Genomic DNA, 111719 nt, shown 5'->3' with positions numbered 1-111719 from the left:
GTGCCCGGCAGATCCTCGGCTCCGACGTCTACGTCCACCAGTCCCGGATCAACGTCAAGCCGGGCTTCGGGGCGAGCGGCTTCTACTGGCACTCGGACTTCGAGACCTGGCACGCCGAGGACGGCCTGCCGAACATGCGCACGGTGTCCGTCTCGATCGCGCTGACCGAGAACTACGACACCAACGGCGGCCTGATGATCATGCCGGGCTCGCACCGGACGTTCCTGGGCTGCGCCGGGGCCACGCCCGAGGACAACTACAAGAAGTCGCTGCAGATGCAGGACGCGGGCACGCCGTCCGACGAGGCGCTGACCAAGATGGCGGGCGAGTACGGCATCCGGCTGTTCACCGGCAGGGCCGGCTCGGCGACCTGGTTCGACTGCAACTGCATGCACGGATCCGGCGACAACATCACGCCGTTCCCGCGCAGCAACGTCTTCATCGTGTTCAACAGCGTGGAGAACGCGGCGGTGGAGCCGTTCGCCGCGCCGGTGCGCCGACCTGAGTTCATCGGAGCGCGCGACTTCACCCCGGTGAAGTAACCCCCAGAGCACCGGGCCGGGGCCTCCTCGTGTGGGACGGGAGGTCCCGGTCCGGTCGTGTCAGCCGGACAGCGCGTCCAGCAGACGGTCCACGTCCGCGGGCGTGTTGAACAGGTGGAAGGCCGCGCGCAGGTTGCCCGCGCGGTTGGAGACCTCGATGCCGGCGCTGCTCAGCCTGGGCTGGCGGCCGCCGAGTCCGGGGACCGAGACGATCGCCGAGCCGGGGGCGGGCACGGGCGCGTGGCCGAGGGTCGCGAGCCCCGCCCGGAACCGGTCGGCGAGGGCCACGTCGTGGGCGTGGACCGCGGCCACGCCGAGTTCCTCGATCAGTTCGAGGGAGCGGCGCAGCCCGGCGTAGGTGAACAGGGCGTGGGTGAGGTCGAACCGCCGGGCGGAGTGGGCGAGTTCGCCGACAGGGCCGTAGCAGCTGTCCCACGGCTGCTCGGCCGCGACCCAGCCCGCGAGCAGCGGGGTGAGCCCACCGAAGTCCTCGGGGACCGTGAGGAAGGCCGCGCCGTGCGGGCCGAGCAGCCACTTGAAGGAGACCGTGGCGGTGAAGTCGTAGGCGTCCGCGTCCATCGGCAGCCAGCCGGCGGCCTGGGAGAAGTCGACGTAGGTGCGCGCCCCGTGCACGCGGGCGGCCTCCCGCAGGGCGGGCAGGTCGGCGATGCGGCCGTCGGCGGACTGGGCGGCGCTGACCGCGACCAGCGCGGTGTCCGGGCGGACGGACTCGGCGATCCGCTCCAGCGGCACCGCGCGGACCTTGAGGTCGCCGCGGACGTGGAAGGGGTTCAGCACGGAGGTGAAGTCGTCCTCGGCGGTGAGGACTTCGGCCCCGGCGGGCAGCGAGGCGGCGATCACGCCGGAGTGTGCGGCGACCGAGGCGCCCGCCGCGACCCGGGTGGCCGGGACTCCGGCGAGCCGGGCGTATGCGGCCCGGCAGGCCTCGACGTCCTCGAACAGCGGGGTCAGCGGACGGCCCTCGGCCCGCAGCAGCGCCGCCTCGTGCAGGGCGGCGACGGTACGGGCCGGCAGCAGGCTGTTGCTGGCGGTGTTGAGGTAGGTGGTCTTCGGGGTGAACTCGGCGCGGACGAGGCTCTCGAACGTCTCCGTGGTCTCCATGGGTCCACTCTGCGGCCGGATGAAGTCGTAGTCCATTGCCGATTTTTACGTGGATCCGCTTAGAGACGCTTATACGTCCGCGCCGACCTGCGGTTTCTCAGTGCTGCGGCACCGCGCACCCGTCCGGGCCGCAGGCCTGGGCGTCACCCTGATCGACCAGCTTCAGCGGGGACCGCTCGCCCCAGGCCTGGGTGAGCGCCTGGGTGAAGACCTCGGCGGGCTGGGCGCCGGAGACGCCGTACGTGCGGTCCAGGACGAAGAACGGTACGCCGTTCGCGCCGAGCTGGGCGGCCTCGCGCTCGTCGGCGCGGACCTCGTCGGCGTACGCGTCCGGGTCGGCGAGCACCGTGCGGGCGGCCTCGGCGTCCAGTCCGGCCTCGGCGGCCAGCTCCACCAGACGCTCGTCGCCCTCGGTGAACACGGACCGCTCCTCGGCGAAGTTCGCCCGGTACAGGATCTGGACCAGCTCGTCCTGCCTGCCCTGCTCCTTGGCGAAGTGCAGCAGACGGTGCATGTCGAAGGTGTTGCCGTGGTCGCGGTCCCGGGTGCGGTAGTCCAGGCCCTCGGCGGCGGCCTGGGCGCCCAGGTTGTCCTCGCCGGCCTGGGCCTGCGCCTCGCTCATGCCGTACTTCCTGGTGAGCATGGTGATCACCGGCTGGACGTCGCCCTTGGCGCGGCCCGGGTCCAGCTCGAAGGAGCGGTGCACCACCTCGACGTCGTCGCGGTGCGGGAAGGCAGCCAGCGCCTTCTCGAAGCGGGCCTTGCCCACGTAGCACCAGGGGCAGGCGATGTCGCTCCAGATCTCGACGCGCATGTCTTCGGCTCTCTCCAGGTCGTACGGGCGCGGAGGCTCTCTCCAGCCAGTACGTGAACGTTCAAACAGCGACGTTCATTCCCCGGGTACCGAGAAGCGCAGGAAGCGGTGGTGGTCGTCCTCGGCGGGCGGGCTCTCCGGGTCGGGGACCCAGCCCTGGCGGGCGTAGAAGGCCTGGGCCCGGGTGTTGTCCACATGGACGTCGAGCACGGCCGTCCGCGTGCCGTCGGCCCGCCACTCCTCCACGCAGGCCGCGTGCAGGGCCGTGCCGATGCCGGCGCGCCAGTGGCCGGGGTCGACATGGAACTGGAACAGCTTGACCGTTTCCGCGGGTGCGCCGTCCGGGGTGCGGAAGGACGCGATACCGACGATCCGGCCCTGTTCGACGGCGCACAGCACATGGCCGTCGGGCCGCCGGATGGAGCCGCGCCAGGCCTCGGTCCAGTCGATGTCGTCCTGGGGGACGCCGTCCGGGTAGTACGTGGACCTGGCCCGGAAGTGCAGATCGGCGATGGTCTCGGCTTCCACGGGCAGGGCGGTGCGGATCACCAGGGCGCCGTTCACACGTTCACTGATCATGCAACGGAGGACGTGCGGGCACCGGACCCGGTTCCACGCCCGCCCCACCCTCACCCTCAGCTGCCGTCGCGCAGATCGTCCGGCCAGCCGGGCCGGAACTCGATGTGGTCGTAGGTCACCACACAGCCCTCGCCCATCGGCGACTGGGTCATGAAGCCGATCAGCGCCGCGCCGGTCTCCTTCTCCTCGCCGAGGGTGAAGAGCCGGACGAAGGTCCAGCGCTCGCCGTCCCGGGAGGCGTGGAAGGCGAAGGCGCGTCCGGTCCGGCTGACCCGCAGCCACACCGAACTCCCCTCCACGGTGAAGGAGTTCGCGTCGTCGGAGTGTCCCCGGGTGACCACCGTGCAGACGGTGGGCACATCCGGGGAGTACTCCAGACAGAGCTTGGCCCAGGCGCGTTCGCCGACGTGGACGTAGAGCACTCCGGCGTCGAAGGCGGCGCCGAACCCGACGGTGACCCGCGCTATCAGCTGGAAGTCGTCCTCGGGCGCCCCGAGCAGCCGGGGCGCGTCGGAGGCGGGCTCCAGGGCCTCACCGGTGGGCGTGACGAACCGGTCCTGCCGGGGCCCGGCCCACCCGGTGAGCACACCCCCCTCGTAGGACCAGTTGCCGTCGGGCCCGTAGGTCCGAAGGGGGAAGGGCAGTTCGGGAAGTTCCACGTCCATTGCGTGAGTCTCGCAGGTTCCCTTTCGTCCGTCTCGTGAACCCGGTCAGCGCTCCAGGCCGCCGTTGAACCGCCGCGGGAGGCCCAGCGGGTTGTCGTCCCGCAGCTCCGGCGGCAGCAGGGCCTGTGGCGCGCCCTGGTAGGTGACGGGCCGCAGCCACCGCTCGATGGCCGTGCCGCCCACGGACGTGGACGTGGAGGTGGTCGCCGGGTACGGACCGCCGTGGTGCTGGGCCGGGGCCACGGCCACGCCCGTCGGCCATCCGTTCACCAGCACGCGCCCGGCCAGCGGGGTCAGCTCGGCGAGCAGTTCGGCGCCCCGCCCCTCGCCGGCGGCCTCCTCGGCCGACAGCTGGACGGTCGCCGTGAGGTTGCCCGGCAGCCGGGACAGGACCGCCGTCGCCTCGCCCGCGTCCTCGTACCGGACCACCACGGTCACCGGCCCGAAGCACTCCTCCAGCAGCAGGTCGTACGCGCCCTGCTCGGCCAGCCTGCTCGCCGGCACGGTGAGGAACCCCGCGCTGACCGTGTGCTCGCCGCCCGCGCCCGGCGTGACCGGCGAGTCCACCTCGGGCAGTTGCGCCCGCTCGGCGACGCCCGCGACGAAGTTGTCCCGCATGCGGTGGTCGAGGAGGACACCCGCGTCGGTGTCGCTGACGGCGTCCGTGAGCGCCTTGACCAGGCCGTCGCCCGCCGCGCCGGACGGCACCAGCACCAGGCCCGGCTTGACGCAGAACTGGCCGACGCCCAGCGTCATGGACCCGGCGAGACCGGATCCGATCGCCTCCGCCCGCTCGGCCGCCGCCGCCTCGGTCACCAGGACCGGGTTCAGCGAGCCCAGCTCACCGTGGAACGGGATCGGCACCGGGCGCGCGGCGGCCGCGTCGAACAGGGCACGCCCACCGCGCACGGATCCGGTGAAGCCCGCCGCCGTGACCAGCGGGTGCCTGATCAGCTCGACGCCCGCCTCGAAGCCGTGCACGAGGCCGACGACGCCCTCGGGGATGCCGTGCTCGGCGGCGGCCCGGCGCAGCACCTTGGCGACCAGCTCGGACAGGGCCGGGTGGTCCGGGTGGGCCTTGACGACCACCGGGCAGCCCGCGGCCAGCGCGCTCGCGGTGTCGCCGCCCGCCACGGAGAAGGCGAAGGGGAAGTTGGAGGCGGAGTAGACGGCCACGACGCCCAGCGGGACCTTGTAGCGGCGCAGGTCCGGTATGGGCGGGGTGGCGGTGTCGTCGGGGTGGTCGATGATGACGTCCAGGAAGGCGCCCTCGTCGACGATGTCGGCGAAGGCCCGCAACTGGTACGCCGTACGGGCGAGTTCGCCGGTCAGCCGGACCGGGCCGAGGGCGGTCTCGGCGTCGGCGGTCTCGATCAGACCGTCCTTGGCCGCGTTCAGGCCTGCCGCGGCCGAGCGCAGGAACGCGGAGCGGACGGTGCGGTCGGCCAGGGCACCACGCACGGCGTGTGCCGCCCTGACGGCCGCGTCCACCTCCTGGGCTGTGGCCTCCACCGCAACCTGTTCACGCTGCTTCCCGGTGCGCGGGTCGACACTCCAGACTGGTGCTGCTGCCACCGCGGGTCCCTCCAAGTAAGGCCGCACTTCCTGGGTCAACCATCAGCCGCGTTCGATATACTGAACGCTGTCTCTGATGATGAATACGCTGCTCGGAGACTATATATCCAGGTCCTCGTCGAACGAAGGGGTCAGCGGCGATGTCGGCAGGCGAGACAGGCGGGGCGCAGGTCAAGTCCGCGGTGCGGACCGTTGAATTGCTCGAGTACTTCGCCGGCAAGCCCGGTATGCACTCTCTCGCGGCCGTCCAGGAGGCCGTGGGCTACCCCAAGTCCAGCCTGTACATGCTGCTGCGCACGCTCGTGGAGCTGGGCTGGGTGGAGACGGACGCGACCGGGACGCGGTACGGCATCGGGGTGCGGGCGCTGCTGGTCGGCACCTCCTACATCGACGGCGACGAGGTGGTCGCGGCGGCCCGCCCGACCCTGGACCGCCTCTCCGACGACACCACCGAGACCATCCACCTGGCCCGCCTGGACGGCACGAACGTCGTCTACCTGGCCACCCGCCAGTCCCAGCACTACCTGCGCCCCTTCACCCGCGTCGGCCGCCGCCTGCCCGCCCACTCCACGTCCCTCGGCAAGGCGCTGCTCGCCACCCACACCGACGAACAGGTCCGCAAGCTCCTCCCGGAGACCCTGCCCGCCCTGACCGAGCACACCATCACCGACCGCGAGAAGCTCATCGAGGAACTCCACCAGGTCCGCGAGCAGGGCTTCGCCGTGGACCGCGAGGAGAACACGCTGGGCCTGCGCTGCTTCGGCGTGGCGATCCCGTACCGCACCCCCGCCCGCGACGCCATCAGCTGCTCGGTCCCGGTGGCCCGCCTGACCCCGGCCCACGAGCAGATGATCAAGGACGCCCTGTTCGACGCGCGGGACCGCCTGACGCTGGCCACGCGGAGGCTGTGAGGAGGACGGCGTCTCCGCCGAGCGGCGGAGACGGATCGTCGTCACGCAGGAAGTGGGCCGGACCGTGGGCGCGGGAGCGTTGAGGCATGACTTCCTCAACCACTGCCGCTGTCACCGGCCTGCGGCTCCGCCCCGTGCTGCGGCTCGTGACCATCGTCTCCTGCCTGCCCTACCTGTCCCTCAAGCTCGCCTGGATCTGCGGGAGTCATCTCGGTATCCCGGACGGGAGTCCGTTGCTGGAGCACCGGATGGTCATGGCGCTGGCCAACGGGCTCACCGTGCTCATGGACGCCTCCGTCGTCGTGCTGGCGCTGCTGCTGACCCAGGCGTGGGGGCGGCGGGTGCCGGCCTGGGTGCCGGCGGTGCCGATGTGGGTCGCCACGGGGCTGCTCGCGCCGATCATGGTGGGCTTTCCGCTGCAGATGGTCGTGCACGGGGGCACGGACAGCGGTGACGACCGGCCGTTCCTCGACGGCTGGGTGTTCGGGGTCGTGTACGGCGGGTTCATCGTGCAGGGGCTCGCTCTCGGGATGCTGTTCGTCGGGTACGCCAGCGAGCGGTGGGGCCACCTGTGGCGGGGGCGGGTGTGGGAGCTGCCCGCGCACGGCACGGCGGCCGCGCAGCGGACGACCGCCGTGACGGCGGCGCTGCTCGCACTCGTCCCGGGCACGCTGCGGCTGCTGTGGGCCTGCGGGTTCACGGCCGGGCGGGACATCAGCGGCGGCCGGCTCATGGAGGTCGTCTACGTCGGATTCCTCGCCGCCGCCGTCACCGGCGCCTGGCAGCTCGCCTTCCGCCGCGGCCGCGCCCTGCCGGTCACCGTGCCGCTCGCCCTGGCCTGGGTCGGCTCCGGGGCGGTCGCCTGCTGGGGCGGCTGGATGGCGCTCGGCGCCCTGGTGACCTCCCACGATCTCGCCGACCGCCCGACACCGGCGATGAGCCTCACCTACGCTGTGCAGATGATCGTCGGCCTGCTCGTGGCGACCGTCGCCGCCCACCACTTCGCGGACCGGTCGGCCAGGACCCCACGGTGACCCGGGCGCCCGGACTCCTCTTCGGCGGGCGGGCCCGGCGCCGCTGGATCCATCTGATCCTCGGCGGCGCGCTCGCCATGCCGTACGTCCTCGTCGGCTCGGTGATCGTCGGCCCGCTCACCGGCGTGGACGACGTGTTCGGGTCCCTGCCCCTGCAACTCGGCTCGTTCGCGGTCGGGTTGCCGATCGCCACCGTGACCTCGCTGTTTCCGCTGACCCGCCCGCTGGAGGCCGGCGCCTGCCGCGCCCTGTGCGGCATCGAGGGGGACGTCCTCGCCCACGGCCCGGCCCGGACGCGGTCCGAACGGGGGCGCACGGCCGCCTGGTTCACACTGCACCTGGGCCTCGGCGGGATCCTCTCCGGGATGTCGCTGGCCGTACCGCCGTTCGCGGTGTTCCTCATGCTGCTGCCCCTGTTCCAGGGACTGCGCGACACCCGGCTCGGCATGCCCGAAGTCCTCGACCACGGCTGGGCGTTGGCGCTCTGCCCGGTCGCGGGCCTGGCCATGCTGATCGCCCTCGCCGCCTGCGCCGCAGCCTGCGGGGCCGTGCTCGCCCGCTGGGCGCCCGCCCTGCTCGGGCCCACCCCCGCGGACCGGCTCGCCGCGGCCGAGGCCCGCGCCGCCGACCTCGCCGTACGCAACCGGCTCGCCCGCGAGCTGCACGACTCCGTCGGACACGCGCTGAGCGCCGTCACCCTCCAGGCGAGCGCCGCTCGCCGCGTCCTCGACACCGATCCGGAGTTCGTCCGCGAGGCGCTGGCCGCCATCGAGGACACCAGCCGGCGCACGGTCGGCGAACTCGACGCCGTACTGGGTGTGTTGCGGGACGGCGACGCACCGGGCACCGCCCCCGCCCCGACCCTCGCGGCCGACCTGGACGGGCTGCTGCGCCGGACCCGCGCGGCCGGGCAGCGCGTGACGGCCACCGTCGACACCGGCCCCGCCGCGCTGCCCCCGCTGGTCTCCCGGGAGGCGTACCGGATCGTCCAGGAGGGCCTGAGCAACGCCCTCAAGCACGCCGGCCAACCGGTCGCCGTGCGCATCGCCACCGCCGACGGCCACCTGGACATCTCCGTCGAGAACCCCCTGGGCGCCTGCCCCGCTCCCCGCCCCGGCGGCGGCCACGGCCTGCGCGGCATCGCCGACCGGGTACGGCTGCTGGGCGGTACCTCGCAGGCGGGCGCGTCCGGGGGCACCTGGCACCTGCACGTCCGACTGCCACTGAAGGGATCCACGTGACCGACGAAAGGGCGGACATGACCCGGCCCGCCATCCGGGTCGTCCTCGCCGACGACGAGCGCATGGTGCGCACCGCCCTGCGCGCCATCCTCTCCGCCGAGCCCGGCCTGGAGGTGGTCGGCGAGGCGGCGACCGGTGCCGAGGCGGTGTCCGTGGTCCGGGAGCTGCGCCCCGACGTCGTCCTCATGGACGTCCGCATGCCGGAGGTCGACGGCATCCGGGCCACCGAGCAGATCCTCGCCACCCTCGACGAGCCGCCCCGGGTCGTGGTCGTGACCACGTTCGAGAACGACTCCTATGTGTACGACGCGCTGCGCGCCGGAGCCGCCGGGTTCCTGCTGAAACGGGCGGACGCCGACGCGCTCGTCCAGGCGGTACGGCTGGTCGCGCGCACCGACAGCCTGCTGTTCCCGTCGGCCGTACGCGCCCTCGCTGCCGAGCACGCGCGCACGGCGCCCGCACCCCCGGCGTGGGTGAGCAGGCTCACCGGACGGGAGAGCGAGGTGCTGCGGCACATGGCCGCCGGGCTGACCAACGCGGAGATCGCCCGGCGCATGGACGTCGGCCCCGCCACCGTCAAGTCGCACGTCGCCGCGGTGCTCGCCAAGACGGGTGCCCGGGACCGGACCCAGGCGGTTATCGCCGCGTACGAGGCCGGTTTTCTGAACGTGCGATGAGAAAACGGGACGTACGGGAACGATCACCCCCGTCTCGATCGTCTACACGAGCGGGATGAACAAGACGATCAGGCGGGCGTCCGTCTTCGCGCTGCTGCTCGTGCTCGCCCTGCTGGTCAGGGCGACCTGGGTGCAGTTCTACGACGGCAAGGCCCTCGCGGACGACAACGACAACCGGCGGAACGTCATCGAGACGTACTCACACCCGCTCGGCAACATCATCGTGGCCGGGGACGCGATCACCGGCTCGGCGCGGACGAAGGGCAGCGATCTCGCGTACAAACGGACGTACAAGAACGGCGAGCTGTACGCGGCGGTGACGGGCTACGCCTCGCAGGCCTACGCCCCGACCCAGCTGGAGGGCATCTACAAGGACCTCCTCAACGGCACGGACAACCGGCTCAAGACCGTGATGGACACGGTCACCGGGAAGCGTGCCGACCCGGGCGACGTGCTCACCACGATCGACCCGGCCGTACAGAAGGCGGCGTACGACGCACTCGGCGACAACAAGGGCGCGGCCGTCGCCATCGACCCGAAGACGGGCAAGATCCTCGCCGTGGTGTCGACGCCGTCGTACGACCCCGCGCGGCTCACCGACGCGAACACGGCCGGGGCGGCCTGGAAGAAGCTCAACGCGGACAACGACAAGCCGCTCACCAACCGGGCGCTGCGCCAGCCGCTGCCGCCGGGCTCGACGTTCAAGCTGGTCGTGGCGGCCGCCGCGCTGGAGGACGGGCTGTACAAGAACGTGGACGACCGCACCGACAGCCCGGACCCGTACACCCTGCCGGGCACCACACGGGACCTGGAGAACGAGAACAAGTCGGCTCCGTGCGAGGACGCGTCGATCCGGGTCGCCCTGCGCTACTCCTGCAACAACGTCTTCGGCAAGATGGCCGTCGACCTCGGCCAGGACAAGGTGAAGGCGATGGCCGAGAAGTTCGGCTTCAACGACGACGAGGTGGACGTGCCGGTGCGGGCCTACGCCAGCGTCTACCCCTCGAACATGGACAAGGCGCAGACGGCCCTGTCGGGCATCGGCCAGTTCGACGTCACCGCCACCCCGCTCCAGATGGCCATGGTGTCCGCGGCCATAGCTAACGGCGGCAAGCTGGTCTCGCCGCACATGGTCTCGCAGATCACCGACAGCGGCGGCGATGTGTTGAAGGACTACGACGACAGCGCGGACACCGAGGAGATCGTCAGCTCCTCCACCGCCGAGCAGTTGCAGTCGGCGATGGAGACGGTGGTGAAGGACGGCACCGGTACGAACGCGCTGATCGACGGGGTGACCGTCGGCGGCAAGACCGGTACCGCCCAGCACGGCGAGAACAACAGCAAGACGCCGTACGCCTGGTTCACGTCGTACGGCAAGTCGGACAGCAGCGGCAAGGAGGTTGCCGTCGCGGTGATGGTGGAGCAGTCGGACGCGGCCCGGTCCGAGGTGAGCGGCAACGGGCTGGCGGCGCCGGTGGCGAAGGCGATGATGCAGGCGGCGCTCAGGTAAGCGCCCCAAAGGGGCGCGGGGCTGTATCGATATGCGGCTCCGCCGTGTGGGCGCGACCAGCCACGGACGACCCGCAGCCGATCGCGCAGCGTCCCTCACTTCACGCCCAGGATCTGCTCCACCGGATCGATCGCGAAGTAGACCAGGAACAGCACCGAGACGGCCCACAGCAGCCAGTTGACCTCCTTCGCCTTGCCGAGGACCGTCTTGATGACCACGTAGGACAGGAAGCCCGCGCCGATGCCGTCGGTTATCGAGTAGGTGAACGGCATCGCGGCGATGGTGAGGAACGCCGGGATGGCGATCTCGTACTTGTCCCAGTCGATGTGCTTGACGTGGGTCATCATCAGGAAGCCCACCGCGATCAGCGCGGGCGCCGCCGCCTGCAGCGGGACGATCGTCAGCAGCGGGGTGAGGAAGAGCGCGAGGCCGAAGAGGCCACCGGTGACCAGGTTGGCGAAGCCGGTGCGGGCGCCCTCGCCGACACCGGCCGCGGACTCGATGTAGGCGGTGTTGGAGGAGGCGGAGCCGACACCGCCGGCGACGGCGGCGGCGCCGTCGATGAACAGCACGCGGCCGATGCCGGGCACCTGGCCCTTCTCGTCGAGGAGTCCGGCCTCCGCGCTGATGCCGACGATGGTGCCCATGGCGTCGAAGAAGTCGGACAGGATGAGGGTGAAGACCAGCAGGACGGCGGTGAGGACGCCGGCCTTGGCGAAGCCGCCGAACAGGCTGAAGTGACCGACCAGCCCGAAGTCCGGGGCGGCGACGATCTTGTCCGGGACCTTCGGGGTGGTCAGGCCCCAGCTCTTGATGTCGGCGACGGCGTCGATGACGATCGCGACGACGGTCATCGTCACGATGCTGATGAGGATCGCGCCCTTCACCTTGCGGGCGAGCAGCGCGATGGTCAGCAGGACGCCGAGACAGAAGACGAGGACGGGCCAGCCGGTGAGGCGGCCGACGGCGCCGAGCTGCACCGGGACGGTGGTGTGCGCGACGTCCGGGATGCGGCTGACGAACCCGGCGTCGACGAACCCGATGAAGGCGATGAACAGGCCGATGCCGACGCCGATGGCCTGCTTCAGCTGCTGCGGGATCGCGTTCATGATCGCTTCCCGGAGCCCGGTGAGGACCAGCAGGCAGATCACGAGGCCTTCGAGGACGACCAGGCCCATCGCGTCGGACCAGCTCATCAGCGGGGCGAGTTGGAAGGCGACGACGGCGTTGAGGCCGAGGCCGGCGGCGATCGCGAGCGGGAGGTTGCCGCCGACGCCCATGATGATCGTCATCACACAGGCCACCAGCGCGGTGGCGGTGACGAGTTGGCCGGTGTCGAGGGAGTGGCCGAACTTGTCCTTGGCGCTGCCCAGGATGATCGGATTCAGGACAAGGATGTAGGCCATGGTGAAGAACGTGGCGAAGCCGCCGCGTATCTCCCGGCCGAAGGTCGATCCCCGCTCGGAGATTCTGAAGTACCGGTCGACGCTGTTCCCGGCAGGTGGCGCGGCATCCGGCCGCTGGTCCACCTTCTGCGTCTCGGACATGGTCGTACTCCTCGTTGCCTGATGAGCGTGTGCGGATGCTGGCTGGATTGTTCCCACGTTGAACCCGTTTCAGGTTTTCAACGTGTTACGGAATCGGGTTCGGTGTGCCATACGGTGTCCGACCCCCCGGACAACTGACAGAAAGCGGTCACTGCTACGCTTCCGGATCTCCGTCCGGGGCTCCGCCGGACGTTCGCATGTCATTCACATGACACTCACAGAGTTGCACCGAGAAGAGGTCACCCGTGGGCTCAGTCGTCGACGACGCCGCCTCCGTGGAGTTCCATGCCTTCTTCGAACAGCACTACGCCGAACTCTCCCGTCTCGCCCACCTGTTGACCGGCGAGGCCGACGCCGCCGACGACCTGGCCGCGGACGCGCTGCTGGCGCTGTGGCACCGCTGGGACCGGGTGCGCGCGGCCGACCATCCGGTGGCGTACGCGCGGGGCGTGGTCGCCAACCTGGCCCGCACCCGGATCCGCAGCGCGGTGCGCGAGCGGCGCCGGATCGCGCTGTTCTGGTCGCACCGCGAGGAGAAGACCGAGAACCCGGACGTCGCGGGCGTGGTGGACGTGCAGTCGGCGCTGCGTCGCCTGCCCTTCCGCAAACGCGCATGTGTGGTACTTCGGCACGCGTTCGACCTGTCGGAAAAGGACACCGCGCTCGCCCTCGGGGTGTCGGTGGGTACGGTTAAGAGCCAGACGTCCAAGGGCATGGCCGAACTGCAGCGCCTGCTCGGCACCCAGGGTGTTCCGCAGCGGGTGCACGCGGCGATGGCGCGCGGCGGCGAGAGCGGAGGAAGGAACCGATGAGGCAGCAGGACGTGCACGACGAGCTGCGCGCCCGGCTGCACGAGGCGGCCGAGGCCCACGAACCCGACCGCGCGCGCATCCTGGCCCGCATCGAGCGGGGCATGGCCGCGCAGACCCGCCCCGACCACCGGGCCACGCGCCCGCCGGTGTTCGGCTGGGTGCGCGTGGTCAGCGCCACCGCGGCGGTCGCCGGAGTCCTCGCGGTCGGCGGGTACGCGGTGGCGTCCGCGGTCAAGGACAACACCGCTCCCCCGCAGCAGACGGTCGCGGTCTCACCGACGCCCACGCCCTCGCCGGACGCGACGAGCCGGGCCCCGGTTCCGCCGGTGAACCCGGCGCCGAGCAGGGCGCCGAAGACGCACCAGCCGAGCGGTTCCCCCTCCTCGACGCCCTCCGCCTCGGCCCCCGTGGTGCCGTCGGCCGACGGCGAGACGGACGGCCCGCTGTGGTCGGACGGCTCGGTGGACCCGCACAGCAACGACTTCTGGGCGCAGAGCAACGTCACCCTCAAGACGAGCGAGCAACTCACCTCCCTCACCGTGCAGCTGAAGGTCGCGCAGACCGGCGGGGTCGACTCGGCCGGCGCCTGGCGCTCGCTGCCGGAGCAGGACTTCACCCTGACCGTCGGCGAGCAGGACGGCTTCCTGGTCTACACCTGGGTGCTCAAGGAGGGCCGTACGGTCCCCAAGGGCGAGTGGGTGTTCGCCGGGCAGTACAACCACGAGCGCGGCGGCCGGGACGCGAAGGACGACAGCTACACGGTCAAGGCCACGGCGGACGGCACGCAGCGCGCGGTGGGCGGCGACTTCGCGGCGCACACGGACGGCGCGGGCGACTCGTAGAAAATCTTGAAGCGGGCGGCAACCCTTCGCTCGACAGCGGCAACCGGGAAGCGCACGGCTCCCTCTTGCCCTGCAGTCGAGTTGAACATTCAAGTACGACGGGATCGCCCCTTGAGCACGCACAAGAAGCACCTCACCCGCAGACGTGTGCTCGGCGCCTCCGCGATCGGCGTGGCCGCCACCGGCGCCGCCGTCGCGGGCGGCACCGGCCTCCTCTCGTCCGCGTCCGCTGCGGCGTTCGGCTACCGGGACGACGGCAAGAACTATGTCGTCGACACCGGCTCCTCCCTCGTCTTCAAGGTCTCCAGGACGACCGGAGACATCACGTCCCTGGTCTACAAGGGCAAGGAGTACGAGGGCTACGGCGGCAGGCACTCGCACGTCGAGTCGGGCCTCGGCGCCTCCACCGTCACGATCAGGCAGACCGGCCCGACGATCCTGATCAAGGTCGTGCACGGCCCGATCACCCAGTGGTACGCGGCCCGCAGCGGCCAGAACAACATCTACCTCTGGACGAACAAGGCGGACGCCTCCTTCACGGCGACCCGCTACATCGTGCGCCTCAAGCCGGGGATGTTCCCCAACACGGGCTCGGACGCCTGGGACTCCACCACCGACAGGATCATCGAGGCCGGTGACGTCTGGAAGCGTCCGGACGGCACCACCCGCTCCAAGCACTACTCGGGCAAGCGGACCATCGACTACGACCACGTCGGCTTCACGACCGGCTCGGTCGGCTTCTGGCTGATCCGCTCCAACCACGAGAAGGCCTCCGGCGGCCCCTTCTACCGCTCCCTGCTGCGGCACTCGAACGAGGGCGGCGCGGGCCTGTACGAGATCCTGCACTACAACGAAGCCCAGACGGAGGCGGAGCGGTTCGGCCTGCAGGGCCCGTACGTCATCGCGTTCACGGATGGCGGCGCGCCCTCCGCGTCACTGTTCCACGACAACCTCGACACCTCGTGGGTGGACGGCCTCGGCATCACCGGCTGGGTCGGCAGGGCGGGCCGCGGCAAGGTGGCGGGCGTCGGCCTGAAGGGCATGGACGCCAGGTACGCCTACACGGTGGGGTTCGCCAACAAGGACGCCCAGTACTGGGCGAAGGCGGCGGCCGGCACCGGCGCCTTCTCCTGCCCGGGGATGCTCCCGGGGACGTACACCCTCACCGTCCACAAGAACGAACTGGCCGTGCACACGGAGTCGGTGAAGGTCACGGCAGGCGGTACGACGGCCCTGCACACCCTCTCCCTCACCGGTGACCCGTCCGCCGCCGCGACCGTCTGGCGGCTCGGCGACTGGGACGGCACGCCCGGCGAGTTCAAGAACGCCAAGCTGATGACGTACGCGCACCCGTCCGACGGCCGCGCCGCGAAGTGGACCGGCAACGTCACGATCGGCAGCGGCAGCGAGGCCGCGTCCTTCCCGGCGTACCTGTGGAAGGACGTCAACGACGGCATCCTGGTCTACTTCAGGCTGACCAGGGCACAGGCGGCCGCCGCGCACACGCTCCGCGTGGGGGTGACCGACGCCTTCGCGGGCGGCCGTCCCCGCGTGACGGTCAACGACTGGGTCTCACCGATTCCCACGGCCCCCACCCAGCCCGACACCCGCTCGCTCACCACCGGTTCGTACCGGGGAAACAACCACACGTTCGTATTCAACGTCCCTACTAGTGCGTGGAAGACGGACACCTCCCAGTACAACGTCCTGAAGCTCAACATCGTGAGCGGCTCGGGCGGCACGGCCTACCTCAGCGCGGGCACGTCGTTCGACTGCGTGGACCTGCTGGCCTGAGCCCCCCTCGGCCGGCAGAGGAACGCCCCCGCCGGTGACGACCGGCGGGGGCGTTCGCGTTCCCGCCGTACGGCTAGTTCATCGTCGATCCGATCGCGGCAGAGCCCGTGGTGAGGAAAGTCGTCGTCGGCAGGGAGCCGTCCGACCTGCGGGCGCCGTACGCCGTCGTGGCGTCCGTGGACTTGAAAGCAGGCGTACCCACCCCGCCGTCCCAGTTGTTGGCAGCGGAGACGGTGCGCGAACCCGGCTTCGCCAAGCCCCCCTTGTTGCCCACCGCCAGGTTCCGCGCCAGCCGCGCCTTCCCGGTCTCGAAGAAGAAGCCCGCCTGAGCGTTCGCGTACGCGGTGTTCCGGTTCAGCACGATCGCGCCGGTGTTGGAGTTCTCGGTGAACCCGTTGAGAGAGTTGTCCCAGGCCGCGTCGTTGTTGACGACATGGGCGACCGCGACACCTCCCCCGCCCAGCTTGAACCCGTTGCCGTTGCCCTCGAAGGCGGAGTCGCCCCACCGGTTCTTGCCGTTGCCGAAGGCCCAGCTGTGCTCGATGGTGACCGGCGAGGAGAACTGCCACAGGTCGAGGCCGTCGTCGGAGTTGTTGTACAGACGGGCGCCGGTGACCCTGTTGCCGGTGCCGGAGCCGAACTTGACGGCGATGCCGTCGGCGTTCCGGCCGTGCCCCGAGGCGTCGTAGTTGCCGTAACTGTCCAGGTTCTGGACGAGGTTGTTCACGGTGTTGTCGCCGCGCAGGGTGAACCCGGAGTCGCCGTTGTTCGCGGTGACCAGGTTCCTGAAGACGCCTCCGGTCGAGGAGGTGACGACGAAGCCCTGGGCCGGCGACTTCTGGAAGGTGAGGTTCTGCACGGTCCAGTAGCTGCCGTAGATCCCGGCGAGCCAGGAGCCCGCGGGCAGCTTGGAGCCGTCGATCCGCACCTTCTCGCTGCCGTACGCCTGGAGCGTGATGCGGTTCGAACCGGTTCCGCTGGCCGTGGACTTGAGGGTGGCGGTCGGGTAGTAGGTGCCGCCCCGCACCTGGATGACGGTACCGGCGGCGGCGTTCCTGACGGCCGACTCCAGCTGGGCGGTGGTGGAGACGGTGACCGTGGTCGTGGCGGCCTGGGCGCCGCCGTTCGACAGGCCGAGGTAGACGCCGCCGGCGCCCGCGGCCACGGCCACCGCGGCGGCGATCGAGAGGGTGCGCGTCCTGCGGTGACGTCCGGTGCTCTGCCGCACTGGCCGTTCCTTTCCTAGGGAGTTGAGACGCAATCCAGTCGCCGCCATGGCCGGAACAGGTTGCCGCGCCCCGCGCGAAAACAACCGAAACTTTCGGCCGCCCCACTCGCCCGCACACCGATTGACGCACTGTCCCCCACTGGCCACACTCCGAGAGCGCGCACCGATCAACAGAAATCCCCAAACCCACACAGGACTGCCATGCGCCCCAGAACCAGAACCCTGCTGGTCCCCCTCCTGGCCGCCCTCTTCCTCACCCTGCTGACCGCCCCGCCGGGCTCCGCGCAACCGCGGCACCCCAAGTACGCGGGCTATCTGTTCACCTACTTCACCGGCGAGGGCACAGCCGACGGCGAACAGATCCGGTACGCCCTCAGCCAGGGCAACGACCCGCTGAACTGGCGGGAGTTGAACGCGGGCAAGCCGGTGCTGACGTCGACCATCGGCGAGAAGGGGCTGCGCGATCCGTTCGTGATCCGCTCCCCCAAGGGCGACCGGTTCTATCTGATCGCCACCGACCTGCGGATGTACAAGAACAGCAGCGGCAGCTGGGACTACGTCCAGCGGCACGGCAGCAGGTCCGTCATGGTCTGGGAGTCCACCGACCTGGTGCACTGGACCGACCAGCGGCTGGTGAAGGTGGCCCCGGACAACGCGGGCAACACCTGGGCCCCGGAGGCCTACTGGGACGACCGGCTGCACGAGTACGTGGTCTTCTGGGCGTCGAAGCTGTACGCCGCCGACGACCCCGACCACACCGGCTCGACGTACAACCGGATGCTCTACGCCACGACCAGGGACTTCCGCACCTTCAGCGAGCCGAAGGTCTGGGACGACCCGGGCTACTCGGTCATCGACTCGACGGTGATCAAGGACAAGGGGACGTACTACCGCTTCACCAAGGACGAGCGGGACCCCGGCTCCAGCTCGCCCTGCTCGAAGTTCATCACGGCGGAGAAGTCGCGGAACCTGACCGACATGTCGTACGGCTTCGTCTCCGACTGCATCGGCAGCGGCTCCGTCCAGCGGGGCGAGGGGCCGACCGTGTTCCGGTCCAACACCGAGAAGAAGTGGTACCTGTTCATCGACGAGTACGGCCTGCGCGGCTACGTACCCTTCGAGACCACCGACCTCGCCTCGGGCAAGTGGACCCTGTCCACGGACTACGCACTGCCCGCCAGCCCCCGCCACGGCACGGTTGTGCCGGTGACGGGGGCCGAGTACGAGCGGCTGCTCAGGACCTATGGATGACCGTCAGGAGACGAAGTAGGTCGGGTTCGGCAGCTTGTAGGTACGGTCGGCGTAGCCGCCGTCCAGGTCCGAGTACTGGTCGCCGAAGTTGGCGATGATCTCGTACCCCAGGTCGTCCTCGATGTGCGCGCGGGTACCGGACTTGTACTGCACCGTCGTGCAGGTCCAGGTGCCCGGCGTGGCGCAGTCGCCCAGGTAGGCCGGCGGGTTGGCCTTGTCCTTGAGGAACATGTGGTCGGCGTCGAGGTTCACATCGGCGCCGATCTTCTTCAGGTTCTCGACGGCGGCGGTGCGCTGCGCCTCGCTGAGACCGGAGTTGTAGAAGACCTCGACACCCTTGGACTCGGCGTACTGGACCAGCTCGGGGCTGCCGAACACGGCCGGACGGTCGGCCTTGTTCACGTAGTCGGCCCAGGTGGTCGAGTTGTACGTGTAGTTGTAGCGCTTCTCGTAGTCGAGGCTGAGCAGCAGCGTGTCGTCGATGTCGAAGACGACGGCCGGCTTCTCGCCGTGGCGGTGCGCCTTGCGCGCCGCCTTGTCGATGTAGCGCTTGGCGCTGGCGTCGATCTCCGCCAGGTCCTGGGCGTACGGGCTGTCCGGGGACGCCTGGTAGACGCCGTTGGCGTCGGCGGTGGTGCCGTAGTAGGTGTCGATGTCCTTGACCAGGAGCCCGATGTTGTAGGGCTCGTGGGTGGAGTTCGCCGTCGACTGACCGGCCGTGGCCGCGCCGGCGCCGTACAGGGCGCCACCGGCGAGCGCGCAGGCGGCAGTGATCGCCGCGATCCGCAGTGATTTATGCATGACAAGGTTTCTACGCGCGTCACCCAGTCCAATGCGAGATTCGTTGCCTGATCGATACACACCAATTTGGTTTAAGGCAGGGGGAGTCAGTGGCAGGGCGGGTCGTAGGGCTCGCCGGGGACGTATGCCTTCCATTCGTCCTCGGTGATCACGTCGCCGTAGCTCTTGCAGAGGAGGTACCTCAGATCCTTGGGGTTGGTGGACCAGACGTTCACGCTCCCGCCGACGGCAGCAAGCAGGGGCTTCCCCCTAGGGCTGTACGACAAGCTGCCGAAGCCCCCGAGGTTGTCGGCGCCGAAGGCGAACGCCGCCTTGTAGACCGGAGTCTCCGGGTGACTGATGTCCCACAGCTCGATATGGCTAGGCACCTCCTTCCCATCGGTCGTGCTCAGGTCACCAGCACTTCCCCAGGCGAGCGTGCGGCCGTCAGGGCTGAAGGCGATGCCTCCTCCCGAACCGATCGTGCGCATCACCACCGGATAGCGCGAGTCGCCCGTGATCCGGCTGTCCTTGATCGGCCACAGGCGCGTGGTGTCCCCGGTGTCGGTGACGGCGAGCCATTTGCCGTCAGGACGGAAGGCAGACTGAGACACACCGGCGCCCCGGGTGAGCCACCGGGTCGGCTGGGGCACCGGATGCCGTGGGTCCGCCACCGTCCAGGAGAGCAGCGTGTCGGCGGTGTTGGCGACCAGGAGCCGGCCCTTCGGGGAGAAGGCGACGTAGAAGACGTCACCCTTCATGGAAGCGGTCTGCCGGGGACGGGAGACGTCGGTGACGTCGAACACCTTGACCGAGGGTGGCTCGCTGCGGACGTCGATGTGGTCATTGCCGTCGGCCACGGCCAGTAGGTGTCCATCTGCGCTGAAGGAGATGTCCTCGACGCCGTTGGCGATGTCCGTGATGGTGGCGATGACGGGTGCGCCGGAACGTCGGGTGTCCCGCAGCCGGACGACGTGCTTGTTTCCGCTCAGCTCGCTGAGTGCGAGGATCTTCCCGTCGGGGCTGAAGGCGGCTCCCTCCGCGCCGATGTCGCCACTGCCCGGCAGCCGGGCCAGACTCTTGTGAAGCGTCGCCGAACCACTCAGGTCCCACAGGGCACCGGCGTCGGCGCCGTGAATGACCAGCAACCGCTTGGAGCCGCCGCTGAACGTCGTGGTCGTCTGGAACCCGGCCGGAGTCTGGCCGAAGCTAGCCGCGGCGGTGGGCGTTCCCGTGTTCTCGACGTACCACAATTGGACTCCGCGGCCGGTGGCCCGCAGCAACCGGTGGCCCCGTGGTGTGAAGAGGGCGGGACCGGCCATCCCGTTGCCGTCTGCGGCACCTTTCAGGCCCGTGGACTTCCGCAACCGAGGGCGCGAGTTGACGTCCCAGAGAAAGGTGGTTTTTCCACAGGCGGTGGCAAGATGCTTCCCGTCCGGACTGAACGCGGCGGAGGCCAGGTCTGTCGAACAGTCGGTCAGAAACTTTTCCTGCGCCGTACCCGCCGACGTCGGCTGCCCGCGGTCCCGCAGCCGCCACAGCCGGACCCCGATCTGCTTCCCGTCGCCCGGTCCGGCCAGCAGCCGGCCGTCCGGGCTGAACGCGACCTGGTGCAGCGGCTTTCCGTTCAGGTCGTAGGTTTGGGAGCCCATTTTGAGGCCGGGAAGGACCGCGAGGGCCGAGGCGCGCCGCCGGTCGGACGTGTCCCAGAGCCGTACCTTGCCGTCACTGCCAGCACTCGCCAGGAGACGTCCGGACGGGGCGAAGGCGACCGAGTGGACAGCTCCGGTGTGACCGCTCAGAGTGCGCAGCAGACGTGGGGCGGGCCGGTTGGCGATCTCCCACAGCTGAATGCTTCCGTCGAGGCGGCCGAGAGCCAGCATGCGGCCGTCGGGGCTGATGGTCAGCGACAGAGTCTTGACCTGCTGCTGACCGGGGACGGTTATGCGGCGCGGGTGCTTCGGAGCGGTGACATCCCACAGCCCCAGCGAGCCACTCGCCGTGCTGCCCGCCCGCACGGCGGCCAGGAACCGTCCGTCGGAGCTGAGCGCAACCGCACCCGTCCGCATCTGGCCAAGGTGCCCCAGCTGCCTGTCCTTCCCCTGCTCCGTGTCCCACAGGACGACATCGGAACCGGTAGAGACGGCCATCCGCTCGCCCCGGGCGTCCAGGGAGATGTCACCGGCGGGGGCGTCGGCCATGAAGATGCCCGGTAGCTCCATGGCGGCGATCATGGAAGCCGTGTCGGACTGCGGATCCAGCCGGTTGGCGACCAAACTGAGCTGCTTGGCCAGCCCGGGGCGGCTTTCCCGCAACTTCTCCGCCTCCACCGTGACCAGCCGTGCGACAGCCTGCCGACGCTGAGCCGCCTCTTTCTGCCCCGACCACCAGGCCAGGCCTCCGCCCGCCCCGGCCAGCAGCGTCAGCACACACATACAGGCGATCACAGCCCTGCGGATGCGTACCCCGCGCCGTTCCTGACGCCACGACTGGTTCAGGAACTCCGCGAGCCGTGGTTCGAGTTCACCGACATGTCCCTTGCCCTCGGCGGCAACGGTCAGACCCGCGCCCTTCAGGCGTTCACGGGTGGCGGCGAGCCGGGGGCCCCGATAGAGCAGCGAGGGATGCCGGTCCGCCTCCCACCAGACGGCGGCGTCGACGGCGACCTGCTGCCGCGCACGCAGCCAGTCCCGGTCCGCGTCGATCCACTCCCGCAGCCGGGGCCAGGCGTGCAGCAGGGCGTTGTGGCTGATGCGGACCGTCCGTTCGTCGAGGACCAGCAGCCGTGCCGCGGCCAGCCGGTTCAGGGCCCGCTCGGCGGCCTGTGGGTCCGGCAGGCCGTCCAGCAGGACGGTCCGGTCGACGGGGCGGCTGGTGTCCGGGGCGTCGTCGTCGATGTGCACCAGGCGGGGCAGCATGCGGCGTGCGGCGGCGCGGCCCGCGTCGTCGAGGTGGTCGTAGGTGTCGTCGGCGGTCTGTTTGATGGCTTCGTCGATGCCTCCGCTCTCGCGGTAGCCGGCGACGGTCAGCCGTCTGCCCTGCCGGTGTCGCCAGGTGGACCAGAGTGCGTGGGAGAGCAGGGGCAGGGTGCCGGTCTGGGACCGGGTCAGCCGGGCGGCGCCCAGTTCGTGGATGAGCAGGTCGGCGAGGCCCTCGTCGAGTTCCAGGCCGACGGCACCGGCCGGGCGCTCGATCGCGGCTCTCAGCTCCTCCTGCTGCATCGGGCTGACGAGCACCTGGTTGGACCGCAGCACCGCGTCCAGCTCGGGCAGGGCCTGGGCGTGGCCGTAGAAGTCGGCGCGCAGGGCGGCGACGACGAGCGTCCCGGCCTCGGCCAGGGCCGTCAACGCGGCGAGGAACGCGGTGCGTTCGGCCCGGCTGCGGCAGAGGGTGAACAGCTCCTCCAGCTGGTCCACCACCAGCACGAGGCGCCGCCGGTCCGGAACGAGGTCGTGGGCCCAGCCGACGGCGACTTTCGGGTCCTCGGCCGACAGGACGGTGTCACCCCGCAGGGCGGTGGTCAGGCTGCGCAGGGGGTGTTCGCCGGGGGTGAGGACAAGGCCGGGCCAGGCGGCCGAGCCGGGCAGCAGCGGGGTTCCGGCCCGTAACGCCGCGAGGAGTCCGGCGTGCAGCAGGGAGGTCTTGCCGGCGCCGGACGGCCCGACCACCGCCAGTGGCCGGCCCTGCTGGACTGCCTGGAGGCAGCCGTGGAGCAGTTCGTCGACCAGCTTCTCCCGGCCGTGGAAGAACTCGGCGTCGTCCACGGTGAACGCGTCGAGGCCCGGGTACGGGCAAGGACCCGGCGCGGGCTCCTCGGCCGCGGTGGCGTCCGGCTCGTCGGTCGTCGGTGTGGCCGCGTTGACGGCGACGACCAGCCCGCCCGAGCGGTCGCCGGCCTGGCGGCGCGGCAGCGGCCCGCCGCGGGCCCGTAACGCGCGGAACAGGTGGTCGTAGACGTCGTCCAGGGTGAGCAGGCGCGGTGCGCGTGGATCGCCGTCCCGCAGGAGGGTGATCAACTCGCCGGTGAGGGCGGTGTGTTCGGCGTCGTCGGGAGCCAGCGCCAGCTGCTCGGCGGATCCCAGCAGGTACATCCCGTGTCCGGCGGGCAGGCTGAAGGCCGCGGGCTGGGGCGTGCCGTTGCCCAGCCGGGCGCGTCCGGAGAAGCAGCAGTCCAGGATGACGATCACGGACGCGGCGCGGCACAGGGTGAGCGCCTCGCGCAGCGCCGAGAACGACAGGGCCTGGTGTGCGGCGAGGCCCGGGGTCAGCCGGTCGGTGGCGCTCGCGGCGAGGTACAGCTCGTCGCCGGGGCCGATGAGGCCGTGTCCCACGTAGTACACGAGCAGGGTGCTCTCGGCCTCCTGCGCCGCGTCGGCGACGGCCAGGGCCATGGTGCGGGCGTCCGCCGGGTCGATGAGCGTGCGCAGCCGGTCGGGGGTCACCCCGCAGCGTTCGGTCAGGGTGGCCGCCAGGGCTTCCACGCTGCGGGGCACCGCGGGTACGGAGGTCAGCGTGGGGCCGTGGTGGGTGCCGGTGCCGATGAGCAGCACCCGGGCGCCGGAGGACGCCAGCGCGGTGCCGGGCGTGGGGAGGGTCGGCGACTCGGCGGACCTGGTGGTCATAACGCGCCGCCGTCCGCTTCCCGGCCGCTCTCCAGGATCCGGGAGGTGTCGGTCACGAAGGTGCGTAGTTCCTGGGCGGTCATCGGCCCGACGAGCTTCGTGGAGATCTCCAGCGAGGCGCCGTCGGGCCGGGTCGCCCTGACGGTGACGTTGCTGTGCCGGCTGCGGATCCAGGCCACCAGGGCGGTGGTGAGTCCGGTGACCGCGCCGCCGGAGCCGAGCGCGACCACCAGGCCGTCCAGGACCGGGCCCAGTGTGCCGGGCACCGGTGGTCCCTCCTGTGGAGTGACTCTGCCGCGCAGTTCGTCCGCCTCGGCGAGCCAGGCGAGCAGTGATCGCGTCTCGTCGGCGGCGGCAGTGCCGTCGGCGCCGTCCGTGACACGGACATCCACGCGTACGTCCACAGGTTCCCCCGATCCTGCATCCAGTCCCAAACGAACCGTCAGACAACAGGGTAGGGGTGCCGGGTGGAACCTGACCCGGTAATTCCGGTCTCTAGTTCATCGTCGCGCCGATGGTGGTGGAGCCCGTCGTCAGGAACGTCGTCGACGGCAGGGAGCCGTCCGACTTGCGGGCGTTGTACGTCGTGGAGGCGTCCGTGGAGACGAAGGACGGGGTGGAGATGCCGGAGTCCCAGTTGTTGCCGGCGGAGACCACCGAGGAGCCCTTGCTGACCGGACCGCTGCCGTTGCTCACCGCGAGGTTCTTGCCGAGGCGGGCGGAGCTGGTGGCGAAGTAGTAGCCCCACTTGGCGTTGGCGTAGGCGGTGGTGCGGTTGATGACGATCGCGCCGGTGTTGGAGTTCTCGGTGAAGCCGTTGCCGGCGTTGTCCCAGGCGGCGGAGTTGTTGACGACGTGGGCGACCGTCACGCCGTTGCCGCCCAGTTTGTAGCCGTTGCCGTTGCCCTCGAAGGCGGAGTCGCCCCAGCGGTTCTTGCCGTTGCCGAAGGACCAGGTGTGCTCGATGGTGACCGGGGAGGAGAAGGACCACAGGTCGATGCCGTCGTCCGAGTTGTTGTAGAGGCGCGTTCCGGTGACCAGGTTGCCGGTGCCCGAGCCGAACTTGATGGCGACGCCGTCGGCGTTCTGGCCGTGGGTGGCGGCGTCGTAGTTGCCGTACGAGTCCAGGTTCTTGACCGTGTTGTTCACGGTCCCGTCCCCGGTGAGGGTGAAGCCGGAGTCGCCGCCGTTGATGGTCTTGACGTTGTTCCAGTTGGTGCCGGTGCAGGACTGGCAGACGACCGCACTGTCCGGGGAGTTCTGGAAGGTGATGCCTGAGACGTTCCAGTAGTCGGCGGTCAGCTTGAAGATCCAGGAGCCGGAGGGCAGCGAGGACCCGTCGATCTTCACGGTCTCGGAGCCGTACGCGGTGAGGGTGATCGGGGAGGACGAGGTGCCGTTGGCCGTCGACTGGAGGGTCGCGGTCGGGTAGTAGGTGCCGCCGCGCACCTGGATGACGGTGCCGGCGGTGGCGTTCTTGATGGCGTTCGTCAGGTCGGTGGAGTTGCTGACGACCACGGTCGCGGCGTGGGCGGGCGTGGCGACCAGGCCGAGCCCGGCGATGGCGAGGACGGTGAGGGTGCTCTTGATGCGACGCATGACGTGCGGGTCCCTTCGTCGGCTCAGAGCGAGCGGTGGGGGTGGGGGTGCCAGTCGCCGAGGTAGGCGGCGGGGGTGTGCAGCTCGGCCTCGGCGTCGGTGAGCTGGGGCCGGTCGGCGGGGACGGTGATCACCGCGCCGGGCCCCGAGTTGCGGTACTCGCGAAAGCGCATGGACTGCCACGGGTAGGCGTCCCGCATGTTGGTGTAGGGGGTGACCGGGTCGATGCCGGGTCCGATGAGGCTGTCCCGGACGACCAGTGAGGGCCAGGCGGTCGTCTCGTGCGACGGCACCCACGGCCGGGCCAGCTTGTACGCCGAGTTCTCCGCGCCGGAGGTGAACCGGGAGCGGACGGCGAGGATGCCGTGCGGGTTGGGGCGGGCGGTGGACGGGGCGAAGACCATGCCCTTGGGAGTGAAGTCCACGTCCCGCTGCAGGGTGTGGAAGCGGCAGCGGTCGAACACGGCGGTCGCCCGTCCGAAGACGAAGTCGACGTCCCCCTCGATGTGGCAGTTCCGGTAGTACTGCCGGTCGAAGGAGTCCAGGGCCGTGGTGTCCGCGAACAGGGTGTCCTGGTGGGCGAGCAGCCTGACGTTCGCGAAGTACGAGCGGTCTCCGGTGACGTAGGCGGCTACCGCCTGGGTCCCGGTGATGTCCGGGTGGTCGGCGCGCAGCCAGTCGTTGGCGAGGGTCAGGTCGCGCACGGTCAGCCCGGGAGCGGCCGAGCTGAAGGTGGCGGACCCGGCGGTGCCGTAGGTGCCCGAGCCGTCGGGCTTCGGGGTGCCGTTGGCGTTGTCGTGGACGATGACGACGTCACGGGGGTCGCCCGTGATGCCGCGAATCGTCAACTCGGCCTTGTCCGCAGGTACGTTGACGACCTCGCGGTACGTCCCCGGGTGCACGAGGATCGTCCGGCCGGGGCCGTCGGCGGCATCCACGGCGGCCTGGACGGAGTCGCCGGGCCGGACGTGCAGGATCCGGCGGCCAGACGCGAACACCGGGGATGCGCTCATGGCCACCAGTCCGCCCGCGATACCTGCAAGCAGCGTGCGTCGGGGCAACGGCATCAGCAGCCCTCCCACGGGGTCCAGTCCCCGAGGTGGGCCTTGCGCGTCGCCGACTCGGCCTGTTCGTCGGTCAGTTGGGGCCGGTCGGCGGGGACGGTGATCACGGCGCCCGGCCCCGAGTTGCGGTACTCGGCGAACCGCTGGTTCTGCCACGGGTAGGTGGCCGACATGTTCGTGTAGGGCGCGGCCGCGTCGATGCCGGGGCCGAGCCAGGTGTCGCGGACGGTGAGCATGGGGCGGGCGGTGGGGTCGGATCCGGGCACCCAGGGGCGGGCCAGTTTGTAGTAGGCGTCCGGGGCCTCGCTGCTGACGTGGCTGCGGGTGACCAGGTAGCCGCGCGGGTTGGCGACGGCCGTGGAGGGCGCGAAGACGAAGCCGTAGGGCGCCCCGGCCAGGTCCGTGCGGTTCAGGGTGCGGAAGTGGCAGTGCTCGTAGACGGCGGTGGCCCGCCCGAAGACGAAGTCGACGTCGCCCTCGACGTAGCAGTGGGCGTAGTACTGGCGGGCGAAGGTGCCGAGGGACATCGAGTCGGCGTACAGGGTGTCCTGGTGGCCGAGGAATCGGCAGTGCAGGAAGGCGCTGCGGTCGCCCTGCACCTTGATGGCGACGGCCTGGGTGCCGCTGATGTCCGGGTGGTCGGCGCGCAGCCAGTCGTTGGCGAAGGTGATCCAGCGGGCGGTGAAGCCGTCGGCCTGCACGGTGGTGGTGGCCGACCCGGTGGTGCCGTAGGTGCCGCCGCCGGGCTTGGGGGTGCCGGCCGCGTGGTCATGGACGATGACGACGTCCCGGGGGTTCTCGGAGGCGCCGATCCAGGTCATCTCCGTACGGCTGACGTCGACGGCGACCGTCTCCCGGTAGGTGCCGGGTGCGAGGACCAGCGTGCGGCCGCTGCCGGTGGCGGCGGTCACCGCGGCCTGCACGGAGGTGAAGTCACCGCTGCCGTGCGGGTCGACGTACAGGGTCTGCGGGGTGAGGCGGCGGGCCGGTGACCCGTAACGGCCGAACGGGCGCGGTCCCTCGTCGGCCCGCGCGGGGACGGCGGTGAGGCCGAGCGCGGCGGCGGCCCCGGCGCACGCGGCCAGGAGTCGCCGTCTGGACAGGGGGAGTTGGGGCGAGGGCATGGGAGTGCTCCTTCGCGGTGCGGCTCGTGAGAAAGAGAGAAAAGAGAGAGGGGGCGGGGCCGGGCGTCCGGCCCCGGTGGTGTCAGCCCAGGCGTCCCGCGCCCGCGCAGTGGTCGACCAGGCCCGGCACGGCCTTGGCGGGGTCGATCTTGGTGCGCAGGGTAGGCGTCCAGCCGGCCCCGGACTGCAGGATCTCGCCCGGGATCTCGGTGTTGTGGACGGCGATCAGATCCGTCGGCACACCGTTGACGTAGTTGTCGTCGGCCGTGAGCGGCGACTCCTTCCACTTCTTCAGGATCGAACCGGTCTTCGCGCCCGCCGGCAGGGTGAACGCGTTGTGCTCGGCGTCGAGTTGGGACTCCACGCCGATGCCGTAGCTGTAGGAGTAGCCGTCGCCGGCGACGAAGTGGTTGTTGTAGGAGTCCACCTGTCCGAAGCGGACGCGGGGTGCGCGCTCGACCAGGTTCGAGAACAGGTTGTGGTGGAAGGTGACCTTCAGGTGCCCGCGGTCGACCGCGGCCGTGGCGGCGCTGTCGCTGTTGCCGATGAGGATCGTCTTGTCGTGGTCCTCGAAGACGTTCCAGGAGGCGGTGACGTAGTCGGCGCCCTTGACGATGTCCAGCTCGCCGTCGTGCTGCTCGTAGATCCGGCCGAAGTAGGACGGCAGCGTGCTGTCCGGGTGGTCCCCGTCGGTGAAGGTGTCGTGGTCCATCCAGACGTGCGTGGATCCGTAGATCACCGCGCTGTCGTACTCGGAGTTCCAGTTGCCGTCGGCGGTGTCGGTCGGGTCCCACTGCGGGAAGCAGTCCAGGGGGCTCTCGAAGCTCAGGTTGCGGACGATGACGTTGTCGACGCCCTTGATCTGGAGGCTGGCGCCCTTGAAGCCGGCGTCCTTGCCGACACCGACGATGGTGGTGTCGGCGGGGATGTTCGCCTTGATGGAGGCGTCCTGCCGGGCGGCGGAGGCTCGGCGCAGGCCCTCGGGGCTGTCGTCGGGCTCGTTGTCGAGGGTCTTGGCGCGACCCCACACCGCCGGGTCGTAGGCCTTCAGGTAGGTGTCGAAGTCGTACCCGGGCACGGCGAACGAGGCGCAGCTCGGGCCGTCCGCGTCGATCGTGCCCTTCACTCGGATGATCTTCGGGGCGCTGCCGCCGTCCGCGAGGGCGGCCTTGAACTGCTCCCAGGTGGTGACGGCGTAGACGTGCGCGGCGTCGGCGGCGGCACCGCCGGTCGTCCCGGTGCCGTGGGCGGCCCAGCCGTCGTCGGCGGGCAGCACCTGCCGGTCGAGTCCGGCCCGGTGGGCGGCCTGCGCTGATGCGGTGCCGGTGACGGCGAGCACAAGGGCCGTGCAGCCCACGACCGCAACCATGACACGTCCATGACATTTCTGTGTACGCACGGTGCGGGTCTCCTCTTTCACGAAGGTGACGACGGTGACGCGGGCGGCCAGGTGATCCAGGACGTGGGGATGTCCTCGTGCAATCGGACCACGTCGTGCCGGGCGAGCACCCGGGTGCGCAGCTGCTCCTGCGCCACGAGCCGGGCCACGGCGATGGCGCCCGGCGGATTGAAGTGCGTGTTGTCCTGCTCGGTGTCCGTCCAGTTGAAGTACTTCTTCGTCTCCTCGACACCCAGCTGCTGCCACAGCGCGAGCGACAGCGCCTCGATGTCGAGCAGCGCGACACGCTCCGCTTCGGCGAGCGCGCGCATGGCAGCCGGGTAGTCGCCGTGGGTCGGCACGGCGTCGCCCTCGGCGTCGAACCTGCGGCGCTCGACCGGGGTGGCGAGCACGGGCCGGGCGCCACGGGACCGGGCACCGTCGATGTACAGCCGCAGATACTCCTGGTACGTCGTCCAGGGCTCGGTGTACCGGGCCGGGTCGGTGGCCTTCTCGTCGTTGTGCGCGAACTGGACGATCAGGAGGTCCCCGGACCGGATCACGGACAGGATGGCGTCGAGCCGCCCCTCATCCACGAAGCTCTTCGAACTCCGCCCGTTCACGGCATGGTTGGCGACCTCCCACTTCTTCCGGAGAAAGAAGGGGAGCGCCATTCCCCACCCGGTCTCGGGAGCGGCGTCGGCGTATTTCTGGGCGGCGGTGGAGTCACCGGCGATGTAGAGAGTCCGGTTCCTTTTCGGGGATCGTACGGCGAGTGGAGCTGCCGCGAGAGCGGCGGAAGTCACCTGTCTGCGGGTAAGGGCCACGAAGAAGCTCCTTTCAGGATCGTCAGGGGCGCGGGGAACTGCGCGACCGGCCCCCACCGGCCGGCAGCCCCCCACGAAACCGAACCGTCCGAACTCTCAGTGGTTCTTCTTCCAGTCCGCCTGAGCCTTGTTGAGCTGATCGGCCAACGTGTCCAGAAACTCCTTCGCACTCATCTTCCCGAGCAGCAGCTTCTGGAAGTTCGGCTCGTTGTCGGCCTTGGAGATGGTGTTCCAGTCGGGCAGGTAGTACGGCAGCTGCACAATCCTGGTGCCGCTCCCGTTCAACGCCTCCGCCGCCAGCTTCGTGGGCTCGGCCTGCTGGATCCACGCGTCCTTCGCGGCGTCCGTGTTCGCCGGCACCTGCCCCGCCGACTCGTTGAACTTGGAGTTCTCCGCGGCGGACACGGCGAACTCGATGAACTTCCAGGCGGCCGCCTTGTTCTTGCTCGACTTGAACAGGCTCAGTCCGTCCACCGGGTTGGACACCTGCACCCGGGTGCCGTCGTCCAGCGTGGGGTTCGGAACGCCCCGGAACTTGTCCTTGCCGAGCGCCTTCAGATGGTCCTGGTACGACCCCAGGTTGTGGCTCAGCATGCCGATCGTGCCGCTGTCCCACTGCGCGACCATCTTCGTGAAGTCGTTGTTGACGTCGGCGGACGGGGTGTCCTTCTTGTACAGCGCGACGTACTTCTCCAGCGCGACGACGTTCTTGGGGTCGTTGACCGTGGTCTTGTCGCCGTTCCAGAACGAGGTGATGCCGGTCTGGCCGTAGACCGCGTCGAGGGCCGGCGCGATGGCGCCCTCGCCGCCGCGGATGGTGAAGCCGAACTCGTTCCTGCCCTTGTCCGTGAGCTTGCCGGCGGCCGCGTAGAACTTCGACCAGGTGGTCGGCGCGTCCAGACCGGCCTTCTTGAACAGGTCCGTCCGGTACCACAGCGTGCCGTTGTTGGCGGAGGTCGGCACCTGGTACAGCGTGTCCCCGCCGCCCGCCGCCTTGCTGACGTCGATCAGGTTCTGGCTCAACTTGCCGTTCAGCGGGCTCTTCGAGAGCCGGCCGTCCAGCGGTTCCAGCGCCCCCTGGACCGCGACCTCGGCGAGCATCGCGGTGCCCACCCCGCCGACGTCCGGCAGGCCCCCGCCCTGGATGGCGGTGTCGTACTTGGACTGGGCGCTCGCCGCCGGGATGCCGACGTACTTGACCTCGATGTCCGGGTACTTCTTCTCGAAGTCGGCGATGATCTGCTTCCAGATGTCGGTGCGCACGCCGCCGTTGTTGTCCCAGAAGGTGATCGTGCCCTTGCCGGAGCCCTCGCCCCCCTTGTCCCCCGCGCCGCCGCTGCCGTCGTCGCCGCAGGCGGTGGCGGTCAGCGCGAGCACGGAGCCCAGGGCGACGGCCGTGGCGGCGCGCCTGCTTCTGTGGATGCTGCTCTTCATCGTCGGCTCTCTTCTGCTGGATCCAATGGCGTGGTGGAGCTGTCGTGCAGGGCACTACAAGGGGCTGATCCGGAACTCCGTGAAGGTCGCCGCCCCCGCATGCCCCGGTCCCTCGGGTGCGGCGGCGAACAGGCCGAGCAGGGCGCCGACCCAGCGCCAGGGGGTGGCCGCGAAGACCGGCCCGGACGGGCGCGGGCCGTCTCCGACGTCGTAGGAGAAGCGGCAGCGCGCCCCGGCCGCCACCTCGATCCGCAGCCGGGCCCGCCCCTCGGGCGCGACGCACGGCACACCGGCGTCCCGCTCGTGGTCGGCCACCGCCTCCGCGAACCGGTGCACGAGCCGCGCCGTCCCGTCGGCGCCCCGTTCGAGCCCGATCCATCCGAAGGCGTCCCCGAGCACCGCGAGCCCCGCCCGGGCGCCCGGCTCGGTGCCGTCCAGGCGCAGCTCGACCTCGATCGCGCTCGGCGGGCCGGGCAGGCGCTGGGTGAGGATGTGCGGCAGTTTCCGCAGGTCATGGGCGTCGGCCGAGCGGACGCAGGTCAGTCGCAGCCCGTCCCCGGAGTGGTGGGTGGCCCAGCCGTCGCCCGGGTTGGCCGGCCACTGCCACTGGCGGCCGTACCGTCCGCCGGGGAAGTCGTCGTCGGTGGCGGGAGCGGCGGGCGGCTGCGGCGGGAGGTCGGGGCGGCGGTGTACGGCCACGGGGGCGCCGTCGTCGCCGAGCACGGGCCAGCCGTCCTCGGCCCAGCGCATCGGCTGGAGGTGCACGACCCTGCCGTAGGCGCCCCGCTGCTGGAAGTGCAGGAACCAGTCCTCGCCGGCCGCGGTGCGCACCCAGCCGCCCTGGTGCGGCCCGTTGACCTCGGTGTCCCGCTGCTCCAGGACGATCCGCTCCTCGTACGGCCCGAAGAAGCCGCGGGAGCGGAAGGCGCCCTGCCAGCCGGTCTCCACTCCCCCGGCGGGCGCGAGGATCCAGAACCAGCCGTCGTGCCGGTAGAGCTTGGGGCCCTCCAGGGTGAACCAGCCGGGGATGCGGTCGCCGTCGACGATCACCTTGCCCTCGTCGAGGAGGGAGGTGCCGTCGGGGTGCATACGGTGGCCGGTGAGCCGGTTCTTGATGCCGGAGCGGGACCTGACCCAGGCGTGCACGAGATGGGCCTCGCCGGTCTCGTCGTCCCAGAGCGGGCACGGGTCGATCAGGCCCTTGCCCGGCTTGAGGAGGTGCGGGCGGGTCCAGGGGCCGCGGATCTCGGGGGCGTTGATCTGGTAGACGCCGTGGTCCGGGTCGCCCCAGAAGATCCAGAAGCGTTCGTCGTGGTGCCGGATCGCCGGTGCCCAGACCCCGCAGTCGTGCCGGGGCGTCGCGAACTCCGCCGCCGGTTCGAGGCGTTCGAGGGCGTGGCCGACGAGGGTCCAGTTGACGAGGTCGCGCGAGTGCAGCAGGGGCAGGCCGGGTACGCGGCCGAAGCTGGAGGCGGTGAGGTAGAAGTCGTCGCCGACGCGGACGACGTCCGGGTCGGACCAGTCGGCGTTCAGGACCGGGTTCCGGTAGGTCCGGCTCGTCACTGACCCACCGCCTTGCGGACCAGCGCGGCCGCCTCGCCGCGCTCCGGGCGGCCGTCGGCGACGACGGTGACGACCCGGCGTACGAGGGTCTCGCCGGGAGGTATCGGCAGCCGCTGCGTGTGCGCCAGCGAGGAGCCCACGCCCGGGTACTCGGCGGCGCGCACGAACCACGGGTCGCGCCGGGTGTCCTCGGTGGCCCCGGCGAAGACCAGCGTCCAGCCGGCGCCCGCCAGCGCGAGCCAGTCGGCGCGGGTGCCGTGCACCTCGGTCTCACCCTCGCGGTCGGCGGTGAAGACGTCCGGCGCCGACTCCTGCCTGCGGGCCCGCCAGAAGAAGCCGCCGTAGGCCGCGCCGGGCCGCCCGTTGGTGGCGGGGCTCCCGATGGACAGCGGGCCCGAGGTGACGTTGGTGAGGGAGAAGGTGAAGTCCAGCGCCCAGGCGGTGTCGGTGAGTTCGGTGGCGGCGACGGTACGGCGCTCGCGCAGCAGCTCGGCTCCGGCGGCGACCCAGCGCAGCTCGGCCACGAAGCCGTCGGGGTCGCGCAGCTGGAAGGCGGTGTGCCGCTGGGAGCCGTGGTTGGCCGGCTCGGTCGGCCCTCGGTCGCGCACGAAGGTGCGCCCGCCCCAGAAGTTGTGCCCCTCGACGTCGGGAACGGCGACACCGACGCCGAGGTGGTGTGCGTGGTCGGCGGGGCTCAGCTCGGTGACCGCCGTGCCGGCCAGGGTGGTGACGGGGTGCAGATAGGGGCGCGGGGCCAGCCGGTCCGGCAGCTCGGGCCGGGTGACGTACCGGCCGACCGGGCGGCCGGCGACCCGCAGGACCGGAGTGTCGTGTTGCGTCATCACGTGCTCACCTCTTTCGGTAGGGCCCAGGAGGCGCCCAGCTCGGAGTAGAGGGCGAGGGTGTCGGCCGAGGCCGCGACCAGGCCGTCGATGCCGGGCACGACCCGGCGCCGCTCGGCGGGCAGCGGACGCCAGGCGGTCTCGGGCAGCGGGGCCGGGTCTGGGGCGGTCCTGATGGCCTCGACGACCTGCATGAAGGCACCGGTCTCGTCCGGGGGCACCAGCAGCGGCGCGCCGGTGGTGAGGTGTTCGACCAGGTTCTCCAGCAGGTCCGTGCGGCCGTGCGCGGACTCCTCGGGGCCGTGGCCGGCCCGCTGGAGCAGCACCCGGTCCTGCTTGTACCAGAAGGTGATCCGACCCCTGTCGCCGTGCACCAGGACGTACGGCTCCCCCGGTTCCTCGGCGCACAGGGTCGCAGCGACCGTGACCGGGCCGCGCGGGGTGCGCACGCGGACGCAGGAGGTGTCGTCGGACTCGATGTCGTTGGCGCGCAGCAGCTCGGTCTCGATGCCGGTGACGTCCTCGGCGCGGGTGGTGCCGAGCAGGGCGAGGCCGGTGGCGACGGCGTGCGCGAGGGGGTTGGTGAGGACCCCGTCGACCACGTCGACGCCGTTCAGGCGCCGCCGGCCCGCCCAGGGCGCCCGCCGGTAGTAGGCCTCGTCGCGGGCCCAGGCCCCGGCGCCGCCGACCCCGAGGATCTCGCCGATCGCACCCTCGGCGATGAGCCGCCTGATCGCGGGCAGGGCGTGCGAGCCCAGCGACTGGAACCCGATCTGGCAGCCCACGCCAGCCTTGGCGACCCCGTCGGCCATACGCCGGTACTCGGCGTAGGAGGGCGCGGGCGGCTTCTCCAGCAGGAGGTGCACGCCCCGCTCCGCGGCCCGCAGCGCCAGGTCGGTGTGGGTGGGGATCGGCGTGCAGACGACGGCGATCCGCGCTCCGGTGGTGTCGAGGAGCGCCCCGAAGTCGGCGGACTGCTCCGGCGTGCCCAGGCCGTCGGGGATCTCCTCCTGGCTCAGCGGGGTCAGTTCGCAGATCCCGGCCAGCCGGACGAGGCCGTTCGCCTGAAGCCGGCGGATGTTGTCCAGGTGCCACCGGCCGTGGCCGCGCGCGCCCGCCAGGACGATGGGTACGGTCATGGGATCCTCCCTGCGCCCGCACCGCGCGCCGCCTCTCGGCCGGCCAGGGTTGCGGTGAGTGTGAGGTGACGGAGTCTCATCCCTTCACCGCCCCCGCGCTGAAGCCGGTGATCAGCCACTTCTGGATGAAGGCGAACACGATCACGACCGGTACGGCCGCGATGATGCCGCCCGCCGCCAAGGCGCCCAGGTCGACGCTGTCCGCGCTCATCAGGGTGCTGAGGCCGACCGGAATGGTCTGCTTGCTCTGGTCGGAGAGGAACATCAGGGCGAACAGGAAGTGGTTCCAGGCGTGCACGAAGGCGAAGGAGCCGACGGCGATCAACCCGGGCCGCAGCAGCGGCAGGACGACGATCCGGAAGGCGGTCAGCCGGTCGCAGCCGTCCACCCAGGCGGCCTCCTCCAGGGAGTACGGCACGTTCCGGATGAACCCGCTGATCAGGATCATCGACAGCGGCAGCTGGAAGACGGTCTCGGCGATGATGACGCTGCCCAGCGAGTTGATCATCTGGAGCTTGGCGAAGATCTGGAACAGCGGGACCAGCAGCAGGGCGCCCGGCACGAACTGGGAGCAGAGCAGGGCGAGCAGGAAGCCGCGCTTGATCCGGAAGTCGAAGCGGGCGAGGGCGTAACCGCCGGCCAGCGCGACCACGGTGGTCAGGACGAGGGTGGCGAGGCCGACGTAGACGCTGTTGGCGAAGTAGGTGCCGAAGCTGCGCTCGGTCCACACCTTCTGGAAGTGCTCGAAGGTCATCGGCCAGGGGACCAGGGAGGTGGAGCCGGCCGGGCGGAGCGCGAAGAGCAGGATCCAGTAGAAGGGGATCAGGGTGAACAGGAGGTAGATCGTGAGGGGGACGTAGATGTGCCGGCGCGGGACCTCGTCCCAGGCGCGGCGCCTGCCGCGCGGCCGGGCGGGCTCGGACGCCACGCGCTCGGGTGCGGGAGCGATCTCGGTGATCACTTGGTCTCACCTCCGAACTTGCTCAGCCGCAGATAGACGATCGAGCAGAAGAGCAGGATCACGAACGCCACCGTGGTCAGCGCGGAGGCGTAGCCGAAGTTGTGGGCGTCGACGCTGGTGTTGGCGATGTAGAGCGGGAGGGTGGTGGTCTCCCCCGCGGGTCCGCCGCCGGTGAGGGTGTAGAGCAGGTCGACGTTGTTGAACTCCCACACCGCGCGCAGCAGCGTGGACAGGACGATCGCGTCCTTCAGATGGGGCAGGGTGATGTGCCGGAACTGCTTGAGGCGGCTCGCCCCGTCGACCTCGGCGGCCTCGTACAGGTCCTTCGAGACGGACTGGAGGTCGGCGAGGATGAGGATCGCGAAGAAGGGGACGCCCCGCCAGAGGTCGGCGACGACCGCGGCCGGGAAGACGGTCGAGGTGTCCGACAGCCAGCTGGTGCCGTACGACCCGATGCCGGCGTCGGCGAGATAACGCGTGATGCCCGTCTGGGAGTTGTAGAGCAGCACCCAGATCGCGGAGGTCAGCACGCCGGAGACGGCCCAGGGCGAGAACACCAGCGCCCGGCCGAGCGCCCGCCCCACGAAGGTCTGGTTGACGATGAGCGCCAGCGCGAGCCCGAACAGCAGCTGCAGCCCGACTTCCACCACGACCCACTTGGCGCTGAAGGTCAGCGTGTCCCAGAACTGCGGGTCGTGCGCGAAGGCCTGGGTGAAGTTGTCGAAGCCCGCGAAGCCGTTCCGCCACGGCTTGGTGGGGTTGTAGTTCTGCAGGCTGTAGTAGAAGACGCTGAGCACCGGGTAGGCGATGAAGCCCAGCATGAGCAGGGCCGCCGGGGCGATCAGCAGGTACGGCAGCCTGCGCGGGGTCGCGGAGGCACGGCGCCGCCGGGGTGGCGCGGGCGGTTTCGCCACGGCTGCGGCTTGGGCCATGACTGTTCTCCGTTCGCAATGGGACTTGTACAGCGGGTGCAGGAAGCGCTTGCTGCATGCACATGGGTGAAGCGCTTCACCAGGGGGCGTGCGGGGGTTCAGCCGGCGTACGGGTCCGGCACCTTGCCCGGTCGGGCCAGGAACTCGAAGTCGCAGCCGGTGTCGGCCTGGGTGATCTGTTCGTTGTAGAGGGCGCCGTAGCCGCGCTCGCAACGGGCGGGCGGCGGTGTCCACTCGGCCCGCCTGCGCTCCAGCTCCTCGTCGTCCACGTGGAGCTGGAGGGTGCGTGCCTCGACGTCCAGGGTGATGGAGTCCCCGGTGCGTACCAGCGCCAGCGGGCCGCCGACGTACGACTCCGGTGCCACGTGCAGCACGCAGGCGCCGTAACTCGTGCCGCTCATCCGGGCGTCGGAGATCCGCACCATGTCCCGCACGCCCTGCCTGAGCAGGTGGTCCGGGATCGGGAGCATGCCGTACTCGGGCATGCCCGGGCCGCCCTTGGGCCCGGCGTTGCGCAGGACGAGCACGCTGTCGGCGGTGATGCCGAGGGACGGGTCGTTGATGGTGCGCTGCATGGCCTTGTAGTCGTCGAAGACGACGGCGGGGCCGGTGTGCTTGAGCAGGTGGGGCTCGGCGGCGATGTGCTTGATGACGGCGCCGTCGGGGCAGAGGTTGCCGCGCAGCACCGCGACCCCGCCCTCGCTCGCGACCGGGTTGTCGCGGGGGCGGATGACGTCGTCGTCGTGCACCTGCGCGCCCTCCAGCTGCTCGCGCAGGGTGTCGTGCAGGGCCGTCGGCCGGTCGAGGTGGAGCAGGTCCGGGATCCGGGAGAGGAAGCCGGGCAGGCCGCCCGCGAAGTGGAAGTCCTCCATGAGGTAGCGCTGTCCGCCGGGGCGGACGTCGGCGAGGACCGGGACCGTGCGGGCGATGCGGTCGAAGTCGTCCAGCGTCAGCTTCACTCCGGCCCGGCCCGCCATGGCGATCAGATGGATCACGGCGTTGGTGGAGCCGCCGAGGCCGAGCACGGTGGTGACCGCGTCCGCGAAGGCCTCCCGGGTGAGGATCTGGCTCAACCTGCGGTCCTTGTGGACCAGTTCGACGATCGTCAGGCCCGCCCTTGCGGCCATCCGGTCGTGTCCGGAGTCCACGGCCGGGATGCTGGACGCGCCGGGCACGGTGACGCCGAGCACCTCGGCGGCCGCGGTCAGCGTGGACGCCGTCCCCATGGTCATGCAGTGGCCCGGCGAGCGGGCCAGGCCGCTCTCCAGCTCGGCCATCTCGCAGTCCCCGATGAGGCCGGCCCGCTTGTCGTCCCAGTACTTCCACATGTCGGTGCCGGAGCCGAGGACCTCGCCCCGCCAGTGGCCCGGGAGCATGGGCCCGGCCGGTACGAAGACGGCGGGCAGGTCCACCGAGGCGGCGCCCATCAGCAGGGCGGGCGTGGACTTGTCGCAGCCGCCCATCAGGACGGCGCCGTCGACCGGGTACGACCGCAGCAGTTCCTCGGTCTCCATCGCGAGCAGGTTGCGGTAGAGCATCGGGGTCGGCTTCTGGAAGGTCTCGCTGAGCGTGGAGACCGGGAACTCCAGCGGGAAGCCCCCGGCCTGCCAGACCCCGCGCTTCACGGCCTGCGCCCGGTCCCGCAGGTGCACATGGCAGGGGTTGATGTCCGACCAGGTGTTGAGGATCGCGATGACCGGCTTGCCCAGGTGCTCCTCGGGCAGGTAGCCGAGCTGGCGGGTACGGGCGCGATGGCTGAAGGAGCGCAGGCCGTCGGTGCCGTACCACTGGTGGCTTCTCAGTTCGTGCGGCTGCTTCATTTCGTGCGGCTGCTTCATATCGACCATCCGGCGGCGATGGCGGCGACCTCGGCGCGCTCGTCCTCGGGCAGCTGCCTGGCCGGCGGGCGGACGTCCCGGCGGCACAGGCCGAGCGCGGCGAGGGCTTCCTTGACGACGGTGACGTTGTTGGCGGAGCCGTGGGCGGCGCGCAGTTCCTCGAAGCGGCGGATCTGCTCCCAGACCTTCATGGCGGCCGGGTAGTCACCGGATCGAAGCGCTTCAATCATGTTCAGCGAAACGGCCGGGGCGACGTTCACGAGCCCCGAGGTGAAGCCGGTGGCGCCCGCGGAGAAGTAGGAGGGTGCGTACGGTTCGGCGAGGCCCGCCACCCAGACGAAGCGGTCCAGGCCCGCGTCCCGCGCGAAGGCCGCGAAGCGTGCGGCGTCCGGTACGGCGTACTTCACGCCGATGACGTTGGGGCAGTGGTCGGCGAGTTCGGCGAGGCGGGCGCCGGGCAGCTGGGCGTTGCGGATGTAGGGGACCACGCCCAGTTCGGGCACGGACTCGGCGATGGCACGGTGGTAGTCGACCCAGCCGGCCGCCGAGACGTACGGGTGGACGGGCTGGTGGACCATCACCATCTGCGCGCCGAGTGCGCGGGCGTGCCGGGCGGAGGCGGTCGCGGTGGGCAGGTCGTGGCCGACGCCGACCAGGATCACGGCGCGGTCACCGACCTCGCCGACGGTCGACTCGGTGACCAGGCGGCGCTCTTCGGGGGTGAGGGCGTAGAACTCGCCGGTGTTGCCGTTCGGGGTGAGGGTGCGGATCCCGCCGTCGAGCAGGCGACGCAGCAGGGCCCGGTGGGCGTCCTGCGCGACGGAGCCGTCCTCGGCGAAGGGGGTCACCGGGATGGCCACCACGTCGGCCAGGGCCGCCCGTTGGGTCTCGAACGTCACGCTGCTCATTGATGACCTTCCTCTGGGTGGGGCTCGGTGTCCGAGGGGAAAGCGCGCCGTACGAACGAGGCGATGTGGGAGTGCAGGGCGCTCGCGGCGCCGTCCGCGTCGCCGTCCAGCGCGAGCCGCAGGATCTGCCGGTGCTCGGCGGCCTCCCGCTCCCAGGAGGGGTCGGTCGCCCAGGCCACGGCGGAGACGAGGGCGGCCTGGTCGCGGACCTCGTCCAGCATCCGGCCGAGCAGCGGGTTGCCGCACGGCAGGTAGAGGGCGCGGTGGAACTCCCGGTTGGCCAGGGAGCGTTCGGCGGTGTCGGTGGCGGCGTCGGCCCGGGTGAGCGCGTCGCGGGCGGTGTCGAGGGAGGCTCCGCGCCGAACCGCCCGGCGCAGCGCCTCGGGCTCCAGCAGCAGCCGCACGTCGTAGACCTCGCGCGCCATGTCCGCGTCCACCATGCGCACCGTGACGCCCTTGTACTGGCTCATCACGACGAGCCCGGTCCCGGCGAGGGTCTTCAACGCCTCCCGCACGGGGGTCTTGGACACCCCGTACTGCGCGGCCAGCTCCGTCTCGACCAGGGCCTGTCCGGGCGTCAGCCGGCCGGTCAGGATGCGGTGTTTGATCGCGTCCAGCACGTATTGCGTGCGGGACGGGATCGGCGTGGGCACAGAGGTCATGCGGCCCTCTCGGATCTCACATATCGCGTCTCATATATGACGTACGAAGTACGACGCGTTGAAGGTAGGAGGGGGCCCGTGATTCGTCAATGCTTCTGACAAAGGAAGTTGAGGCGCTCGGGCGGCCGGTTCAGACGGTGCGGGTGTCGCCCTCGACGGCGGTGTACGTGGGCCGGCCGGAGACCGCGGCGGCTCGCCCGGTGGCCGCCTCGCGGGTGAGCGTGGGGCCGACGTGGGTGACGAGCAACTCGCGCACATGGGCGTCCCGGGCGATGCGGCCGGCGTCCTCGGGCGTCAGATGGACCTGACGCGGGTGTTCGCCGACGCGATGCTCGTCGATGTCTGCCTCGCACAGGAACAGGTCGGCGCGGGAGGCGAGTTCGGTGAGCGCGTGGCAGGGTCCGCTGTCTCCCGAGTACGCCAGGACGCTGCCCTGGGCCTCGGCGCGCAGCCCGTACGCCTCGGTGTCGTGGGCGACGGCGCGGGTGGTCAGGCGGAGGTTCCAGTGCCTCACGTCGTGGCCGTCGTACAGGTCCCGGAAGTCGAAGACGCCCTTCAGGAACTCGACGTCCGGGCGGCCGAAGAAGCCGGCCAGCCGGCGGGCGCAGTCCTGGGGCGCGTACACCGGGATCGGCGCGTGCGGGGCCATGCCGCCGAAGGCGAAGGCGTAGGTGGCGGCGAGCAGGTCGGCGCTGTGGTCGGCGTGCAGATGCGAGATCCAGATCGCGGTGAGCCGGGCGGGATCCGTGTGCCGCTGCAACGCGGCGAACGTACCGGGCCCCGCGTCCACCCACACCTCGGCGCCGCCGCCGGACACCAGATAGCCGGAGCAGGGCCGGTCGGGGCCCGGGTGCGGCGAGGCGGTACCGAGGACGGTGAGGGTGAGCGGCATGGCAGGAGAGTACGACGCCTTTCGCCCGGCTCCGACTCATTTCGCCAAGTGGAGCCCGGGGTGGCGCAGCCGGGCGGCGAGGAACCCGGCGTCGGCGGGGGCCCGCCATGACGCCTGCGTTCCCCGCCCACAGACGCCTGCGCTCCCCGCCCGGACCGGGGGTCCTGCTCAGACCTCCATCACGGCGTCGCATTCGGGGCAGACCACGGACGCGTACTCGGCGGGGTACCAGGGCGCCCCGGGGTGCTCGGAGGGCTTCCACTGTGCCGGTTCCATGGCGAAGGTGTCCTTGCCGCAGAGTGTCCGCGGGCCGGCGGCGTCCGGCCTGCCTGGGGCGGTGGGCACCGCATGCACCCGGCGCGGCAGGCGTTCCGCGTCGGGCGGGCCGGGCGGGGAGGTGTGTGCGGCCGCCGGATGGTCGAGCTCGTACACGACGACGATCTCGCTCATGTCAGCCGTTCACCCATGGCCGACGCCGGGGAGGGTGAGTTCACGGCCGCGGTAGAAGCCCTCGCTCTCCGAGACGACGTACGGGGCCATGGCCGCCCGCCGCTGCGCCTCCGGGTCGGAGGCCCGCCACGCGTCGCACGACTCCTGGGTGTCCCAGAACGACACGCCGGTGATCTCCTGCCCGTCCTCGGACCAGTACGCGTAGGCGCGGTGCAGGCCCGCCGGGGCGGGGGCCGGGCGCCATGCCCGCTCGAACTCCTCCAACGCGCCCGGCTGAAGGCGGCGCGTCGTCACCCACACGTAGTGCTCCTGCATGGCGGCATCCTCCGTAGTACCTGTACGGCCTGCCCCCCTCTCAGGTCACCGTAGGGCCGATGCGCCGCTTCCGCCGCCCGGAGATCGCCGGTACGCCCACGACAGGCCCTACGGCCGCCACCCCGGATCCCGCCCGCTCAGCCCCACCGCCCGGTCCAGCAGCGGCGCCTCGGCCGGGACCGGGACGACCGGGCCGAAGAGGCCGTTGCCGCGGTTCGGCTCGTCGGCCGCCGCGAGGAGGAAGCCGTGGGCCGAGGTGAGGGCCGCGGGGTCGGGGGCGTAGAGGCTGCCGGTGGCGCGGGCCAGGTCCCAGCCGTGGATCACCAGCTCGTCGGCGACGACCGCACCCGCGACCGCGCCGGGCAGGTCCACCCCGCCCGCGCGGGTCATACCGGTCCAGGCGGCCGGGTCGCGCCAGGCGTCGGCGAGTTCGTCCAGCGCCTTCGGCAGCTCCTCGCGCCAGCCGGGGCCGAGGTCCGGGAGGACGGTGTTCGGGGGTGTGTCGGTGTTCGTGCCCAGGTCCTTGCGGGCGGCGTCACGGAAGGCGACGGACAGGCCCAGCAGGTGGCCGAGCAGATTGCGTACCGCCAGGTCAGGGCACGGGGTGGGACCGGACAGCTGGTCGTCGGTCACGGATTCCGCGAGCCGTGCCAGGATCCGGGTCTGTGGTCCGAGGTCGAGGATCGCGTCGGTCATGTCCTGCTCCTTGGGGTTGCGCTGCCCGTACGGAGGGGTGACCGGCCGGCTCGGCGAAACTCATCGGTGCCCCGCGAAGCCATGGTCCCGGGCCGGGATAAGGCACGTGCCCGATCCGCGTGCACCCCCCTTAGAGCCACGATGACCTGGCATGACGACTTCCTGGACCGTGCTCCGCGTGCTGCGGGACCGCACTGCGGGGCTGCTTCTGACGGGTGTGGTCGTGTCCGGTTTCGGCACGTCCTCGCTGTGGCTGGCGTCGGGCGTGTGGGTCAAGGACCTCACCGGTTCCAACGGCCTGGCGGCCCTGTGCATGCTCGCCCTGTGGGCGCCCACCCTGGCCGGCCCGGCGCTCGGCACCCTCGCCGACCGCTTCCGCCGCAGACCCCTGCTCATCACGGTCAACCTCGCCCTGGCCGGCCTCCTGCTCACCCTGTTCACGGTTGACTCCCCCGGCCGCCTGTGGCTGCTGTTCGCCGTGCTGTTCGGGTACGGCGCCGCCGGTGTCGTGCACGACGCGGCCGAGTCGGCCCTGGTCACCGCAGCCGTCGGCCCGGACCTGCGCGGCGACTTCAACGGGCTGCGCATGACCGCCAGCGAGGGCATGAAGCTGGTCGCCCCGCTGACCGGGGCGGGCCTGTACACGGCCTTCGGCGGTCCGGCCGTCGCCTGCCTCGACGCGGTCACCTTCGTGCTCGCCGCCGGGCTGTGCGCCCTCGTGCGCGTCCCCGAGGAACGGCCCGCCCGGTCGGGCGACGGCTGGTGGCGCCGGACCACCGAGGGCGTCCGCCATCTGCGGGCGCACCCGGGGCTGCGTCCGCTGGTCCGGGCGGGCGGTGCGACGATGCTCCTCGCCTCGCTGGGCAGCACGACGCTGTACGCCGTCGTGGACCGCCTCGGGCACTCCCCCGCCTATGCGGGTGTGCTGTACGCCGTCCAGGGCGCGGGCTCGGTGGCGGTCGGGCTGGTCTCCGGGCCGGCGCTGCGGCGGCTGGGCGGGCGACGCTTCGCGGCGGCCGGGATCGCCCTGACGGCGGCCGGGGTGGCCGCGCGGGCCGTGCCGTCGGATCCGGTTGCCCTGGTGGCCGGGGCCGCCGTCGGCCTCGGTCTGCCCTGCGTGCTGATCGCCGCGCTCACCGCCGTGCAGCGGGAGACCCCGGGTCCGCTGCTGGGCCGGGCGACCGCCACCGCCCACACGCTGATGTTCACGCCGAACATGGTCGGGCTGGCCGCCGGGGCCGGCCTGGTCGAACTGGCCGGCCCCGGGCTGCTGCTGCCCCTGTACGGCCTGCTGCTGCTCCTGACGGCCGCCGCGCTCGCGACTCAACGCGCGCCGAGCGCCTCGCGCACCGCCGCGAGGTCACCGTCCGACGCCAACCCCGCGTGATACAACCGCAGTTCCGTCGCACCCCGGCCACGCGCACGTGCCACGTCGGCCGCGAGGGTGCCAGGGCTGCCACCCATCCCGAAGACCACCCTGAAGTTGGCAGCCAGCACCGTCCCCTCGCACGCCCGCCCGCGGCTCAACGCGCGCCGAGCGCCTCGCGCACCGCCGCGAGGTCACCGTCCGACGCCAGCCCCGCGTGATACAACCGCAGTTCCGTCGCACCCCGGCCACGCGCACGTGCCACGTCGGCCGCGAGGGTGCCAGGGCTGCCGCCCATCCCGGAGACCACCGTGAAGTTGGCGGCCAGCACCGTCCCCTCGCGCGCCTGCTCGGCGAAGGGTGGCAGCAGGTCCGTGCCGGCTGTGCATGGCACCACCACGCCGTCCGCGACGGAGAGGATGTGGGCGGGGTCGACGCCGACGTTGGCGCCGCAGTGGTACGGCACCGGGTCCGCGTGCAGCAGGACCTGGAAGCCGTCGGGTGCGGCGGCGCGTACGGCGGTGACGGCCTGCTCCTGGAGGGTGCGGGCGGTGGTGTCGCGCCACGCGCGCGTGGCGGCCGCGGTGTCCTGACCGAGGAGCTTCTCGACCGTCGGCCAGCCCCCGTCGTCGGCCGCGCCCCGCCACAGCGGCTCCAGGGCGTCCCGTACGGCGGCCGCCAACCCGTCGGCGTCCAGGCCCTGTTCGCCGTAGCCGGCACGGCAGGCGGGGCAGAAGCAGAGCGACATCAGGTACTGCCCGGCGTCCCCGAGGCCGACCCCGGAGGTCTTGTCGTGGGCGTGCAGGTGCTGGAGCCCGTACCAGCCGAGGGACTCCAGTTCGGTGCCGTGCGCGCCGGGGCGTACGGCGGCCTCGGCGGCCAGGTCGACCAGGTACGCGCGCGTGGCGGGCTGGGCGATGCAGGGGGCCCACGGGTAGCGGTCGCCGTAGGCGTTGACGACCGAGGTGTCCGGATGTTCGGCACCCAGGCGGGAGTTGTGCGCGAGGACGACCCAGGTGTGCACGTCGAGGCCGGCCTCCGCCAGCGCCTCGGCGGCCTCGCCGTAGGCGTCTGCGGGGGCCCAGCGCCCGGCGGGGTACGGGCGCAGGCCGCGGCCGGCCCAGCGGTTGCCGACCGGGTACAGGACGGCCGCGTACTCGGCGGTGACGATGCGGTGGCGCGGGTGGCGGGGGGTCAGGGCGCGGGTGGAGTGGTAGGCGGACGCGAGGGTCACCTGCCGTACACCGAGTGCGGCGATGCGGGCGGGGGCGTCGGGGTCCCCGTTGACGTCCCAGGGGTAGACGAACGCCGACGCCTTCACGCGTCCTCCTCCAGCAGCGCGTAGCCGCGCTCGATCAGCTGAGCGAGCTGCTTGACGTGGTCCTCGCCGGGCTCGTGCAGCGGGGGCCGGACCTCACCGACGTCCAGGCCGCGCAGCCGTACGCCCGCCTTGACGAGCGAGACGGCGTAGCCGCGGCCCTGGGCGCGCAGCTCCACGAACGGGCGGTAGAAGCCGTCCAGGAGGCGGCGCACGGTGTCCCGGTCGCCCGTCCGAAGGGCCCGGTGGAAGGCGAGGGCGATCTCGGGGGCGAAGCAGAAGACGGCCGAGGAGTACAGGGTGATGCCGAGGGCCTGGTAGGCGAGCTGGGTCTGCTCGGCGGTGGGCAGGCCGTTGAAGTACAGGAAGTCGCCGGGGACCTCGGTGCGGACGGCGCTGACGATCCGCTGCATCAGGTCCAGGTCGCCGAGGCCGTCCTTGAGACCGATGACGCCGTCGGTGCGGGCCAGCTCGACCACGGTGTGCGGGGTGAAGACGGCGTTGTCGCGCTGGTAGACGATCACCGGCAGGGCGGTGGCGGCGGCGACCTCCCGGTAGTGCCGCAGCAGGCCCTCCTGGCCGGCCAGCACGAGGTACGGCGGCATGGCGAGGAGCCCGTCGGCGCCCGCGTCCTCGGCGAGTCGCGCGTAGCGGACGGCGAGCGCGGTGCCGTAGCCGGCGCCCGCGAGCACCGGGATGCGCCCCTCGGCCGCCTCGACGGCCGCCCGCACGCAGACCTCGAACTCCTCCGGCAGCAGCGCGTGGAACTCCCCGGTGCCGCAGCAGGCGAACACGGCGGCGGCACCGGCCGCGACGCCCCGGCGCACATGGGTGCGGTAGACGTCGAGGTCGACCGAGCCGTCCGGGCCGTAGGCCGTGACGGGGAAGAACAGCGGCCCGCTCGGGTCGCGGAGCCGGGCGGCGAGAGGGGCTGGCGTCACGGGCGCTCCCTGTCGGTGCACGTCGTCGGTGCACGTTTCTGATCGGCGTCCATATTTCTGAACGCCTTCACGCTACGGGCCCGTCTCGGGGCGGGTCAAGCGGGCAAACCCGCAACACAGCAACGGATTTCCCCACTCCACGGCACACTTGACTAGATCCGCTGCCGCTCCCTAGCGTGTCCACGGATGTGAATCCTGTCCATGCATGCGGCCTCTGTCGTCAAGGAGATCGAGGATGCCCGCTCCCCGCACCGTGCTGCTCACCGGCGCCGCCGGCGGGCTCGGCACCCTGATGCGGTCCCTGCTGCCGGAGTACGGCTACACGCTGCGCCTGCTCGACGTGCGCCCCGTCGAGGACGCACCGGACGCCATCACCGCGGACCTCACCGACAAGGAGGCGCTGCGCGAGGCGGTGCGGGGCGTGGACGCGATCCTGCACCTCGCGGGCATCTCCCTGGAGGCGCCCTTCGAGAAGATCCTCAGGTCGAACATCGAGGGCACCTACAACCTGTACGAGGCCGCCCGCCTCGAAGGCGTGCCGCGGATCGTCTTCGCCTCCTCCAACCACGCCGTCGGCTTCACCCCGGCCCCGCGCCCGGGCACACCTCTTGATTCAAGAGTGCTGATCCCGATCGACACGCCACACCGCCCCGACACCTTCTACGGCCTGTCCAAGGCCTTCGGCGAGGACCTCGCCCAGCTCTACTGGGACCGGCACGGCCTGGAGACCGTCTCGGTGCGCATCGGCTCCTGCTTCCCGGAGCCGACCAGTGTGCGCATGCTCTCCATCTGGATGAGCCCGGCCGACGGCGCCCGCCTCTTCCACGCGGCCCTCACCGCCGAGGAGGTCGGCCACACCGTGGTCTACGGCTCCTCGGCGAACACCCGCCTGTGGTGGGACCTCACGACCGCACGGTCGCTCGGCTACGAGCCGCAGGACGACTCGGAGCCGTACGCCGAGAAGCTGATCGCCGAGCAGGGCGAGCTGGACCCGGAGAACCCGGCCCACAGCCACCTGGGCGGGCACTTCGTGAACGATCCGCCCATCTGGCCGTACTGAGCCTTCGGCGGGGCCGGGTATCCGGCAAGGCGGCGGAAAACGATCGCTCATCGCGGCGGGCGGGCACCGAACGGGCCCGCCCGCCCCCGTGTTCGGGCATCCGGGCCGCCCGCTCCCACTCCTCGCCCGGCAGCCGCGCAGGTCCGAGGCGGGCACACCGCTTCGCAAACGGGCACACACGGGCAGTATCGGACCCGCAACAGACCTGGTCAGCGCCGCACACCCGCTGTAGAACTTCCCCCATGGGCCCGAACGGGCAGCTCCACAGGGAAGTGGGTGACGACATGAGCACGAGGACGGCGGAAGAACGCCAGCGCGAGATCGTGCTGGCCGCGCGCGCCACGGGCTCGGTCGACGTCACCGCACTCGCCGCCCGGCTGGGCGTGGCCAAGGAGACCATCCGGCGCGATCTGCGCGCCCTGGAGGACCACGGGCTGGTCCGTCGCACCCATGGCGGCGCCTACCCGGTGGAGAGCGCCGGCTTCGAGACGACACTCGCCTTCCGCGCCACCAGTCACGTCCCCGAGAAGCGCCGGATCGCGGCCGCCGCGGCCGAGCTGCTGGGGGACGCGGAGACGGTCTTCGTCGACGAGGGCTTCACCCCGCAGCTCATCGCCGAGGCTCTGCCGACGGACCGGCCGCTGACCGTGGTCACCGCGTCGCTGCCCGTCGCGGGCGCCCTCGCCGAGGCCGAGAACATGTCGGTCCTGCTCCTCGGCGGACGGGTCCGGGCCGGCACCCTGGCGACCGTCGACCACTGGACGACCAGGATGCTGTCCGGCTTCGTGGTCGACCTCGCCTTCATCGGCGCCAACGGCATCTCCCGCGAACACGGCCTGACCACCCCCGACCCCGCCGTCAGCGAGGTCAAGGCCCAGGCCATCCGCGCCGCGCGCAGGACGGTCTTCGCGGGCGTGCACACCAAGTTCGGAGCGGTCAGCTTCTGCCGGTTCGCCGAGGTCGGCGCGCTGGAGGCGATCGTGACGAGCACGCTGCTCCCGACGGCCGAGGCCCACCGCTACTCCCTGCTGGGCCCGCAGGTCATCCGGGTCTGAAAAACCGAACACCGTCCCCCCGGGGCACACCCATGCCGCAGGTGCCCTTTATCTCCCCATACGCCCAGGAGTACTCCATGCAAACCCAGAGCCGCCGAACGCCCCGCGCCCTGTTTGCCGTGGCCGCCGCAGGAACGCTGATCACTCCACTGCTCGCCGGCTGCTCGGGCGCCGGCGGCGCCGGCGGCGGGTCCTCCGCCCACTCCATCAACGTCCTGATGGTGAACAACCCGCAGATGGTGGAGTTGCAGAAGCTCACCGCCGACCACTTCACCAAGGACACCGGGATCAAGGTGAACTTCACCGTCCTGCCGGAGAACGACGTCAGAGACAAGATCAGCCAGGACTTCGCCAACCAGGCGGGCCAGTACGACGTCGCCACGCTCAGCAACTACGAGATCCCGATCTACGCCAAGAACGGATGGCTCCACCCGATCGACTCGTACGTCAAGAGCGACACCGCCTTCGACCAGCAGGACATCCTCAAGCCGATGCAGCAGGCCCTCACTGCGGCGGACGGCAAGCTCTACGGCGAGCCCTTCTACGGCGAGTCCTCCTTCCTGATGTACCGCAAGGACGTCTTCCAGAAGAAGGGCCTGACCATGCCGGCCAAGCCCACCTGGAAGCAGGTCGCCGACCTGGCCGCCAAGGCGGACGGCGCCGAGTCCGGGATGAAGGGCATCTGTCTGCGCGGGCTGCCCGGCTGGGGCGAGGTGATGGCTCCGCTGACCACCGTCGTCAACACCTTCGGCGGCACCTGGTTCGACAAGGACTGGAAGGCGCAGGTGGACTCCCCGGAGTTCAAGCAGGCCACCCAGTTCTACGTCGACCTGGTCCGTAAGCACGGCGAGTCCGGCGCTGCGCAGTCCGGCTTCGCCGAGTGCCTGAACGACATGACGCAGGGCAAGACGGCCATGTGGTACGACGCCACGTCCGGCGCGGGTTCGCTGGAGGCCTCCGGTTCCCCGGTCAAGGGCAAGATCGGCTACGTCCAGGCCCCGGTCGAGAAGACCGACAGCTCCGGCTGGCTCTACACCTGGGCGTGGGGCATCCAGAAGGCGTCCAAGAACCCCGACGACGCCTGGAAGTTCATGTCGTGGGCGTCCGGCAAGGACTACGAGAAGCTCGTGGGCGAGAAGGCGGGCTGGGCCAACGTGCCGGCCGGCAAGCGTTCGTCGACGTACGACATCCCGGAGTACCGCAAGGAGGCGGCTGCCTTCGCGGACGTCACCCGGAACGCCATAGCCGGCGCCCAGCCGAACGACCCGGGTGTGCAGCCCCGCCCCGCGCCCGGCATCCAGTTCGTCGGCATCCCCGAGTTCACCGACCTCGGCACCAAGGTCTCCCAGGAGATCAGCTCCGCCGTCGCCGGCCGGGAGTCCGTCGACAGCGCGCTGCAGAAGTCGCAGCAGCTCGCCGAGGCCGTCGCCAAGAAGTACGAGGGATCATGACCGTCACCACCTCCTCCGCCCGAGTCGCCGCCGCCACCGCGCGGCCGGCGACCCGGCCGCCGAACCGTATGCGAGCGTGGGCCGTCCGGGCCCCACTGCTGCCCGCCCTGGTCTTCATGATCGTGGTGACCCAGCTGCCGTTCGTGGCGACCGTGGTGATCTCGTTCTTCCACTGGAACGCCCTCTATCCGAAGGCCCGTCACTTCGCCGGCGTCGACAACTACCGCCAGGTCCTGACCGACCCGGACCTGCGCAACTCGGTGTGGACGACGGTCCTGCTGACGGTCACGGTGGTCCTGGTCAGCCTGATCCTGGGCCTCGCCATAGCGTTGCTGCTCAACCGGAGGTTCCGGGGCCGCGGCGTGGTCCGCACCCTGCTGATCGCCCCGTTCCTGCTGGTCCCCGTCGCCGCGGCCCTGCTGTGGAAACATGTGCTCTACAACCCCGAATACGGCCTGTTCAATGGGTTGTTGCACTATGTGGGCGGCCCCCAGCCGGACTGGATCTCGGACAACCCGCTCCTCGCGGTCGAGGCCGCGCTGATCTGGCAGTGGACGCCGTTCATGATGCTGATCCTGCTGGCGGGACTGCAGAGCCGCGACGCCGAGCAGATCGAGGCGGCGCGGGTGGACGGCGCGAGCGACTGGCAGATCTTCCGCCACCTCACGCTCCCGCATCTGCGCCGCTACCTCGAACTGGGTGCCCTGCTGGGCTCGATCTACATCGTCCAGAACTTCGACGCGGTGTTCACGATCACCTCCGGCGGCCTGGGCACCGCGAACCTCCCCTACACCGTCTACCAGAGCTTCTACCAGGCCCATGAGAACGGCCTCGCCTCGGCCGCCGGCGTCCTGGTCGTCATCGGCTCGATCGTCATCGCGACCTTCGCCCTGCGCGTGGTGTCGTCCCTGTTCCGCGAGGAGGTGTCCCGCGCATGAGCACCGTCGCCATACGCATCCGCAGCCGCCGCTCAGTGGGCCTCGGCCTGCTGGCCTGGCTGGTCGGTCTGCTGTTCTTCCTGCCCATCGCCTGGATGGTCCTGACCTCCTTCCACTCGGAGGCCGACGCCGCCACGAATCCCCCGTCCTTCGGCGCGGCCCTGACCCTGGACGGCTACCGCGACTTCTTCGGCACGGGCGGGGGCGCAAGCCCGTGGCCGGCATTGATCAACTCGACCATGGCGTCGGTGGCCTCGACGCTGCTCGTGCTCCTGCTGGCCTTCCCGGCGGCGTACGCACTCTCCATCCGCCCGGTGAAGAAGTGGACGGACGTCCTGTTCTTCTTCCTGTCCACCAAGATGCTGCCGGTGGTGGCGGGCCTGCTGCCCATCTACCTGTTCGCCAAGAACACCGGGATGCTCGACAACATCTGGCTCCTCGTCATCCTCTACACCTCCATGAACCTGCCGATCGCGGTGTGGATGATGCAGTCCTTCCTCGCCGAGGTCCCGGTGGCGGTGATCGAGGCGGCGCAGATCGACGGCGCCCGCCTGCCGACGATCCTCGCCCGCGTGGTGGCCCCCATCGCCCTGCCCGGCATCGCCGCCACCGCCCTGATCTGCTTCATCTTCAGCTGGAACGAACTGCTCTTCGCCCGAGTCCTGACCGGCGTGGTCGCCGAGACCGCCCCCGTCTTCCTGACCGGTTTCATCACCAGCCAGGGCCTGTTCCTGGCAAAGGTGTGCGCCGCCTCGCTCGTCATCTCCCTGCCGGTGCTCGCCGCGGGGTTCGCCGCCCAGGACAAGCTGGTCCAGGGCCTGTCGTTGGGAGCCGTGAAATGAAGGCCGCCGTCATCGAGTCCGTGGGCCGCGCCGTCGTCACCGAGGTCCCGGACCCGACGCCAGGTCCCCGCGAGGTCGTCGTCGAGGTCGCCGCCTGCGGCCTGTGCGGCACCGATCTGCACATCCTCCAGGGCGAGTTCGCGCCGAAGCTGCCGATCGTCCCCGGGCACGAGTTCGCGGGCGAGGTGGTCGGGGTCGGCACCCAGGTCACGGAGGTCGGAGTCGGCGACCGCGTGGCCGTGGACCCCTCCCTGTACTGCTACGAGTGCCGCTACTGCCGTACCGGCCACAACAACCTGTGCGAGCGCTGGGCCGCGATCGGCGTGACGACGGCGGGTGGCGCTGCCCGGTACGCGGTGGCGCCGGTGGCGAACTGCGTGAAGCTCCCCGAGCACGTCCGCACCCAGGACGCGGCCCTCGTGGAACCCCTGTCCTGCGCGGTACGCGGCTACGACGTCCTCCGCGCCCGCCTCGGCGCCCACGTCCTGATCTACGGCTCCGGGACCATGGGCCTGATGATGCTGGAACTGGCCAAGCGCACCGGCGCGGCGAGCGTGGACGTCGTGGACCTCAACCCGGCCCGCCTGGAGACGGCCCGCCGCCTCGGCGTCTCGGCGTCCGCCGCGGGCGCGGACGAACTGGACCGCCCGCAGGGCTGGGACGTGGTCGTCGACGCGACCGGCAACGCGGCGGCCATCCAGGACGGCCTGGACCGGGTGGCGAAGGCGGGCACGTTCCTGCAGTTCGGGGTGGCCGACTACGCGACGCGCGTGACGATCGATCCGTACCGCATCTACAACCAGGAGATCACCATCACCGGTTCGATGGCGGTCCTGCACAGCTTCGAACGGGCCGCGGAACTGTTCGCGAACGGGGTGCTGGACCCCGAGGTGTTCATCAGCGACCGGATCCCGCTGGAGCGGTACCCCGAGGCGCTGGAGCAGTTCGCGGCGGGCGTGGGGCGGAAGATCGTGGTGGTGCCGTAACGGGTCGCAGGCGGGCGGATGTCCGCCTGCGACCGTTCAGCCGCCGAAGTGGATCAGCGTCGCCCAGCGGCTGGGCTGTTCCAGCCAGCCTCCCGAGACCCACTCCGCCAGTTGGTTCAGCGTCCTGGCGGGCTCCACGGCTTCACCCCGGCTCAGCCACCGGGCCAACGCCTGGTGGAACCTGCGCGCGAGAAACGTGGCCGCCGCGTCGTCGACCGGCCACAGCGTCCCGACCGCGTGCCTGAATCCGGCCAGCACCAGGCCGGCGCAGAGCGTGATGGCCTCGTCCGTGAGGACGGTGCCGCCCCGGGCCGTGTCGCAGGCCGACAGATACGCCAGGAAGGCGTGACCCTCCAGGTCCTGGACCGACAGCTCGGCCACGGACAACAACGTGCCGTCGGCGAGCGCCAGGCCGCTGCGGGAGGGGTCGTCCGGCGCGTTGACGCCATGGCAGGCGAAGTGCGCGATCACCGCACAGGAGAGCGCCGACGCCACCGCGGTGTGCGTCGCGTCGGCCCCGACGAGCGGAACCGAGCCGGGATAGCAGTCGGCCACCGCCTTCGCCTCCTCCGATACGCCCGGCAGGTCCGGCTGTCCCGGTGTCACCGGTATCGCCACCACGCACGCCGACGCGGCCGGCACAGCCGGCATCGCGGGTTCTTGCAGCGCGGCGAGGGTGAGGGTGTAGGAGGAGACGACGCATTCCAGCGCACACAGCTTCGCGGCAGAGCCGTCGGCGGGCCGCAGCGCGGCATGCAGCGGAAGCAGCGTCAACGCACCGGTCGGTGACCACCACAGGCGCGGGCGCGACGCCGCGGGCGACCGGTGGTCCCACCCGAGCGCGGCCAGGACGGGCGCGACAACGGCATCCCAGGTCCATGCGAGGACGGACGCCACGGCCCGCTCGGCCTCCTCCCCGCCTCCCGCATCGGCCTTGACGGAACCACGCCGGCCCAGCGCGCCGTACAGGGCACGGACCTGTGCCGCCACACTGTCCGGCGTCACCAGCGGCAGGGGCACCACGACCGGTCGACCCCCACCGGCTCCCACGATGATCGCGTCGCTGCGGTAACGGCTCAGGTTCAGCACCACGACCGTCCGAGTCGGCGTATCCGTCGCATGGGGCGCGCCGGCCGCCGGGAAGTCCGCGAGACCGGGCAAGGTCCTGATGTGCTCGATCAGGGCCTGAAGTTCCTGGGCGGCTTCGATACGGCGCGCTGTGTCCCCGATGGAGCGGATCATCTGCAGCGAGCCGTCGTCCTGATCGAGGGTCCTGCGCAGGGCCACGTACGTGTCGGCAAGGGCGGGCGCCTTCTCGCGCAGCTCCTCGACCGCGGCTGCCCGGACCATCGCATGGCGCAGCAGCACGCCCCGCCCCGACTCCAGCAGCTCCAGAGCGAGTTCGGCCTGCCCGGCATGGAGAGCGGCCGCGGCCCCGTCCCGCAGTGCGTCGCCCAGCCTGATCAGCTGGAGTTCGCGATCCCGGCGCCGCACCAACTCGCCGCCGGCCAGCGGGATCAGCCCGATCAGGCGGATACAGCCCTGCGCCGCCGACTCCCAGGCCCCTGCCGCCGTCGCGGTTTCGACCCAGCTGTACGCGGAGTTCCACCGCACCCACAGGGGTGAGGACTCGTACTCGGCCGAGCGGCGGTAGTTCTCGACCGCGGCATCCAGATCCGTGGTGTCGTGGTGCCGCTCGAATCGGAGGGAGTGGGCCCGGCCCAGATGGTTGAGCCGATGTCCCAGCTCGGGGCTGCCCTCGGGAGTCGTTTCGACCGACTCGGTGGCCAGGGCTGTCAGCTCGTCGACCTCGGCCGCGGACAGGACGGTGCCGTGGTCGGCCGGCGCCCACAGCGAGCCCACCAGGTTGGCCAGCACCCGCGGCCGTATCGCGTCGCCGGGTCCGATCAGGGTCAGCGCGTGCCGCAGCACGGTTGCGGACTCCCGGGCGGCCGAGCCGTCGCCGTAGGGCATGGACCGCAGGGCGAGACCGAAGTCGTTGAGCGCCGGGGCCAGCCGCGGGCTGCGCGGTGGGATCTCGGCCAGGAGATCCCGGAACATACGGACGGAGTCGTTCCCCGCGTCGGGATTGTGCGAGTACGTCCACCAGGTGTGGATCGTGGTGGCCTGCGACCAGCGGATCTCGAACGTCTGCTGTTCCAGCCAGCCGTGCTCCTCGGCTTCGTGCAACGCCCACTCGTGCACGTCCATCGCTTCGGAGATCGATCCCCCGTCGGAGGCCAGCACTCCGCGATCGCGCAGAACCGTGCCCAGGTTCCAGATCCATCCCGGCCGGATCGAAGGGTTCAGCGCGGGGTGGGCGATGACGTGGGGCAGTCGCTCCAGCGCCTCGTCGAGCGCCGTGACGTCCGTGTTCCTGCCGTAGGTCCACAGCCCGGCGCAGAGATCACCCTCGATGTTGGGGTAGGCCGGCGAGTCCTCGTCCACCAGGTCCAGGGCCCTCCTGCGTGGCGTCAACGACGACCCCGAGGAACTCGCCCGGCTGCAACGCCGCCTGGCCTCGACCGGCATGGCGCCCTACTACGTCTTCCTGTGCCGACCGACCCACGGCAACGAGCGCTACGCCGTGCCGCTCGCGGAGGCCGTGGACATCATCACGGCCACCCGCGCCCGCCTGGGCGGCCTGGCCAAACGCTTCCGCCTCGTCGCCTCGCACGCCACCGGCAAGATCGAGATCCTCGGCCGCCATGCCCACGACCTCGTCTTCCGCTATCACGAAGCCCGTGACCCCGCCGATCAGGACCGGCTCCTGACGTGGCCCGCCGAGCGGCCGCTGACCTGGCTGGACGAGGTCGTCGCCGCGAACTGAGCGGTCCGTTCCCCGGGTAAGGGAACGGTAAAGCGCTTCCGCTCGTTACCTCAGGCATGACAGCTATGACCCCAGGCTCGAACGTCTCCCTGTCGGCCGCCCGCGTGACGGTGGACGTCTCCGCGCCGGTGCGGCTCGACGTGTCGGGCCTGCTGCTCACCGGCGACGGCAAAGTGCGCTCCGACGACGACTTCATCTTCTACAACCAGCCCGCCGGGCCGGGCGTGACGTACACGTCCGGTGGTGGCGCGGCGCCCGACGCGATCACGGTCGACACCGGCGCCGTGCCGCCGGACATCGAGAAGATCGTGGTCACGGCCAGCCCGGACGCGGTCGGCCAGACCTTCCAGGGCATCGAGCCGACGGCCACGATCCGGGACGCGGACGGCGGCTCGGTCCTGGCCACGTTCACGCCGCCGCAGCTCGGCACGGAGACGGCGCTGGTGATCGTGGAGATCTACCGGCGAGGCGGCCAGTGGAAGGCCCGCGCCGTCGGCCAGGGGTACGCCAACGGCCTGGCCGGCATCGCGACGGACTTCGGTGTGACGGTGGAGGAGCCCGCCGCGGCACCCGCGGCAGCACCGGCCGCACCGCCGGCGCCCGCCGCGCAGGCACCGGTCGCACCGCCCGTTCCTGCGGCACCGCCCGCTCCGCCCGCCCCGGTGCCCGGCGCCGGGAAGATCAACCTGGACAAGGGCCGGGTCAGCCTCCAGAAGAACCAGACCGTCTCCCTGGTCAAGGGCGGCCGCCCGCTGCTCTCCGTGGTGCAGATGGGCCTCGGCTGGGAGCCCGCGTTCCGCAGCAAGGACATCGACCTGGACGCCTCGGTCATCGCCTACGGCCCGCAGCGCAACGCCATCGACAGCTGCTACTTCGGCAAGCTGACGATCCTGAACGGCGCGATCAGACACTCGGGTGACAATCTCACCGGCGAGGGCGGGGGCGACGACGAGGTGATCACGGTCGACCTCGGCCGCCTCCCGCAGGAGGTCACCGGCCTGGTCTTCACGGTCAACTCCTTCTCCGGCCAGAAGTTCACGGAGGTCGCCAAGGCCTACTGCCGCCTGGTGGACGCGGCCACAGGAGAGGAGCTGGTCCGCTTCGACCTCACCAACGCCGAACCGCAGACCGGCGTCATGATGGCCAAGCTCATCCGCCAGTTCTCCGGCGAGTGGGACATGACGGCAATGGGCGACTTCGTGAAGGCCCGCACGGTACGCAACATGGTCGAGCCGGGGGCTCGGGCCCTGTAAGCGGGCGTACGACACAGCCATCGGCGCCCCCTTCGGTCAGGGGGCGCCCGGTTGTCAGGCCTCCCCGCGCGGGCGCAGTCCCTCCGTCAGCAGCGACAGATACCGCCGGATCTCCCGCCCCTGCCCGTCCGCCAGCTCCGACGCCGACGCCACGCCATGCGCCAGCCGCAGCACCTCGATCGGCTCGACGTCCCCGCGCAGGCTGCCCTCCCGCTGCGCCGCCTCCACCAGCCGCCGTGCCGCCTCCTGCAGATGCGTGCCGCAGGCGGTGGCCGCCACGGAGCTGCCGTCGGTGACGGCCGAGCCCAGGAGCGTCTTCATGCCGCGCACCTGGATCGTCCCGACGCACACCTCGTTGAGCCACTCCATCAGAGCCTCGCCCGGCGGACGTTCCGCTGCGAACTCGTCGGCCCGGGCGGCCATGGCCTGGATCCGGTCCACGTACGCGGCCTCCAGCAGCGCCTGCCGGGTCGGGAAGTGCCGGTAGAGCGTGCCGGAGCCGACGCCTGCGCGCTTGGCGATGTCGTCCAGCGAGGCGTTCTCCCCATGCTCGGCGAAGGCCTCGGCCGCCACCTTCAGCAACCGCTCGTGGTTGCGCCGAGCGTCCGCACGCATGGGTCTGACCTGCGCCATCCAGATGCTCCTTGCCGACCGGGGATCCTCTTTGCTGATTATCGAGCACCACGAAAGGCTCACCGCCGTCCGGTCAGGCCCGCTCCGGCGGCTCGTACCCGCCGGTGGCCGGGTCCGGCCCGAAAGTGCGGCGTACCTCGCCGGTGCCCAGGCCGATCGTGGCGCGCGTCCGCATGGGGCCGTCACCGCGGCGGGAGAGCAGTTCGATCTCGGTCACGCGCGCGTGCAGCACGTCGAGCCGGGCGGCGCATTCGGCCGCGAGGACGCGCGGGACGTGGGTGCGCCCGAGCGAGAGGTGCGGGGTGAAGCGCGGGAAGCGGTCCGTGCAGTACGGGAAGGGCTCCGCGAGCGCGCGCTGAAGCTCCGTCCAGGGCGCCGCGCCGGCCGCCGCGGGGTCGAGCCACACGGTGGCGTAGGACCGGTGGCGGAAGAAGCGGACCCCGCTGAGCCGGATGTCGAAGGGCTCGCACCCGGCGGCCGCGGCGGCCAGCAGCGGCAGCGCCGCCGGGAAGTCCTCCTCCGGTACGAAGCCGAAGACCAGGTTCACATGGGGTGGCCAGCGGCGGATCTGCGGGTCGTGCTCGGCTCGGATGCGCTGGATGGCGGGCCACAGGTCGGCCGGGGGAATCCAGACCACGGCGGTCCGGGGCGTGGGGGCCGACTCCAGACTGGCGAGGGCGTCGCCCGGGCCGGGCGTCCAGGGGCAGGGCACACCGCCATCATGTCCCCGCCCGCCGACGGCCGCTGCCCGACCGCACCCGGGCCGTCCCCCATGTACCGCCTGGAACTTCTCTGCACCACGTCAAGCCGAAGCACGGGGTGCACGCCGTATTAGCCGTATCTCGTCGACCACGCACTGGGCCAGGCGCAGGTGGCCGACCTCGGTCAGGGGTGCGTCATGATGCGCAGGTCGTTCTTGATCGAAGCCGAGGGCGGTTCGACGGAACTCGCCACGATCCTTCCCGTCGCAGTCATGGGACCCGTGATGGGCAAGGCAATCTCCGGATCGAACCAGCTCATCCAGCGAATCCTCGACGGGGCGATGCCTGGCCATCCCGATCTGCGGATCCCGATCGTCGACGATACGGACGTGAAGCCCCCGGCCGCCTCGCCCCGGCGAGAACGCACTACTCGTCGGCACTTCAGCCGTCTGCGGCAAGGCGGTCCAGCCACTCCCTCAGTAGATACTGCTCGGCGCTGCTGAGGGTCGCCTGTTCGGGCAGTGCGGCGCGCAAGGCGCGGGCGGCGCCTGCCGGGCCCGCGTCTTGCACGGCTGGCTGTTGGTTGGTGACGGCGGCGACCATGGCCTCCCGCAGAGTGGTCAACAGGGCCGGATTACGCCGGTCCTTGGGCAGGGACAGCCAGGTGAGCACCGCGCCGCGCGCCGTGGCATGGATGATCTGGGCCGCGAGTTCCTCGTCGACCCGGAGCCAGCCGCCCGCGGCGAGGCGCCGGATACGGCCCATCAGGATTTCCATGCCGGCCTTGAAGGCGGCCGAGGTGGCCCTCGTGGGTTCGCTGTACATCAGTGTGTACAGCGCGGGATTGGCCAGACCGAACTCGACCGCGACGTCCCAGCCGGCTCTCAGGTCCTCAATGGGGTCCCGCGGGTCGGGGTCGACGTGCTTGGCGGCGAGAAAGGCGGCGAAGCCGTGCTCGGCCACCGCGTCGAGCAGCCCGTCCTTGTCGCCGAACAGCCGGTAGATCGCCGGCGGCTGCAAACCCGCCCCATCAGCGACCGCGCGGGTGGTGACCGCGTCGCGCCCCCCACGCATCAGGAGGTCGATGGCGGCCTCGATGACCCGCTGCCTGGCCTGTTCGCGACCGATGGCCGCAGCGTCGGCAGCACTGCTCCCGCTGGGTGGACGTGATGACATGTATCAATGCTACCGCATGATTGTTTCCGTCGTTAGTATCAGTGATACCCTTCCAACGATTCCATTGGAAATTGATCATGGAGGAGCATCGCATGTCCGACCGGCTGCGGATCATTGCATTGGAAGAGCACGTCGTCCTGCCCACGATCATGGAGGCGTGGTCGCGGTCCGGGGTTCCGGAGCTGCCCAACCTGGGGTTCGGCGACAGCCCCATCGCCCGGCGGCTACGCGACACCGCGGAGACGAGGCTTGCGCACATGGACGACCAGGGAGTCGACGTGGCGGTGCTGTCGATCTCGTCACCGGGCGTGCAGAACCTGCCTGACTCGGATGCGGTCGCCGTGGCCCGCGACACCAACGACGAGCTCGCGGAGATTGTGGCCGGCAGGCCCGATCGCTTCCAGGCGTTCGCCACGATCCCGACACAGTCACCGTCGGCCGCAGCTGCGGAGCTGGAGCGGGCGGTCACCGAACTGGGCTTCCCGGGTGCCATGCTCTACGGGCGCACCGGATCCAAGCTCGCCGACGACCCCGAGTACGACGAGCTGTACGCCGCTGCGGAGCGGTTGCAGGTCCCCCTCCACTTCCATCCGCAGATGCCTGTGCAGGCGGTGATGGACGCCTACTACTCGAACATCGGGCCCATCGGGACAGCGCTGGCGGGGCCTGCGATCGGCTGGTACTACGACCTGGGCGTGCAGTACCTGCGGATGATCTTCTCCGGCGTCTTCGACCGGTTCCCCGATCTCCAGGTGATCGCCGGCCACTGGGGAGAGGTTGTGCTCTTCTATCTCGACCACACCGGGTTCTTCGCCGACGCCGGTGGCCTGGCTCGCCCGCTCGCCGACTATTTCAAGCAGAACTTCTGGGTCGCCGGCAGCGGCACCGTCAGTCCGCGCTACCTCCGCTGGACAGCCGAAGTCGTGGGGACCGAACGGATGCTGTACTCCACTGACTACCCCTTCACCTACGGCTTCCGCCCCGGCGGCTTCCCCTACGTGGACACCAGCGCCGGCGTCGCCCGGTCCTTCCTGGAGGACGCCCCCTTCACCGACGAGCAGAAGGCCGACATCGCGCACCGCAACTGGGAAAACCTCACGTCCCGCACCACAAATCACACCCGGTGACCTGGCGTCCCGTGCACTTCTTGAGGGCTGGACGAATAGTTCCGATTGCGAGAGCCGCACCTGGCGGCCGACATCGAACAACACGGCGGCCGCACCATCGAAGGCAAACAAGGTCATTGATCGCCTACGACCGCTGAGCCACATCGGAACTGTTCGTCTAGGGTCCTCAAATGCGTGGTGACGACATACCCGAGCGCAAGAACGCCTTCGGAGACGCGCCCAGCGCCGAGGCGGCGCGGCGTCACAGATGGCTGGTGGGCTGTTCAATCGCCGTGATCGTAGCGGTGGGGGTGGGCTGGCACGCGTGGCCGGCGAGCCAGGAGCCGAGCACGGACCCCCACGTGCGTAACCCGGGCAAGGAACAGCCGATCTGCGCCTCGTCGGACGGGCGGACGCTGTATGCAGACGTGGACGGCGACGGCGTGGTGGACGAGGTGCACGACAGCAAGGACCGTGACGGGCGCACGGTCGTCATGTTCGAGGGACCTGGCAACAAGCAGGTCCGGCACTTCGTGTGGTCGATCGTCACCACGGCGGAAGGGCGCGCGAAGGCCCACGCGTCGCCCGCTGAGGGATTCCGGGCAGCGTTCGGAGATTTCGACAACGACGGCCGCGTGGACATGGCCGTCACGTATACCGCACGTGACGAGGGCGACGATCCAGTCGACTCGGTGAGCATGCACGAAGTGCGCTGGGGGCCGCTGGGCCGTGACCTCAAGGGCAAGAGCCGGGGTTCGATCCGGATGAGGCACGGTTACTACATCGACGGTTTGCGTGCGGTGGCGGGCAACCAGCACAGCGCCAGCGCCAACCCGGCCTCCGCACGGCTGCTGATTCACCAGACGACCGGCGACGGCGCATTTGAGACATACCAAGGACAGAAACTCGGTCATGATCTGGTAGTGCCGGATGAGCCGTTGCCCCGATGGGGACAGGAATTCGCCGAGCAGAAGGACGGGTGGACTGACCTGGGCGAGTGCCCGGCATCACCACGAAGCACGGCAACCGGCCCCCAGTAGCCCAGGTGACGCCAACAGGATCACGCAACACCAGTGAACCAGCTTCGAGATTCGCCGACATGGAGTGTCTTGTCGTAGCGGGTGGCCCGCCCGTGCCGACTCCCGGCTGCCGGAGGACTCCGGCGTCGAGACCGACGAGTCGGCACTCACCTGGTCATGGCGAGGCGATCAGGCTTCCTTCGCGGGTTCGCGGTGGGTGCAGCGGGTCAGTCCGGCTGCGGTCAGAGTGAGGTGCTGGGTCAGTACCTCGGCCGCGGTGTGGGCGTCGCGGGCCAGCGCCGCCTCCTCCAGTCGGCGGTGCTCGCCAATGTGGTCCCGGTCGGGGTGGCGGTGCGCCGACCAGCGGCGGGCCAGCTCGCTCGCGGTCCACATCCGGTCGAAGGTCTCCAGCAGGACGGGGTTGCCGCAACCCTCCAGCAGGGTGCGGTGGAAGACCCGGTGGGCTTCGGACCATGCGCCGCTGTAGTACTCGCCCTCCTCCGGCCCGTACGCCGGGGTGCGGGCCAGACGGTGGTGGGCGGCTCGTACGCGGGCCTCCCAGTCGACGTCGCCGCGCTCGATGGACATGCGCAGCACGACCGGTTCGATGGTCCGGCGGGCCTCCGCGATCTCCTGCCAGCGGCGGTCGGAGAAGGCCGGGACGGCGAACCCGCGGTTGGGCAGCCGGTCGGCGAGGCCCTCGCCGACCACCCGCACGAGCGCCTCGCGCACGACGGCCAGACTCACACACTGTTCCTTGGCCAGGTCCTGAGGCTTGAGGGCGTCACCGGGCGCGTAGTCGCCGCGCATGATCGCGTCCCGTAGATGTGCGTAGACCTGCTCGGAGAGCATCTGCTTCCCCGACGAGGTCGGGGTGTGAACCGTCTGGGTCATGCCACCATCATAGACGATCCAGCAGATAATCGATTATTGGTGTTATCGTCGATCCAGTGGCCGAGGATGGAGCGGCGGCGGCGATACCTCTACGCGATGGACGCTGCGGGCCCTCCAATCGGCCGCATCACCGCCACCCCGCAGCACGGCATGAAAGGAACGACGCGATGAGCGCCAACGACCCGTTCGCCCGCCTCCCGGAGGCGGCCTCCTTCACCGTCACCAGCACCACCGTCACTGACGGCGCCGCCTGGCCCGCCGAGCAGTTCTCCGGCATCTTCGGCGTCCCCGGCGGGAAGGACGTCTCCCCGCAGCTGTCCTGGAGCGGCACCCCGGAAGGCACCAAGAGCTACGCCGTCACCGTCTACGATCCCGACGCCCCCACCGGGTCCGGGTTCTGGCACTGGGTGGTCGCCGACATTCCCGCCACCGTCACCGAACTGCCCGAGGGCGCAGGCGACGACACCGGCTCGGGCCTGCCGGAGGGCGCCTTCCAGCTGCCCAACGACGCCCGCACGGCCCGTTTCATCGGTGCCGCCCCGCCGGCCGGGCACGGCCCGCACCGCTACTTCATCGTGGTGCACGCCCTCGACGTCGCCTCCATCGGCGTTGCGGCCGACGCCACCCCGGCCGTCCTCGGCTTCACCATGGCCGGCCACATCCTCGGCCGCGCGGTCCTGACCGCCACCGCCGAAACCCCCGCCTGACCAACAGCATGTCCCAACTCATCGACACCACGGAGATGTATCTCCGCACCATCCTCGAACTGGAGGAGGAAGGCGCGGTCCCCCTGCGCGCCCGGATCGCCGAGCGCCTGAACCAGAGTGGCCCGACGGTCAGCCAGACGGTGGCGCGGATGGAGCGGGACGGGCTGGTGTCCGTCGCCGGCGACCGGCACCTGGAGCTGACCGACGAGGGCCGCCACCTGGCGACCCGCGTGATGCGCAAGCACCGCCTCGCGGAGTGCCTGCTCGTCGAGGTGATCGGCCTGGAGTGGGAGCACGTTCACGCCGAAGCCTGCCGCTGGGAGCACGTGATGAGCGAGGCCGTCGAACGCCGCGTCCTGGAGCTGCTGCGGCACCCGACGCAGTCGCCCTACGGCAACCCGATCCCGGGCCTGGAGGAGCTCGGCGGGAAGAGCACCGTGGAACCGTTCCTCGACGAGAGCATGGCCAGCCTCAGCGACCTTGAGCCCGGGCCGAACGGCGTGAGCGCGGTCGTACGGCGCATCGCGGAGCCGATCCAGACCGACCCCCAGCTGATGTCCACCCTGCGGCACGCCGGAGTGCGGCCCGGCGCGGTCGTGAGCGTGACGTCGTTGCCCGGCGGCGTGATGGTCGGCAGCGGCGGGGAAGCAGCTGAACTCCCCACGCAGGCTGCCGCGCACGTTTTCGTGGCCAAGCACTGAGCGCAGTCGGGCGCCGGCCCGTTGCCGTGGCCCGTGCGGGCAGGAGGATGGCCCTGGACCAGGATCGTGGTCCAGGGCCATCCTCGTTGCGGCAACCCCACGATGTCACCGCGACCAGGGGCGCAATGCTCCGCATTCAGCGGAGCAAAGCCAGCTCCCCCGGGCGAAGAGGGCCTGTTCAGTCGATGACTGCGGTGGCTTCGATCTCGACCAGATGCTCGGGTACGTCCAGCGCCGCGACGCCCAGCAAGGTGGCCGGGGGTGCCGGGGTGACGCCCAGTTTCGCAACCGCTCGGGTGATCCCTTCCATGAGCAGCGGCATCTTGTCAGGGGTCCAGTCGACGACGTAGACGGTCAGTTTCGCCAAGTCGTCGAGGGAGGCACCGACCTCGGCCAGGGCGGTGCCGATGTTGAGGTAGCACTGCTCGACCTGAGCGGCGAGGTCACCCTCGCCGACCGTGACACCGTCGGCATCCCAGGCGACCTGGCCTGCGATGAAGAGCAGCTTCGAGCCGGTCGCGATCGACACCTGCTGGTAGGCATCGATCTTCGGCAGTCCGCTGGGGTTCACCAGGGTGATGGGCATGCTGCTGCCTCCTGTCATGAGGGCGCGCCGCGACGCGTTTACTCTCTTGTGGTTACTTCGAAACCGTAAGAGAGTGGTCGCTGACATGGAAGAACGCACTTTTCAGTGACTGGGGAACCTTATGGTGACCAAGCAGTTCAAAGCCTCGCTGGACGAAGCGGACGTGAGGCGCGCCGACTCTCTGGCCCGGGAGATCTTCTCGGACGTCGCCAACAAGTGGGCCCTCCTGATCATCGAGGCTCTGGGGGAGCGCACCCTGCGCTTCGGTGAGCTGCGGGATGGGATCGAGGGCATCAGCCACAAGATGCTCACCCAGAACCTGCGCATGCTGGAGCGCAACGGCCTGCTCGAGCGGACGGTGTACCCGGTCGTGCCGCCGCGGGTCGAGTACACCCTCACCGAGCCGGGCCAGGCCCTGCGAGTGACGATCGACGGACTGTGTGACTGGACCCACCTGTACCTCGGTCACATCGAGGCCTCCCGCCGCCGCTTCGACGACTGACGGGTTGACCACTCCGGTTGCAGGGCGGAGGGCGGCCAGATGACGCTGGCGTCGAGTACGAGCGTCTGCGAGCGAAGGTTCTCTCCCCTGCGTGATCTCGGGACTGGCGGACACGGGGGCGAACTGCCATTCGTCGGTTGATCTCGCGGCGCCGTTTGCCGAATCCCTTGAGACCCGTCGCATCGCTGAGTAGGTCAGCGGCCTGTCCGAGGTCTTGTGCGCGAGGGCCCGGCGTTGGGCCACCGACTCGGGAACCGGGTTGACCAGCGGCCCACGGTTGTAGTGGCGGTGGTAGGCGTAGCAGCTGCAGACCACGGTCGGGCAGTGGTTGATCGTTCGTGGCGCGTAGCCGGCCCTGAGACAGGGCTTGCCGGTGCGTGGGTGACAGTCAACGGCCGGTCGCCGTCCAAGGTGAGGCCGCGGAGGTGCGGAACGACGGGCTCGACAACGGGCCCGTCACCGTCCAGGCCGGCGTACAGCGGTATGGGATCCAGCTCAACGACCGAGCCAACACGGGGCCATCGGCCCGACCCTCGATCAGCTGGCGGTGCAGGTCCTGCAACACATACTTCCTTGCAGGCGGAGACCATCTCGCTCCACGATCAGAGCACTCGTGCAGTCAACACACCAGCGCGCTGTAGGCGTTGAGCGCGGGCTGGCCGCCCAGGTGGGCGTAGAGCACCGTCGAGTCCGCGCCGATCTCACCGCGCCGGACGAGGTCGACGAGCCCGGCCATGGACTTGCCCTCGTAGACGGGGTCGGTGACCATGCCCTCGGTCCGCGCGGCGAGCCGCATGGCGTCCAGGGTGGACTCGTCGGGGATGCCGTACGTCCCCGCGTGGTACCGCTGGTCCAGCTCGACGGTCAACTCGCCCTCGACGCCGATGAGTCGGCCGGTGGCGTGGGCGATCCGGGCGATCTGTTCGCGGGTGCGGGCGGGCTCGGCCGAGGCGTCGATGCCGAGCACCCGGCGGGGCCGGCCGCCCGCCTCCTCCAGGGCCCGGAATCCGGCGATCATGCCCGCCTGGGTCGAGCCGGTGACCGAGCACACGACCACCGTGTCGAAGAAGACGCCCAACTCCTCCTCCTGCTCGGCGACTTCATGAGCCCAGCGGGCGAAGCCGAGGCCGCCGAGCGGATGGTCGGAGGCACCGGCGGGAATGGCGTACGGCTTCCCGCCCGCCTCCTCCACGTCCCTCAGCGCCTGCTCCCAGCTCTCCTTGAAACCGATCCCGAACCCGGCCCGCACCAGCCGCACCTCGGCCCCGGCGAGCCTGCTGATCAGGATGTTGCCCACCTTGTCGTACACGGAGTCCGGCCACTCCACCCAACTCTCCTGCACCAGGACGCACTTGAGCCCGGCTCGGGCCGCGACAGCGGCGACCTGGCGGGTGTGGTTGGACTGCACCCCGCCGATCGAGACGAGTGTGTCGCAGCCGTGCGCGAGCGCGTCGGCGACCAGGTACTCCAGCTTGCGGGTCTTGTTCCCGCCGTAGGCGATCCCGGAGTTGCAGTCCTCCCGCTTGGCCCACAGCTCGGCGCCGCCGAGGTGGGCGGTCAGACGCTCCAGGGGGTGCACGGGCGAGGGGCCGAACAGCAGCGGATAGCGGGCGTAGGAAGACAGGGACACGGGACCTCCAGGTTCAGTCGGGGTCGGCCAGGTCTGCGAGGGTGCGCCAGATGTCCGCCGTGACCCGGACCGCGCCGTCCACGTCACCGTCGGCGCAGGCCTCGATCAGCCGCTCGTGCAGCCCGGTCGAGCGGCACGAGCCGCCCTCGCCGAAGCGCTGCCGCTCCAGTCGGCGGATGAGCGGGGTGTAGCGGGCGACGGTCGCGGCGGCGGCGCGGTTGCCGCTCACCCGGACCAGGACGTCGTGCAGCTCGTCGTCGGCACGCAGGGCCTCTTCCACGTCGCCGGTGCCTACGGCGGTGGCGAACCGGTCGCCCGCCGCACGCATCCGGTCGAGGTCCGCCGGGCTCAGCCGGGGTACGGCGACCCGGGTGACCAGTTCGTGCAGGGCACCGACCACCGCCGCCGCGTCCCGTACGTCGGCGGCGACGAGCGGGGTGACTCGGGTGTAGCTCTGCGGCTTGCTCTCCAGCAGCCCCTCGTCCACGAGCCGCGCGAAGGCCTCGCGCACGGGCGCCCGGGACAGCCCCAGCTTCTCGGCGAGGTCGGCGTCGCGCACCACCGCGCCGGGCTCGATCTCCCCGGCCACGATGGCGTCCCGGATCGCCGCGTAGGCGCGGTCCCGGAGCAGGGTGCGGGGAACGGGTCGTAGCGTCTCCACGAATTGAAATGTTAGATATCAGTGCGGGAGCAGGCAAGGGTGTGGCCCGCACCCCCGGCGGAAGTGCGGGCCACGATCACAACCGGCCGCTGGTCAGGCGGCCTGCCACGGCCAGCGGGAGTCACGAGCGTCCTCCAGCAGGGACACCATCCGGAAGGCCGAGTCCGAAAGGCCGCCGAAGGTGTGCCTGTTGTCCGTGCCCGACGGCCCGTGGCCCGCCCGGTAGCCCTCCAGGTTCCAGGTGTAGACCGGGACACGGGACGGGATCTGGGCGGTCGGGTCACCCTGCTGGTGCGGGGAGTACTGCTCGTCGGTGACGATCAGCACCCGGTCGTGCTTCTTGTAGTGCCGGCGCACCGCCTCCGTGGTGTCGGTGCCGCCGAGGTTGCCGAAGCGCTCCAGGATCTTCAGCACCGACTCGCCCTTGCGGAACTCCACCTTCGCGCTGGTCGAGCCGAACTCGACCAGGTCGGCGTCCGCCGCCCGCAGCGCGAGCGCGGTGCCGAAGATCGCCGCCGCGTCGGCCCGGGTGAGCTGGGCGCGCTCGGACACCGGAGACCAGAACATCGAGCCCGACCGGTCGACCAGCACCAGCGTCCGGCCCGGCAGCGCGGGCACGTTGGCCAGCGAGTGACCGAGCGCCTGCTCCAGCGGGTACGCCCAGCGCAGCGAGGGCGCGTGCCGGTAGGCGGCCAGGTAGCGGAAGGGGAACTGCCGCGAACGAGCCACCTGCTGCGGGTCGCTGATCTTCGCCGCGACCTGGGCGGCGACCTCGTCCGAGACCCCCGCCCCGTCGAAGTTCCGCAGGTTGCGGACCAGCGCCATCGCGCCCATGGACGGGATCACGGCCTCCCAGGCCGCCTTGTCCATCGGGCCCTGCAGCCAGCCGGCCAGCGCCTCCCAGGTGATACCGGCCGCCGCCAGCCGCTCGGCGCCGCCGGGCGCGGTGACGACCGCCCGCCGCTGCTCGACGGGCAGTGCCATCAGCTCGCGGTGCGCGGTGAGCACCGGGCTCGATGCGGGCGGCACGGCGGTGTCCGGGTTGTGCCGCCGGTCGAGCGCGTACCGGAACAGGTCGCCCTGCCACGGCTTGTCCGCGTCCGGCGACGCGTGCACCAGGTTGAGGATGTCGGCGAAGCGGTAGCCCTTGGACGCGGTGTCGTACTTGAGCAGCGACTTGGCGTGGTACAGCCGTCGTACGGCGTCGGCGACACCGCGCTTGACCGGCTTGGGGACGGCGCGGCCGTACGTCGCCGTCCAGTACGCGAGCAGCTCGCCCGGCTCGTCCGGGCGCTGCAGTACGGATGCCACGACCTGCCGGTTGGACGGGCCGTCGGTGGCGCCCGCGGTCAGCCGGGCGTGCACGTACTCGGCGGCGCCCACGATCGAGGCCGTCCGCATGTTGCCCTCACCGCGCAGCCAGCCGAGCAGTCCGGCCGTCCACTCCGGGTCACTGACGGCGAGGTCGCGGAGCAGGCGGGTGAACCGGTCGTCGCGGTCCTCGGCGTTCTCGTAGAAGGTGTCCCCGAGGAAGTGCGATACCGCCAGCAGGAAAAGCTCGGAGCGCGGATCGCGCTCCTGGCCCCGGCCGCCCTCGTAGGTCCGCAGGATGCGGCCCGTCGACGTCACCGCCGACTTCAGCTGCGCCTTGGTGGCACGCGTGTTGAATCGCGCCATGGTGAATTCCCCCGAATTCGTTCGTGTTTCGGAGGGAGGCACAGCAAATGGAGGGTGCCCGAGATCGGGAGTCGGCGACGGACTTTAGTCAGATGCTCTACCCATTGAGCTACACCGACCCGAAGTCGATGACGGGAGTCGAACCCGCAACCGTCTGGTCCCATTGAAGTAACCGCTGCCTGCGCACCGGACACCCACCATGTGCTGCGCCTCCCGAGATCAATTCGGCGGCGGTCATGGATTCTCTTTGCAAAAGAAGTAACCGCAGCCTGCGCACCGGGAGGTGCATGAAGTTTTCGGTGTCCAGAGATCGAGGTCGGCGGAACCGACGGTTGGTGCTCTGCCGTCTGAGCTACACCGGCCCGTGGAGCCGGTGGCGGGACTCGAACCCGCGGCCTCCCCATTAAGAGTGGAAGTAGGTCCTGCCTGTCGCACCTGGACGAGGATCACTCTAGGAGGGGAGCCGCGGGACGAGCGAGCGAATTAATTACCGCGCGGACGTCAGGCGCACTTCTGCCGCTTCCAGGGGCCGGTGATGGCGACCATGATGCCGGGCTCCTGGATGTTGGCGAACAGAGTGCGGCCGTCGGGCGAGAAGGTGACGCCGGTGAACTCGCTGTACTCGGGCTTATCCGCGGTGCCGATGTTCAGGTCGTTGCGGGCGATCGGGTAGGTGCGGCCGCTCTCGGTGGCGCCGAACAGGTGCTGGATGCCCTCGCCGTCCTCGGCGATGACCAGGCCGCCGTACGGGGAGACGGTGATGTTGTCCGGGCCGTCGAAGTTGCCGTTGTCGGCGGACGGGTCGGCGTTGACGCCGAGGAGGACCTTGAGGGTCAGGGTGCGGCGCTTGGGATCGTAGAACCAGACGGCGCCGTCGTGCTGGACGGGGCTCTCGGTGCGGGCGAAGGAGGAGACGATGTAGGCGCCGCCGTCACCCCACCACATGCCCTCGAGCTTGCGGGCGCGGGTGACCTGGCCCTCGGTGAACTGCTTGCGGACGGAGGTCGTCTTCGCGTCGCGGTCCGGGACGTCCACCCAGTCGACGCCGTAGACGGTGCCGATCTTCGTCGCGCGGGAGAGGTCGTCGACGAACTTGCCGCCGGAGTCGAAGCACTTGAATGCCTGCAGGACGCCCGCGTCGTCGGCGAGGGTGCGCAGCTTGCCGCGGCCGTGGCGGTAGCCCTCCGGCGGGGTCCAGCGGTAGAGCAGGCCGTTGGGGCCGGCCGCGTCCTCGGTGAGGTACAGGTGGCCGCGCTTGGGGTCGACGACGACGGCCTCGTGGGCGTAGCGGCCGAGCGCCTTGATGGGCTTGGGGTCGCGGTTGGCCCGGCGGTCCTCGGGGTCGACCTCGAAGACGTAGCCGTGGTCCTTGGTCATACCGTTCTGGCCGGCCTTGTCCTCGGTCTCCTCGCAGGTCAGCCAGGTGCCCCACGGGGTGTTGCCGCCCGCGCAGTTGGTGGAGGTGCCGGCGATGCCGACCCACTCGGCGACGTGGTCGCGGCGCACCTCGACGACCGTGCAGCCACCGGAGGCGGCGGGGTCGTAGACGAGGCCCTCGGTGAGCGGGACCGGGTACTTCCAGCCGGAGCGCGGGCCCTTCAGCTCGTGGTTGTTGACGAGGAGGGTGGCGCCGCGGGGGCCCTCGAAGGTGGAGGTGCCGTCGTGGTTGGACGGGGTGAATTCACCCGACTCCAGCTTGGTCCTGCCGCTGTAGGTGATGACCCGGTACGTGAAGCCCTCGGGCAGCGCGAGGATGCCGTCCGGGTCCGGGACCAGCGGGCCGTAGCCGACGCCGTGGTGCCCGTGCGCCGACGCGCCGTCCACGGTCTCGACGTCGTCCGTGGCGGCGAGGGCGTTCGGAGCGGTGGCCAGGGCGCCGACGCTGCCCGCCAGCGCGACTCCGGCACCGGTGATCGCGGATTTCCTGGCGAAGTCCCTGCGGCTGAGCGACATGGTGTCTCCTGTGACGGTGGGCGTGCCGGGTGGAGGGTGGCGACCTCGTTGCGGCGCTCACACTCGCGCCACCTTTTGAACGGCGGTTGAACACCCGGCTACTTCAGAGACCCCTGTTCCATGAATCCGTATACACAGAGCCATGGCCGCCCAAAACGCCGGCCCTGTTCTTCCCCGGCGTCACCAGCTCGTCTCCGCCGTGACGGCGAAACGGCGAAACCGCGAAACGACGATCGGTCACGCCGTCGCCATCACCGTCGCCATCGCTGTCGCCATCGCCATCAGGCGGTGCCGAACCGTCCGCGATCGGCGGGCCGCTCAACCCCCCTGCGCCGACCGCGCCTTGAAGGCGGCCTTGCGCGCTTCCTTCGCCACCTTCTTGTCCGGGTGCAGCCGCCCCATCGCCTCCAGCACGTCCGCGGTGTCGGGGTGCTCCACCCGCCAGGCCGCCGCGAAGAACCCGCTGTGCTGTTCGGCGAGCCCCTCCACCAGCGCCCGCAGTTCCTCGGAGTTCCCCTCGGCCTGGAGCTGCGCGGCCAGCGTGTCGACGGTCAGCCAGAACACCAGCTCCTGCGAGGGCGCGGGCACGTCGGAGGCGCCGCGCTCGCTCAGCCACACGCGGGCGAGCCCGCCCAGCTCGGGGTCGTCCAGCACCTCCCGCAGCGCGGCCTCGGCCTCCAGGCCGACGAGGGACAGCGCCTGCTGGCAGCGCAGCCTGCGCAACGGCGCCCCGGCGTCGGCACCCCGCGCCGCGGCCAGCAACTCCCGTGCCGCGGCGAGCGGTTCCCGCCGGGCCACCCACTGCTCGGTCTCGGCCTGGGCGGCGGACTGCCCGAAGTGGGCGGTGCCGTCGAGCAGCACGTCGGCGCCCTTGTCGGCGAGTTCACCGACCGCGGGCGCCTCGAACCCGGCGTCCAGCAGCCGCGCCCGCAGCCCGTAGGCGCCGAGCGGGGTCAGCCGGACCATGCCGTAGCGGGAGACGTCGGTGTCGTCCACCGGCGCCGCGGGCTCTTCCGCAGCGCCCTCGATGTCCGCCATCAGCGCCTCGTCCACCGGCTGGTACTCCACCAGACCGACCGGCTCCAGCATCCGGAACTGGTCGTCGAGGCGCATCATCGCGTCGGAGACCTGTTCCAGGACGTCGTTGGTGGGCTCGCCCATGTCGCTGGGGACGATCATCGAGGCGGCGAGGGCGGGCAGCGGGACCGGAGCGTCGCCGGAGCCGTCCTCACTGACGGTCAGCAAGTAGAGGTTGCCGAGGACGCCGTCGAGGAACTCCGCCTCGGCCTCCGGGTCCCAGTCGAGTGACGAGAAATCGACCTCGCCGCCCTCGTCCATCGCGTCGACCAGATCGTCCAGGTCGGGCACGCTCGCGTCCGCGACGACGGTCTCCAGGGCGGAGAGCCAGACGGTGAGCACGTCCTGCGGGGAGCCGCCGGTGAGCAGCGCCAGCTCCTCCCCGGCCGCCACGGTCCCGGCTTCCTCGTCGGTGATCTCGACCAGTGCGGCGTCCACGGCCACCCGCCAGGCCTCGCTCGCGTACGCGGCGGCGTCCTCCCCGCTCAGTCCGAGCAGTTCGGCGGCGGCCGGAAGCTGTTCCTCCACCAGTCCGCCGCCGGCGTCCACCCGGGTGTCGGGTCCGGCCCAGCGGGCGAGGCGGGCGGCGCGGGAGAGCAACGGCGTGGACAGCGCGGCGCGCGCCAGCTCCGCTTCGGGGTGCAGCCGTACGGGCGGCAGGGGGGAGCTGTCTGACATCGGCTGGTTCTCCTCGGGCCGTGAAAGGACTCGACCGCTCAGCCTAGACGGATTTCCACCCATGCCGCCCGGTTCATGTCTCCGTCAGATCTCGTACATGGCCGAAACCTTGACAACTCCCGGGCCCAGGCAGGAGATTGACGCGCGTAGAAGTTGGGGGGACAACTGTTCACTCGGCTCTACGCGTGTCACACAGGGCTACATGCCCGCACGCTTCCGTCACCACCTCGTCCCGGCGCTCATGTACGCCCCCGGAGGGATCCCCTTGCCGAGCAGGTCTTCCGCGCGCCTCGCCGCGCTCACCGTCGCCGCCGTCTGTTCCGCCGCGTCGGCCGTCGTCCTCACCTCGCCCGCGCACGCCGACTCGGTGCGTATCCACGACGTCCAGGGCACGACCCGGATATCGCCGTTCGCGGGCCAGAAGGTCACGGACGTGCCCGGCATCGTCACGGCCACCCGCACCTATGGCTCCTCCAAGGGTTTCTGGATCCAGGACCCGAACCCGGACGACAACCCGGCCACCAGTGAGGGCGTGTTCGTCTTCACCAGCTCCACGCCGAAGGTCGCCGTCGGCGACTCGGTCACGGTGACCGGCACGGTCTCCGAGTACGTCCCGGGCGGTGCCTCCTCCGGCAACCAGTCGCTGACGGAGATCACCAAGCCGACGATCACCACCGTCTCCACGGGCAACGCGGTCCCGGCGCCGGTCGTGGTCGACGAGGACTCGGTGCCGGACGCGTACGCCCCGCAGGGCGACACCGCCGCCGCCGGCTCGGTCAACGGCCTGACCCTCGACCCGTCGGCGTACGCCCTGGACTACTACGAGTCCCTGGAGGGCATGAACGTCCAGGTCGAGGACGCCCGTGTGGTCACCGCGACCGACCCGTACAGCGAGCTGTGGGTCACGGTGAAGCCGTGGGAGCACCGCAACCGCCGCGGCGGCACGGTCTACGGCTCCTACGCGTCCCAGAACACCGGCCGGATGCAGATCCAGTCGCTGGGCTCGACCGCCGACTTCCCGAAGGCGAACGTCGGCGACACCCTGGAGGGCGCCACCACCGGCCCCCTGGACTTCAACCAGTACGGCGGCTACACCCTGGTCGCGAGCAAGCTCGGCACGCTGGAGAGCGGCGGTCTGGAGCGCGAGACCACGCAGAAGCAGTCGAGCCGCGAGCTGGCGGTGGCGACCTACAACGTCGAGAACCTCGACCCGTCGGACGCGACCTTCGACAAGCACGCCGCCGCGATCGTGAACAACCTGCAGTCGCCCGACATCGTGTCCCTGGAGGAGATCCAGGACAACAACGGCGCCAAGGACGACGGCACGGTCGACGCGAACGAGACCGTGAACAAGCTGATCGACGCGATCGTCGCGGCGGGCGGCCCGAAGTACGACTGGCGCTCGATCAACCCGGTCAACGACCAGGACGGCGGCGAGCCCGGCGGCAACATCCGCCAGGTGTTCCTGTTCAACCCCGAGCGGGTGTCCTTCGTGGACCGCGCGGGCGGCGACTCCACCACCGCCGTCGGCGTCACCAAGGTGAACGGCAAGGCTCAGCTGACGGTCTCGCCGGGCCGGATCGACCCGGACAACGCGGCCTGGAAGAGCAGCCGCAAGCCGCTGGCCGGCGAGTTCGTCTTCCGTGGCAAGACCGTGTTCGTGATCGCCAACCACCTCAACTCCAAGGGCGGCGACCAGGGTCTGACCTCGCAGTACCAGCCGCCGGTACGCAGCTCGGAGATCCAGCGCCACGCGCAGGCGACCGAGGTGAACACCTTCGTCAAGGACATCCTGTCCGTGCAGAAGAACGCGAACGTCATCGCGCTCGGCGACATGAACGACTTCGAGTTCTCCGAGACCGCGAAGATCCTCGAGGGCGACGGCGAGCTGTGGTCGGCGATCAAGACGCTGCCGAAGAGCGAGCGTTACACCTACGACTACCAGGGCAACCAGCAGGTCCTGGACCAGATCCTGGTGAGCCCCTCGATCCGGCGCGGCTGCGACTTCGAGTACGACTCCGTGCACATCAACTCGGAGTTCAACGACCAGATCTCCGACCACGACCCGCAGGTGCTGCGGTTCCGCCCGTAACCCGGTCCGGGGACCTCAGGACTGGCCGAACACGCCGTTCAGCCAGTCCTGCCAGGCGGTCTCGTTCGCCTGGGCGTCGGCGTCCGGCGCGAAGTCGTGGACGCTGATGCCGAGCGGCGCGCCCCAGTGGCCGCGTCCGAAGAAGCGGATGAGGGCGTTGTCGGTGCGCAGCCCGATGAAGTACGGGTTGCGGTAGTCGAGTACCGCGTCCAGGGTCTGCCCGCCGGGCCCCTGGACGCCGACCTTCGTGCCCGCGGCCGTGTCGTCCGCCAGGCCGAGCGCGTGGCCGACGGCAGCGAGCGCCCGCGGGGACTGCGAGGCCGCGGGCCCCGCCAGCTGGGCGAAGGTGACCGGGCGAGGCGCGAAGTGCGTGAGGTACTCGCACAGGGTGTGCAGGTAGAAGTTGGTGTGCTTGCTCGCGCCGTCGTACTGGTTGTTCCAGTCGTCGGTGAAGATGCCGCTGTGCACATAGCGCACCCAGGCGCGGCGGCCCTCGTCGCGGGGCTCGATCGTGTAGTCGAGCTGGTTGACCGACTGGACCGGGAAGCCGACATCCTCACTGCGGTTCGTGTAGTGGTGGGGCGGATCCCAGGCGGTGACGGTGGACCCGAAGGGCCCGCTGCCGCCCACCCGGGGCTCGGGCGGGTCCATCGGCCAGAGGTAGCCGCCGGTTCCGGTGGTGACCGCCTCCCACACCTTCTCGGGCGGGACGTCGACCTCGAACTCGCGGACGATCTCGAATTCCTTGGACATGATGGGGCTCCTGCTGCTTACCGGTCCGGTTCGGGGGTGGGCTGGTCCTTGACCGTGGGGTGGAGGGCGACGACGATCCGGTGGTCGCGGCCGCCCTCGGCGTCGGGGGCGTCGTACTTGCCGATCAGAGCGCTCACGCCCGCCGTCAGCTCCTTTACGAAGGCCGCGCGGTCGGCCGCGGAGGCGAAGCGGACCTCGCCGTCCAGGGCGTAGGTCGCCAGCCGTTTGCGGGCCCTTTCGGCGCCGGTGATCAGCGCGCCGACGTCCCGCACCAGGCGGGCGCCGAGCGCCAGCAGCCAGCGCGCGGAGAGCTGGTCACGGAAGCGCTCCGGGTCCGGCTGCACGGGGGCGAGCGCGGTGGGCGAGATGACGTACGACGCGGCGGTCGCGCGCATCAGCCGCTCGGTGACGTTGCCCTTGCGGCGCTCCCCGGCCAGCTCGACCAGGCCATGCCGCTCCAGCGCCTTGAGGTGGTAGTTCACCTTCTGCCGGGGCAGTCCGACCTTGCCGGCCAGCATCGCGGCCGACGCGGGTCCGGCGGCCAGTTCGGCGAGCAGCCGGGCTCGTATCGGGTCGAGCGATACGGCCGCCGCCTCGGGGTCCTCGATCACGGTCACGTCCAGCATGCCTCCACCCTCGCACCGAAAACTTTTTTTGTCCAGGAGGACAGAGTTGTCGGTGCGAGGGTGCGCGGAAGAACCCTTGAGCCGCTGTGGGCCGGGGCGCGGTCAGTGGTGCCGTCGGCGCAGCACGCCTGCCGTGGCCAGGGCGGCGGCACCTGCCGCGCCCGCGATCAGCAGGGGGCGCGGGTGTGCGGCGGCGCTCGTCCGCAGCTGGACGGTCATGGCGCCGGCCTTGTCCTTGAGGTCGGCGGCCCGGGTGGACGCCCGGCCCTTCACGTCGGCCCTGTCCTTCCACTGGGCGACACTGTGGCCGAGCCGGCTGCGGGTCTGTTCGAACTGGTGCCGCAGCTCGTCGGGGCCCTTGGCGCCCGAGCCGTGCGGGATCCTGTGCTTCATCGGTGTGCCCTTTCCCTGATCACATCCGGGTACCCCCACCGAAGAACGTCAGTCGTGCTCCACTCCCCCGGCCCCGCGGTCGCCGAGCCGTGCGAGTTGGGTCTGGAACCAGTCGAGCCGGGCCTGCAACAGGGCGGCCTCCGCGACGAGTTCGGGAACGCCCAGCTCGCCGTCGGCCGTCAACCCGGCGTTCGGAGCCGGCCTGCCGGCACCGCCCGCCACCACCCGCAGGCCCTCCCCGGCCAGCCGGGCGAATCCGGCGAGCGAGACGGACGTACGACCCCGTACACAGCCCGCGCACACGGGGACGAGACCCCGCCAGCCGAGCCTGCCCCACTCGTCGTCGGCGGCGAGCGCGACCGCGGTGGCACCGCAGGCGCAGGGGCCGACGGTCGCCGTGCGCACCCGCTGACGGGCGTAGCGGAAGCCGCGCTCGAAGCGGATGTAGGCGCCGAGCACGGAGACCTCCAGCAGGACCGCGGCCCGGTGTTCCGCCGCGCACAGCAGGGCCTCGGCGGCCGCGCGGTCGTGCACGCAGTGGAAGCCGCAATCGCACAGGCGCGCGGGCGCGCGGTGTCTGCGCCCGTAGACGCAGGAGGCGTCGTCGAGCACGCCGTACGGCAGCGCGCTGCCCAGCGACACGCCGGTGAACCCGGCCCGGGTGCCGTCCTGGGACAGCACCGGGCGGGCGATCTTGTATCCGGTCGGCGGCTCCGTCGGGCGTTCGGCCGGGAGCCGCAGCCTCATCGGGCCGCCGGTACCTCTTCGCGGGCCGGCTCGGCCGGTGCGCTGAGGGTTGTCTCCTCGGGGAGCCGGGGCTCCTCCTCGTGGACGAGCGGCCGCTCTTCGGCGACCCCGGTGGCCAGTGCCTTGCCGAGCTTCATGGTGCCTCCCATGACCGACATCGATGACCGTCCCGGCCCATGGTGACGCATGAAGGACGGAATTGCCCATAGGGCCTTCGGTCGCCCACCCCTCCAATTCATCAGGAGTACTTAGCAATATCCCTAAGCAGAATTAAGTAGAGCTTCACCGTTGCCCTGCCGAGACTACTCCCATGACGAATCGACGCCGACCCTTCGGCCGTACACTCTGCGCGATGATCACCCCGTTCACCGAGGCGGGCACGCTCGACGTGGAGGGTGCCCGGCGGCTGGCCGGCCGACTGGTGGCCGAGGGCTGCGACGGCCTGGTGCTGAACGGCACCACGGGCGAGTCGCCGACCACCACGGACGCGGAGAAGGCGGAGCTGATCGCGGCCGTGCGGGAGGCGGTCGGCGACGGGATCTCGCTGGTCGCCGGCGTCGGCACCGCCGACACCCGGCACACGATCGAGCTGGCCCTCGCCGCCGGGAAGGCGGGCGCGGACGGCGTGCTGGTGGTGACGCCGTACTACAGCCGGCCGCCGCAGGAGTCGCTGGAGGCGCACTTCCGCCAGGTCGCCGACGCGAGCGGGCTGCCGGTGATGCTCTACGACATCCCGGGCCGCACGGGCACCCGGATCGAGCCGGAGACGATGATCCGCCTCGCCGCGCACCCCCGGATCGTGGCGGTCAAGGACTGCTCCTACGACTTCCTCGGCACCCAGAAGGTGCTGGCGCACACGGAGTTGGCGTACTACGCGGGCTGCGACGAGCATGTCCTCGCGCTGTACGCGGTGGGTGCGGCGGGCTGCGTGAGCACGGTCGCCAACGCCGTACCGGGCCATGTCTCAGCCATCCTGGACGCGTTCGACGCGGGCGACACGGCTCGCGCGACCGAACTCCAGCTGCGGGCCACGCCGTTGATCGAGGCGATGATGGGCGCGGGCCTGCCCGGCACGGTCACCGCCAAGGCGCTCCTCGGTGAACTCGGGCTGCCGGCGGGCCCGGTGCGGGCACCGCTGCTGCCCGCCGGCCGGGAGACGGCCGACGGGCTGCTGGCGCGGTACGAGGAGCTGGTCAGCGGGTCGTGAACAGCGGTTCCCAGCGGCCGCTGCCCTTGAACTTCGGCGAGCGGAAGCCGCTGAGCGGCTGCACCTTGTCGCTGCCCACGGCGACGAGGACCAGCCGCTGGTGGAACTCGTTGTCGCCGTCGCCTCCGATGCCCCAGGCGATCAGCCGCTTGCCGTCGGCCCAGGCCAGCAGCTGCTGACCGGGAACCTTGGTGATCATCTTGCCGGTGAGCGGGTCGATGATGGCGGAGGCGATCTCGTTGCCCCGTCCGGCGAAGTCACCCGCCGCGTACTTCCCGTCGGACGAGAGGCCGGCCTCGACGTACGGCATCAGGTACTTCTCCGCGGCGGGCGTCCGCACGTCCGCGCCGTCGAGGGCGTGGTACCTGCGGTACGGGTTCTCGGTCAGGGGTTCCCAGAGGTACTTCCCGTCGTGACTGAACTCCAGATCCGTGCGTGCGTTGTCCGCCAGCCCATCTTTGTCCTTCCAGAAGGGCAGCTTGTGCCACTGCCCAGCGCCCGAGGCGACGTCGATCAGGGTGAACCCGGTCCGGCTGGGCACCCGCTGCGGCTCCATCTTGCTGTTGACCTCGATCTTGGCGCTCCAGTAGGCCCGGTCGGGGTTCTTGGCGTAGGTGGTGACGGCCAGCTTGGTCCCGTCCGGCGAGAAGGTGGCCCCGCCGGCGCCCTGCGGCACCGGGATCCACCGCTTGACCTCGCCGCTGGCCAGGTCGAGCAGCCCCACCCGGGTGGCGGGCAGCTCGCGCTCCAGCACGGCGGCCGTGCGCGCGCCCGGCGCGACGGTCACGAAGGACCAGCGGTCGTCCTTCTTGTAGGTGCCGCTCCCGGGATCCAGCAGCCGGTAGGTCGGGGTGTAGATCCAGTCCTTGTTCGGCAGTTTCACGGTCTTCGTCGTGCTGTACCCGGCCATGACGGCGTCGCCGGCGCCGATCAGCTCACGCGGCGGCGACTGGTCGGGGTGGGCCACGACCCGGCCGTCGGGGACGGCCGCGGGCCGTACGTCCCGGCCGCCGCCGTCGAGCAGCGGCACGCCCACGGCGACGGCGACCACGGCCGCGGCGGACGCGGCGACGGCGGCGATCCGGCGGGTACGACGCCTGCGGCGCAGCACGAACACCCGGTCGGCGAGGTTCGCGGACGCGGGCTGCGTGTGTCCCGCCATCTCCTTCAGGGAGTCGCGCACCAGTTGCTCGACGTTCACGGACGCACCTCCACGGGCGAGAAGTCACGGGACGGCCGCTGGTCGTTGCCGTCCGGGCCGAGCGCAGCCAGCTCGGGCGCGAGGGTGCGCAGCCGGGCCAGGGAGCGGTGGGTGGTGGACCGTACGGTGCCGACGGAGCAGCCGAGCAGCCGGGCCACGTCGGCCTCGGGCAGGTCCTCGAAGTAGCGCAGCACCAGCACGGTGCGCTGGCGCGCGGTGAGCCGGGACAGGGCGGTGCGCAGCACGAGCCGCAGCTCGGCGGTGCCGGACGCGTCCGGGGCCGCGGCGGCCTCCGGCAGCTCGGCGACCGTGACCTCACGGCGCCGCCACTTCAGCCGCCAGCGGCTGACCTGCTGCCGGTAGAGGATCCGCCGGACGTAGGGCTCCGGTTCGTCGATCCGCTGCCATCGCCCGGCCGCCTTGACCAGCGCGTTCTGCAGCAGATCCTCGGCCGCGTGCTGGTCCCCGCCACTCAGCAGGACGGCCGTCTTCAGCAGCGCCGAGGACCTGCCGGCCACGAACTGTCGAAAACTCTCCTGCGCTTGGGCATCCATCGTCACCTTCTCTTCCACCGGGCCGACCTGCTGTCCGGGCCCTGTACCCCATGTGACGTGCGGGGCGACCCGCCGCTATGCCTGCCCGCCACAGAAAATTAAGAAGATCACCCGGCCCCGCCGCCGTACGGTGCCCCCATGACCCGCCCCCTGCTGTTCCTGGACGTCGACGGCCCCCTCAACCCGTACGCGGCCAAGCCGGAACGCCGCCCCGAGGGTTACACGACGATCAGGGCGTCCCTGCACCCGGGCCGCCCCCTGCGGGTCTGGCTGAACCCGTCCCACGGGCCGGCACTGCTGTCGCTCGGCTATGACCTGTGCTGGGCGACGACCTGGATGGCGGAGGCCAACCGCTGGATCGCGCCGGTCGTCGGCCTGCCCGAGCTGCCGTACGTCGACTTCGGCGCGGACCTGTTCGCCGAGCGGCCGGACGGGGTCCACTGGAAGACGGCGGCGATCGTGGCGTACGCGGCGGGGCGGCCCTTCGTCTGGGTGGACGACGAGCAGAGTCCGGCCGACGCCGGCTACGCGGCGGCGCACCACCCCGGGCCTGCGCTGTTGCACCACGTCGATCCGCGGCTCGGACTGCGCGAGGAGGACTTCACGGCGCTGGCAAACGCTCTGGGCGGGCTCGTGACACGGCTGTGACAGTCGGCGGACACGGCCATGACGTCACCATCCCAAACTCGAAGAAAGAGGGCGAAAAGCCGAGATTCGGACATTTGCCCACTGCTTCCGAGGATGCGAGCAGCGACGACCGAGTCGACCCGCCGAAGGAAATCCCATGAGCCTCACTCTCACCACCACCATCGCCGAAGCCCCTGCCCCCGAGCTGGCTCCGCGTGAGCGGGAGACCCTGCGGCACATCGCGGCCGGCCGCACCTACCTGCAGACCGCCCGCCACATGGGACTCTCCAAGCACACGGTCGACGCCTACCTGCGCCGCATCCGGGCCAAGCTCAACATCAACAGCACGGCCGAGCTGACCCGGCTGGCCATCTCCCTGGGTCTGTGACGGACACATACGAACAGCAACGGCGGCCGCAGATGCGGCCGCCGTTGATCGTCTGTGTCGTCTGCGTCAGTTGTGGCTGTGCAGGATGTCGTTCAGACCGCCCCACACCGCGTTGTTCGGACGGGCCTCGACGACGCCGGTGACCGAGTTGCGGCGGAAGAGGATGTTGGAGGCGCCGTTCAGCTCGCGGGCCTTGACGATCTGGCCGTCGGGCATCGTCACCCGGGTACCCGCGGTGATGTACAGGCCGGCCTCGATCACGCACTCGTCGCCGAGCGCGATACCGACACCCGCCTCGGCGCCGATCAGGCAGCGCTCGCCGATGGAGATGATCACGCTGCCGCCACCGGACAGCGTGCCCATGGTGGAGGCACCGCCGCCGATGTCCGAGCCGTCGCCGACCACGACACCGGCGGAGATACGGCCCTCGACCATGGAGGTGCCGAGCGTGCCGGCGTTGAAGTTCACGAAGCCCTCGTGCATGACCGTGGTGCCCTCGGCGAGGTGCGCGCCGAGGCGGACCCGGTCGGCGTCGGCGATGCGGACACCCTTCGGGGCGACGTAGTCCGTCATGCGCGGGAACTTGTCGATCGAGGTGACCTGGAGGTGCAGGCCCTCGGCGCGGGCGTTCAGCCGCACCTTCTCGACGTCGTCCACGGCGACCGGGCCGAGCGAGGTCCAGGCGACGTTGGCGAGGTGCCCGAAGATGCCCTCCAGGTTCTGGCCGTGCGGCTTGACCAGCCGGTGCGAGAGCAGGTGCAGGCGCAGGTAGACGTCGTGCGCGTCGAGCGGCTTGTCGTCGAGGGAGGCGATGACCGTACGGACCGCGACTACCTCGACGCCCCGGCGGGCGTCCGGGCCGATCGCCGCGGTGGCGCCGCTGCCGAGCAGCTCGGCGGCCTGCTCGGCGGAGAGGCGCTCGGTGCCGGCGGGGCCGGGCGCCGCTACGAGCTGGGGAGCCGGGAACCAGGTGTCGAGAACGGTGCCGTCGGAGGCGAGGGTGGCGAGGCCGGCGGCGACGGCGCCGGTGGTACGGGAAGCAGTCTCGGTCATGTAGGAAACCTAACGTGGCGGAGGTCGTGCGGGCGAACCCGCACAGGGGCCGTCTCAAGTGCCGGGCGCGGGTTCAGGGGATCACCCGAGCCAGCACGGCGCGCGCGTACTCCTCGTCGTACGAACCGCCCGTCAGCAGCACCTGCAGACAGATGCCGTCCATCAGCGCGAGCAGCGCCCGCGCCGTCACCGGATCGGTGCGTGCGGCGAGCCGCGCGGCCGTCTCCTCGGTCCACTGGGCGGCGACGGGCCGCAGGGCGGGGCGCCTGAGGGCCGCGAGATACAGCTCGTACTCCAGCTCGACACCCGGCCGGTCGCCGCCCAGCCACTCGCCGAGGATCCGGGCGAGGCTCGCCGCGAGATCACCGTCGGTGTCGGCCAGCACCTCACTGGCGTCGAGCACCTTGGCGAAGCCCTCGCTGGCCTGGCACAGGGCGGCCACGAGGAGGTCGTCCAGGGTGGCGAAGTGGTAGGTCGTGGAGCCGAGCGGCACGTCCGCCTCGGCGGCGACCGTGCGGTGGCTCAGCCCGCCGATGCCCTTCTCCCCCACGACCCGGATCGCCGCGTCGATGATCCGCTGCCGCCGCTCGGGGTCGTAACGGCGGGGCATCAGTGCGCCCCGCCCAGGTTCAGCACCACCACTCCCCCGACGATCAGCAGGATCCCGGCGACCTTGGTCGCGCTCAGCCCCTCCCCGAACAGCATCAGGCCGATGGCGGCGATGGTCGCGGTGCCCACCCCGGACCAGATCGCGTACGCCGTGCCGATCGACACGGTCTTCAGCGTCCGGGCGAGCAGCCCGAAGGAGACGACGTAGCCCAGAGCCGTCACCAGCGAGGGTCCGAGCCTGCTGAAGCCCTCGCTGTACTTCATCGCCGTCGTGGCGGCGACCTCGGCGGCGATGGCGCCGGCGAGCAACAGGTATCCCATGAGGACAAGGGTACCCAGCGTTGTGTACGGGCGTACACAACGAGGAAGTTTCAGTTTCACAGAAACCGCTCGCTACACCACCCCGCTCCACTAATGTGCAGCCCCTCGGCACCACTTCGGCTTCACGCTTCACTCACGTCACCCACACACCCCGGCCGCCGCCCCGGGCGGCGGTGGAGAACCGCATGCCTGAAAACACCCCCCACTCCCCGCAACGCCAACCCTGGGAGAACGACTGGAACCCGGACACCTCCCGGGCCCCCGGCACCCGAAGACTCTGGCTGGCAGGCGCACTTGCCGTGGCCACGATCACGGCCTGTGTGACGGCGATAGCCATGACCGGCCAGACCCGCGAGCAGCGGACGACCCGGCCCACGGCCGGAGCCTCCACGGACAGCGGCCCCGGCCTGCTCTCCTTCGCCTCCCCTTCGGCGAGTGCGCCCGCTCCGCCGAAGGGCAGGACGAGCATGGCCTCGGCAGCACCCGCCACGACCGGGTCCCCGACACCCACCCACCCGGCCGGCTCGAAGCCCACCCCGGCCAAGTCCCCGGCGCGCCACGGCAGTTCCCCGAAGCCGACCACCGCCGACCGGCGCTCCGTCCGCTCCCTGAACTACCCCGACCGCTACTGGCACGTCGTCGGCGACTACGTGAAGCTCGACCCGGCCGACTCATCCTCCGCCCGCCGCGCCGCCACCTTCACCCTCGTCAAGGGGCTGTCCGACGCCCGCTGTTACTCCTTCGCCACGGCCGACGGCGACTACCTCCGCCACCGCAACTTCCTGCTGCGCGCCGAACAGGACGACGGCTCCCGCCTGTTCGAGCAGGACGCCACGTTCTGCCCCCGCCCGTCCTCCTTCACCGGCGCGGCCATGCTGGAGTCGGTCAACTACCCGGGCCGCTTCCTGCGCCACCAGAACTTCCAGCTGAGGCTGGACCCGTACCGGAACACCGACCTGTACCGGGCCGACTCGGCGTTCCTGCTGGTGGACGGGCTCGCCTGAACACACGAAAGCGGCGGCACCTCGCAGGTGCCGCCGCTTCACGTACGCGGATGTCTCAGACGTTGAACCCGAGCGCCCGGAGCTGCTCCCGGCCGTCGTCCGTGATCTTGTCGGGGCCCCACGGGGGCATCCAGACCCAGTTGATGCGCAGCTCGTTCACCAGGCCGTCGGTGGCGGACTTGGCCTGGTCCTCGATGACATCGGTCAGCGGGCAGGCCGCCGAGGTCAGGGTCATGTCGATCGTCGCGATGTTCGCATCGTCGATGTGGATGCCGTAGATCAGGCCGAGGTTGACGACGTCGATGCCCAGCTCGGGGTCCACGACGTCGTACAGGGCCTCGCGGAGCTCCTCCTCCGAGGCCGGTTTCGTCTCCACGGTGTCGCTCATGCCGTCTTCCTTTCGGCGTCGGCCCCGCCCAGGGCCTGGGCCGTCGCGTCCTTCCACGCCATCCAGCTGAGGAGGGCGCACTTGACCCGGGCCGGGTACTTGGAGACACCGGCGAACGCGACCGCGTCCTCCAGCACCTCCTCCATGGCGTCGTCGGGCTCGACCTTGCCCTTGGACTGCATCAGCTCCAGGAAGGTCTCCTGGATCTTCTGCGCGTCGGCCAGTTCCTTGCCGACGAGGAGCTCGTTCAGCACGGAGGCCGAGGCCTGGCTGATGGAGCAGCCCTGGCCCTCGTACGAGACGTCCCTGATCGTCGTTCCGTCGTACTTCACGCGAAGGGTGATCTCGTCGCCGCACGTCGGGTTCACGTGGTGCACCTCGGCGTCGCCATCCCTCAGACCACGCCCGTGCGGGTTCTTGTAGTGGTCCAGGATGACTTCCTGGTACATGGAGTCCAGCTTCACCTTTTCAGCACGCCCTTCAGCCGAAGAAGTTCCGTACGTGCTCCAGGCCGTCGACCAGTGCGTCGATCTCGGCCGGCGTGGAGTACAGATAGAACGACGCTCGCGTGGTCGCAGGAATTCCGTAGCGGAGGCAGACGGGCCGCGCGCAGTGGTGACCGACGCGGACCGCGATGCCCTGCTCGTCGAGAACCTGGCCCACGTCGTGCGGGTGGATGTCGCCCAGCGTGAAGGAGATCGCCGCCCCGCGGTCCTCGGCCGTGGTCGGGCCGATGATCCTCAGGTCCGGTACCTCTGCCAGGCGCTTCACCGCGTACTCGGTGAGCGCGTGCTCGTGGGCGAGGATCTTCTCCATGCCGATCGAGTTCAGGTAGTCGATCGCGGCACCGAGACCGACCGCCTGGGCGATCGGGGGCGTGCCCGCCTCGAACTTGTGCGGGGCCGGGGCGTACGTCGAGGAGTGCATCGACACCGTCTCGATCATCTCGCCGCCGCCCAGGAAGGGAGGCAGGTCCTCCAGCAGCTCCTGGCGGCCCCAGAGAACGCCGATGCCGGTCGGGCCGCACATCTTGTGGCCGGTGAAGGCCACGAAGTCGGCCTGCAGGGCCTGCACGTCCAGCGGCATGTGCGGGGCGGCCTGCGAGGCGTCGATGCAGACCAGCGCACCGACCTCCTGGGCGCGGCGGACTATCGCGTCGACCGGGTTGACCGTGCCCAGGATGTTCGACACCAGCACGAAGGAGACGATCTTCGTCTTCTCGGTGATGATCTCGTCGATGTTGGACAGGTCCAGCCGGCCGTCGTCGGTGAGGCCGAACCACTTCAGCTTCGCGCCCGTGCGCTGCGCCAGCAGCTGCCACGGCACGATGTTGGAGTGGTGCTCCATCTCCGTGATGACGATCTCGGTCTCGTGGTCCACCCGGTAGGGCTCGTCGGCCCAGCCCAGCATGTTCGCCACGAGGTTCAGCGACTCGGAGGCGTTCTTGGTGAAGATCACCTCGTCGCGGCTCGGCGCGTTGATGAACGCGGCGACCTTGTCGCGCGCGCCCTCGTACAGCGCCGTGGCCTCCTCGGCGAGCACATGCACACCGCGGTGGACGTTGGCGTTGTAGCGCTCGTAGTACTCGCTCAGGGCGTCCAGCACCTGGCGCGGCTTCTGCGAGGTCGCCGCGTTGTCCAGGTACACGAGCTTCTTGCCGTCGTGGATCAATCGGTCCAGGACGGGGAAGTCCTTACGGATCGCCTCGGTGTCGAGGAGGCCCGGCAGCTGTGTCACTCGGATGCGCCACCCTTCGTGTACGCCTCGTAGCCCTCGTCCTCCAGCTTGTCGGCGAGCTCGGCACCGCCGGACTCGACGATCCGGCCCGCGGAGAAGACGTGGACGTAGTCGGGCTTGATGTAGCGCAGGATGCGCGTGTAGTGCGTGATCAGCAGGGTGCCGACCTCGCCGGTCTCGCGGACGCGGTTGACGCCCTCGGAGACGATGCGGAGCGCGTCGACGTCCAGACCGGAGTCCGTCTCGTCGAGGATCGCGACCTTCGGCTTCAGCAGCTCCAGCTGGAGGATCTCGTGGCGCTTCTTCTCACCGCCGGAGAAGCCCTCGTTGACGTTGCGCTCGGCGAAGGCCGGGTCCATGTTGAGGCGCTCCATGGCCCCCTTGACCTCCTTCACCCAGGTACGCAGCTTGGGGGCCTCGCCTCGGACGGCGGTGGCGGAGGTGCGCAGGAAGTTGGAGACCGAGACGCCGGGGACCTCGACCGGGTACTGCATCGCCAGGAACAGGCCCGCGCGGGCACGCTCGTCGACGGACATCTCCAGGACGTCCTCGCCGTCGAGCAGCACGGTGCCGCTGGTGATCGTGTACTTCGGGTGACCCGCGAGCGAGTAGGCGAGGGTCGACTTGCCGGAGCCGTTGGGGCCCATGATGGCGTGCGTCTCGCCCTGCTTCACGGTGAGGTCGACGCCCTTGAGGATCTCCTTCGTGGCGTTGTCGGCCTCGACGGTGACGTGCAGGTCTCGGATTTCAAGCGTTGCCATGGGTGCCTCAGGACTCCTGGGTGAGGGAGACGAGCACGTCGTCCCCTTCGATCTTTACGGGGTATACGGGGACGGGGCGCGTCGCGGGAAGGCCGGACGGCTTGCCGGTGCGGAGGTCGAAGCTGGAGCCGTGCAGCCAGCACTCGATCTGGCAGTCCTCCACCTCGCCCTCGGAGAGCGAGACGTTCGCGTGGGAGCAGATGTCGTGGATCGCGAAGACCTCGCCCTCGGTCTGCACGATGGACACGGGCGTGCCGTCGAGTTCCACCCGCTTCGGGGTGTCCTCCTCCAGCTCGCTCAGCCCACAGGCGCGTACGAAGGTCATGCGACCGAAGCCTCCAGCTCCTCCTCGATCTTCGCGAGCAGGCGCTCCTCGATGTCCGCGACACCGATCTGCTGGACCAGCTCGGCGAAGAAGCCACGGACGACGAGACGGCGGGCCTCGTGCTCCGGGATGCCGCGGGCCATCAGGTAGAAGAGCTGCTCGTCGTCGAAGCGGCCGGTCGCGGAGGCGTGGCCGGCGCCGACGATCTCGCCGGTCTCGATCTCCAGGTTCGGCACCGAGTCGACCCGCGCGCCGTCGGTCAGCACCAGGTTGCGGTTCATCTCGTAGGTGTCGGTGCCCTCGGCCCTGGCCTCGATGAGCACGTCACCGATCCACACCGCGTGCGCGTCTTCGCCCTGGAGCGCGCCCTTGTAGACGACGTTCGACTTGCAGTGCGGGGTGTTGTGGGTGACCAGCAGGCGGTGCTCCTGGTGCTGCCCGGCGTCGGTGAAGTACAGGCCGAGCAGCTCGGCCTCGCCGCCGGTGCCGGCGTACTCCACGCGCGGGTGCAGCCGCACCAGGTCGCCGCCGAAGGTGACGACCACGGACTTGAAGGAGGCGTCCCGGCCGACCAGCGCGTTGTGCTGGCCGACGTGCACGGCCTTGTCGTCCCAGTCCTGGACGGAGACGACGGTCAGCTTGGCGCCGTCGCCCAGGATGTAGTCGACGTTGGCGGCCAGCACCGCGTCACCGGTGTGGTCGATGACGACGACGGCCTCGGCGAAGGCACCCAGCTCGATGACCTGGTGGCCGAACGCGACCCCGCCCGCACCGTGCACGGCGATCCGGATCGGCTCGGCGAGCACCGTCTCCTTGGGGACGGTGACCACGCCGGCCTGCTCGAACGCCGAGTACGCCTGGGCGGCCACGCGGTCCACCGGGGTGCCCGCCCTGCCGATGCGCGCGTCGTCGCGGCCGACGGTCTCGACGGTCACGCCCTCGGGGGCCTCGACGGTGACCTTCACGCCCTCGCCGTTCGCGACGGCGGTGCCGTCGTGCAGCCCGCGCAGGCGCTCCAGCGGAGTGAACCGCCACTCCTCCTCGCGGCCGTGCGGGACCGGGAAGTCCGCGACGTCGAAGGACGGGGGCGCGCTCATGCGCGTGGCGACGGTCGACTCGGCGGCCACCGCGATCTGGCCCGCGGTGGTGGAGCCCACGGGGATGTTCTGAGCCTCAGCCATGGCTGTCGTAGTGCTCGCTTTCTTGCGTAAGTGGCTTGATGGGGACTGCGGGCCGGTGATCAGCCGACCGCGCCCTCCATCTGCAGCTCGATCAGCCGGTTGAGCTCCAGCGCGTACTCCATGGGAAGTTCCTTGGCGATCGGCTCGACGAAGCCGCGCACGATCATCGCCATCGCCTCGAACTCGGTCAGACCGCGGCTCATCAGGTAGAAGAGCTGGTCCTCGGAGACCTTGGAGACGGTCGCCTCGTGCCCCATGGACACGTCGTCCTCGCGGACGTCCACGTAGGGGTACGTGTCGGACCGGGAGATCGTGTCGACCAGCAGCGCGTCGCAAAGCACGTTCGACTTGGAGCCGTGGGCGCCCTCGCCGATCTCGACCAGACCGCGGTAGGACGTACGACCGCCACCGCGCGCCACCGACTTGGAGACGATGTTGGACGAGGTGTTCGGCGCCATGTGGACCATCTTGGAACCGGCGTCCTGGTGCTGGCCCTCGCCCGCGAAGGCGATGGAGAGGGTCTCGCCCTTGGCGTGCTCGCCCATCAGATACACGGCCGGGTACTTCATCGTCACCTTGGAGCCGATGTTGCCGTCGATCCACTCCATGGTCGCGCCCTCGTAGGCGACAGCGCGCTTGGTGACCAGGTTGTAGACGTTGTTCGACCAGTTCTGGATGGTCGTGTAGCGGCAGCGGGCGTTCTTCTTGACGATGATCTCGACGACCGCGCTGTGGAGGGAGTCGCTCTTGTAGATCGGGGCGGTGCAGCCCTCGACGTAGTGCACGTAGGCACCCTCGTCGACGATGATCAGGGTCCGCTCGAACTGGCCCATGTTCTCCGTGTTGATACGGAAGTAGGCCTGGAGCGGGATCTCCACGTGGACGCCCGGCGGGACGTAGATGAAGGAGCCGCCCGACCACACGGCGGTGTTCAGGGAGGCGAACTTGTTGTCACCGACCGGGATGACGGTGCCGAAGTACTCCTTGAAGAGCTCCGGGTGCTCCTTCAGCGCGGTGTCGGTGTCGAGGAAGATGACGCCCTGCTCCTCCAGGTCCTCGCGGATCTGGTGGTAGACGACCTCCGACTCGTACTGGGCCGCGACACCGGCCACGAGGCGCTGCTTCTCCGCCTCGGGGATGCCCAGCTTGTCGTAGGTGTTCTTGATGTCCTCGGGCAGGTCCTCCCAGGACTCCGCCTGCTTCTCCGTGGAGCGCACGAAGTACTTGATGTTGTCGAAGTCGATGCCCGAGAGGTCCGAGCCCCAGTTCGGCATGGGCTTCTTCTCGAAGAGGCGCAGGCCCTTGAGGCGGAGCTTGGTCATCCACTCCGGCTCGGACTTCTTCGCCGAGATGTCCCGGACCACGTCCTCGTTCAGACCACGCTTCGCAGAGGCACCGGCCTCGTCGGAGTCGGCCCAACCGTATTCGTACTTGCCCAGACCCTCGAGTTCGGGGTGGGCAGTCTCCGTGGGGAGAGTCATGCGGGGTTCCTCCCGGCCGTGCTTGCAGATGCGTTGTCGCTGGTCTTGGAAATCTTGGGGATGAACGTCGTGCAGACGCCGTCGCCGTGCGCGATCGTCGCCAGTCGCTGGACGTGGGTCCCGAGCAGCTCGGCGAAGATCTCCGTCTCCGCCTCGCACAGCTGCGGGAACTGTTCCGCCACGTGGGCGACCGGGCAGTGGTGCTGGCACAGCTGCTCGCCGACCGGTGCGCTGCGCGCCGTAGCAGCGTACCCGTCCACGCTCAGGGCCTTGGCCAGCGCTTCTGCGCGCTCGTCGGGGCTGACGCTCTCGATCGCCTTGCGGTACGCGCCCGCCTGGGCGGCGATCCGGGCGCGGGCGAATGCGGCGACCGCCTCGGCGCCGCCCTCCCGCTCGGCGATCCAGCGCAGGGCGTCGGCGGCGAGCTTGTCGTACGACTGGTCGAAGGCGTCCCGGCCGCAGTCCGTCAGCGCGAAGACCTTGGCGGGACGGCCACGCGTGCGCGTGCCGTACACCCGCTGTTCGCGCGCCTCGACGACGACGTCCGCGACCAGCGCGTCCAGGTGCCGCCGTACGGCCGCCGGGGTCAGGCCCAGGCGTCCGGCGAGTTCGGTGACGGTCGACGGGCCGTGGTCCAGGATGGACCGCGCGACCCGGTTGCGCGTGGAGCGCTCACCGGTCGCGAACTCCTCCTGGTGGGTACCCACCGGGGTCTCCCGAGCCTCGCCGACGTTTTTCACAACGCCATTGTTGCGTAATTCTTCGGAGCCTGACAAGCGCGGCCCGGATCATCAGGCGGTGCCCTGCGTCACTTAGGCATACCTAATCTGACCTGCGGAAATGATCTTCTGATCGATCATTCGCCGGCCGTCCGGTGGTCGTCCGAACAGGGCCGGGACAGCAAAAGAGCTGGCGCCCCACACGCCCGTCGGGAAGACTCCCGAACCATGTCCACACCCCCTCCGACCGGCCCTCTTGTCACCCGCGACACGGTTTCCACGCAGCTGCGTCTGCTGGGTGTCGAGACCGGCGAGATCCTCCTCGTGCATTCCTCGCTGAGTTCCCTCGGCTGGGTCAACGGAGGCGCCGTCGCGGTCGTCCAGGGACTCCTCGACGCGCTCGGCCCCGTCGGCACGCTCGTCGTGCCCACCCAGTCGGGCGGCCTGTCCGACCCGGCCGTGTGGGGCAACCCTCCGGTACCCGAGGAGTGGTGGGACAGGATCCGGGCCACGATGCCCGCCTACGACCCGCTGATCACCCCCTCGCGCGGGGTCGGGGTGATCCCGGAGACCGTCCGCACCTGGCCGGGTGCCCTGCGCAGCGCCCACCCGCAGACCTCCTTCGCCGCGCTCGGGCCCCGCGCCGCGGAGATCGTCGACGGCCACACCCCCGACTGCCGGCTGGGCGAGCAGAGCCCGCTGGCCCGGCTGGAGCGGCTGGGTGCCCGGGTCCTGCTGCTCGGCGCGGGCTACGACGCCTGCACCAGCTTCCACCTGGCCGAGTACCGCATACCGTCCCCGCTGGTGCCGGTCGGCCGGCCGGCACCGGGCGGCGGCTGGGAGACGGTGACCGAGGTGTCGATCACCTCGGACCGCTTCGACGAGCTCGGCCACGACTTCGAACGGGACCGTCCCGTCGTACGCGGCAAGGTCGGCGCGGCGGACGCCCGGCTGTTCCCGGTGGCGGACGCGGTGGCCTACGCCGAGCGGTGGCTGGCCGTGCACCGGCCCCGTGAGGAGGAGTTCCCGCACCCCCACGCCTGAGCGGCTCGGCACCTCCCTAGACTCTGGAGCCATGCGAAGTGAGCCCGTGGTCCAGGTCCAGGCCCTGGTGAAGCGGTACGGCACGAAGACCGCGGTGGACGGCCTCGACCTGGCGGCCCAGGCGGGCGTGACCGCCGTGCTCGGCCCCAACGGGGCGGGGAAGACGACCACGGTCGAGACCTGCGAGGGGTACCGGAAGCCGGATTCCGGCACGGTCCGGGTCCTGGGGCTCGACCCGGTGCGGCAGTCCGCCGAGCTGCGTCCGCGCATCGGCGTGATGCTCCAGTCCGGGGGCGTGTACTCCGGCGCCCGAGCGGACGAGATGCTGCGCCACGTGGCCAGGCTGCACGCGCACCCGCTGGACGTGGACACGCTGATGGAACGCCTCGGGCTCGGCTCCTGCGGCCGCACCGGCTACCGCCGGCTGTCCGGCGGGCAGCAGCAGCGGCTGGCGCTCGCCATGGCCGTCGTCGGGCGCCCCGAGCTGGTCTTCCTGGACGAGCCGACCGCCGGCCTCGACCCGCAGGCCCGCCGGGCCACCTGGGACCTGGTCAAGGACCTGCGCGCCGACGGCGTCTCGGTGATCCTCACCACGCACTACATGGACGAGGCCGAGCAGCTCGCCGACGACGTCGCGATCATCGACGGCGGCCGGGTCATCGCCCAGGGCTCCCCGGAGGAGCTGTGCAAGGGCGGCGCCGAGAACACCCTGCGCTTCACCGGCCGTCCCGGCCTCGACGTGGCCTCCCTGCTCAAGGCGCTCCCGGCCGACTGCACGGCCGCGGAGCTGACCCCGGGCAGCTACCGGGTCGTCGGCAAGGTCGACCCGCAGCTGCTGGCCACGGTGACCTCGTGGTGCGCCCAGCACGGGGTGATGCCGGACCGGATCTCGGTGGAGCGGCACACTTTGGAAGATGTCTTCCTGGAGCTGACCGGCAAGGAGCTGCGCTCGTGACGACCGCGACCGGTACGTACGCCCCGAAGCCGGGTGCGGCGCCCCTCCCGCGCATGATCGCGGCCCAGGCGGCGCTGGAGACCAGGATGCTGTTGCGCAACGGCGAGCAGCTGCTGCTGACGGTCGTGATCCCGACCCTGCTGCTGGTGCTCTTCAGCTCCGTGGACATCGTCGACACCGGCAAGGGCAAGGCGGTCGACTTCCTCGCCCCGGGCATCCTGGCCCTCGCCGTGATGTCGACGGCGTTCACCGGGCAGGCCATCGCGACCGGCTTCGAGCGCCGCTACGGCGTGCTGAAGCGGCTCGCCTCCTCCCCACTGCCGCGCTGGGGCCTGATGACCGCGAAGACGGCGTCCGTCCTGGTCACCGAGGTCCTCCAGGTGATCCTGCTGACGGTGATCGCCTTCGCGCTGGGCTGGTCCCCGCATGGCACTGGGACCAGCGTGCTCGCCGTCCTGCTCCTGCTGATCCTCGGCACGGCCGCCTTCTCGGGGCTCGGCCTGCTGATGGCGGGCACCCTGAAGGCGGAGGCGACGCTGGCCGCCGCCAACCTGGTCTTCCTGCTGCTGCTCGTCGGCGGCGGTGTGATCGTGCCGCTGGACAAGTTCGGCTCGGCCGGTCAGCACATCCTCGGCCTGCTGCCCATCTCGGCCCTCTCGGACGGCCTGCGGGACGTGCTCCAGCACGGCGCCGGGATGCCGTGGGGCGACCTGGGCATCCTCGCCGTGTGGGGGGTCGTGGGGCTCGCGGCGGCCGGGCGGTTCTTCCGCTGGGAGTAGACCCGGCACGGGACCCTCGTGAAAGCGTGCACAAGCGGCGGCCTACGATGGTGCACGTGCCAAAGCTGACCCGCGCCGACGTCGTAGCGGCGCTGCGCAACCCGCTCGCCTTCATCGCCGCACGCTGGACCCCGGACCCCCGGACGGTCCGGCGGGCGGCGCTCTCCGCGCTCGTGATGTCGGTCGTCATCGTCGTCACCGGCGGTGCCGTGCGCCTGACCGGCTCGGGCCTGGGCTGCCCGACCTGGCCCACGTGCACCGAGGACTCGCTGACCACCACCAGCGCGATGGGCTTCCACGGTGCCATCGAGTTCGGCAACCGCATGCTGACGTACGTACTGTGCGCCGCCATCGGCTGGGCGATCATCGCGGCACGCTCCGAGAAGCCGTACCGGCGCAGCCTCACCCGGCTCGGCTGGACGCAGTTCTGGGTGGTCATGGGCAACGCGGTGCTCGGCGGCATCGTGGTCCTGGTGGGTCTGAACCCGTACACGGTCGCCGCGCACTTTCTGCTCTCGACGGCCCTGATCACCGTCGCCACGGTGATGTGGCAGCGCACCCGTGAGGGCGACGCGGCGCCGCGGCCGCTGGTCGGCAAGGCCGTGCAGCAGCTGGTCTGGTTCCTGGTGGTCGCGTCCGTGCTGCTCGTCGCGGTCGGCACGGTGGTGACCGGGGCCGGGCCGCACGCGGGTGACTCCAGCGAGATCAACCGGATCCCGATCGACTGGGAGACGGTCAGCAAGCTGCACGCCGTGCTCGCCTGGATCGTGGTGACCCTCACCTTCGCCCTGTGGTTCGTGCTCAAGGCCGTCGACGCCCCCAAGGGCCCCCTCGACCGCACCCGCGAGCTGTTCCTGATCCTGCTCGCGCAGGGTGTGATCGGCTACGTCCAGTACTTCACGCACCTGCCCGAGGTGCTCGTCGCCCTCCACATGTTCGGCTCGTGCCTGGTGTGGATCGGTGTCCTGCGCGTCCTGCTGTCGCTGCGGGAACGCCCCGATGCGACGGCCGGTCTCCCCGCTCAGGCGTACGACTCCGTGAACGCCTCGATCGCCGGACCCAGGTAGTCCCGGGTCAGCCGGGCCCGACGAGCCGTCCACTCCTCGGTGGGCGGCACACAGTCGCCGTAGCGGCGTCGGCGGATGTCTTCGACGACCTCGACGGGTGCACCCAGGCCGGGCAGCAGGTCCAGGGCCTCGCGCTTGGAGATCAGCCGGCCGTCGCGCGCGGTGACGGTGGCCCGGGCGAAGGTGATCATCCCCAGGTCGACCCACACGTCCCGCGTCCACAGCGGGGCGTTGTCGACGGCGGGCCGCCAGAAGTCCCGCTGGTCCCGTACGACGAAGTCGCCGAGCTCCCGGTCCGGCACCGGCGGCAGCAGCCCGGCGGGCATGTGCCCGTGCAGCACCCGCCCGAAGGCGTGCAGTTCCCGCCGGGTCACCGGGGTGACCGGCCGCTTGAACAGCTGCTCGTGCGCCCACGTCAGATGGCGGCGGGAGGCGTCGTCCGCGGTGTCCGGGGTCAGATAGGTGCAGTGCATCCTGGCAGCGAGGGGCTGGGCACGCATGCGGGCATGCACCACCGCGACCTTCCATACGACGCGCGGGGTCACGGGGTGCGGCAGCACCGCGATCAGATCAAGGTCGCTGCGACTCTCCTGGTAGTCGCCCGCGGCGAGCGAACCGTGCGCCCAGACGGCGACGGGCCTCAGTGCCGTCAGTTCACGGAGGAAGCGGGCCAGCAACGTCTCGGTGTCCATCCCCTCAGTCTGTACAGCTCACCCCAGCCCGTACACCCGCCGCGCGTTGTCCGCCGCGACCATCCGGGCCACCCGCTGCGCGTCCTCCAAGGACCACGCGCCCTCGGCCACCCAGCCGCCCAGCACCCGGCCCAGCGCCTCGCGGAACAGCCGGGCCCCGACGACATGCAGCTCGGGCAGGCCGTGGGCGCCGCTGGAGAACAGGATCTTGCCGAAGGGGGCCAGCTCCAGGATCTCGGCGAGGACCGTGGCCGCACGGGCACCGGTGCGGACCAGGGCCGCGCCCGAGTCGGCGTACACGTGCGGGAAGACGCCGGCCAGGTGGGCGGTGTGGCGGTGGTACGGGTAGCTGTGCAGCAGGATCAGATCCGTGCCGAGCCCGGCCGTGGCCCGGACGAAGTCGGTGAGCAGGACCGGGTCCGTACGGTCGATTCGCGAGCCCGGCTCGCCGAGCCCGGAGTGCAGCTGCAGGGGCCGTCCCGAGGCGACCGCGATCCACAGCAGGTGCCGTAGCAGCACCGGATCGGTCAGCTCGCCACCGACCCGCCGACCGGCCAGCCAGCGGCCCGCCGCCCCGCGCACCTCGCCCGGTCCGGGCGGCTCCGGCGCGAGCGCGAGGCCGTGCCGTACGCCCGCGACGGAGGTGAAGGCGACGGCGTCGGCGGCGGCCGCGTGCACCGACTCGGCGAGGTTGGCGAGAAAGGACTCGACCGTGCCGGAGGTGTCGGCGACCTGCTCCGCGAGCAGCTCCAGCCGGATGATCTCGCGGGCCTCGGCATCGCCCGTGGAGGCCATCTCGGCGGGGCCGGTGAGGTCGCCGGGCAGGCCCGTGTCGACGAGGTAGGTGGTGATGCCGCTGCCCCGCAGCAGCCTGCGGCCGGCTTCCAGCATGCCGAGCTCGCGGCGCTGGGCGAGATAGTGGGCGGGCGAGCAGTGGGGTTCCAGGCCGAGCAGGGGCGGGCACCAGCGCCGCACGGCGAAACCGGTCTGGGTGTCGAAGAGGGTGGTGCCCGGCGCGGGCGGGCCCTCGGTGCGGGCGAGCTGGGCCTCGAAGGTGCCGAGGCCCAGTTCCGTTCTCAGTACGCCGTGGCAGTACTGGTCCACGAGGGACGGCGTTTCGATCATCCGGACTCCCCGTGGGACGTGGTCTTACACGTCCTAACGGGTGAACCGGGTTCGAGGTCGCGGGTTCAGCGCCCTTTGGTGGGTCGGCCGGTCAGCCGCCGACCTGGATGCCCGCCATGCGCTTCCACTCGTACGGACCCGTCTTCACCTTCGCCGCGAACTCGCCGTCGAAGGACTCGTGGACCGCGATGCCCGCCTTCTGCACCGCCTGCTCGGCGATCTCGGTGCTGGGGGCCACCAGGTCGCCCCAGCTGCCGTCCTCGCCGACGAGGACGATCCGGGCGCCGCGCTCGCCGATGTGGGCCACCTGGCCCTCGGCGCCGCCGTGGGTCTTGGAGAAGGCGCTGATCTGCTTCGCGAGCCGGGCCGCGGTGCGCTCGGCCTTCGGGTCAACCTGCTGCGTGTCTGCCATGGTCAGGATGCTACTCACGGGTAGATCGGCTGGCGAGAGCAGGGCCCTGTGACCTGTGACGTACGGCGGTCCGTCAGTGCAGGAAGGGGTCCACGGCGACCGCGACGAAGAGGATCGACACGTAGGTGATCGACCAGTGGAAGAGGCGCATCTCCTTGAGCTTGGCGCCGGTCACCTCGGCCTTCGCCCGGTTCTGCAGCCCGTGCGCCTCCCACAGCCAGAAGCCGCCGGCCGCGAGGGCGACCAGGGTGTAGAACCAGCCGGTGTAGCCGAGCGGGGTCAGCAGCAGGGAGACGGCGACCATCACCCAGCTGTAGATGACGATCTGCCGGGCGACCACCTTGTTGGAGGCGATGACCGGGAGCATCGGCACGCCCGCGCGCGCGTAGTCGTCCTTGACCTTCATGGACAGCGGCCAGTAGTGCGGCGGCGTCCAGAAGAACATGACGAGGAAGAGGATGATCGGCGCCCAGGACATCGAATTGGTGACCGAGGACCAGCCGATCAGCACCGGCAGGCAGCCGGCGATGCCGCCCCACACGATGTTCTGCGACGTACGCCGCTTGAGGATCATCGTGTAGACGACGACGTAGAAAAGGAGCGCTCCGAGTGACAGCCAGGCACTCAGCCAGTTGACGGTCAACCCGAACAGCAGCGTCGAGACGACCGCGAGGGTGATGCCGAAGACCAGGCACTCGAGCGGGCTGACCATCCCGGTCACCAGCGGGCGCTGCGAGGTGCGGTCCATCACGGCGTCGATGTCCCGGTCGATGTACATGTTCAGCGCGTTCGCGCCGCCCGCCGAGAGGTAGCCGCCGAGGCAGGTGAGCAGGACCAGCTTCAGGTCGGGTACACCCTGCTGCGCCAGGAACATCACCGGAACGGTGGTGATGAGCAGCAGCTCGATGATCCGCGGCTTGGTCAGCGCCACGAACGCCTTGACACGGGCCCCGAACGGCCGGTGAACCGGGCGCTGGTTCGCACCACGAACCACACCCGCTGGACGGGATTCGACGGCCGTCACGCACACCCCTGACAGAGACATCCCAGCAAGCCTCCCCGTGTGAAGTCGGGGTAAAGGCTCGCGCGTACCACGCCACTTTAGACGTTGCCCATACCTCGGCCTTCGCGGGGGTGGGGTCGTGTTGGCGGGCGGCGCATCAGAGGGGTCGTAGGGCTCGATTGAGCAGTCAGATGAGCGGCTCCGTATTCATGTGCCGAATGGGTCCTCGGCCAGTCGGGAGGCGGATCTCCAAGAGTCCCGGCAGTCTGGAATCACTCGAAAAAATGCACGTCCTTACGGGGGTAGGCTCAACAACGGCCGGTGGGCAGAAGTGCACCGGCGGCCGGGTGGGCGCATGCCCCGAAGACCGGCGACCGACATGTGGAGAGGAGCCCTGACCCAGGGTGAGCACCAAGCCGACCACCACAGACCTTGAGTGGACCGAGCTGGACCAGCGGGCCGTGGACACCGCTCGCGTCCTGGCCGCCGACGCCGTACAGAAGGTCGGCAACGGCCATCCCGGTACGGCGATGAGCCTGGCTCCGGCCGCGTACACCCTCTTCCAGAAGGTGATGCGGCACGACCCGGCCGACCCGGAGTGGGTCGCCCGCGACCGCTTCGTGCTGTCCGCCGGCCACTCGTCCCTGACCCTCTACACACAGCTCTACCTGGCCGGCTTCGGCCTGGAGCTGGACGACCTGAAGGCCTTCCGCACCTGGGGCTCGAAGACCCCGGGCCACCCGGAGTACGGGCACACCAAGGGTGTCGAGACCACCACGGGTCCGCTGGGCCAGGGTGTCGCCAACGCGGTGGGCATGGCCATGGCCGCCCGCTACGAGCGCGGTCTGTTCGACCCGGACGCCCCCCAGGGCGAGTCCCCGTTCGACCACTTCATCTACTGCATCGCCGGTGACGGCTGCCTGCAGGAGGGCATCTCCGCCGAGGCGTCCTCGCTCGCCGGCCACCAGCAGCTCGGCAACCTGATCCTGCTGTGGGACGACAACCACATCTCGATCGAGGGCGACACCGAGACGGCCGTCTCCGAGGACACGGTCAAGCGGTACGAGGCCTACGGCTGGCACGTGCAGCGGATCGCCCCGAAGCCGGACGGCGACCTCGACCCGCACGCCATCTACAACGCGATCGAGGCCGCGAAGAAGGTCACGGACAGGCCGTCCTTCATCGCGATGCGCTCGATCATCGCCTGGCCGGCCCCGAACGCGCAGAACACCGAGGCCGCGCACGGCTCGGCGCTCGGCGACGAGGAGGTCGCGGCCACCAAGCGCGTCCTCGGCTTCGACCCGGAGCAGTCCTTCGAGGTCTCCGACGAGGTGCTGGGTCACACCCGCCAGGCCCTGGAGCGTGGCCGCGACGCCAAGGCGGAGTGGGAGAAGTCCTTCCAGCTCTGGCGCGACAACAACGCCGAGCGCGCGGCCGAGTTCGACCGGATCAGCGCGGGCGAGCTGCCCACCGGCTGGGAGGAGAAGCTCCCGGTCTTCGAGCCGGGCAAGGGCGTCGCGACGCGTGCCGCCTCCGGCAAGGTGCTGCAGGCGCTGGGCGCGGTCGTCCCCGAGCTGTGGGGCGGCTCCGCCGACCTCGCCGGGTCGAACAACACGACCATCGACAAGGACAGCTCGTTCCTGCCGGCGGACAACCCGCTGCCGGAGGCGGACCCGTACGGCCGCACCATCCACTTCGGCATCCGCGAGCACTCCATGGCCGCGGAGATGAACGGCATCACGCTGCACGGAAACACCCGTGTCTACGGCGGTACGTTCCTCGTCTTCTCCGACTACATGCGCAACGCGGTGCGCCTGTCGGCCCTGATGCACCTGCCGGTGACGTACGTGTGGACGCACGACTCCATCGGCCTGGGCGAGGACGGGCCCACCCACCAGCCGGTCGAGCACCTGGCCTCGCTGCGCGCGATCCCGGGCCTGAACGTCGTCCGCCCGGCGGACGCCAACGAGACCGCGATCGCCTGGCGCGAGATTCTCAAGCGCTACACCAAGGAGTTCGGCAAGGGCCAGCCCCACGGCCTCGCGCTGACCCGCCAGGGTGTGCCGGTGTACGAGCCCAACGACGAGGCCGCGCGCGGCGGTTACGTCCTGTTCGACGCTGACGGCGGCGAGCCGCAGGTGATCCTGATCGCCACCGGTTCCGAGGTGCACGTGGCCGTCGAGGCGCGCGAGCAGCTGCAGGCCGACGGGGTGCCGACGCGGGTCGTGTCGATGCCGTCGGTGGAGTGGTTCGAGGAGCAGGACCAGGCGTACCGGGACTCCGTGCTGCCGCCGTCCGTGAAGGCCCGTGTCGCGGTCGAGGCGGGCATCGGCCTCACCTGGCACAAGTACGTCGGGAACGCCGGCCGCATCGTTTCCCTGGAGCACTTCGGTGCGTCCGCGGACGGCAAGGTCCTCTTCCGCGAATTCGGCTTCACTGCCGAGAACGTGGCCGCGAAGGCCCGGGAATCCCTCGCCGACGCCCAGCGCTGACGCCCATACACGACACGTAGGAGATGTAATTCCATGACAGACGCACTCAAGCGCCTCTCCGAGGAAGGCGTCGCGATCTGGCTGGACGACCTGTCGCGCAAGCGGATCACGTCCGGCAACCTCGCCGAGCTGATCGACCAGCAGCACGTCGTGGGCGTCACCACCAACCCGACGATCTTCCAGAAGGCGATCAGCGGCGGCGACGGCTACGAGCAGCAGCTGTCGGACCTCGCCGCCCGCAAGGTCACCGTCGACGAGGCCATCCGCATGATCACCACGGCGGACGTCCGGGACGCCGCCGACATCCTGCGCCCGGTCTTCGACGCCACCGACGGCCAGGACGGCCGGGTCTCCATCGAGGTCGACCCGCGCCTGGCCCACAACACCCGGGCGACCGTCGCCGAGGCCAAGCAGCTGGCCTGGCTGGTCGACCGCCCGAACACCCTGATCAAGATCCCGGCCACCAAGGCGGGTCTGCCGGCGATCGCGGAGACGATCGGCAACGGGATCAGCGTCAACGTCACGCTGATCTTCTCCCTGGAGCGCTACCGCGCGGTCATGGACGCCTTCATCACGGGCCTGGAGAAGGCGCGCGAAAAGGGCCTGGACCTCTCCCTGATCCACTCCGTGGCGTCCTTCTTCGTGTCCCGCGTGGACACCGAGATCGACAAGCGCCTGGAGGGGCTCGGCACCGACGAGGCCAAGGCGCTGCGCGGCAAGGCCGCCGTCGCCAACGCCCGTCTCGCCTACCAGGCGTACGAGGAGGTCTTCTCCTCCGACCGCTGGAAGGCGCTGGAGAACGCGGGCGCCAACAAGCAGCGTCCGCTGTGGGCGTCGACCGGCGTGAAGGACCCGGCGTACCAGGACACCATGTACGTGACGGACCTGGTCGCGCCGAACACGGTCAACACCATGCCGGAGGCCACGCTGGAGGCCACCGAGGACCACGGCGAGATCACCGGCAACACCGTCGCCGGTACCTACGAGCAGGCCCGCGCCGACCTCGACGCGCTCGAGAAGCTCGGGATCTCGTACGACGACGTGGTCCAGGTTCTGGAGGACGAGGGCGTCGAGAAGTTCGAGGCGTCCTGGAACGACCTGCTGAAGTCGACCGAGGCGGAGCTGAAGCGCCTCGCCCCCTCGGAGGGCTGAGTTGTCACCCCTTGCTGGTTCCGGAGCGAACCCGCTTCGTGACCCCGCCGACCGACGGCTCCCGCGTATCGCGGGGCCGTCGGGCCTGGTGATCTTCGGCGTCACGGGCGACCTGTCCCGCAAGAAGCTGATGCCCGCGGTGTACGACCTCGCGAACCGCGGTCTGCTTCCGCCGGGCTTCTCCCTGGTGGGCTTCGCCCGCCGCGAGTGGGAGAACGAGGACTTCGCGGCCGAGGTCCACGACGCCGTCAAGGCGCACGCGCGTACGCCGTTCCGTGAGGAGGTCTGGCAGCAGCTCATCCAGGGGATGCGCTTCGTCCAGGGCACCTTCGACGACGACGACGCGTTCGAGCGGCTGCGCGCCACCATCGAGGAGCTGGACAAGGCACAGGGCACGGGCGGCAACTTCGCCTTCTACCTGTCGGTGCCGCCGCGCTCCTTCCCCGTGGTCATCCAGCAGCTGAAGAAGCACGGGCTGGCCGACCAGACCGGCGGCTCCTGGCGCCGCGCGGTCATCGAGAAGCCCTTCGGCCACGACCTGGAGTCGGCCGAGGAGCTGAACAAGGTCGTGCACGAGGTGTTCGAGCCGGACCAGGTGTTCCGGATCGACCACTACCTCGGCAAGGAGACCGTCCAGAACATCCTGGCGCTGCGCTTCGCCAACACGATGTTCGAGCCGATCTGGAACAGGTCCTTCGTGGACCATGTGCAGATCACCATGGCCGAGGACATCGGCATCGGCGGCCGCGCCGGCTACTACGACGGCATCGGCGCCGCCCGTGACGTCATCCAGAACCACCTGCTCCAGCTGCTCGCGCTGACCGCGATGGAGGAGCCCGCCTCCTTCGACGCGGACGCGCTGGCCGCCGAGAAGACCAAGGTGCTCGGCGCCGTCCGGCTGCCGAAGGACCTGGGCCGCTCCACCGTCCGCGGGCAGTACGCCGCGGGCTGGCAGGGCGGCGAGAAGGTCATCGGCTACCTCGAAGAGGACGGCATCGACCCGAAGTCGAAGACCGACACCTTCGCCGCGATCAAGCTGGGCATCGACAACCGCCGCTGGGCGGGTGTCCCCTTCTATCTGCGCACCGGCAAGCGTCTCGGCCGCCGCGTCACCGAGATCGCCGTCGTCTTCCAGCGGGCCCCGCACTCCCCCTTCGACCACACGGCGACGGAGGAGCTGGGCTCCAACGCGGTCGTCATCCGCGTCCAGCCGGACGAGGGCATCACGGTCCGCTTCGGCTCCAAGGTGCCGGGCACCTCGATGGAGATCCGGGACGTGTCCATGGACTTCGCCTATGGCGAGTCCTTCACGGAGTCCAGCCCGGAGGCCTACGAGCGGCTGATCCTGGACGTGCTGCTGGGCGACGCCAACCTCTTCCCGCGCACGGAGGAGGTCGAGCTGTCCTGGAAGATCCTCGACCCGATCGAGGAGTACTGGGACAAGCACGGCAGGCCCGCGCAGTACCCGTCGGGCACCTGGGGCCCCGCCGAGGCGGACGAGATGCTCGCACGAGACGGACGGAGCTGGCGCCGGCCATGAAGATAGACCTGACCGGCACCACCGCCGGCGAGATCAACAAGGCGCTCGTGCAGGGCCGCCGGGCCATCGGCACCCCGGCCGTCGGCATGGTCCTGACCCTCGTCATCGTCACCGACGAGGAGAACGCCTACGACGCCCTCAAGGCCGCCAACGACGCCTCGCGCGAGCACCCCTCGCGCACGCTGGTGGTCATCAAGCGCGTCTCCCGGTCCCCGCGCAACCGTACGTCGTCCCGGCTGGACGCCGAGGTGCGGGTGGGCGCGGACGCGGGCACCGGCGAGACGGTGGTGCTGCGGCTGTACGGCGAGGTGTCCGACCACGCCGACTCGGTCGTCCTGCCGCTGCTGCTGCCGGACGCCCCGGTCGTCGTCTGGTGGCCGGCGAACGCCCCGCTGGACCCGGCCAAGGACCCGCTGGGCGCGCTGGCCCAGCGCCGGGTCACCGACACCTACGCCGCCGAGCAGCCGGTACGGGAGCTGTCCGCCCGTGCCGAGACCTACACGCCCGGCGACACCGACCTGTCCTGGACCCGGATCACGCCGTGGCGCTCGATGCTGGCGGCGGCCCTGGACCAGGTGGTCTGCGAGGTGAAGGCCGTCGAGGTGGAGGGCGAGGAGTTCAACCCGAGCTGTGAGCTGCTGGCGATGTGGCTCGCGGACCGGCTGGACGTCCCCGTGAGGCGCTCGCTGTCCTCGGGCCCGGGTCTGACCGCCGTCCGCATCGACACCAGCTGCGGTCCGATCGTCCTGGACCGGGCCGACGGCTCGCTGGCCACCCTGGCCATCGAGGGCCAGCCGGCCCGCGCGGTCGCGCTCAAGCGGCGGGACACCGCCGAGCTGATCGCGGAGGAGCTGCGCCGCCTCGACCCGGACGACACCTACGCGTCGGCGCTGCGCTACGGCGTGGAGCGGCTGAACCCGGGCACCTGGCCCGCCGCGGCGGAGCCGGTGGCACAGGCCGGGACGGGGTCCGGGACGGGGGCCGAGGCGGAGGTCGCCGCGGCGCCCGCGAAGAAGGCGGCCGCAAAGAAGGCCCCGGCGAAGAAGGCGGCGAAGTGAGCACTCCGCAGCTGGTCGTGCACCGCGACAAGGAACTGATGGCGCAGGCGGCCGCGGCCCGTCTGATCACGAAGATCGTGGACGCGCAGGCCTCCCGGGGCCACGCGTCCGTGGTCCTCACGGGTGGCCGCAACGGCAATGGCCTGCTGGCCGCGCTGGCGGCGGCCCCCGCCCGGGACGCCGTCGACTGGAGCCGGCTCGACCTCTGGTGGGGCGACGAGCGCTACCTCCCCGAGGGCGACCCGGAGCGCAATGTCACGCAGGCCCGCGAGGCCCTGCTGGACGCCGTGCCGGTGGACCCGGAGCGCGTGCACGCCATGCCCGCCTCCGACGGGCCGTACGGTGCCGACGTGGAGGCTGCCGCGGAGGCATACGCGGCGGAACTGGCGAAGGCGGCCGGCCCGGAGAACCACGGGGCCGTTCCCTCCTTCGACGTGCTGATGCTGGGCGTCGGCCCGGACACCCACGTGGCCTCACTCTTCCCGGAGCTGCCCGCGGTGCGCGAGACGGAGCGGACGGTGGTCGGCGTCCACGGCGCCCCCAAGCCGCCGCCGACCCGGGTCTCGCTGACCCTTCCGGCGATCCGCTCGGCCCGTGAGGTCTGGCTGCTCGCGGCCGGCGAGGACAAGGCCCAGGCCGTGGCCATCGCCCTGTCGGGCGCGGGCGAGGTCCAGGCACCGGCGGCGGGCGCGTACGGCAGGCAACGCACCCTGTGGCTGCTGGACGCGGCTGCGGCCTCGCAGCTGCCTCGGTCGCTGTACCCGCCGGCGTCCCCGTAAGTCGCGGTGACCGTCCCAGGGGGGCTCCGCCCCCTGGACCCCCGTTTCCCACCCGCCCACCCGACTCGGTCGGCTGAGAAGCGAGGTCTCGGATGGCACCTCCGCTTTTCTGCCTACCGAGTCGGGTGGTGGGTGGGCATAGGCCGGGGGTCCAGGGGGCGGAGCCCCCTGGCTGGGTCGGGGTAACTACTTGACCGACCCAGCCATCACCCCCTGCACAAAGTGCCGCTGGAACGCGAAGAACACCACCACCGGCACGATCAGGGACAGAAACGCACCCGGCGCCAGGACGTCGATGTTGCTGCCGAACTGGCGGATCTGGGACTGGAGTTCAACCGTCAGCGGCTGGGACGAGCTGTCGGCGAAGAGCAGGGCGACCAGCATGTCGTTCCAGACCCACAGGAACTGGAAGATGGCGAGGCTGGCGATGGCCGGGCGGCCCACCGGCAGGACCAGACGGGTGAAGATGCGCCACTCGCTGCCACCGTCCATGCGCGCGGCCTCCAGCATCTCCTTCGGCATCTCCGCGAAGTAGTTCCGCAGTAGGAACACCGCGAAGGGCAGGCCGTAGGCGACGTGGAAGAGGACCACGCCGGGGATAGTGCCGAACAGGCCCAGCTGGCCGAAGAGTTTGGCCACCGGCAGCAGGCCGATCTGCACCGGCACCACCAACAGGGCCACCACCAGCAGGAACAGCGGCTCGCGGCCGGGGAAGTCCAGCCAGGCGAAGGCGTATCCGGCGAGCGCCGCGATGACGACGACCAGGGCGGTCGTCGGCACCGAGATCAGCACGGTGTTCCAGAACGCCTGGGTCATGCCGGAGTTCTTCAGCAGCGCCGAGTAGTTGTCGAAGGACAGCTGGCCGGGGCTCGCCAGAGCGGTCCACCAGCCGCCCTTCGCCGTGTCCTGGGCCGACCGGAGGGACGACACGAACAGTCCCGCCAGCGGAGTCAGCCAGACCAGGCCGATCACCACGAGGAACGCCTGCACCAGACCGTTGCCCAGGCCGCGCCTGACCGTGTTCATGGCCGAGTTCATCGCTGACTCCTTCGGAAGCGGCGGACGTTGAAGACCATCGCGGGGATCACCAGGAGCAGGAGCAACACACCGAGGGCACTGCCCAGGCCCTGGTTGTTGCCACCGCCGAAGGACACCAGCCACATCTGGGTCGCGAGGACGGTGGCGTCCTCCTGCACCGGTCCCGGCGCGATGATGTAGACGAGGTCGAAGACCTTCATCACGTTGATCACGAGGGTCACGAACACGACGGTCAGCACGGGGGCGAGCAGCGGGACCGTGATCCTGCGGAAGATCTGCCACTCGTTCGCGCCGTCCATCCGGGCGGCTTCCAGGGCGTCCCGTGGGAGGGTCGACAGACCCGCGCCGATCAGCACCATCGCGAAGCCGGTCCAGATCCACAGGTACGCGCCGATGATCGCCGGTGTGACGAGCGTCGGGCCGAGCCAGGAGACTCCCTGGTAGGGCGGCGCGAAGTTCGACGCGGGCAGCTTCACGGTGTACGAGCCCTGGTCGAGCCCGGAGAAGCGGAAGGAGCCGTCGGACGCGGACGTGGTGCTCGCGACCGTCTTTCCGTCGCGCAGCGCCTCGACCTTCATGCCGGGCAGGCCGCTCTCCAACGGGTCGACCCTGCCCTGCTTCCCTCCCCCGCCGGGCGTGAAGTCCAGGTAGACCACGCCGCGCAGTTCGTCGGCCGCTGCCGAGCGGGCCGCGGCCGGGTAGGCGGGCGAGGTGCCCTTCGGCAGGTCCTTGGGCAGGACGCCCACCAGGCCGAGGGCCACCGAGTGCCCCGGGGACAGGTCCGCGTCCGTCAGATACGAACCGTCCCGGCCCGGGCTGAGGCCCTGCCCGTCACGCGCCCGGGCCGTCGGATACGACGAGGTCCCCGTGAAGGCGTCGTGGACGGAGACCACGGCGGCGTTGAGGACGCCCTTGTCCGGGTCCTCGTCGTAGGCGAGCCGGAAGATGATGCCGGCCGCGAGGAAGGACACGGCCATCGGCATGAACAGCAGGAGCTTGAAGGCGGTGGCCCAGCGCACCTTCTCCACCAGGACGGCCAGGATCAGGCCGAGGCCGGTGAGCAGGGCCGGGGCCACGACGACCCAGATGGTGGTGTTGCGGATGGCCTTCAGGGTGGCCGGGTCGCGGAACATCTCGGCGTAGTTGTCGCCGCCGACGAACCGGGTGCCGGAGGCGTCGAAGAAGCTGCGGCCGACGGAGAACAGCACCGGGTAGACGACGAGGGCGCCGAGCAGGAGCAGGGCGGGGAAGACGAAGAGCAGGGCGACGGTGCGGGCGCGCCGCCGGCCGCGGCGCCCGCGGGCCGCGCCTGCGGCCCGCGGGTTCGCCTGTCGCTCGGCGAGTGTGGTGACGGTCATCTGTCCGCTCAGCCCTGGTAGGCCTTGGCCGCCGCGGACTCGAGCTTCGCCGCGGTGCCCTTCGGGTCGGAGGGGTCGCGCAGGAAGTCCTGGAGCAGCTTCCACTCGCCGGCGCCCTTGGTGCCGCCGAAGGCGGCCGGTGCCTGGTCGGACATGTCGAAGCGGACCGAGTCCCCGGCCGAGACGAGGGACCTGGCGGTGGCCCGGGTGACGTCGTCGCTGTAGGAGGCGAGGTCGAGCTTCTTGTTCGGGGACAGGAAGCCGCCCGCCTTCGCCCACACGGCCGCCGCCTCCGGGGTGGCCAGGTACTCCAGGAGCTTCATGCCGGCCTTGGCGTTCTTGCCGTCCTTGAGGACGACGGCCGCGTCGCCGCCGCTGACCACCGGTGCCGTGCCGCCGCCGACCGCCGGGAACGGGAAGAAGTTCGCGTCCTTGCCGATGGTCTTCTGGAACTGGTCGTGGGCGACCCCGGCGACGAAGTCGCCCTCGTAGACCAGGCCGGCCTCGGGCTTGGGCCCGAAGACCTTCTCGACCGAGCTGGGGAAGTCGGTGTTCAGCGCCCCCTTCTGGCCGCCCGCGATCAGCTGCTTGTCCTTGAAGAGCTTGCCGAGCGTGGTGAGCGCCTTGACGACCGAGGCGTCCGTCCACTTCAGCTTGTGGGCGGCGAGGGCGTCGTACTTCTCGGGTCCGGCCTGGGAGAGGTAGATGTTCTCGAACCAGTCGGTGAGCGTCCAGCCGTCCTGACCTGCGACGGCGAAGGCCGAGAGCCCGGAGTCGGAGACGGTGTGCCCGGCCTTGAGCATCTGGTCGTAGGTCTTGGGCGGCTTGACGCCGGCCTGGGCGAGGGCGTCGGGGCTGTACCAGACCGTCGACTTGTGGGCGGCCTTGAAGTAGAGGCCGTAGAGGCTGCCGCCGACGCTGCCGTACTTCTTCCACACGGGGGCGAAGTCGGCGTCGACCGTCTGCTCGGCGGTCGGGGACAGGGGCTTGAGCCAGCCCTGCTTCGCGAACTGCTGGAGCACGCCCACCTGCGGGACCATCACGACGTCGGGCGCGTTGCCGCCCTCGATCTTGCTGCCGACGACCGTGGAGACGTTGTCGCCGGTGGAGACGAACTGCGTCTTGGCGCCGGTCTTCGCGGTGAACGCGTCGAGCACCTTCTGGAAGTTCTTCTGCTCGCTGCCGGACCAGACGCCGGCCACGGTGACCGTCTGGCCGCTGAGCGCCTTGTCGCCACCTCCCGCGGTGACCGGGCCGCCGCCGCAGGCGGTCGCGCCGAGGGCCAGGGCGAGGGCGGTGCAGCTGGTGAGCAGGGTGGTACGGCGTCGCATCATCGTTGATGTCCCTTCGAGGGGTGTGAGTTGACGGAGGATCAGAGGTCGGAGTCGCTCAGCCACCAGGCGGCCGTCGAGCCGGGCAGTACCCCGGCCGGACAGGGACCGCTGGACAACAGGGGGGTGCCGGAGACCGGCGCGGGCGTGGGGGACGTACCGAAGTTGACGGCGCAGACGAGGCCGTCGCCGCGGACGAAGGCGAGGACGCCCGGCGGGGTGTCCAGCCAGCGCAGCGCACCCTCGCCCAACTGGGGCAGCGAGGCGCGGAGTTGAAGGCCGTCGCGGTACAGGTGCCAGAAGGAGCGGGTGTCGGCGAGAGCGCGGTCGGTGGCGTACTCGGCGAAGTACGACGGCTGCGGCAGCCAGGGCTTGGCGCTCTCGGCGCCGGAGGTGAAGCCGAACGGGGAGGCCTGCCCGGACCAGGGCAGGGGCACCCGGCAGCCGTCGCGGATGCGGGCGCGGCTTCCGGTGCGGCGGAAGATCGGGTCGGTGAGCACGTCGTCGGGCAGGTCGACGACCTCGGGCAGACCCAGTTCCTCGCCCTGGTAGATGTACGCGGCTCCGGGCAGCGCCAGCATCAGCAGCGCGGCGGCGCGGGCGCGGGCGGCCCCGAGTCCGCTGCCTTCGGTGGCGGGTTCGCCGTAGCGGGTGACGGTGCGTACCTGGTCGTGGTTGTTGAGGACCCAGGTGACCGTCGAGCCCGTGCCGGCTATGTCCTGCATGGCCTCGGAGACGACCTTGCGGAAGGCGTCGGCGTCCCAGGCCGCGCCGAGCAGGTCGAAGAAGAAGGCCTGGTGGAGTTCGTCCGGGCGGACGTACTGGGCGTGTTCGCGGGCGGTGGGGACCGAGACCTCGCCGACCAGCAGCCGCTCGCGTCCGTCGTGTGCCGTGTACTCCTCGCACACCGCGCGCCAGTGCCGCCACACGTCGTGCACCTCGGGCTGGTTCCAGGCGAGCGGGTTGACCGAGTCGCGGGTGCGGGCGTCGGCCTCCGGGTCGTCGGAGTCGGGCAGTTCGGGGTGCTTGTAGAGGCCGGCGGCGACGTCGATGCGGAAGCCGTCCACGCCGCGGTCCAGCCAGAAGCGCAGGACGCGGTCGAACTCGGCGGGGATCTCGGGGTTGCGCCAGTTCCAGTCGGGCTGTTCGGGCGTGAACATGTGCAGGTACCACTGGCCCGGGCGGCCGTCCGCGTCCGTGACCCGGGTCCAGGCCGGGCCGCCGAACATGGCGTGCCAGTTGTTGGGCGGCTCGCTGCCGTCCGGACCGCGGCCGTCGGCGAAGTGGAAGCGGGCGCGGGCCGGGCTGCCGGGCTCGGCGGCGAGGGCCTCGCGGAACCACGGGTGCTCGCTGGAGCAGTGGTTGGGGACGATGTCCAGGAGCACCCTGACGCCGAGCCGCCGGGCGGCCGCCATGAGCAGGTCGAACTCGGCGAGGTCGCCGAAGAGCGGGTCGACGCCGCAGTAGTCGGCGACGTCGTAGCCGTGGTCGTGCTGGGGCGAGGGGTAGAAGGGGCTCAGCCAGATCCCGTCGACGCCGAGCTTCTTCAGGTACGGCAGTCCCGCGCGGACTCCGGCCAGATCGCCGATGCCGTCGCCGGTGCTGTCGAGGAAGCTGCGGACGTAGACCTGGTAGATCACCGCGTCACGCCACCAATGATGCCTGTTCAACCCTGTGGCCTGTCTCTGTGAAGGGCAGCAGTTATGCATTCATGTTAGGTAGACGTGTCGCGAGGGTGTCAATGAAAAGAACGAAGGCTACTGGGGAGTTGGGGTAACAAATACGGACTTACCGGGGCACTCTGAAGCCAGATGAGATGTCCGCGTTACCTAACAAGTAACTAGCGGCTGGAGACGGCGGCCAGCTCGCGCGCGAGTCGGCGCACCGCGGCCGCAGGCGTCTCGTGCCCGGTCAGCGCGTCCTGCACGACCGCCTGCACCACCAGGCTGACCTGGTCGTAGTGCGGGCTCTTGGGGCGCGGAGCGGCCGTGAGGACGGCCGTGCGCAGGGTCGGCAGATAGGGGAACTTCCGTACCAGCGCGGGGTCTTCGTAGAGCGCGGCGCGCACGGGAGGCAGTGAGCCCCGGGTGAGCACCTGGCGCTGGACGCCCTCGCTGGTGAGGTACGCGATCAGGCGCGCGGCCGAGTCGGGGTGCCGGGCATGGGTGTTGACCGCCAGATTGGAGCCGCCGAGGACGCTCTTGCCCGGCCCGTCGGGCCCGGGCAGCGGTACGGCGCCGATCCGGCCGGCGACCTTGGAGCCCCTGGCCGAGGCCACGGCGTAGGCGTAGGGCCAGTTGCGCAGGAAGAGCAGCCGGCCGTCCTGGAAGGCCTGCTTGGACTCCTCTTCCTTGTACGTCAGCGCCGCCTTCGGGATCCAGCCCTCGCGCAGACCGCGGGCGAGGAAGCCGATGCCCTCGCGGGCCGCGTCCGAGTCGACGGTCACGCGGGTGCCCTCGTCGCCGAGGATGGAGCCGCCCGCCGAGTACACGGCCTCGGCCGCGTTGACGGTCAGGCCCTCGTAGGGCAGGAGCTGGCCCGCGTAGCCGTCCAGGCCGTACTTCGGCGCGATGGTCTTCGCGTCGTGCTCCAGCTCGGCCCAGGTGCGCGGCGGCGGCACGCCTTCCTTGGCGAGGACGTCCTTGCGGTACAGCAGCAGCCCGGCGTTGGTGACGTACGGCACGGCGTACAGCCGCCCGTCGTACGTGGCCGTGTCCACGACCGGCCGCAGGAAGCTCTTCAGCGGGAAGCGGTCGCGCGGCAGCGGGCGGATCCAGCCGGCGGCCGCGAACTCCGAGGTCCAGTTGACGTCGATGTTGAGCACGTCGAACCGGCCCCGGTCGCCGCCGCGCAGGTCGGTGGTCATCTGCGCGTGGGTCTCGTCGGCGGAGTCCGGCAGCTCGACGAGGGTGACCTTCTCCGCGGGATGCGTACGGTTCCAGCCCGCAAGGAGCGGACCGAGGTAGCCGGTGAGGTCACCGGCGGTGGCCAGGGTGAGCGGACCGGTCCGGTCACCCTCGTCGGCCTGCGCGCCGGAGGCCGTGTACCCGGACAGGACCACGGCCAGAACAAGGAGCCCCCTACCGGCGGCGCGCATCCACCGCATAGGTTCCTCCCTGAACACGTACACCCGGCCACGGGCACCCTCGCCCGACGGTCAGAGGCCATGTATACCTGTTAGGTATGGGCGATACTAGGGCCTGGAGCACATTGAGCAGACAGGAGGAGAGCACGAGTGCGCCTTGCCCTCCTGGCACTCCTGGCACGTGGCCCGGCCCACGGCTACGAGCTGAAGCAGGACCTTGAGCAACTGCTGGGCTCCGCGTACCCTCAGCCGAACGTCGGCCAGATCTACGTGACCCTCGGCCGCCTCGAGAAGTCGGGACTGATCGAGGGCGAGGACGTCGAGCAGGCCAGCCGGCCCAACAAGAAGGTCTACCACCTCACCGACGCCGGGCGGGAGGCGCTGCACGCCTGGTTCGAGGAGACCGAGGACGAGCCGCGGGTCCGGGACGAGTTCTTCATGAAGCTCGCGCTCGCCCCGCAGACCGGTCTCGTCGAGCAGATCGCCCTCATCAACAAGCAGCGGCGCCAGTACCTCAACACCATGCGCAACCTGTCGAAGCTGGCCGCGGCCGAGAACCGGGACAACCGAATCGCCCATCTGCTCATAGAGGGCGCGATGCTGCACCTGCAGGCCGACCTCGACTGGCTGGAGCGGTGCCAGGAGGAACTGGAGGAGCTGGAGTGAGCGACGCCCACGCTCCTGTGCTGCGCGCCGAAGGTCTGGTGAAGACCCACCACGGCGAGGGCGCG

At 70.6% G+C, this 111719-nt stretch carries 108 protein-coding genes and 1 pseudogene (2 of these 109 cut by a window edge); 40 read left to right on the top strand and 69 right to left on the bottom strand.

Annotated features, from left to right (window positions below; genetic code table 11):
- Nucleotides 1–542, top strand: partial view of an ectoine hydroxylase gene (thpD, locus tag ACFY3C_RS15720; RefSeq protein ID WP_390771094.1) — the 3' portion only. 346 nt of this gene lie to the left of the window's left edge; only the last 542 of its 888 coding nucleotides appear in the window; its start codon lies beyond the left edge, outside the window; its stop codon occupies nucleotides 540–542.
- Between the two features lie 60 nt (nucleotides 543–602).
- Here thpD and ACFY3C_RS15715 read toward each other — a convergent pair whose 3' ends face one another.
- The 5 genes from ACFY3C_RS15715 to ACFY3C_RS15695 form a co-directional block, all read right to left on the bottom strand.
- Complete coding sequence (locus ACFY3C_RS15715) at nucleotides 603–1664, bottom strand: aminotransferase class V-fold PLP-dependent enzyme (RefSeq protein ID WP_390771093.1); 1062 nt, start codon at nucleotides 1662–1664, stop codon at nucleotides 603–605.
- A 97-nt stretch (nucleotides 1665–1761) separates the two neighbouring features.
- Nucleotides 1762–2478: a DsbA family oxidoreductase gene (locus ACFY3C_RS15710; protein ID WP_390771092.1), complete on the bottom strand. Its 717-nt coding sequence runs from the start codon at nucleotides 2476–2478 to the stop codon at nucleotides 1762–1764.
- A gap of 75 nt (nucleotides 2479–2553) precedes the next feature.
- Nucleotides 2554–3057 carry a GNAT family N-acetyltransferase gene (locus tag ACFY3C_RS15705; protein ID WP_390771091.1) on the bottom strand — a complete coding sequence of 168 codons (504 nt, stop codon included), beginning with the start codon at nucleotides 3055–3057 and terminating at the stop codon, nucleotides 2554–2556.
- Between the two features lie 56 nt (nucleotides 3058–3113).
- Entirely contained in the window at nucleotides 3114–3722 is a 609-nt protein-coding gene (locus ACFY3C_RS15700; RefSeq protein ID WP_386573977.1) for a DUF1349 domain-containing protein, read from the bottom strand.
- Nucleotides 3723–3767: 45 nt separating this feature from the next.
- Nucleotides 3768–5297 carry an aldehyde dehydrogenase (NADP(+)) gene (locus tag ACFY3C_RS15695; protein WP_390771090.1) on the bottom strand — a complete coding sequence of 510 codons (1530 nt, stop codon included), beginning with the start codon at nucleotides 5295–5297 and terminating at the stop codon, nucleotides 3768–3770.
- 140 nt (nucleotides 5298–5437) lie between these two features.
- Here ACFY3C_RS15695 and ACFY3C_RS15690 point away from each other — a divergent pair, with 140 nt between their 5' ends.
- The 5 genes from ACFY3C_RS15690 (at nucleotide 5438) to ACFY3C_RS15670 (ending at nucleotide 10670) form a co-directional block, all read left to right on the top strand.
- Nucleotides 5438–6208, top strand: a complete 771-nt coding sequence (locus ACFY3C_RS15690; RefSeq protein ID WP_145874802.1) for an IclR family transcriptional regulator — start codon at nucleotides 5438–5440, stop codon at nucleotides 6206–6208.
- 86 nt (nucleotides 6209–6294) lie between these two features.
- Nucleotides 6295–7242 carry a hypothetical protein gene (locus ACFY3C_RS15685; RefSeq protein WP_390771089.1) on the top strand — a complete coding sequence of 316 codons (948 nt, stop codon included), beginning with the start codon at nucleotides 6295–6297 and terminating at the stop codon, nucleotides 7240–7242.
- The gene (locus tag ACFY3C_RS15680; RefSeq protein ID WP_390771088.1) at nucleotides 7239–8483 is read left to right on the top strand and encodes a sensor histidine kinase; all 1245 of its coding nucleotides are present in this window, start codon (nucleotides 7239–7241) and stop codon (nucleotides 8481–8483) included. The genes ACFY3C_RS15685 and ACFY3C_RS15680 overlap by 4 nt, the downstream gene beginning before the upstream one ends.
- Before the next feature lie 17 nt (nucleotides 8484–8500).
- Nucleotides 8501–9160: a response regulator gene (locus ACFY3C_RS15675; protein ID WP_390771152.1), complete on the top strand. Its 660-nt coding sequence runs from the start codon at nucleotides 8501–8503 to the stop codon at nucleotides 9158–9160.
- A gap of 55 nt (nucleotides 9161–9215) precedes the next feature.
- Entirely contained in the window at nucleotides 9216–10670 is a 1455-nt protein-coding gene (locus ACFY3C_RS15670) for a peptidoglycan D,D-transpeptidase FtsI family protein (RefSeq protein ID WP_390771087.1), read from the top strand.
- Nucleotides 10671–10765: 95 nt separating this feature from the next.
- Here the strand turns inward: ACFY3C_RS15670 and ACFY3C_RS15665 are convergent, their stop codons facing one another.
- On the bottom strand, nucleotides 10766–12217 hold the full coding sequence (locus ACFY3C_RS15665; RefSeq protein WP_390771086.1) for an NCS2 family permease: 1452 nt from the start codon (nucleotides 12215–12217) through the stop codon (nucleotides 10766–10768).
- 245 nt (nucleotides 12218–12462) lie between these two features.
- Between ACFY3C_RS15665 and ACFY3C_RS15660 the strand changes: the two genes are divergently transcribed.
- The 3 genes from ACFY3C_RS15660 to ACFY3C_RS15650 all read left to right on the top strand — a co-directional run bounded on the left by ACFY3C_RS15660 (nucleotide 12463) and on the right by ACFY3C_RS15650 (nucleotide 15665).
- Nucleotides 12463–13029: a SigE family RNA polymerase sigma factor gene (locus ACFY3C_RS15660; protein WP_386573982.1), complete on the top strand. Its 567-nt coding sequence runs from the start codon at nucleotides 12463–12465 to the stop codon at nucleotides 13027–13029.
- The gene (locus ACFY3C_RS15655) at nucleotides 13026–13871 is read left to right on the top strand and encodes a hypothetical protein (protein ID WP_390771085.1); all 846 of its coding nucleotides are present in this window, start codon (nucleotides 13026–13028) and stop codon (nucleotides 13869–13871) included. The genes ACFY3C_RS15660 and ACFY3C_RS15655 overlap by 4 nt, the downstream gene beginning before the upstream one ends.
- A gap of 111 nt (nucleotides 13872–13982) precedes the next feature.
- Nucleotides 13983–15665, top strand: a complete 1683-nt coding sequence (locus tag ACFY3C_RS15650) for a rhamnogalacturonan lyase B N-terminal domain-containing protein (protein WP_390771084.1) — start codon at nucleotides 13983–13985, stop codon at nucleotides 15663–15665.
- A gap of 73 nt (nucleotides 15666–15738) precedes the next feature.
- Here the strand turns inward: ACFY3C_RS15650 and ACFY3C_RS15645 are convergent, their stop codons facing one another.
- Entirely contained in the window at nucleotides 15739–16893 is a 1155-nt protein-coding gene (locus ACFY3C_RS15645) for a right-handed parallel beta-helix repeat-containing protein (RefSeq protein ID WP_390771083.1), read from the bottom strand.
- Nucleotides 16894–17094: 201 nt separating this feature from the next.
- Here ACFY3C_RS15645 and ACFY3C_RS15640 point away from each other — a divergent pair.
- Nucleotides 17095–18138, top strand: a pseudogene (locus tag ACFY3C_RS15640) (glycoside hydrolase family 43 protein); the annotation flags it as partial.
- Between the two features lie 9 nt (nucleotides 18139–18147).
- Here the strand turns inward: ACFY3C_RS15640 and ACFY3C_RS15635 are convergent.
- The 21 genes from ACFY3C_RS15635 to ACFY3C_RS15535 all read right to left on the bottom strand — a co-directional run bounded on the left by ACFY3C_RS15635 (nucleotide 18148) and on the right by ACFY3C_RS15535 (nucleotide 42170).
- Nucleotides 18148–18945 carry an HAD family acid phosphatase gene (locus tag ACFY3C_RS15635; RefSeq protein ID WP_386573986.1) on the bottom strand — a complete coding sequence of 266 codons (798 nt, stop codon included), beginning with the start codon at nucleotides 18943–18945 and terminating at the stop codon, nucleotides 18148–18150.
- A gap of 86 nt (nucleotides 18946–19031) precedes the next feature.
- Nucleotides 19032–23546 carry a hypothetical protein gene (locus ACFY3C_RS15630; protein WP_390771082.1) on the bottom strand — a complete coding sequence of 1505 codons (4515 nt, stop codon included), beginning with the start codon at nucleotides 23544–23546 and terminating at the stop codon, nucleotides 19032–19034.
- On the bottom strand, nucleotides 23543–23938 hold the full coding sequence (locus tag ACFY3C_RS15625) for a hypothetical protein (RefSeq protein ID WP_390771081.1): 396 nt from the start codon (nucleotides 23936–23938) through the stop codon (nucleotides 23543–23545). Before ACFY3C_RS15625 ends, ACFY3C_RS15630 begins: the two co-directional genes overlap by 4 nt.
- A 103-nt stretch (nucleotides 23939–24041) precedes the next feature.
- Nucleotides 24042–25145: a chondroitinase-B domain-containing protein gene (locus ACFY3C_RS15620; RefSeq protein WP_390771080.1), complete on the bottom strand. Its 1104-nt coding sequence runs from the start codon at nucleotides 25143–25145 to the stop codon at nucleotides 24042–24044.
- Between the two features lie 23 nt (nucleotides 25146–25168).
- The gene (locus ACFY3C_RS15615; RefSeq protein ID WP_390771151.1) at nucleotides 25169–26206 is read right to left on the bottom strand and encodes a pectinesterase family protein; all 1038 of its coding nucleotides are present in this window, start codon (nucleotides 26204–26206) and stop codon (nucleotides 25169–25171) included.
- Nucleotides 26207–26211: 5 nt separating this feature from the next.
- Nucleotides 26212–27333 carry a pectinesterase family protein gene (locus ACFY3C_RS15610; protein ID WP_390771079.1) on the bottom strand — a complete coding sequence of 374 codons (1122 nt, stop codon included), beginning with the start codon at nucleotides 27331–27333 and terminating at the stop codon, nucleotides 26212–26214.
- A gap of 82 nt (nucleotides 27334–27415) precedes the next feature.
- Nucleotides 27416–28702, bottom strand: coding sequence for a polysaccharide lyase family 1 protein (locus ACFY3C_RS15605; RefSeq protein WP_390771078.1), 1287 nt, complete (start codon nucleotides 28700–28702; stop codon nucleotides 27416–27418).
- Between the two features lie 47 nt (nucleotides 28703–28749).
- On the bottom strand, nucleotides 28750–29538 hold the full coding sequence (locus tag ACFY3C_RS15600) for a rhamnogalacturonan acetylesterase (RefSeq protein WP_390771077.1): 789 nt from the start codon (nucleotides 29536–29538) through the stop codon (nucleotides 28750–28752).
- Between the two features lie 96 nt (nucleotides 29539–29634).
- A complete protein-coding gene (locus tag ACFY3C_RS15595; RefSeq protein WP_390771076.1) occupies nucleotides 29635–30972 on the bottom strand; it encodes an ABC transporter substrate-binding protein in 1338 nt (445 codons plus the stop codon).
- Nucleotides 30973–31026: 54 nt separating this feature from the next.
- A complete protein-coding gene (locus tag ACFY3C_RS15590) occupies nucleotides 31027–32535 on the bottom strand; it encodes a family 43 glycosylhydrolase (protein ID WP_390771075.1) in 1509 nt (502 codons plus the stop codon).
- Nucleotides 32532–33377 carry a PmoA family protein gene (locus ACFY3C_RS15585; protein WP_386573993.1) on the bottom strand — a complete coding sequence of 282 codons (846 nt, stop codon included), beginning with the start codon at nucleotides 33375–33377 and terminating at the stop codon, nucleotides 32532–32534. Before ACFY3C_RS15585 ends, ACFY3C_RS15590 begins: the two co-directional genes overlap by 4 nt.
- Entirely contained in the window at nucleotides 33377–34516 is a 1140-nt protein-coding gene (locus ACFY3C_RS15580; RefSeq protein ID WP_390771074.1) for a Gfo/Idh/MocA family protein, read from the bottom strand. Before ACFY3C_RS15580 ends, ACFY3C_RS15585 begins: the two co-directional genes overlap by 1 nt.
- Nucleotides 34517–34592: 76 nt before the next feature.
- On the bottom strand, nucleotides 34593–35477 hold the full coding sequence (locus ACFY3C_RS15575) for a carbohydrate ABC transporter permease (protein ID WP_390771073.1): 885 nt from the start codon (nucleotides 35475–35477) through the stop codon (nucleotides 34593–34595).
- Nucleotides 35474–36409 (bottom strand): carbohydrate ABC transporter permease, encoded by a 936-nt coding sequence (locus ACFY3C_RS15570; RefSeq protein WP_390771072.1) that lies wholly within the window; start codon nucleotides 36407–36409, stop codon nucleotides 35474–35476. Before ACFY3C_RS15570 ends, ACFY3C_RS15575 begins: the two co-directional genes overlap by 4 nt.
- Before the next feature lie 98 nt (nucleotides 36410–36507).
- On the bottom strand, nucleotides 36508–38229 hold the full coding sequence (araD, locus tag ACFY3C_RS15565) for an L-arabinonate dehydratase (protein WP_390771071.1): 1722 nt from the start codon (nucleotides 38227–38229) through the stop codon (nucleotides 36508–36510).
- Between the two features lie 14 nt (nucleotides 38230–38243).
- Complete coding sequence (locus tag ACFY3C_RS15560; protein ID WP_390771070.1) at nucleotides 38244–39155, bottom strand: dihydrodipicolinate synthase family protein; 912 nt, start codon at nucleotides 39153–39155, stop codon at nucleotides 38244–38246.
- A complete protein-coding gene (locus ACFY3C_RS15555) occupies nucleotides 39152–39817 on the bottom strand; it encodes a GntR family transcriptional regulator (protein ID WP_390771069.1) in 666 nt (221 codons plus the stop codon). Before ACFY3C_RS15555 ends, ACFY3C_RS15560 begins: the two co-directional genes overlap by 4 nt.
- A gap of 130 nt (nucleotides 39818–39947) precedes the next feature.
- Nucleotides 39948–40709, bottom strand: a complete 762-nt coding sequence (locus ACFY3C_RS15550; protein WP_386574002.1) for an MBL fold metallo-hydrolase — start codon at nucleotides 40707–40709, stop codon at nucleotides 39948–39950.
- Between the two features lie 168 nt (nucleotides 40710–40877).
- Nucleotides 40878–41159: a hypothetical protein gene (locus ACFY3C_RS15545; protein WP_390771068.1), complete on the bottom strand. Its 282-nt coding sequence runs from the start codon at nucleotides 41157–41159 to the stop codon at nucleotides 40878–40880.
- A gap of 9 nt (nucleotides 41160–41168) precedes the next feature.
- A complete protein-coding gene (locus ACFY3C_RS15540) occupies nucleotides 41169–41474 on the bottom strand; it encodes a hypothetical protein (protein ID WP_386574004.1) in 306 nt (101 codons plus the stop codon).
- Between the two features lie 108 nt (nucleotides 41475–41582).
- Nucleotides 41583–42170: a TIGR03086 family metal-binding protein gene (locus ACFY3C_RS15535; RefSeq protein WP_390771067.1), complete on the bottom strand. Its 588-nt coding sequence runs from the start codon at nucleotides 42168–42170 to the stop codon at nucleotides 41583–41585.
- 151 nt (nucleotides 42171–42321) lie between these two features.
- Between ACFY3C_RS15535 and ACFY3C_RS15530 the strand changes: the two genes are divergently transcribed.
- The gene (locus tag ACFY3C_RS15530) at nucleotides 42322–43557 is read left to right on the top strand and encodes an MFS transporter (protein WP_390771066.1); all 1236 of its coding nucleotides are present in this window, start codon (nucleotides 42322–42324) and stop codon (nucleotides 43555–43557) included.
- A gap of 136 nt (nucleotides 43558–43693) precedes the next feature.
- On the opposite strand, the gene ACFY3C_RS15525 is transcribed toward ACFY3C_RS15530, so the two are convergent.
- Nucleotides 43694–44857 (bottom strand): hypothetical protein, encoded by a 1164-nt coding sequence (locus tag ACFY3C_RS15525; RefSeq protein ID WP_390771065.1) that lies wholly within the window; start codon nucleotides 44855–44857, stop codon nucleotides 43694–43696.
- A complete protein-coding gene (locus tag ACFY3C_RS15520) occupies nucleotides 44854–45795 on the bottom strand; it encodes a 5-dehydro-4-deoxyglucarate dehydratase (RefSeq protein ID WP_390771064.1) in 942 nt (313 codons plus the stop codon). Before ACFY3C_RS15520 ends, ACFY3C_RS15525 begins: the two co-directional genes overlap by 4 nt.
- A 235-nt stretch (nucleotides 45796–46030) precedes the next feature.
- On the opposite strand from ACFY3C_RS15520, the gene ACFY3C_RS15515 reads away from it, so the two are divergent.
- The 6 genes from ACFY3C_RS15515 (at nucleotide 46031) to ACFY3C_RS15490 (ending at nucleotide 52127) form a co-directional block, all read left to right on the top strand.
- Nucleotides 46031–46855: an NAD-dependent epimerase/dehydratase family protein gene (locus ACFY3C_RS15515; RefSeq protein ID WP_390771063.1), complete on the top strand. Its 825-nt coding sequence runs from the start codon at nucleotides 46031–46033 to the stop codon at nucleotides 46853–46855.
- Nucleotides 46856–47139: 284 nt separating this feature from the next.
- Nucleotides 47140–47910 (top strand): DeoR/GlpR family DNA-binding transcription regulator, encoded by a 771-nt coding sequence (locus ACFY3C_RS15510; RefSeq protein WP_386574011.1) that lies wholly within the window; start codon nucleotides 47140–47142, stop codon nucleotides 47908–47910.
- A gap of 77 nt (nucleotides 47911–47987) precedes the next feature.
- On the top strand, nucleotides 47988–49361 hold the full coding sequence (locus ACFY3C_RS15505) for an ABC transporter substrate-binding protein (protein WP_386574012.1): 1374 nt from the start codon (nucleotides 47988–47990) through the stop codon (nucleotides 49359–49361).
- Nucleotides 49358–50299, top strand: coding sequence for a carbohydrate ABC transporter permease (locus ACFY3C_RS15500; RefSeq protein WP_386574014.1), 942 nt, complete (start codon nucleotides 49358–49360; stop codon nucleotides 50297–50299). The genes ACFY3C_RS15505 and ACFY3C_RS15500 overlap by 4 nt, the downstream gene beginning before the upstream one ends.
- Complete coding sequence (locus ACFY3C_RS15495) at nucleotides 50296–51141, top strand: carbohydrate ABC transporter permease (protein WP_386574015.1); 846 nt, start codon at nucleotides 50296–50298, stop codon at nucleotides 51139–51141. The genes ACFY3C_RS15500 and ACFY3C_RS15495 overlap by 4 nt, the downstream gene beginning before the upstream one ends.
- The gene (locus ACFY3C_RS15490; RefSeq protein ID WP_390771062.1) at nucleotides 51138–52127 is read left to right on the top strand and encodes a zinc-dependent alcohol dehydrogenase family protein; all 990 of its coding nucleotides are present in this window, start codon (nucleotides 51138–51140) and stop codon (nucleotides 52125–52127) included. Before ACFY3C_RS15495 ends, ACFY3C_RS15490 begins: the two co-directional genes overlap by 4 nt.
- 36 nt (nucleotides 52128–52163) lie before the next feature.
- Here the strand turns inward: ACFY3C_RS15490 and ACFY3C_RS15485 are convergent, their stop codons facing one another.
- Complete coding sequence (locus ACFY3C_RS15485) at nucleotides 52164–54575, bottom strand: CHAT domain-containing protein (RefSeq protein ID WP_390771061.1); 2412 nt, start codon at nucleotides 54573–54575, stop codon at nucleotides 52164–52166.
- A gap of 82 nt (nucleotides 54576–54657) precedes the next feature.
- On the opposite strand from ACFY3C_RS15485, the gene ACFY3C_RS15480 reads away from it, so the two are divergent.
- Nucleotides 54658–54957 (top strand): hypothetical protein, encoded by a 300-nt coding sequence (locus tag ACFY3C_RS15480; RefSeq protein ID WP_386574019.1) that lies wholly within the window; start codon nucleotides 54658–54660, stop codon nucleotides 54955–54957.
- A gap of 65 nt (nucleotides 54958–55022) precedes the next feature.
- Nucleotides 55023–56210 carry a TerD family protein gene (locus ACFY3C_RS15475; RefSeq protein WP_390771060.1) on the top strand — a complete coding sequence of 396 codons (1188 nt, stop codon included), beginning with the start codon at nucleotides 55023–55025 and terminating at the stop codon, nucleotides 56208–56210.
- Nucleotides 56211–56264: 54 nt separating this feature from the next.
- Here the strand turns inward: ACFY3C_RS15475 and ACFY3C_RS15470 are convergent, their stop codons facing one another.
- The 4 genes from ACFY3C_RS15470 to ACFY3C_RS15455 form a co-directional block, all read right to left on the bottom strand.
- Nucleotides 56265–56843, bottom strand: a complete 579-nt coding sequence (locus tag ACFY3C_RS15470; protein WP_386574020.1) for a TetR/AcrR family transcriptional regulator — start codon at nucleotides 56841–56843, stop codon at nucleotides 56265–56267.
- Nucleotides 56844–56916: 73 nt separating this feature from the next.
- Nucleotides 56917–57555, bottom strand: a complete 639-nt coding sequence (locus ACFY3C_RS15465; RefSeq protein ID WP_390771059.1) for a 2'-5' RNA ligase family protein — start codon at nucleotides 57553–57555, stop codon at nucleotides 56917–56919.
- Nucleotides 57556–57728: 173 nt separating this feature from the next.
- Complete coding sequence (locus ACFY3C_RS15460) at nucleotides 57729–57863, bottom strand: hypothetical protein (protein ID WP_390771058.1); 135 nt, start codon at nucleotides 57861–57863, stop codon at nucleotides 57729–57731.
- Between the two features lie 122 nt (nucleotides 57864–57985).
- Nucleotides 57986–58720 (bottom strand): TetR/AcrR family transcriptional regulator, encoded by a 735-nt coding sequence (locus tag ACFY3C_RS15455; protein WP_386574023.1) that lies wholly within the window; start codon nucleotides 58718–58720, stop codon nucleotides 57986–57988.
- Between the two features lie 92 nt (nucleotides 58721–58812).
- Here ACFY3C_RS15455 and ACFY3C_RS15450 point away from each other — a divergent pair, with 92 nt between their 5' ends.
- Nucleotides 58813–59847, top strand: coding sequence for an amidohydrolase family protein (locus ACFY3C_RS15450; RefSeq protein WP_390771057.1), 1035 nt, complete (start codon nucleotides 58813–58815; stop codon nucleotides 59845–59847).
- Nucleotides 59848–60017: 170 nt separating this feature from the next.
- Entirely contained in the window at nucleotides 60018–60866 is an 849-nt protein-coding gene (locus ACFY3C_RS15445) for an FG-GAP repeat domain-containing protein (protein WP_390771056.1), read from the top strand.
- Between the two features lie 168 nt (nucleotides 60867–61034).
- Here the strand turns inward: ACFY3C_RS15445 and ACFY3C_RS15440 are convergent, their stop codons facing one another.
- Nucleotides 61035–61739 (bottom strand): GntR family transcriptional regulator, encoded by a 705-nt coding sequence (locus tag ACFY3C_RS15440; RefSeq protein ID WP_390771055.1) that lies wholly within the window; start codon nucleotides 61737–61739, stop codon nucleotides 61035–61037.
- A 167-nt stretch (nucleotides 61740–61906) separates the two neighbouring features.
- On the opposite strand from ACFY3C_RS15440, the gene ACFY3C_RS15435 reads away from it, so the two are divergent.
- Together ACFY3C_RS15435 and ACFY3C_RS15430 are read left to right on the top strand one after the other, a co-directional pair.
- A complete protein-coding gene (locus ACFY3C_RS15435; protein WP_390771054.1) occupies nucleotides 61907–62446 on the top strand; it encodes a YbhB/YbcL family Raf kinase inhibitor-like protein in 540 nt (179 codons plus the stop codon).
- Between the two features lie 8 nt (nucleotides 62447–62454).
- Entirely contained in the window at nucleotides 62455–63147 is a 693-nt protein-coding gene (locus ACFY3C_RS15430) for a metal-dependent transcriptional regulator (protein ID WP_390771053.1), read from the top strand.
- 178 nt (nucleotides 63148–63325) lie between these two features.
- On the opposite strand, the gene ACFY3C_RS15425 is transcribed toward ACFY3C_RS15430, so the two are convergent.
- Nucleotides 63326–63733, bottom strand: a complete 408-nt coding sequence (locus tag ACFY3C_RS15425; protein WP_386574030.1) for a RidA family protein — start codon at nucleotides 63731–63733, stop codon at nucleotides 63326–63328.
- A 121-nt stretch (nucleotides 63734–63854) separates the two neighbouring features.
- On the opposite strand from ACFY3C_RS15425, the gene ACFY3C_RS15420 reads away from it, so the two are divergent.
- Complete coding sequence (locus tag ACFY3C_RS15420; RefSeq protein ID WP_386574031.1) at nucleotides 63855–64235, top strand: winged helix-turn-helix transcriptional regulator; 381 nt, start codon at nucleotides 63855–63857, stop codon at nucleotides 64233–64235.
- A 619-nt stretch (nucleotides 64236–64854) separates the two neighbouring features.
- On the opposite strand, the gene ACFY3C_RS15415 is transcribed toward ACFY3C_RS15420, so the two are convergent.
- The 5 genes from ACFY3C_RS15415 to ACFY3C_RS15395 all read right to left on the bottom strand — a co-directional run bounded on the left by ACFY3C_RS15415 (nucleotide 64855) and on the right by ACFY3C_RS15395 (nucleotide 71911).
- Nucleotides 64855–65865: a 1-aminocyclopropane-1-carboxylate deaminase gene (locus ACFY3C_RS15415; RefSeq protein ID WP_390771052.1), complete on the bottom strand. Its 1011-nt coding sequence runs from the start codon at nucleotides 65863–65865 to the stop codon at nucleotides 64855–64857.
- Between the two features lie 13 nt (nucleotides 65866–65878).
- Nucleotides 65879–66526, bottom strand: a complete 648-nt coding sequence (locus tag ACFY3C_RS15410; protein WP_390771051.1) for a GntR family transcriptional regulator — start codon at nucleotides 66524–66526, stop codon at nucleotides 65879–65881.
- A 93-nt stretch (nucleotides 66527–66619) separates the two neighbouring features.
- Nucleotides 66620–68203 (bottom strand): TROVE domain-containing protein, encoded by a 1584-nt coding sequence (locus ACFY3C_RS15405; RefSeq protein ID WP_390771050.1) that lies wholly within the window; start codon nucleotides 68201–68203, stop codon nucleotides 66620–66622.
- Nucleotides 68204–68704: 501 nt separating this feature from the next.
- A complete protein-coding gene (locus tag ACFY3C_RS15400) occupies nucleotides 68705–70156 on the bottom strand; it encodes an alkaline phosphatase PhoX (RefSeq protein ID WP_390771049.1) in 1452 nt (483 codons plus the stop codon).
- A gap of 318 nt (nucleotides 70157–70474) precedes the next feature.
- Nucleotides 70475–71911, bottom strand: a complete 1437-nt coding sequence (locus ACFY3C_RS15395) for a hypothetical protein (RefSeq protein ID WP_390771048.1) — start codon at nucleotides 71909–71911, stop codon at nucleotides 70475–70477.
- Nucleotides 71912–72176: 265 nt separating this feature from the next.
- On the opposite strand from ACFY3C_RS15395, the gene ACFY3C_RS15390 reads away from it, so the two are divergent.
- Nucleotides 72177–74003 (top strand): endonuclease/exonuclease/phosphatase family protein, encoded by a 1827-nt coding sequence (locus ACFY3C_RS15390; protein WP_390771150.1) that lies wholly within the window; start codon nucleotides 72177–72179, stop codon nucleotides 74001–74003.
- A 15-nt stretch (nucleotides 74004–74018) separates the two neighbouring features.
- Here the strand turns inward: ACFY3C_RS15390 and ACFY3C_RS15385 are convergent, their stop codons facing one another.
- The 5 genes from ACFY3C_RS15385 to ACFY3C_RS15365 all read right to left on the bottom strand — a co-directional run bounded on the left by ACFY3C_RS15385 (nucleotide 74019) and on the right by ACFY3C_RS15365 (nucleotide 76659).
- Nucleotides 74019–74756 (bottom strand): SRPBCC domain-containing protein, encoded by a 738-nt coding sequence (locus ACFY3C_RS15385; protein WP_390771047.1) that lies wholly within the window; start codon nucleotides 74754–74756, stop codon nucleotides 74019–74021.
- A gap of 17 nt (nucleotides 74757–74773) precedes the next feature.
- Nucleotides 74774–75382, bottom strand: a complete 609-nt coding sequence (locus ACFY3C_RS15380) for an ArsR/SmtB family transcription factor (protein WP_390771046.1) — start codon at nucleotides 75380–75382, stop codon at nucleotides 74774–74776.
- A gap of 102 nt (nucleotides 75383–75484) precedes the next feature.
- Nucleotides 75485–75775 (bottom strand): DUF3618 domain-containing protein, encoded by a 291-nt coding sequence (locus ACFY3C_RS15375; protein WP_386574040.1) that lies wholly within the window; start codon nucleotides 75773–75775, stop codon nucleotides 75485–75487.
- A 48-nt stretch (nucleotides 75776–75823) separates the two neighbouring features.
- Nucleotides 75824–76522 carry a hypothetical protein gene (locus tag ACFY3C_RS15370; RefSeq protein ID WP_390771045.1) on the bottom strand — a complete coding sequence of 233 codons (699 nt, stop codon included), beginning with the start codon at nucleotides 76520–76522 and terminating at the stop codon, nucleotides 75824–75826.
- Nucleotides 76519–76659: a hypothetical protein gene (locus ACFY3C_RS15365; RefSeq protein WP_167444074.1), complete on the bottom strand. Its 141-nt coding sequence runs from the start codon at nucleotides 76657–76659 to the stop codon at nucleotides 76519–76521. The genes ACFY3C_RS15370 and ACFY3C_RS15365 overlap by 4 nt, the downstream gene beginning before the upstream one ends.
- A gap of 173 nt (nucleotides 76660–76832) precedes the next feature.
- Between ACFY3C_RS15365 and dapA the strand changes: the two genes are divergently transcribed.
- Nucleotides 76833–77729, top strand: coding sequence for a 4-hydroxy-tetrahydrodipicolinate synthase (gene dapA, locus ACFY3C_RS15360; protein ID WP_390771044.1), 897 nt, complete (start codon nucleotides 76833–76835; stop codon nucleotides 77727–77729).
- Here the strand turns inward: dapA and ACFY3C_RS15355 are convergent.
- Together ACFY3C_RS15355 and ACFY3C_RS15350 are read right to left on the bottom strand one after the other, a co-directional pair.
- Nucleotides 77716–78930: a WD40 repeat domain-containing protein gene (locus ACFY3C_RS15355; protein WP_390771043.1), complete on the bottom strand. Its 1215-nt coding sequence runs from the start codon at nucleotides 78928–78930 to the stop codon at nucleotides 77716–77718. The genes dapA and ACFY3C_RS15355 overlap by 14 nt on opposite strands.
- Nucleotides 78927–79484: a SigE family RNA polymerase sigma factor gene (locus ACFY3C_RS15350; protein WP_386574046.1), complete on the bottom strand. Its 558-nt coding sequence runs from the start codon at nucleotides 79482–79484 to the stop codon at nucleotides 78927–78929. The genes ACFY3C_RS15355 and ACFY3C_RS15350 overlap by 4 nt, the downstream gene beginning before the upstream one ends.
- Before the next feature lie 138 nt (nucleotides 79485–79622).
- Here ACFY3C_RS15350 and ACFY3C_RS15345 point away from each other — a divergent pair, with 138 nt between their 5' ends.
- Nucleotides 79623–80132, top strand: a complete 510-nt coding sequence (locus tag ACFY3C_RS15345) for a hypothetical protein (RefSeq protein WP_386574047.1) — start codon at nucleotides 79623–79625, stop codon at nucleotides 80130–80132.
- 136 nt (nucleotides 80133–80268) lie between these two features.
- Nucleotides 80269–80499 carry a response regulator transcription factor gene (locus tag ACFY3C_RS15340; RefSeq protein WP_386574049.1) on the top strand — a complete coding sequence of 77 codons (231 nt, stop codon included), beginning with the start codon at nucleotides 80269–80271 and terminating at the stop codon, nucleotides 80497–80499.
- A gap of 66 nt (nucleotides 80500–80565) precedes the next feature.
- Here the strand turns inward: ACFY3C_RS15340 and dapD are convergent, their stop codons facing one another.
- The 3 genes from dapD to ACFY3C_RS15325 form a co-directional block, all read right to left on the bottom strand.
- Entirely contained in the window at nucleotides 80566–81552 is a 987-nt protein-coding gene (gene dapD / locus ACFY3C_RS15335; protein WP_386574050.1) for a 2,3,4,5-tetrahydropyridine-2,6-dicarboxylate N-succinyltransferase, read from the bottom strand.
- Nucleotides 81553–81625: 73 nt separating this feature from the next.
- The gene (locus ACFY3C_RS15330; RefSeq protein ID WP_390771042.1) at nucleotides 81626–82162 is read right to left on the bottom strand and encodes a TetR/AcrR family transcriptional regulator; all 537 of its coding nucleotides are present in this window, start codon (nucleotides 82160–82162) and stop codon (nucleotides 81626–81628) included.
- Nucleotides 82162–82482, bottom strand: coding sequence for a DMT family transporter (locus ACFY3C_RS15325; RefSeq protein ID WP_386574052.1), 321 nt, complete (start codon nucleotides 82480–82482; stop codon nucleotides 82162–82164). The genes ACFY3C_RS15330 and ACFY3C_RS15325 overlap by 1 nt, the downstream gene beginning before the upstream one ends.
- A 185-nt stretch (nucleotides 82483–82667) precedes the next feature.
- Between ACFY3C_RS15325 and ACFY3C_RS15320 the strand changes: the two genes are divergently transcribed.
- Entirely contained in the window at nucleotides 82668–83486 is an 819-nt protein-coding gene (locus ACFY3C_RS15320; protein ID WP_390771041.1) for an AbfB domain-containing protein, read from the top strand.
- Between the two features lie 55 nt (nucleotides 83487–83541).
- On the opposite strand, the gene ACFY3C_RS15315 is transcribed toward ACFY3C_RS15320, so the two are convergent.
- From ACFY3C_RS15315 to ACFY3C_RS15280, 8 genes are read right to left on the bottom strand one after another with little or no spacing between them, the layout of a single operon-like run.
- Nucleotides 83542–83874, bottom strand: coding sequence for a metal-sulfur cluster assembly factor (locus ACFY3C_RS15315; protein ID WP_145874896.1), 333 nt, complete (start codon nucleotides 83872–83874; stop codon nucleotides 83542–83544).
- Nucleotides 83871–84338, bottom strand: coding sequence for a Fe-S cluster assembly sulfur transfer protein SufU (gene sufU, locus ACFY3C_RS15310; protein WP_386574055.1), 468 nt, complete (start codon nucleotides 84336–84338; stop codon nucleotides 83871–83873). The genes ACFY3C_RS15315 and sufU overlap by 4 nt, the downstream gene beginning before the upstream one ends.
- A gap of 16 nt (nucleotides 84339–84354) precedes the next feature.
- Nucleotides 84355–85611: a cysteine desulfurase gene (locus ACFY3C_RS15305; protein WP_386574056.1), complete on the bottom strand. Its 1257-nt coding sequence runs from the start codon at nucleotides 85609–85611 to the stop codon at nucleotides 84355–84357.
- Complete coding sequence (gene sufC, locus ACFY3C_RS15300) at nucleotides 85608–86372, bottom strand: Fe-S cluster assembly ATPase SufC (protein ID WP_386574058.1); 765 nt, start codon at nucleotides 86370–86372, stop codon at nucleotides 85608–85610. Before sufC ends, ACFY3C_RS15305 begins: the two co-directional genes overlap by 4 nt.
- A gap of 7 nt (nucleotides 86373–86379) precedes the next feature.
- Nucleotides 86380–86697: a non-heme iron oxygenase ferredoxin subunit gene (locus ACFY3C_RS15295; RefSeq protein ID WP_094214788.1), complete on the bottom strand. Its 318-nt coding sequence runs from the start codon at nucleotides 86695–86697 to the stop codon at nucleotides 86380–86382.
- Nucleotides 86694–87878, bottom strand: coding sequence for a Fe-S cluster assembly protein SufD (gene sufD, locus ACFY3C_RS15290; RefSeq protein WP_386574059.1), 1185 nt, complete (start codon nucleotides 87876–87878; stop codon nucleotides 86694–86696). The genes ACFY3C_RS15295 and sufD overlap by 4 nt, the downstream gene beginning before the upstream one ends.
- A gap of 59 nt (nucleotides 87879–87937) precedes the next feature.
- On the bottom strand, nucleotides 87938–89359 hold the full coding sequence (gene sufB, locus ACFY3C_RS15285) for a Fe-S cluster assembly protein SufB (protein ID WP_386574061.1): 1422 nt from the start codon (nucleotides 89357–89359) through the stop codon (nucleotides 87938–87940).
- Nucleotides 89356–90099, bottom strand: coding sequence for a helix-turn-helix transcriptional regulator (locus ACFY3C_RS15280; protein ID WP_390771040.1), 744 nt, complete (start codon nucleotides 90097–90099; stop codon nucleotides 89356–89358). Before ACFY3C_RS15280 ends, sufB begins: the two co-directional genes overlap by 4 nt.
- 207 nt (nucleotides 90100–90306) lie before the next feature.
- Here ACFY3C_RS15280 and ACFY3C_RS15275 point away from each other — a divergent pair, with 207 nt between their 5' ends.
- The 4 genes from ACFY3C_RS15275 to ACFY3C_RS15260 are packed head-to-tail and all read left to right on the top strand — an operon-like array spanning nucleotide 90307 to nucleotide 93923.
- Complete coding sequence (locus tag ACFY3C_RS15275) at nucleotides 90307–91122, top strand: aminoglycoside N(3)-acetyltransferase (protein WP_386574063.1); 816 nt, start codon at nucleotides 90307–90309, stop codon at nucleotides 91120–91122.
- Nucleotides 91123–91153: 31 nt separating this feature from the next.
- Nucleotides 91154–92077 carry an ABC transporter ATP-binding protein gene (locus ACFY3C_RS15270; RefSeq protein ID WP_390771039.1) on the top strand — a complete coding sequence of 308 codons (924 nt, stop codon included), beginning with the start codon at nucleotides 91154–91156 and terminating at the stop codon, nucleotides 92075–92077.
- Nucleotides 92078–92130: 53 nt separating this feature from the next.
- Nucleotides 92131–92856: an ABC transporter permease gene (locus ACFY3C_RS15265; protein WP_390771149.1), complete on the top strand. Its 726-nt coding sequence runs from the start codon at nucleotides 92131–92133 to the stop codon at nucleotides 92854–92856.
- 47 nt (nucleotides 92857–92903) lie between these two features.
- A complete protein-coding gene (locus ACFY3C_RS15260) occupies nucleotides 92904–93923 on the top strand; it encodes a heme A synthase (protein ID WP_390771038.1) in 1020 nt (339 codons plus the stop codon).
- Here ACFY3C_RS15260 and ACFY3C_RS15255 read toward each other — a convergent pair.
- From ACFY3C_RS15255 to ACFY3C_RS15240, 4 genes are all read right to left on the bottom strand, one after another.
- Nucleotides 93878–94615 carry a nucleotidyltransferase domain-containing protein gene (locus ACFY3C_RS15255; RefSeq protein ID WP_386574066.1) on the bottom strand — a complete coding sequence of 246 codons (738 nt, stop codon included), beginning with the start codon at nucleotides 94613–94615 and terminating at the stop codon, nucleotides 93878–93880. The genes ACFY3C_RS15260 and ACFY3C_RS15255 overlap by 46 nt on opposite strands.
- An 18-nt stretch (nucleotides 94616–94633) precedes the next feature.
- Entirely contained in the window at nucleotides 94634–95740 is a 1107-nt protein-coding gene (locus tag ACFY3C_RS15250; protein ID WP_386574067.1) for an amidohydrolase family protein, read from the bottom strand.
- Nucleotides 95741–95831: 91 nt separating this feature from the next.
- Nucleotides 95832–96152, bottom strand: a complete 321-nt coding sequence (locus ACFY3C_RS15245; RefSeq protein ID WP_390771037.1) for a hypothetical protein — start codon at nucleotides 96150–96152, stop codon at nucleotides 95832–95834.
- 73 nt (nucleotides 96153–96225) lie between these two features.
- On the bottom strand, nucleotides 96226–97182 hold the full coding sequence (locus ACFY3C_RS15240) for a heme o synthase (protein ID WP_390771148.1): 957 nt from the start codon (nucleotides 97180–97182) through the stop codon (nucleotides 96226–96228).
- A gap of 377 nt (nucleotides 97183–97559) precedes the next feature.
- Here ACFY3C_RS15240 and tkt point away from each other — a divergent pair, with 377 nt between their 5' ends.
- The 5 genes from tkt to pgl are packed head-to-tail and all read left to right on the top strand — an operon-like array spanning nucleotide 97560 to nucleotide 104176.
- Nucleotides 97560–99647 carry a transketolase gene (gene tkt, locus ACFY3C_RS15235; RefSeq protein ID WP_390771036.1) on the top strand — a complete coding sequence of 696 codons (2088 nt, stop codon included), beginning with the start codon at nucleotides 97560–97562 and terminating at the stop codon, nucleotides 99645–99647.
- 33 nt (nucleotides 99648–99680) lie between these two features.
- Nucleotides 99681–100799 carry a transaldolase gene (gene tal, locus ACFY3C_RS15230; protein ID WP_386574070.1) on the top strand — a complete coding sequence of 373 codons (1119 nt, stop codon included), beginning with the start codon at nucleotides 99681–99683 and terminating at the stop codon, nucleotides 100797–100799.
- A 1-nt stretch (nucleotide 100800) separates the two neighbouring features.
- Nucleotides 100801–102339 (top strand): glucose-6-phosphate dehydrogenase, encoded by a 1539-nt coding sequence (zwf, locus tag ACFY3C_RS15225; protein ID WP_389185506.1) that lies wholly within the window; start codon nucleotides 100801–100803, stop codon nucleotides 102337–102339.
- Entirely contained in the window at nucleotides 102336–103397 is a 1062-nt protein-coding gene (gene opcA / locus ACFY3C_RS15220; RefSeq protein WP_390771035.1) for a glucose-6-phosphate dehydrogenase assembly protein OpcA, read from the top strand. The genes zwf and opcA overlap by 4 nt, the downstream gene beginning before the upstream one ends.
- Nucleotides 103394–104176, top strand: a complete 783-nt coding sequence (gene pgl, locus ACFY3C_RS15215) for a 6-phosphogluconolactonase (protein WP_386574073.1) — start codon at nucleotides 103394–103396, stop codon at nucleotides 104174–104176. Before opcA ends, pgl begins: the two co-directional genes overlap by 4 nt.
- 186 nt (nucleotides 104177–104362) lie before the next feature.
- Here pgl and ACFY3C_RS15210 read toward each other — a convergent pair whose 3' ends face one another.
- The 5 genes from ACFY3C_RS15210 to ACFY3C_RS15190 form a co-directional block, all read right to left on the bottom strand.
- The gene (locus ACFY3C_RS15210; protein ID WP_386574474.1) at nucleotides 104363–105202 is read right to left on the bottom strand and encodes a carbohydrate ABC transporter permease; all 840 of its coding nucleotides are present in this window, start codon (nucleotides 105200–105202) and stop codon (nucleotides 104363–104365) included.
- 8 nt (nucleotides 105203–105210) lie between these two features.
- A complete protein-coding gene (locus tag ACFY3C_RS15205) occupies nucleotides 105211–106572 on the bottom strand; it encodes an ABC transporter permease subunit (protein ID WP_390771034.1) in 1362 nt (453 codons plus the stop codon).
- An 8-nt stretch (nucleotides 106573–106580) separates the two neighbouring features.
- The gene (locus ACFY3C_RS15200) at nucleotides 106581–107906 is read right to left on the bottom strand and encodes an ABC transporter substrate-binding protein (protein WP_390771033.1); all 1326 of its coding nucleotides are present in this window, start codon (nucleotides 107904–107906) and stop codon (nucleotides 106581–106583) included.
- Nucleotides 107907–107944: 38 nt separating this feature from the next.
- Complete coding sequence (locus ACFY3C_RS15195; RefSeq protein WP_386574079.1) at nucleotides 107945–109612, bottom strand: glycoside hydrolase family 13 protein; 1668 nt, start codon at nucleotides 109610–109612, stop codon at nucleotides 107945–107947.
- A gap of 131 nt (nucleotides 109613–109743) precedes the next feature.
- A complete protein-coding gene (locus ACFY3C_RS15190) occupies nucleotides 109744–111009 on the bottom strand; it encodes an ABC transporter substrate-binding protein (protein ID WP_390771032.1) in 1266 nt (421 codons plus the stop codon).
- A gap of 129 nt (nucleotides 111010–111138) precedes the next feature.
- On the opposite strand from ACFY3C_RS15190, the gene ACFY3C_RS15185 reads away from it, so the two are divergent.
- Entirely contained in the window at nucleotides 111139–111654 is a 516-nt protein-coding gene (locus ACFY3C_RS15185) for a PadR family transcriptional regulator (protein WP_386574082.1), read from the top strand.
- On the top strand, nucleotides 111651–111719 hold the 5' portion of the coding sequence (locus ACFY3C_RS15180; RefSeq protein ID WP_389185526.1) for an ABC transporter ATP-binding protein. Its footprint extends 681 nt past the window's final position; the window shows 69 of its 750 coding nt (coding positions 1–69); its start codon is at nucleotides 111651–111653; its stop codon lies beyond the right edge, outside the window. Before ACFY3C_RS15185 ends, ACFY3C_RS15180 begins: the two co-directional genes overlap by 4 nt.

Source organism: Streptomyces sp. NPDC001410 (assembly GCF_042895235.1).
Classification (GTDB): Bacteria; Actinomycetota; Actinomycetes; order Streptomycetales; family Streptomycetaceae; genus Streptomyces.
This window is presented reverse-complemented; position numbering and strand designations above follow the sequence as displayed.

Coding starts and splice junctions, on each gene's coding strand:
- ACFY3C_RS15570 (WP_390771072.1), bottom strand. CDS start 36,409: ATGGCCCAAGCCGCAGCCGTGGCGAAACCGCCCGCGCCACCCCGGCGG.
- ACFY3C_RS15200 (WP_390771033.1), bottom strand. CDS start 107,906: ATGATGCGACGCCGTACCACCCTGCTCACCAGCTGCACCGCCCTCGCC.
- ACFY3C_RS15630 (WP_390771082.1), bottom strand. CDS start 23,546: ATGACCACCAGGTCCGCCGAGTCGCCGACCCTCCCCACGCCCGGCACC.
- ACFY3C_RS15475 (WP_390771060.1), top strand. CDS start 55,023: ATGACCCCAGGCTCGAACGTCTCCCTGTCGGCCGCCCGCGTGACGGTG.
- ACFY3C_RS15395 (WP_390771048.1), bottom strand. CDS start 71,911: ATGTCAGACAGCTCCCCCCTGCCGCCCGTACGGCTGCACCCCGAAGCG.
- ACFY3C_RS15675 (WP_390771152.1), top strand. CDS start 8,501: ATGACCCGGCCCGCCATCCGGGTCGTCCTCGCCGACGACGAGCGCATG.
- ACFY3C_RS15385 (WP_390771047.1), bottom strand. CDS start 74,756: ATGTCCAAGGAATTCGAGATCGTCCGCGAGTTCGAGGTCGACGTCCCG.
- sufB (WP_386574061.1), bottom strand. CDS start 89,359: ATGACTCTCCCCACGGAGACTGCCCACCCCGAACTCGAGGGTCTGGGC.
- ACFY3C_RS15405 (WP_390771050.1), bottom strand. CDS start 68,203: ATGGCGCGATTCAACACGCGTGCCACCAAGGCGCAGCTGAAGTCGGCG.
- ACFY3C_RS15580 (WP_390771074.1), bottom strand. CDS start 34,516: ATGACCGTACCCATCGTCCTGGCGGGCGCGCGCGGCCACGGCCGGTGG.
- sufD (WP_386574059.1), bottom strand. CDS start 87,878: ATGGCTGAGGCTCAGAACATCCCCGTGGGCTCCACCACCGCGGGCCAG.
- ACFY3C_RS15545 (WP_390771068.1), bottom strand. CDS start 41,159: ATGAGCGAGATCGTCGTCGTGTACGAGCTCGACCATCCGGCGGCCGCA.
- ACFY3C_RS15595 (WP_390771076.1), bottom strand. CDS start 30,972: ATGAAGAGCAGCATCCACAGAAGCAGGCGCGCCGCCACGGCCGTCGCC.
- ACFY3C_RS15530 (WP_390771066.1), top strand. CDS start 42,322: ATGACGACTTCCTGGACCGTGCTCCGCGTGCTGCGGGACCGCACTGCG.
- ACFY3C_RS15510 (WP_386574011.1), top strand. CDS start 47,140: ATGAGCACGAGGACGGCGGAAGAACGCCAGCGCGAGATCGTGCTGGCC.
- ACFY3C_RS15715 (WP_390771093.1), bottom strand. CDS start 1,664: ATGGAGACCACGGAGACGTTCGAGAGCCTCGTCCGCGCCGAGTTCACC.
- ACFY3C_RS15380 (WP_390771046.1), bottom strand. CDS start 75,382: ATGCTGGACGTGACCGTGATCGAGGACCCCGAGGCGGCGGCCGTATCG.
- ACFY3C_RS15690 (WP_145874802.1), top strand. CDS start 5,438: ATGTCGGCAGGCGAGACAGGCGGGGCGCAGGTCAAGTCCGCGGTGCGG.
- ACFY3C_RS15400 (WP_390771049.1), bottom strand. CDS start 70,156: ATGTCGCTCAGCCGCAGGGACTTCGCCAGGAAATCCGCGATCACCGGT.
- ACFY3C_RS15250 (WP_386574067.1), bottom strand. CDS start 95,740: ATGATCGAAACGCCGTCCCTCGTGGACCAGTACTGCCACGGCGTACTG.
- ACFY3C_RS15195 (WP_386574079.1), bottom strand. CDS start 109,612: ATGCATAACTGCTGCCCTTCACAGAGACAGGCCACAGGGTTGAACAGG.
- ACFY3C_RS15340 (WP_386574049.1), top strand. CDS start 80,269: ATGAGCCTCACTCTCACCACCACCATCGCCGAAGCCCCTGCCCCCGAG.
- ACFY3C_RS15315 (WP_145874896.1), bottom strand. CDS start 83,874: ATGAGCGACACCGTGGAGACGAAACCGGCCTCGGAGGAGGAGCTCCGC.
- ACFY3C_RS15620 (WP_390771080.1), bottom strand. CDS start 25,145: ATGCGTCGCATCAAGAGCACCCTCACCGTCCTCGCCATCGCCGGGCTC.
- ACFY3C_RS15500 (WP_386574014.1), top strand. CDS start 49,358: ATGACCGTCACCACCTCCTCCGCCCGAGTCGCCGCCGCCACCGCGCGG.
- ACFY3C_RS15635 (WP_386573986.1), bottom strand. CDS start 18,945: ATGCATAAATCACTGCGGATCGCGGCGATCACTGCCGCCTGCGCGCTC.
- ACFY3C_RS15665 (WP_390771086.1), bottom strand. CDS start 12,217: ATGTCCGAGACGCAGAAGGTGGACCAGCGGCCGGATGCCGCGCCACCT.
- ACFY3C_RS15700 (WP_386573977.1), bottom strand. CDS start 3,722: ATGGACGTGGAACTTCCCGAACTGCCCTTCCCCCTTCGGACCTACGGG.
- ACFY3C_RS15210 (WP_386574474.1), bottom strand. CDS start 105,202: ATGAACACGGTCAGGCGCGGCCTGGGCAACGGTCTGGTGCAGGCGTTC.
- ACFY3C_RS15365 (WP_167444074.1), bottom strand. CDS start 76,659: ATGAAGCTCGGCAAGGCACTGGCCACCGGGGTCGCCGAAGAGCGGCCG.
- araD (WP_390771071.1), bottom strand. CDS start 38,229: ATGAAGCAGCCGCACGAACTGAGAAGCCACCAGTGGTACGGCACCGAC.
- ACFY3C_RS15480 (WP_386574019.1), top strand. CDS start 54,658: ATGGCGCCCTACTACGTCTTCCTGTGCCGACCGACCCACGGCAACGAG.
- ACFY3C_RS15255 (WP_386574066.1), bottom strand. CDS start 94,615: ATGGACACCGAGACGTTGCTGGCCCGCTTCCTCCGTGAACTGACGGCA.
- ACFY3C_RS15320 (WP_390771041.1), top strand. CDS start 82,668: ATGCCTGAAAACACCCCCCACTCCCCGCAACGCCAACCCTGGGAGAAC.
- ACFY3C_RS15610 (WP_390771079.1), bottom strand. CDS start 27,333: ATGCCCTCGCCCCAACTCCCCCTGTCCAGACGGCGACTCCTGGCCGCG.
- ACFY3C_RS15535 (WP_390771067.1), bottom strand. CDS start 42,170: ATGACCGACGCGATCCTCGACCTCGGACCACAGACCCGGATCCTGGCA.
- ACFY3C_RS15275 (WP_386574063.1), top strand. CDS start 90,307: ATGTCCACACCCCCTCCGACCGGCCCTCTTGTCACCCGCGACACGGTT.
- ACFY3C_RS15430 (WP_390771053.1), top strand. CDS start 62,455: ATGTCCCAACTCATCGACACCACGGAGATGTATCTCCGCACCATCCTC.
- ACFY3C_RS15550 (WP_386574002.1), bottom strand. CDS start 40,709: ATGCCGCTCACCCTCACCGTCCTCGGTACCGCCTCGCCGCACCCGGGC.
- dapD (WP_386574050.1), bottom strand. CDS start 81,552: ATGACCGAGACTGCTTCCCGTACCACCGGCGCCGTCGCCGCCGGCCTC.
- ACFY3C_RS15685 (WP_390771089.1), top strand. CDS start 6,295: ATGACTTCCTCAACCACTGCCGCTGTCACCGGCCTGCGGCTCCGCCCC.
- ACFY3C_RS15265 (WP_390771149.1), top strand. CDS start 92,131: ATGATCGCGGCCCAGGCGGCGCTGGAGACCAGGATGCTGTTGCGCAAC.
- ACFY3C_RS15435 (WP_390771054.1), top strand. CDS start 61,907: ATGAGCGCCAACGACCCGTTCGCCCGCCTCCCGGAGGCGGCCTCCTTC.
- ACFY3C_RS15455 (WP_386574023.1), bottom strand. CDS start 58,720: ATGTCATCACGTCCACCCAGCGGGAGCAGTGCTGCCGACGCTGCGGCC.
- ACFY3C_RS15270 (WP_390771039.1), top strand. CDS start 91,154: ATGCGAAGTGAGCCCGTGGTCCAGGTCCAGGCCCTGGTGAAGCGGTAC.
- ACFY3C_RS15710 (WP_390771092.1), bottom strand. CDS start 2,478: ATGCGCGTCGAGATCTGGAGCGACATCGCCTGCCCCTGGTGCTACGTG.
- ACFY3C_RS15705 (WP_390771091.1), bottom strand. CDS start 3,057: ATGATCAGTGAACGTGTGAACGGCGCCCTGGTGATCCGCACCGCCCTG.
- ACFY3C_RS15445 (WP_390771056.1), top strand. CDS start 60,018: ATGCGTGGTGACGACATACCCGAGCGCAAGAACGCCTTCGGAGACGCG.
- ACFY3C_RS15190 (WP_390771032.1), bottom strand. CDS start 111,009: ATGCGGTGGATGCGCGCCGCCGGTAGGGGGCTCCTTGTTCTGGCCGTG.
- ACFY3C_RS15345 (WP_386574047.1), top strand. CDS start 79,623: ATGACCCGCCCCCTGCTGTTCCTGGACGTCGACGGCCCCCTCAACCCG.
- ACFY3C_RS15375 (WP_386574040.1), bottom strand. CDS start 75,775: ATGAAGCACAGGATCCCGCACGGCTCGGGCGCCAAGGGCCCCGACGAG.
- opcA (WP_390771035.1), top strand. CDS start 102,336: ATGAAGATAGACCTGACCGGCACCACCGCCGGCGAGATCAACAAGGCG.
- ACFY3C_RS15585 (WP_386573993.1), bottom strand. CDS start 33,377: ATGACGCAACACGACACTCCGGTCCTGCGGGTCGCCGGCCGCCCGGTC.
- ACFY3C_RS15515 (WP_390771063.1), top strand. CDS start 46,031: ATGCCCGCTCCCCGCACCGTGCTGCTCACCGGCGCCGCCGGCGGGCTC.
- ACFY3C_RS15495 (WP_386574015.1), top strand. CDS start 50,296: ATGAGCACCGTCGCCATACGCATCCGCAGCCGCCGCTCAGTGGGCCTC.
- ACFY3C_RS15295 (WP_094214788.1), bottom strand. CDS start 86,697: ATGACCTTCGTACGCGCCTGTGGGCTGAGCGAGCTGGAGGAGGACACC.
- ACFY3C_RS15440 (WP_390771055.1), bottom strand. CDS start 61,739: ATGACCCAGACGGTTCACACCCCGACCTCGTCGGGGAAGCAGATGCTC.
- ACFY3C_RS15245 (WP_390771037.1), bottom strand. CDS start 96,152: ATGGCAGACACGCAGCAGGTTGACCCGAAGGCCGAGCGCACCGCGGCC.
- ACFY3C_RS15420 (WP_386574031.1), top strand. CDS start 63,855: ATGGTGACCAAGCAGTTCAAAGCCTCGCTGGACGAAGCGGACGTGAGG.
- dapA (WP_390771044.1), top strand. CDS start 76,833: ATGACGAATCGACGCCGACCCTTCGGCCGTACACTCTGCGCGATGATC.
- ACFY3C_RS15330 (WP_390771042.1), bottom strand. CDS start 82,162: ATGCCCCGCCGTTACGACCCCGAGCGGCGGCAGCGGATCATCGACGCG.
- ACFY3C_RS15490 (WP_390771062.1), top strand. CDS start 51,138: ATGAAGGCCGCCGTCATCGAGTCCGTGGGCCGCGCCGTCGTCACCGAG.
- ACFY3C_RS15425 (WP_386574030.1), bottom strand. CDS start 63,733: ATGCCCATCACCCTGGTGAACCCCAGCGGACTGCCGAAGATCGATGCC.
- ACFY3C_RS15350 (WP_386574046.1), bottom strand. CDS start 79,484: ATGGATGCCCAAGCGCAGGAGAGTTTTCGACAGTTCGTGGCCGGCAGG.
- ACFY3C_RS15205 (WP_390771034.1), bottom strand. CDS start 106,572: ATGACCGTCACCACACTCGCCGAGCGACAGGCGAACCCGCGGGCCGCA.
- ACFY3C_RS15655 (WP_390771085.1), top strand. CDS start 13,026: ATGAGGCAGCAGGACGTGCACGACGAGCTGCGCGCCCGGCTGCACGAG.
- ACFY3C_RS15540 (WP_386574004.1), bottom strand. CDS start 41,474: ATGCAGGAGCACTACGTGTGGGTGACGACGCGCCGCCTTCAGCCGGGC.
- ACFY3C_RS15460 (WP_390771058.1), bottom strand. CDS start 57,863: ATGAGCTGGTTCGATCCGGAGATTGCCTTGCCCATCACGGGTCCCATG.
- ACFY3C_RS15450 (WP_390771057.1), top strand. CDS start 58,813: ATGTCCGACCGGCTGCGGATCATTGCATTGGAAGAGCACGTCGTCCTG.
- tal (WP_386574070.1), top strand. CDS start 99,681: ATGACAGACGCACTCAAGCGCCTCTCCGAGGAAGGCGTCGCGATCTGG.
- ACFY3C_RS15555 (WP_390771069.1), bottom strand. CDS start 39,817: ATGACCTCTGTGCCCACGCCGATCCCGTCCCGCACGCAATACGTGCTG.
- ACFY3C_RS15560 (WP_390771070.1), bottom strand. CDS start 39,155: ATGAGCAGCGTGACGTTCGAGACCCAACGGGCGGCCCTGGCCGACGTG.
- ACFY3C_RS15260 (WP_390771038.1), top strand. CDS start 92,904: ATGGTGCACGTGCCAAAGCTGACCCGCGCCGACGTCGTAGCGGCGCTG.
- ACFY3C_RS15505 (WP_386574012.1), top strand. CDS start 47,988: ATGCAAACCCAGAGCCGCCGAACGCCCCGCGCCCTGTTTGCCGTGGCC.
- ACFY3C_RS15370 (WP_390771045.1), bottom strand. CDS start 76,522: ATGAGGCTGCGGCTCCCGGCCGAACGCCCGACGGAGCCGCCGACCGGA.
- ACFY3C_RS15325 (WP_386574052.1), bottom strand. CDS start 82,482: ATGGGATACCTGTTGCTCGCCGGCGCCATCGCCGCCGAGGTCGCCGCC.
- sufC (WP_386574058.1), bottom strand. CDS start 86,372: ATGGCAACGCTTGAAATCCGAGACCTGCACGTCACCGTCGAGGCCGAC.
- ACFY3C_RS15605 (WP_390771078.1), bottom strand. CDS start 28,702: ATGGTTGCGGTCGTGGGCTGCACGGCCCTTGTGCTCGCCGTCACCGGC.
- ACFY3C_RS15670 (WP_390771087.1), top strand. CDS start 9,216: ATGAACAAGACGATCAGGCGGGCGTCCGTCTTCGCGCTGCTGCTCGTG.
- ACFY3C_RS15470 (WP_386574020.1), bottom strand. CDS start 56,843: ATGGCGCAGGTCAGACCCATGCGTGCGGACGCTCGGCGCAACCACGAG.